The sequence below is a fragment of the Pseudomonas sp. lyk4-R2A-8 genome (assembly GCF_030209095.1).
GTDB lineage: Bacteria > Pseudomonadota > Gammaproteobacteria > Pseudomonadales > Pseudomonadaceae > Aquipseudomonas > Aquipseudomonas quebecensis.
Map to the genome: position 1 here is coordinate 56,608 of NZ_JARVSS010000016.1, position 105,900 is coordinate 162,507.

Consider the following 105,900-nt stretch of genomic DNA (forward strand, 5'->3'; position numbering starts at 1 on the left):
TCGGGATATACGCCACATGGGCCTTACCGATAAAGGGCAGCAGGTGATGCTCGCACAGCGAATACAATTCGATGTCCTTGAGGATCACCATTTCGTCGTTGTCGGAGGCGAAGAGCGCGCCGTTGACGATTTCTTCCAGGTTCTGCTCGTAGCCATGACACAGGTATTGCATGGCTTTGGCGGCGCGCTTGGGGGTGTCGAGCAAGCCTTCGCGCTCCGGGTCTTCGCCCAGGCCCTTGAGGATCTCGCGGTAATGGTGGGGCAGGGAAAAGGTCATACAACATCCTCAAAACGGCTTACTTGATATGCCGCCCGCCGTTGACGGTCAGGGTGGTACCGGTGACATAAGGGTTATCCAGCAGGTAACGCACGCTCTGGTAGATCACGTCGGGGCCGGGTTCGATGCCCAGCGCCGACTTGGCGAGCACCCTGGCACGGTAGGCCGCATCGTCACCTTCGTTGAACATGACCATCGCCGGCGCAATGCCGTTGACCTTGATCAGCGGCGCGAACTGCGCGGCGAACGACAGCGTGAGGCTGTCGAGCCCGGCTTTGGTGGCGCAATAGGCGATATGCTGGCGGCTGCCCTTGCGCACCACATCATCGCTGATATGCACGATATCGGCCGGTGAAGAACGTTGCAGCAAAGGTGAACAATGCAGGTTGATCAAGTACGGCGCAAGCATGTGCACGTTGAACATGTCGATAAACGCGCGGCTCTCGTCACCCGGCGTCTCGGCGACCCAGGCCGAGGCGTTGTGAATGATCGCGCGCAGGCTTTGGGTGTGGGTGTTCACCTGCGCGATAAACGCCAGCACCCCGGCCTCGCTGGAGAAATCAGCGAACAGGCCGATCGCACCGCGGTCACGAAGGGCTTGAACGCCGGGGCGTTCGCTGCGGTAACTGAATATCACTGGCTGGCCCTCGTCCAGCAGGCGATGGGCACAATGCAGGCCGACACGCTGGCCGGCACCGGTGATCAGGATCGGGGCGTTCGTTGCAGACATGGGAGGCTCGCGTCGCTGGCAGGCTCGAATCATACCAGCGACGCGGCGCCCCTGTACCTACGCCGCCGCTTCGGTAGGCTTGCCCGGCGGTGGGCTGGGGTGCAGCCAGTTCGCCAGCAGGTGGGTCGACAAGGGAATGAACAGGTAAACCATCAAGGGCGTGAGTGCCAGGGTACTGACCAGCACGCGCGGCACCAGGGCCAGCTCGTTGAGCAGCGGCCCCAGGACAAAGTTGAACAACAGCGACACCGGAAAAAACGCCAGCCAGATAGCCACTGCCTGCTTCCAGCGCGGTGGGCGCGCACCTGCTGCGCCGAACCAGCCGTCGATGCCGCGCACGCGATGCTCCGACGGGTCGGCAAACAGCTCGCTGCCGCGGCCCAGCCAGGCACTGCGCGAGGCGGAAAACTCCCAGGCGTGCAGGGTTTGCTCATCGGCAAAGCGGAAAATGATCTGGAACTCATCGTCATTGGGCGGCGGCGCCAGTACGCCGGAGCCCAGGTAACCGGGAAAATCGGTGGCCAATTGCTCGCCTTCGCGCAGCCAGGCCATCAGTTCTTCATAGCGTCCCTTGGCCACGCGGCGCGCAACCATCAGGGTAACGGGGGAGGTAGACATTGTGTATCTCCAAATGAACGGGCGCGGTTGGCCGGGTAGGCGGCGCGCAGACGAGGCTGCGGGGTAAGGCAGCGACGTAGAAAAAACAGGCAAGGATTATTCCCGAATCCACCGAATACACCAGCGGCGTTGGTCCGAAAATCGCGGACCTTGAAAAGGACAGCTTTAAAGGCGTTAAATGCGCGTTCAATTACCGTTGGTTTTATGGTCGTCAATGCCCGTGATCCATGCTCCCGTTGATAGTGTTTCGCAACCAGACTCGATAGATTTCAACGAGCTGTTTCCGATCCGTGAAGTGTCCAGAATGACAGGTATCAACCCGGTCACCCTGCGTGCCTGGGAGCGACGCTACGGCTTGATCGAGCCCAAGCGCACCGAAAGTGGGCATCGGCTGTACACCCGCGACGATATCCAGACGGTCAGTCGCATCCTCGAGTGGATCGAGCGCGGGGTGGCCGTCAGCAAAGTGGGCAGGATCCTCGCCCGCGAACAGCAGCAGGCCGATGCAGTGCGTGCCGAGGGCGATGTGCTGCAGGCCTTTGAGTGGTCACAATTGCAGGCGCGCCTGAGGCAAGCGGTCAGTGCCTTCGATGATCGGCAACTGGAAAGCCTGTACGGCCAGGTGCTAGCCACCTATCCGATCAGTGTGGCGTTCCAGGACATCTTCATGCCGCTGTGGAACGAACTGTTGCGCCATCAGGGCCGCTTCGGCCAGGCCAGCGAATGGCTGTTCTTCGATGTATTCCTTAGGACCCATGTGCTGCAGCGCCTGCAGTTGGCAAGCCTTGGCGCGGCTCCCCGTGTCTTGATGGCGGCGTTGCCGGGCGAGTGCCGTAAGTTGGAGCTGCTGGTGGCGGCCGCCCTGTTGGCGCGCGATGACCTGGTCGTAAAGGTGCTGGGCATGGGCCAGCCGTTCGATGAGTTGACGCTGGTGTGCCAGAAGACCCGTCCCCAGGCGCTGGTGCTGTTCTCCAACCACTCACATAACCAAGACCTGGCGGTGCGTTTGAATCGCCTCGCGCAGACCCTGGACTGCCCGTTGTTCATCGCCGGCGCTGCGTCGGACCTGGCCGAGCACGACCTGGCAGGCTCCTCCATCGGTTGCCTGGGCAATGACGGGCCCGTGATGCAACGCCGCTTGCAGCAGTATCTGAGCGGCACGCTCGATACCTGACCTCAAGCGTGAACGTGCGGATGCGCCAGGCGGTGCTGATGCAGGATGAAATGGCGCAGTCGCTCGGTTTCGTCCGCATCGCTCTGGCTCAAGCGATACGCAAACAGGCCACGCGCCGTTACCCGCTGCAACGTGCCACGCAAGGCGATGCGTTCGTAGCCCGAAGGGCTGAACCACAGCGCGAAGGTTTTCGGCGGCTTGAAGCGGCCACGACCCTCGACCAGCACACCCTTGAACGACACTTCATGCACCCACAGCGCGCCGGGGTTGCCTCGGATATTTTCCAAGGCCACCGGCGTCTCCAGCACCAGGCGCCACGGGCGGATCATAGGGCCGTCTTCGAAAATGCTCGGCACCCCCAGGCGCAGATGCACCGCGTTGAACTCGTCCTCCACCAAGTGCAGGGGAAACGTCAGTTGCTGGTTGTCGAACTGGGCCTGGATGGTGACATGGTCGTGGGCGGCGAGTCGGGTGAGCAAGTCGCGGATCTGCGCACCGCCGTTGACCGTCAGGCTCGACGAAGCGTCCCGCAGGTTCAACTGCGGGTTGTGCTGCATGTTCTGAATGAAGTCCAGTTCATCCTGGGTCAGAAGCGCGTTGCGTGGCATCGCCGTTTGCTCAGTAGAAGTGCTAAAAGGCCATTATCCCCCTTAGTGACCGATGTTTCTAAATTTTGTTTGAGCCACTTGTCGCGCGAAGCGTCGCAAGTTCGGCCTTGACCTCAGCCAGTTCGGCCTCCAGTTGCGCCACGCGCTGCTGGGCCTTGACCTGCAGGGTCACATCTTTTTGCACGCCGACAAAATAGGTCTGCCGGTCAGCCTCGTTGTACACCGTCGACAGCGATAATTCATTCCAGAAATGGCTGCCGTCCTTGCGGTAATTGCGCAGGATCTCACGGCACACCCCGCCGCTTTCCAGAGCGTCGCGAATGGCCATCAGCGCCGGCTGGTCGCGGTCGCCGGATTGCAGGAAACGGCAGTCCTGATAGAGGATTTCATCCAGCGTGTAGCCGGTCAGCCGTTCGAACGCCGGGTTGACGTAGATCAGCGGCTTGTCCTTGCCTTCGCGTTCGGCGACGACGATGCCGTCGTTGGAAGCGTTGATCACCAGTTGCATCAGCTTGGCATTAATCATTGAGCGGTCCATGGCTTGTGGTGGGAAAGAGGAGTGTATGGCACCCGTTGAATCTTGCACCAGGCGCCGCGAAATAGTTGCGTCAGCTGTTAATATCCCACGCTTTCGCTCAACTACAGGATCAGATTGATGAAAGTCGCCATCCTTTCCGGCTCGGTGTACGGCACCGCAGAAGAAGTGGCTCGCCACGCTGTCGTCATCCTCGAAGCCGCAGGTTTACAAGCCTGGCACAACCCTCGCGCCACCCTGGCGGACGTGCAGGCTTATGCACCTGACGCACTGGTGGCGGTCACGTCCACCACCGGCATGGGGGAACTGCCCGACAACCTCCAGCCCCTGTATTGCGCGCTGCGCGAGCAACTGCCCGGCGCCTTGCGCGGTTTGCCCGGCGCGGTCATCGCCCTGGGCGACGCCAGCTACGGCGATACCTTCTGCGCCGGTGGCGAGCAGATGCGTGAGTTGTTCGTCGAGCTGGGCGTGCGCGAAGTGCTGCCGATGCTGCGCCTGGACGCCAGCGAAAGCGTGACGCCCGAAAGCGACGCCGAACCCTGGCTGGCCGAGTTGGTCGCTGCCCTGCGCGGTTGATCGGGTCGACACCCAAGCGCCCATCGTTCCGGGGGCGCTTGTATGGATTTCTACTATTCTCAGTACGTGACTCGTACAGTCATCAAGCTGGCTGCCAAGGCGACTCCGCCGGCCAGGGCGTCTGACTAGACTGGCCCAACCCTTAGAACAATAAGAACGTGCGTCCAGGAGGTCATCACCGTGAGCCTAGCCCCGGTTGTATCCCCACAGAATGTCCAGGCCCAGGTCAGCACTGCCGAGTGGCAGGCACGCGTCGACCTCGCCGCGTGCTATCGCCTGGTGGCGATGCATGGATGGGACGATCTGATCTTCACCCATATCTCGGCCAAAGTGCCCGGCACCGACGATTTCCTGATCAACCCCTACGGTCTGATGTTCCATGAGATCACCGCGTCGAGCCTGGTCAAGGTCGACCAGGCCGGCAACAAACTGATGGACAGCCCCCATGAGATCAACCCGGCCGGCTACACCATCCACAGCGCCATCCATGAAGTGCGCCATGATGTGACCTGCGTGCTGCACACTCACACTGCCGCCGGGGTCGCGGTGGCCGCGCAGAAGCAGGGCGTGCTGCCCATCAGCCAGCAATCGATCTTTGTGCTCTCCAGCCTGGCCTGCCACGCTTACGAGGGCGTCGCGCTGAACCACGAGGAAAAGGCCCGCCTGCAGGCCGACCTGGGCGACAACCAGTTCCTCCTGCTGCACAACCATGGCCTGCTCACCTGCGGTGCCAGCATCGCCGACACTTTTCTGATGATGTTTATCTTCCAGCGCGCCTGTGAAATCCAGGTGCTGGCGCAAACCGGCGGTGCCGAGTTGATCAGCATCGAGCCGCAGATTCTCGCCGGAGCCAAGGCCATGGGCGCGGCTGTTACCAAAAGTGCCCAAGGCATGGGCGGCGCGCTGGCCTGGCCGGCGTTGCTGCGTAAGTTGGACCACCAAAACCCTGGGTATGAAACCTGATGCCAATCGCCGAGATCCCGCTTCGAGCCTGGCGCAAGCGTGGCCAGGATTTCGACTTTCATGGCCACACCATCCGTTACTGGGTAGCGGGCCAGGGTGAACCGCTGTTGCTGCTCCACGGTTTCCCCACGGCCAGCTGGGACTGGCATTACTTGTGGCAAGCCCTGACCCAGCGCTATCTGGTGATCGCCTGCGACATGCTCGGTTTCGGCGATTCGGCCAAGCCCCTGGACCATGGCTACTGCCTGCTGGAACAGGCGGACTTGCAGCAGGCCCTGCTTGAACACCTGCGTGTGCCGCCGCCGGTGCATGTGTTGGCCCACGACTATGGCGACAGCGTCGCTCAGGAATTGTTGGCGCGGCACTATGAAGGCCGGTTCCGGATGGCCAGTTGTGTGTTTCTCAACGGCGGCCTGTTCCCGGAAACCCATCGCCCGGCACTGGTGCAAAAACTGTTGCTCAGCCCCCTGGGCTGGATGATCGGGCGGGCCTTCGGGCGCAATGCCTTGTCCAAAAGCTTCAGCCAGATTTTCGGGCCTGCCACCCGCCCCAGCGAAAGCGCCCTGGATGACTTCTGGAGCCTGATCAGTTGCAACGACGGCCCGCGCATCCTGCACAAGTTGATTTCCTACATCCCCCAGCGCCGACGCCTGCGCGAGCGCTGGGTGCAGGCCATGCAGCGCGGTGACGTGCCGCTGCGGGTGATCGATGGCGAGATCGACCCGATTTCCGGGGCCCATATGGTGGCGCGCTACCAGCAGTTGGTGCCGAATGCCGACACGGTGCTGCTGGCCAATATCGGCCATTACCCGCAGATCGAAGCGCCGGTGCAGGTGCTCAAGCACTACCTGGCGTTTCGCGATCGAATCGGGCGGCCGGCGTCGCAGGTGGCTTATTCCTGAGCGGCATCGCTTGTTGCCGCAGGCGCGCGGCGATTATCCCCGTGCCTTATCGCGCACCATTCAGCCGCGACCGTAGTTATTGTGACCAAAGGCGCTGTGCCTGACACTCCAGCCATCCCCATTGTCGCCCTAGGAGTTCGGTATGAGTGAGTCAGTGCAGTTCCAGGATAAGGTCGTGATCGTCACCGGTGCCGGCGGCGGCTTGGGCCGTGCCCATGCGCTGTTATTCGCCCGGCATGGCGCCAAGGTGCTGGTCAACGATCTCGGCGGCTCCACCCAGGGCGAGGGCGCCAGCGCGTCGGCCGCTGACCGCGTAGTGGCCGAGATCCGGGCGGCCGGCGGAATCGCCGAGGCCAACCATGATTCTGTCACCGACGGTGACAAGATCGTGCACAACGCTCTCGATGCGTTCGGCCGTATCGACGTGGTGGTCAACAACGCCGGCATCCTGCGGGACAAGACCTTTCATAAAATGGACGACAGCGACTGGGACATGGTTTACCGGGTGCATGTCGAAGGTGCCTACAAAGTCACCCGCGCCGCCTGGCCTCATCTGCGTGAGCAAAGTTATGGCCGGGTGATCTTCACCGCGTCCACCTCGGGCATCTACGGCAATTTCGGCCAGTCCAACTACGGCATGGCCAAGCTTGGCCTCTACGGCCTGACCCGCACCCTGGCGTTGGAAGGCCGCAAGAACAACATCCTGGTCAACGCCATCGCCCCCACCGGCGCCACACGCATGACCGAAGGCCTGATTCCGCCGCAAGTGTTCGAGCGCCTCAAGCCGGAGCTGGTCAGCCCGCTGGTGGTGTACCTGGGCAGTGAAGCCTGCCAGGAAACCTCGGGACTGTTCGAAGTCGGCGGCGGCTGGGTCGGCAAGACCCGCTGGGAGCGCAGCCTGGGCGTGGGCTTCGACCCCGAGGTCGGGTTTTCGCCGGACGACGTGGCGGCGCATTGGGCGCAGATCTGCGACTTCGAAGGCGCTGCCCACCCCAAGGACACTATCGAGGCGTTGAAGGAGATGATGGCTAACTTGCAGAAATACAGCCTGTGATCGTTGTCTGAACGCGGGTCAATCCTACGGGGCGCTGATGGCGCCCCGTTTTATTTCAGGCATAAAAAAGGCCGCTGCAAAGGCAGCGGCCGAAGTAAGACGTTTGATCAAGGAGCAACAAATCAACGTCAGTGAACACCGGTAACGGATTGAAAAAACACATCAATCCATTGAAGCTCAGCTTGTCTTCCAAACTTGGAAGCGGGCGGTTTGCCCTGAAAGCCCGACAAGAATAGCTGGTTGTAACAAGATGAGTAATAGCGCTTCAGGACAAGGACTGTTACCGATCCGGCAACAGTCCATGGCGCCATCCATGCTCCTGATAACCCTCCATCCACCCTGCGCATGCCCCCGCCCGCACCCCAGCCAGAGCGGCCTGTCATCCTTTCGAGCGACAGCACGAATCCCTCCTTGGTGCGCTTATCGCTCCTGACGCGCGGCAGTAGGGTGGGGCCTTCTGTCACTCACCGGGGAAGACGCATGACAAAAACAACAATGCGCGCCATCTTCACGCCACAGGCGCTGGCCGCTGCGGTTGCGTTGGGTTGCTGTGCCCACGCGCAGGCTGTTTCGTTCAACATTGGCGAGATCGAAGGGCAATTCGATTCGTCGTTGTCGGTGGGGTCGAGCTGGGGTATGCGCGACGCCGACAAGAAACTGGTCGGCACCGTCAACGGCGGTACGGGCCAGGCTTCCACGGGGGATGACGGACGCCTCAATTTCAAGAAGGGCGAGACCTTCTCCAAAATCTTCAAAGGGCTGCACGACCTCGAACTGAAGTACGGCGATACCGGCGTGTTCGTGCGCGGCAAGTACTGGTATGACTTCGAGCTCAAGGACGAAGACCGCGAATTCAAGCCAATCAGCGACCACAACCGTAAGGAAGGCGCCAAATCCAGCGGCGCAGAGATCCTCGACGCGTTCGTCTACCACAACTATTCCCTGGGCGACCTGCCGGGCACCGTGCGCGCCGGCAAGCAGGTGGTCAGCTGGGGCGAAAGCACTTTCATCGGCAACTCCATCAACAGCATCAACCCGATCGACGTCTCGGCATTCCGTCGGCCGGGCGCCGAGATCAAGGAAGGCCTGATCCCGGTGAATATGCTGTTCGCTTCCCAGAGCCTGACCAATCAACTCACGGTGGAAGGCTTCTATCAGCTGGAATGGGACCAGACCGTGCTGGATAACTGCGGCACTTTCTTCGGCGGCGACGTGGCAGCGGACGGGTGCACCAATAATTACACCGTCGGCAACCCGGCCATTCGCCCGTTGCAACCTGTTGCGGCGGCGTTCGGGCAAGGCTTTGGCGTGGTCAACGAAGGCGTGATCGTGCGGCGTGCCGGCGACCGCGATGCGCGGGATTCCGGCCAGTTCGGCGCCGCGTTGCGCTGGCTGGGCGACGACACCGAGTACGGCCTGTACTTCATGAACTACCACAGTCGTACGCCGACCGTGGGCACTATCACCAACAACACCAGCCTGGCCACCCTCGGCGCCATCGCCGGCGCCGCCAATCGCCTGGCCCCCGGCTCAGGCGCAGGCCTGGTGCAGAGCGTGATGCTCGGTCGTGGCCAGTACTACCTCGACTACCCGGAAGACATCCGCCTGTTCGGTGCCAGTTTCTCCACGACCTTGCCCACCGGCACGGCCTGGACCGGGGAAATCAGCTACCGACCGAATGCGCCGGTGCAACTGAACACCACCGACCTGACCCTGGCCTTGATCAACCCGGTCGCCGGGCAAGCGGCCTCGCCGATACGCAGCAACTTCGGGGATGACAATACCGGCTACCGTCGCAAGGAAATCACCCAGATCCAGAGCTCCATGACCCAGTTCTTCGACCAGGTGCTGGGCGCCGAACGGCTGACCGTAGTGGGCGAAGCCGCTGTTGTCCACGTGGCCGGCCTGGAAGATAAATCCAAGCTGCGTTACGGCCGCGACTCGGTGTACGGCGCTTACGGATTCCAGGGCGATACCGACGGTTTCGTTACATCCACGTCCTGGGGTTACCGCGCGCGGGCAATCCTGGACTACAACAACGCGATCGCCGGGGTGAACCTCAAGCCCAACCTGTCCTGGTCTCATGACGTTGCCGGCTACGGCCCCAACGGGCTGTTCAACAAAGGCGCCAAGGCCATCAGCGTGGGCGTCGATGCCGACTACCGCAGCACCTACACCGCCAGCCTCAGTTACACCGACTTCTTCGGCGGCGACTACAACACCCTGACCGACCGTGACTTCCTCGCCCTCAGCTTCGGCGTGAACTTCTGATTTGGCTTAAAGAAGGACAAGAACGTATGCGTAAGACAATTGCAGTGTTGGCCCTCAGCCTGTTGGCCGCCAACGTATGGGCAGCGGTTTCCCCGGAAGAGGCCGCCAAGCTTGGTACCACCCTCACCCCGGTGGGTGCCGAGAAGGCCGGTAACGCCGATGGCTCTATCCCCGCCTGGACCGGCGGCATCCCTAAAAACGCCGGCGCGGTGGACAGCAAAGGCTTCCTCGCCGACCCATTCGCCAGTGAAAAACCGCTGTTCGTGATCACCGCCGCCACGGTGGACAAGTACAAGGACAAACTCTCCGACGGCCAGGTGGCGATGTTCAAGCGCTACCCCGAGACCTACAAGATCCCGGTCTACCCCAGCCACCGTACGGTGAACCTGCCGCCGGATATCTACGAGTCAATCAAGCGCAGCGCGCTGAACGTCAAGGCGATCAACGACGGCAATGGCCTGGAGAACTTCACCGGCAATCGCTACTACGCATTCCCGATTCCCAAGAACGGCGTGGAAGTGCTGTGGAACCACATCACCCGCTACCACGGCGGCAACCTGCGCCGCATCATCACCCAGGCCACCCCACAGACCAACGGCAGCTACACGCCGATCCGCTTCGAGGAAGAAGTGGCGGTGCCCCAGGCCATCCCGGATATCGACCCGGCCAAGGCGGCCAACGTGTTGAGTTACTTCAAGCAATCGGTCACCGCGCCGGCGCGCCTGGCGGGCAACGTGCTGCTGGTGCACGAAACCCTCGACCAGGTGAAGGAGCCGCGCCTGGCATGGATCTACAACGCCGGTCAGCGCCGCGTACGGCGTGCCCCGCAGGTGTCCTATGACGGGCCGGGCACCGCGTCGGACGGCCTGCGCACCACCGACAACTTCGACATGTTCTCCGGTGCGCCCGACCGTTATGACTGGAAGCTGGTGGGCAAGAAAGAGATGTACATCCCCTATAACAGCTACAAGCTCGACTCGCCGTCGCTCAAGTACGACGACATCATCAAGGCCGGCCACATTAATCAGGATTTGACCCGCTACGAGCTGCACCGCGTGTGGGAAGTGGTCGGCACGGTCAAACCGAGCGAGCGGCACATCTATGCCAAGCGCCACATGTACATCGACGAGGACAGCTGGCAAGTCGCGCTGGTGGATCACTATGACGGTCGTGGCCAACTGTGGCGGGTCGCCGAAGGCCATTCACAGTTCTACTACGACCATCAGGTGCCGGCGTACACCGTGGAGACCCTGTATGACTTGATCGCCGGGCGTTATATCGCGCTGGGGATGAAAAACGAGGAGAAGAGCAGCTTCGTGTTCGGGTTTGCGGCCAAGGCGGCGGACTACACGCCGGCGGCGTTGCGGGCGGAAGGCGTGCGCTGATCCCTGATCAAAGGTGGGAGGAGGCTAGCCCCCTCCCACATTGGGTTTTGTGCATGGCCTTCAATCACCCTGCTGAATACTTCTTCAACTATCGCCCGTCACAGGTCTAGGGTAAGCGTCAGGTTGCATAACAATAAAAACGCAGGATGCAGCAATGACCGCCATGACTCGCTGCCTGGACCGTCCTGGATTCATGCCTCGGCTGTCCGCCCATCATCTGCTGCGCCCACGCCTGGCCGAGCCGTTGCTGGCGTCTGTGGCGCGGGTCAGGTTGTTGTGTGCGCCTGGCGGCAGCGGCAAGAGCGCGTTGCTCGCCGAATGTGCGTTGCAGGCGCCCGTGGGGTGTCAGGTGTACTGGTTGCCCCTCAATGGCGTGGCCCTCAGCCCCTTCCAATTGTGCCAGCGCCTGGCGCATACCCTTGGCATGCCTTTTACCGATGAAGCCACACTGCTGCAGGACTTGAGCCGCTGGCAGGCTCCGGCGTGGTTGTTCCTTGATGATTTCTGCCGCTGGCCCACGCCGGAGACCGATGCCTTGCTCGACCGCCTGCTCACCGCCGGCAGCCCGGCGCTGACCTGGTGGCTGGGCGCGCGGCGGCGGCCGGCGTGCAACTGGCCGCGGTTGCTGCTCGACGATGAATTGCTCGAATGCGGTGCGGAACTGGCGTTGCGCGCCGGGGAAATCCAGGCGCTGCTCTGCCATGCGCCAGGGCAGTCCGTCGAGGACGTGCTGCAGTTCAGCGCCGGCTGGTGCGCCGGTGTACGCATCGCGCTGCTGGGCGACGGGCACCCCGACAAAACCCTGCTCGACTACCTGCAACACGAACTGTTCAGCGTGCTGCCGCCCGAACTGGCCGACGCCTGGCGCGTGCTGGCCCATCTGCCGCGCTTCAATACAGGGCTGTGCGAACACCTGTTCGGGGCCGGCGACGGTGATCAGTACCTGCGCGATCTGCTGGCCCTTGGCGCCTTTATCCAGCCGTGGGAAGACACCGACTGGCTGCAGGTTTTTCCGCCCCTGGCGCGTCTGATGCGCGACGAACCCTGGCCGACCAAGCGCTCGTGGCACCGTCGCGCCTGCCAATGGTTCACCGCCGAGCAGGACTGGCAAGCCGCCTTCGAACAGGCGCTGTTGGCCGAAGAATATGAGGTGGCGGTCAGCCTGTTGCAGCACTTCAGCTTCGAAGATCTGTTCCGCCAGCAGAACGCGTTGCTGCTGTTGCGCCTGCACGCGGAGCATGGCGATGACCTGATGCTCGGTTCGGCCCAGTTGGTGGGGCTGGTGACGGCGGCCCTGCTGTTTGCCGGGCGCTTCGAGCAGGCCGCCGTGTGCATCGACCAACTCGCACGCTTCGCTCCGCAACCGACGGCGGCCCGGCAGCGGCACTTGTTGGCACGCTGGCAGGCCCAGTGGGGCTGGTTGCTGCACTTGGGAGGGGACGCCGAGCGTTCGCGCGCGCATTTCCTCGAAGCGTTACAAGCCTTGCCCGACAGTGCCTGGACTTCGCGCCTGATGTGCTTGTCAGGGCTCACCCAGCAAGCCCTGTTGCGTGGTGAGCTGAACGTGGCGCAAACCCTGAACCGCGAAGCACTGTGCCTGGCGCGTGCCCATGGCTCATTGTTGCTGGAAGCGCTGCTGGAACTGGATCACGCCCAATTGCTCGAACAGCGCGGCGCGCCGCACCGGGCCCAGAGCCTGCTCGAACATATGCAGGCGATGCTGCTCAAGCAGCGGCTCAAGGCCGGCCCGCTGGTCGGGCGCATTGCCCTGCGGCGCGGGCACCTGGCGCTGCGGCAGGGGCAGGACGCGCTGGCCGCCGAGTGTTTCGAGACAGGCTTGCCGATGTGCCTGCACAGTCAGGACAAGCGCGTGCTTTATGGGTTTCTGGGCCTGGCGCTGCTGGCGGCCAACCGTGGCGATTACGCCCAGGCGTTCATTCAACTGCGCGAGGCCGAACGGCTGATGCAGCAACGCCAGGTGCCGGACACCGTGTACCGCGCGGTGTTGCTGCTGGTCAGCGGGCATTTCTGGTTGCAGCAGGGGCGTGCCGAGTTGACCGTCGAAGCGCTGCGCCGCGTGTTGCGTCACTTTCGCGGGCCCCAGGCCAAACAAGCGCCGCCGGCCACCCTGGAACTGATCCCGCGTCTTGAATATCTGTTGGTGTTGGCCGAGGTGAAACTGGGTTGCGCCGAACAGCCGCTGGCGCGCCTGCAAGCGCTGCTGGAGGCCACCCATCAGCGCGGCATGCTGTGCCTGGAAACCGAGTTGCACCTGGTGCTGGGTGAAGTCGCCTGGCAACTGGGCGACGCCGGGCTGGCGCGTCGTTCACTGCAGACCGGATTGGAACTGGCCGCGCGCTGCCAGGTGCAGCAAGCCATTCGCGAACTGCGCCTGCGTTCGCCGGGGCTGCTGAGCGAGTTGGGGTTGGAGCCGCAGGCGTCGACGCCGGGCACGGTGCAAAACCCGCTCAGCCAGCGCGAGTTGGAAGTGCTGCAGTTGATAGCCCTGGGCAATTCCAACCTGGAAATCGCCGATCGCCTGTTTATCTCCCTGCACACCGTCAAGACCCACGCGCGACGCATCCACAGCAAGCTCGGGGTGGAGCGGCGCACCCAGGCCGTGGCCAAGGCCAAAACCCTGGGGTTGATGACTTAGGTGCAGAAGGCCTGACGATACTCTCCAGGCGTGGCGCCCATGGCCTGGCCGAAGCGGCGGGTAAAATGGCTGGCGCTGCAGAAACCGCACATCAGTGCAATCTCGCCGAGGGGCAGGGTGCCCCCACGCAACAGGCTTTGCGCTCGGGCCAGGCGGCGCGCCAGCAGGTATTGATGGGGCGGCAGACCGAAGCTTTGGCGGAACATTCGCGCGAAGTGGTATTCCGACAGTGCACACAGCCCGGCCAATTGCCCCAGGCTCAGCGGCGCCTCCAGGTGGTAGTCGATGTAGTCCACCAACAAGCGGCGCTGATGCGGCGCCAGCCCTCCTTTCAAGCGCAGACCGTCGCGCAGGCCCACTTGATTGAGCAAAGTGTGGCTGAGCAGCTCATGGGCCAGGCTGCTGGTCAGCAGACGCTCGGCGGGCTCCTGCCAATCGAGAGCGATCAACTGGTGGAAGCGGCGCGCCTGGCTGGGGTCCTCCAGGAACGTACCCTCCTGCAACTGCAAGGTGCGCGGTTCGCGGTCGAGCAGGGTCACGCAGCCGAGGGCGAATTGTTCCGGGCTGAAGTACACATGGGCCAGGCGGATCTCGCCGTTGATCACCCACCCGGACTGATGCTCGGCGGGCAGGATGCACAGCTTGTCGGGGCCGCCCTTGGTGTCGGGTCGGTCGCGCCGAAACGTGCCGGTGCCGCCGCCCACATAGCACGACAGGGTGTGATGGCCGGGCGCCTGGTAATCCTGGGAATCGTGGTGGTTGCTCCACAAGGCCGCGGCAAGGCCGTCACCCAGCTCGGCGCAGGCCTCCAGGCGCGCGTGGGGCGAACGGTGAAGGGCTTGGAAGACTTGCAGCGATTGCAGATCCGGCATGGCGTGTACTCTCCGACGCCCTGCATCGTACTCCGCGATGCCGGTGCTGTGCGCGGCTCGCCCGACAAAAGCGCAAGAATGTGCAAGAGCGCAGCGTGGTTTGGGGAGGACACTGGGGCTCAATCGATGGAGCCTGTTATGAACCTTTTTCTGTATTTACTCACCGTGCTGATCTGGGGGACCACCTGGATCGCCCTCAAATGGCAACTGGGCGTGGTAGCGATTCCCGTGTCCATCGTTTATCGCTTCGGCCTGGCGGCGTTGGTGTTGTTTGCGTTGCTGCTGCTCAGCCGCAAGCTGCAGGTGATGAACCGGCGCGGGCACTTGATCTGCCTGGCCCAGGGGCTGTGCCTGTTTTGCGTCAACTTCATGTGCTTTCTCACGGCCAGCCAATGGATCCCCAGCGGGCTGGTGGCGGTGGTGTTTTCCACGGCGACGCTGTGGAACGCGTTGAACGCGCGGGTATTTTTCGGCCAGCGCGTGGCGCGCAATGTGCTGATGGGCGGTGGCCTTGGGTTGGCGGGTTTGGGGTTATTGTTCTGGCCGGAGCTGGTGGGGCACACCGCCAGCCCGCAGACCCTGCTGGGCTTGGGGTTGGCCTTGCTGGGGACGATGTGTTTCTCGGCCGGCAATCTGTTGTCGAGCCTGCAGCAGAAGGCCGGGCTCAGGCCGCTGACGACTAACGCCTGGGGCATGGCGTATGGCGCGGCGATGCTGGCGACCTGGTGCGTAGTCCGAGGGGTTCCGTTCGAGATGGATTGGAGTGCGCGATATATCGGTGCCTTGGCTTACCTGGTGATTCCGGGGTCGGTGATTGGGTTTACGGCGTATTTGACGTTGGTCGGGCGTATGGGGCCGGAGCGCGCGGCGTATTGCACGGTGCTGTTTCCGGTGGTGGCGTTGAATGTGTCGGCGTTTGCCGAGGGCTATCAGTGGACCGCGCCGGCGTTGGTGGGGTTGGGCTTGGTGATGGCGGGGAATGTGTTGGTGTTTCGTAAGCCTAAGGGTGTAAGCCCGGTATTGAAGGCGAGAACAGTCTGACCAGGTGGCAGGCGGCAAGTCCTAATGCCCGTCAGTGAAGGAATCAGTGAGTGAATTTCTGCCCTGGACCGGACCAAAATGTGGGAGGGGGCTTGCCCCCTCCCACTTTTGATAGTCATTGCCTGGGGTGGATCTGACTGGCATCAAGACTTGCCCCCTCATTTCACCGAGTTATTTTATTCCAAGGCGCTTGGCCAGGCGGGCGAGGTTGGCGCGGTTGAGGCCCAGTTCGCGGGCGGTGCTGGCCCAGTTGTGCTGGTGGCGTTCCAGGCAGGCGCTGATGAGGTGGCGCTGATAGTCTTCGGTGGCGTGGCGCAGGTCGCCGGTCAGGGGCGCCAGTGCGGGCTGGGTTTCAATCGGTGGTGCGCTGACGGTGGGCAGGTCGAGGTCGGTGGCGCTCAGGCTGAGAATTTTCGGACGCTCGTGACAGTTTCCAAGCGCTTTCAGTGCGCTGCGTCCGATCAAATGTTCCAGCTCCCGTACGTTGCCTGGCCAGTTATAGGCCAGCAGGGCCGCCTGGGCATCGCTGGTCAGGCGCAGGCTGCCCAGGCCCATGCGTGACCGGTTCTGTTCAAGGAAGAAACCGGCCAGCAGCAGTACATCGCGGCCGCGCTCGCGTAACGCCGGCACTTGCAGCGGGTAAACGCTCAGGCGATGGTAGAAGTCGGCGCGGTAGCGGCCGTTGCGCACCTCATCGGCGAGGTCGCGGTTAGTAGCGGCGATCAGGCGCACATCCACTTGGTGTTCCTTGTCCGACCCCAGGCGCTGCAACTGGCCGCTTTGCAGCACGCGCAGCAGTTTGGCCTGCACCGTCAGCGACAGTTCGCCCACTTCATCGAGAAACAAGGTGCCGCCGTCGGCCAGCTCGAACTTGCCCCGGCGCTCGTTCAGCGCGCCGGTGAAGGCGCCGCGTATGTGGCCGAACAGCTCGCTTTCCACCAGCGTTTCCGGCAGGGCCGCGCAGTTGAGGCTGATCAGCGGTTTGTCGGCGCGCGGCGAGGCGGCGTGAATCGCCTGGGCCACCAATTCCTTGCCCACCCCGGTTTCGCCGGTGATCAGCACCGTCAGGTCGCTGCCGCCCACCAGCTTGATTTCTTCCACCAGACGCTTGTGGCTTTTGCTCTGGCCGATCATTTCCTTGTGCTGCTGGCCGCTGGCCTGGCGATAGATTTCGGCGCGCTGGTGTGCGTCTTCGGCGCGCAGGGCCAGGCGTTCGATACGTTCGGCCACGTTGACCGTGGCGGCGGCCAGGCTGGCGAAGGCTTGCAGAGCGTCCAGTTCGACGCGTTCGAAGCGCTCGGTGTCCAGCGCGTCAAGGGTCAACAGGCCCCAGGGGCGGTCGTCGACAAACAACGGGCAGCCCATGCAGTCATGCACCTGCAGGTGCCCGTGCAGACCTTCCACCAGGCCGTCGTAAGGGTCGGGCAACTCGCTGTCACTGTCGAAGCGGGTCGGGCCGGGGCTGGCGAGCAGCGCCGCGAAACGCGGGTGTTCGCTGACCTTGAAACGTCGGCCCAGGGTGTCGGTGCTCAGGCCGTCCACCGCCAGCGGCACCAGCGCTTCACCGTCCAGGCGCAATAAGGCGGCGGCGTCGCAGGGCAGCAGGGCGCGCATGGCTTGCAGCAGGCGCCGGTAGCGCTCGCCCTCGGGCAGATCGCGGGACAGATCGGCCACCAGGGGCAGGAGGGTGGTGAGCAGCGAGTGTGCAGTCATAATGACTCCTTGTAGTCCTTATGACTTTATCCTGTAAGAAGTCATACTGACTACTTGAGTTCTAAATCATTGAAAATTAACGATTTTAAAGTTGGCATGAATGCTGACTGTCTAAGGCTAACTTTAAAGAAGCCCTGGAGGCTCTCATGCTTAGCGCCCAAGACCGTGCCATCGTCAAATCCACCGTGCCCCTGCTGGAAAGTGGCGGTGAAGCGCTGATCACCCATTTCTACCGCATGATGCTGTCCGAATACCCGGAAGTTCGCCCGTTGTTCAACCAGGCCCACCAGGCCAGCGGCGATCAGCCACGTGCCCTGGCCAATGGGGTATTGATGTACGCGCGGCATATCGACCAGTTGGATCAACTGGGCGATCTGGTGGCCAGGATCATCAATAAACACGTGGCCTTGCAGATCCTGCCGGAGCATTACCCGATCGTAGGCGCCTGCCTGTTGCGGGCGATTTCCGAAGTGCTGGGCAGTGAGATCGCCACGCCACAGGTGATGAATGCCTGGGGCGCGGCCTACGGCCAACTGGCGGATATCCTGATCGGCGCCGAAGCGGCCATCTATGACGAGAAAGCCCAGGCCCCTGGCGGCTGGCGCGGTGCGCGGCCGTTCACGCTGGTCAAGCGGGCGGAGGAGAGCGCCGAGATCACGTCCTTTTATTTCGCCCCGGTGGATAACGGCCCGATCCTGGCGGCGGCGCCCGGCCAATACATCGGTATGACGCTGGTGCTGGACGGCGAAGAGGTACGCCGCAACTATTCCCTCTCGGCACTGAGCGATGGCGGCCAGTACCGCATCAGTGTCAAGCGCGAAGTCGGCGGCCGGGTGTCCAATTACCTGCACGATCAATTGCATGTCGGTGCCACCATCGACCTGTTCCCGCCGGCGGGCGAGTTCACCCTGGCCGCCAGCGCCAAGCCGCTGGTGCTGATCAGCGGCGGCGTCGGTATCACGCCGACCTTGCCGATGCTCGAAGCGGCCCTGGCCACCGAGCGCCCGGTGCACTTCATTCACTGCGCGCGCAACGGCGGCGTGCACGCGTTTCGCCAGTGGGTGGATGCCCTGGCGGCCAGGCACCCGCAGCTCAAGCGCTTCTATTGCTATGCCGAAGACGACGGCGTGAGCCCGGCAGCGGACAACGTTGGTCTGCTCAGTCAGGACCAACTGGCGGCGTGGTTGCCCGAGCAACGTGATATCGACGCCTACTTCCTCGGCCCGAAAGGCTTCATGGCCGCGATCAAGCGTCACCTCAAGGCCCTGGGTGTGCCCGAAAAACAAAGCCGCTACGAATTCTTCGGCCCGGCCGCTGCCTTGGAATAGGACCTAAAGGTCAACAGTGTGGGAGGGGCCTGCCGTGGTGAGCGGGCTTGCCCCGCGCTGGGCTGCGAAGCGGCCCCAAACCCAGGCACCTCGGTGTGTCAGGTGAAATTACATCGCCTGGAGTGGGGCCGCTTCGCGTCCCGGCGCGGGGCAAGCCCGCTCACTACAAGAACGTCACTTTCTGTTCACAGCGAAGATGTGAAGATATATCTGCCGATACCTCTGCGCCCGATAGCGGTGCATCAGCCAGCTGACACACCCTCATCGGGGCCAGCCCCTTCCCACATTTGGTTTTCCATTTCGCGCGATTAATCCGCCGTTAACCCGTCTCTGTTTAAACCACTCCCTGTGTGTAAACTTGCGGCCAGAGCCACAACCAAACAAAGGGAAAACCGGGATGAGTGACGAATTGCGTTTAGGCAGGGAGCGGCGCTTTCTGGTGTTGCTGGGCATCATCTGCCTGGCGTTGATCGGCGGGGCGCTGTACATGCAGGTGGTGCTCGGCGAGGCGCCGTGCCCGCTGTGCATTCTGCAGCGCTACGCTTTGCTGTTGATCGCGATCTTTGCCTTTATCGGCGCCGCCATGCGCACCAAGGGCGCCATCACGTTTTTCGAAGGCCTGGTGGTCCTCAGCGCCTTGGGTGGGGTGGCCGCCGCCGGGCATCATGTGTACACCCAGTTCTTCCCGCAGGTCAGTTGCGGCGTCGATGTGCTGCAACCGATTGTCGACGATCTGCCGCTGGCCAAGGTTTTCCCCTTGGGCTTCCAGGTCGATGGCTTCTGCAGCACGCCTTACCCGCCAATCCTGGGTCTGTCCCTGGCCCAATGGGCGCTGGTGGCATTTGTGCTGACCGTGATCCTGGTGCCGCTGGGCATCTATCGCAATCGTCGACGCAACGCCTGAACCGATGGTTGAAAACGCCCCGTTCTTCTTCACCGAAGGCCGGGGCTTTTTTTGCAGCTGGCCTTTTGTGAAGACGACGTGACGTCGGACAATTTTAGGTGCGCACAGTGTGCGACATGTTGTCACACGGAAGTCGCCGCAGGACGTTTCTGACCCGCCACAGCCTCGCTTAAATTTGCACCAAACGGCCAAAATGTGCTGTCACTTCATCGTTTGGCCGACGCCACGAATCACGCGCGGCGCGGAGCATTGGGTGATGTCCGAATGCCTTGTTTTATGGGGACTTGCAACGGTTTACCAAGCCCTTGCACAGGGTCAGGACTATGGCGGTTTGCCCTATAACACGGCAATTTTTGTGGTTTTTGTGGCGAATTGAACGCGATAAGATCCCCGACCTTTGCAATTTTGGTGAAGGATTATTGCTGCTTTCGATAAAAATTATTTCTTTATAAGACATGGTTTATACATCGCTAGCTAACTACAATCGCCCGCACTGAATGTCCGGTGCTGTTCAATATTTGAGCATTGGAGCGGTCGAGGGGCAGATGGATGGCTCTGTGCGACCCCAGGTTCCGGCAGCCTTTCAACTATCCGCACCAAATGGAATTGGTCTGTAACAAGGCCTTTAGCCACGAAATCGAATAAGAACTCACCGCAGGTTCGCAAATCGTCCAGTGATGGAGTGCGAGCAGGCTCTTATTCAATCGAAGAGAAATGCCAACCCTTGGCAGGGTGAAGTGTTGGCGATCAAAACCCAACTGCATTGCGCAAGCTGCTTTAGAGGTCGTGAGATGAGTAAAAACAGGTACCCCCGATTACTAGGCTTTTTGCCGCTGCTTGGCATGATGTTAATGCTGGGAGGCTGCAAGTGGACCTTGCTCGACCCAAAAGGACAGGTCGGTCTGGATGAACGAAACCTGATCATCACCGCCACCCTGCTGATGCTGCTGGTCGTGGTCCCTGTGATCATCATGACCTTCGCCTTCGCCTGGAAATACCGCGCGTCGAACACCAGCGCCACCTACGCGCCGAAGTGGTCGCACTCCACCAAGATCGAAATCGCGGTGTGGCTGGTTCCGATCCTCATCATCATTGCCCTGGGTTATGTGACCTACAAGTCCACCCACGCGCTGGACCCGTACCGTCCGCTGGAATCGGATGCCAAGCCGATCAATATCGAAGTGGTCGCGCTGGACTGGAAGTGGCTGTTCATCTACCCGGACCTGGGTATCGCCACGGTTAACCAGATCCGCTTCCCGGAGCACACTCCGCTGAACTTCAAGATCACCTCCGACGCCGTGATGAACTCGTTCTTCATCCCAGCCCTGGGCGGCCAGATCTACGCGATGGCAGGCATGCAGACCAAGCTGCACCTGATCGCCAACCAGAAAGCTGAAATGGAAGGCATCTCCGCCAACTACAGCGGCGCTGGCTTTACCGGCATGAAATTCAAAGCGATCTCGACGAGCCAGGAAGACTTCAACGCCTGGGTAGCCGAAGTCAAGGCCGCACCTAAACAGCTTGATCAAGCTGAATACGACGCCCTGGCCAAACCAAGCCAGAACAACCCTGTCGCGCTGTACTCCTCGTACGAGCCGAACCTGTTTCAGAAAATCGTCGACAAGTACGAAGGTATGAAGCCAGGCAAGCCGGTCAAGCACGAGAAGAAAGAAGTGGCCGTGGTTGAAGGTTCTGAGACGGGCGCGCATTCAACTGCTGGGGCAGAGGAGTAAACGATGTTTGGTAAATTAAGTTGGGATGCGGTCCCGTTCCACGAGCCGATCGTAATGGTGACCATCGCCATGATCGCGCTGGGTGGTCTGGCACTGTTCGCGGGTATCACTTACTTCAAGAAGTGGACCTACCTGTGGACCGAGTGGTTGACCTCGGTCGACCACAAGAAAATCGGCGTGATGTACATCATCGTCGCCATGGTCATGCTGCTGCGCGGTTTTGCCGACGCCATCATGATGCGTACCCAGTTGGCCATGGCCACCGAGGGTTCGCCTGGCTACCTGCCACCTGAACACTATGACCAGATCTTCACCGCCCACGGTGTGATCATGATCATCTTCATGGCGATGCCATTCTTCACCGGCTTGATGAACCTGGCAGTGCCGCTGCAGATCGGCGCGCGTGACGTGGCCTACCCGTTCCTGAACTCCCTGAGCTTCTGGCTGCTGGTTTCCGGCGTGGTGCTGATCAACGTGTCCCTGGGCGTCGGCGAATTCGCCAAGACCGGTTGGGTTGCTTATCCGCCGCTGTCGGGCATTCAGTACAGCCCTGGCGTGGGGGTGGACTACTACATCTGGGCTCTACAGTTATCAGGGCTCGGGACGACGCTTACGGGGGTCAACTTCCTGGCCACCGTCCTGAAAATGCGCGCCCCTGGCATGAAACTGATGGACATGCCGATCTTCACCTGGACCTGCACCTGGGCCAACGTCCTGATCGTGGCTTCGTTCCCGATCCTGGCCGCCACCATGGCGCTGCTGTCGCTTGACCGTTACCTGGATTTCCACATTTTCACCAATGAACTTGGTGGCAATCCAATGATGTACGTGAACCTGTTCTGGGCATGGGGTCACCCTGAGGTGTACATCCTGATCCTGCCGGCGTTCGGTATCTTCTCCGAAGTGATCTCGACCTTTACCGGCAAGCGCCTGTTCGGTCACCACTCGATGGTCTACGCATCGGGCGCAATTTCGGTACTGGGCTTCATGGTGTGGCTGCACCACTTCTTCACCATGGGTTCGGGGGCCAGCGTCAACGCCTTCTTCGGCCTGGCGACGATGCTGATTTCCATCCCGACGGGGGTGAAGCTATTCAACTGGCTGTTCACCATCTACCACGGTCGTCTGCGCATGACCAGCCAGGTTCTGTGGACCCTGGGCTTTATGGTGACCTTCGCCATCGGCGGCATGACCGGCGTACTGCTGGCCATCCCGGGTGCTGACTTCGTGCTGCACAACAGCCTGTTCGTGATCGCGCACTTCCACAACGTGATCATCGGTGGTGCGGTATTCGGTTACATCGCCGGTTTCAGCTTCTACTTCCCGAAAGCGTTCGGCTTCAAGCTGCACGAAGGTTGGGGCAAGGCTGCATTCTGGTTCTGGATCTCGGGCTTCTTCGTCGCGTTCATGCCGCTCTATGCACTGGGCTTCATGGGCATGACCCGTCGTCTGAACGCCACCACCAACCCTGAGTGGGTGCCGTACCTGTACGTCGCCATGTTCGGTGCGGTGATGATTGCGGTGGGTATCGCCTGCCAGCTGATCCAGCTGTATGTCAGCGTGCGTGATCGCAAGCAGAACATGTGCGAATCCGGCGACCCATGGAACGGCCACACCCTGGAATGGTCGACCTCGTCGCCACCACCGTTCTACAACTTCGCCGTGATCCCGACTGCGAACACCATCGATGCGTTCACCGAAGCCAAGGAAGACGGTACTGCGTACCAGAAGCCTAAGCACTACGAACCGATCCACATGCCAAGCAACACCGCCACTGGCGTGGTGATGGGTGGGCTGTTGACCGTATTCGGTTTCGCGATGATCTGGCACATCTGGTGGCTGGCGATCGTGAGCCTGGTGGGTACCATCGGTTACTTCATCGTCCACGCCGCACGTGATGATCAAGGCTACATGGTGCCGGTCGAAACGATCGAACGCATCGAAGCCGAGCAGCACGCTCGCCTGGTCGCCGAGAAGAAAATCCCGGCCAACCGTGTAGAAACCTCGTTGGAACAGGCTTAAACCATGTCGAACTTAGTGACCAATGCTGGACACGCCCATGTCGATGACCATGGGCACGATGACCATCACCACGACTCGGGGCCAATGACCGTCTTCGGTTTCTGGCTCTACCTGATGACCGACTGCATCTTGTTTGCGTCGATCTTCGCGGTGTACGCGGTACTGGTAAACAACGTAGCGGGTGGCCCGTCGGGCCACGACATCTTCGAACTGCCTTACGTGCTCGGCGAAACCGCCTTGCTGTTGTTCAGTTCGATCACCTACGGCTTCGCCATGTTGGCCTTCTACAAGGGCAACAAGAAAGGCGTACTGAGCTGGTTGGCCCTGACCTTCCTGTTCGGCCTGGGCTTTATCGGCATGGAGATCAACGAGTTCCACCTGCTGATCTCCGAAGGCTACGGTCCGCACCGCAGCGGTTTCCTGTCGGCGTTCTTCACGCTGGTCGGCACCCACGGTCTGCACGTCTCGGCCGGTCTGCTGTGGATGGCGGTGATGATGTATCAGGTCAATAAGCACGGCCTGACCAACACCAACAAGACTCGCCTGAGCTGCCTGAGCCTGTTCTGGCACTTCCTGGATGTGGTCTGGATCTGCGTATTCACCGTCGTCTACTTGATGGGGACTCTGTAATGGCTAATGCACACTCCCATGACAGCCACGATGCAAGCCACGGCAGCGTAAAGTCTTACGCGATCGGCTTCATCCTGTCGGTCATCCTGACCCTGATCCCGTTCGGCCTGGTGATGTACCCCACCCTGCCGAAGTCGATCACGTTGATGATTGTCCTGGCGTTCGCGGTTATCCAGGTGCTGGTGCACCTGGTGTACTTCCTGCACCTGGACCGCTCCGAAGCCCAGCGCGAGAACGTGATTGCGTTCGTGTTCGCCGGCCTGGTGATCGTTCTGCTGGTTGGCCTGTCGCTGTGGATCATGTTCAGCATCCACACCTACATGATGGCGAAGTGAGGTAAGACCCGATGTCGCTTAAGCACTTTATCCAAATCACCAAACCGGGGATCATTTTCGGTAACGTGCTTTCTGTGGCGGGCGGTTTCTTCCTGGCCTCCAAGGGACATGTCGATCTGGCCATCTTCCTGGCTGCAATGATCGGCACGTCCCTGGTGGTAGCTTCCGGTTGTGTGTTCAACAACTGCATCGACCGTGACATCGATATCAAGATGGAACGCACCAAGAATCGCGTGCTGGTCCAGGGCCTTATCTCCCTGAAGCTGGCGCTGATTTTCGCGACCGTCCTGGGTGTTGCGGGCGTGGTGTTGCTGTACAAGGTGGCCAACCCGTTGGCGGCGCTGTTTGCCGTGATCGGCTTTGTCATCTACGTCGGCCTCTACAGCCTGTACCTCAAGCGCAAGTCGGTTCACGGCACGCTGGTGGGCAGTCTATCGGGGGCGATGCCGCCGGTGATTGGGTATGTGGCTGTAACCAATAGCTTCGACATGGCCGCGCTGGTGCTGCTGGTGATGTTCAGCCTGTGGCAGATGCCGCATTCCTACGCCATCGCGATTTTCCGCTTCAATGACTACCTGGCTGCGTCGATTCCGGTCCTGCCGGTAAAACGCGGCATCCAGGTGGCCAAGAAACACATCCTGCTCTACATCCTGGCCTTCCTTGTGGCGACCTTGATGTTGACCTTCAGTGGCTACGCCGGCATGAGCTACCTCGCCGTCGCCGCCGCCATGGGCATGTACTGGTTGTACATGGCCTGGACCGGCTACAAGGCGGTGGATGACACCGTCTGGGCGCGCAAGCTGTTCGTGTTCTCGATCTTCACCATCACCGCGCTGAGCGTGATGATGTCCCTGGATTTCCAAGTGCCGAAAGAGCTGTTGCTGACCTACGCCCACTGAGTGGTCCGAGCAGTAAAAGGCCCCGCCTTCGCAAGAAGCGCGGGGTTTTTTATGGCATGGCCTTTAAACTATCCCCCATTCCACGCATCCAGGAAGCACAGCGATGAGTAAAAAAGCCGTAATGGTGTTCAGCGGCGGGCAGGACTCGACGACCTGCCTGATCCAGGCACTGGCGCTGTATGACGAAGTGCACTGCATTACGTTCGATTATGGCCAGCGCCATGTCGCCGAAATCGAAGTGGCCCGCCAGCTCGCCACGCAATTGGGCGCCACGGTGCACAAAGTGATGGATGTGTCCTTGCTCAACGAGTTGGCCATCAGTAGCCTGACTCGCGACAACATTCCGGTGCCCAGCGTGAACAGCTCCGGCGATGGCCTGCCGAGCACTTTTGTGCCGGGTCGCAATATTCTGTTCCTGACTTTGGCGGCGATTTACGCGTATCAGGTCAAGGCCGAGACCGTCATTACCGGGGTGTGCGAAACCGACTTCTCGGGCTACCCCGACTGCCGCGATGAGTTCGTCAAAGCCCTGAATCAGGCGCTCAAGCTGGGCATGGAGTACGACGTACGCCTGGACACCCCGCTGATGTGGCTGAACAAAGCCGAAACCTGGGCCCTGGCCGATTACCACCACCAACTCGAGCTGGTGCGCGAACAGACGCTGACCTGCTACAACGGCGTGATCGGCACGGGCTGCGGCCAATGCGATGCCTGCAATCTGCGCGCCCGAGGCTTGAATGACTACCTGCAGAACAAGGCACAGGTCATGCACAGCCTCAAGCACAAGTTACAGCTCCAATAGGCCCGATCCGGCTCCGTTGCGGGAGAGGGCGCCCACGGCTCCCTCGACCGGCGCCCCCCAGTGATGCGCGGTTATCGCGCGCCGGGTTAAATCTGCCCACGCTTATCTCGTCATACCCCTCTGTACGCACTGTGCGAATCCATCACCCGCCTACAAGGAGTAGTCACCATGGTCAGCGTGAGTCGTCGATCCCTTCTCGCCTTGAGCGCCGCCCTGCCATTGCTGGGGCGCCTGGACTGGGCGCTCGCCGCGACGCCGCAGGCCAAGGCCGATAAGGTCCGGCTCAACTACAACGAAAGCCCCTACGGTCCGGCCCTGGCCGCCCGCGAAGCCATGCAGCGCGGCATCGTCACTACCGGGCGCTACCCCTACAACCACATGTACGCCCTGGCGGCGCTGTTCGCACGGCAGCAGGGCATTGCCGAAGAACAGGTGGCGGTGTTCTCAGGTTCCATGGCGGCGTTGCGTTATGCGGTGCTGGCGTTCACCGGCGATACCCGTGGGTTGGTGATGGCCACGCCGTCCTATGAAGTACCACGCCAGGCCGCCGAAGCGCACAAGGCGCCGGTGCGGGAGGTGAGCCTCGACGCCCATCATGCCCACGATATCCGCGCCATGCTCGCCGCCGACCCTCAGGCCGGCATGCTTTATCTGTGCAACCCCAACAACCCTACCGGCACCCTCACCCCGACCCAGGCCATCCGCGATGCGTTGGCGAATAAACCCAAAGGCAGCGTGCTGGTAGTGGACGAAGCCTATATCGACTTCGCCGACGCCCCCAGCGTGGTCAGCTGGGTCAAGAACCACGACGACCTGCTGGTGCTGCGCACCTTCTCGAAGATCTACGGCATGGCCGGCGCACGCCTGGGCCTGGCCATCGGCCACCCGGCGCTGCTGGAGCGGCTGGCGGTGTTTGGCGGCGACAATGTGCCGGCGGGTCCCTCGCTGCTTGGCGGCCTTGCCAGCCTGGAAGACGTCAAAGTGCTGCCCCAGCGCAAGGCGCTCAATGCGCGGTTGCGCGATGAAACCGTGGCTTGGCTCAAGGGCCGTGGCTACACCTGCACCGCCTCGCAGAGCAACTGCTTCATGATCGACGTCAGGCAGCCCGCGCAGCAGGTGATCGAAAAGCTCGCCGCCGAGGGCGTGCTGATCGGCCGGGTGTGGCAGAACTGGCCGCAATGGGTGCGGGTGACGGTGGGGAGCAAGCAGGAGATGGCGCGCTTTCGCGAGGTGTTTGCCGCGCGGGTCTAGCGCAAGCCCCACGAGGGAAGGGCGGTGCTCCTTCCCTCACTGAGGTGAAGGGTTATTGCTGCGCGATGCTGTACCCATCAAACGCCGTCTTCTGCTGCAGGGCGCTCACCACGTTTTTGCGGGTGACCGGCAACTCGGCGCCGTTGTTGTCGGTGAACGACTCGCTTTGCAGCTCGGCCTCGTCCCCTTCCCCCACAAAGCTGAACCCCAGGAACTCGAACGCTTCACGGTCCACGTTCAGTCTGGAGCGCGGCGTGCGCAGTGGCAGGGTGACGCTGGCGCCATCCTTGCTGATCACGAACACGTCGGCGTCTTTCTTGGCGCGTGCCGCCTTGCCCTTGCCGGCGCTCGGGTTGCTGATGGCCTGGTGCGTCTGGTTCAACACCTTGAGGGCCAGGCCGTAGACCAGCTCCTGGAACTCGGGATCGTCCTTGAAGCTGGACAGGATGCGGCTGATGGAGAACTTGCTGCTCAAGTCTTCCAAGGCCAGGTTGTCGGCGGCTTCGGCGTCCTTGAGTTGCTTGAGCTGGCCCATCAGGTCGTAGGCCTTGTCGTCGTCGAACGCGTCGTGGGCCTGGCGGATGGCGACGCGCAGTTCGCGGATCTGGTCGCTCTCCTTGGAGGTGTGGAACGCATCCAGCACCATCTCGCTGATGGATTTGGCCGCTGGCACATGCTGTGAAAGATTGATGGCGTTTTCGTATTCAGCTTTGGAGGCCAAGGCGGCCACGGATTCTGCGGTGTAGGAATCGGACATTAAAATTTCACTACTTCAATAAACGAGGACAAAAAAGCGTCGCGCATTTTCAAGGGGTGGGGGAGTCAGGTCAAGGCAGCACAACGCCGTTATCGCGACGAAAGGCTGCCGACCGTGTGGGATCAATCCAATTGCTTGAAGCAGGCTTCAAGGATAGTCAGCCCTTCCTCCAGCACGTGCGGCTCAGTGGTCAGCGGTGCCAGCAGGCGGATGATGTGCCGCGCCTTGCCGCTGGGCATCAGCAGCAGCCCGGCGTCCCGCGCCAGGCCGAGCAGTTGCGTCAATTGGCGGGGCGCCGGCGTGCCGTCGGCGTTGGCCAGTTCGATACCGCGCATGGCGCCGATGCCGGTCAGGCGCCCGAGGTAGGGCGACAGCGCTTGCGCACGCCAGGCGCTGTAGCGGCTCACAATCGCCGCCTCCTGCTGCGCGCCCCAGGCCTGCAGATGTGCGTCCGTCATCACCTCCAGGGTGGCGAGCGCCGCCGCGCAGGCGATGGGGTTGCCGGAGTACGTGCCGCCCAGGCCGCCCTTGGGCAGGTTGTCCATCAGTGCCTTGCGCCCGACCACCGCCCCCAGCGGCACGCCACCGGCGATGCTTTTACCCAGCAGGATCAGGTCCGGTTCGATGCCCAGGCGCGTAAAGGCAAAGCGCTGGCCGGTGCGGCCAAACCCGGATTGGATTTCGTCAGCGATCAACAGAATCCGCTTCTCATCGCAGAAACGTCGCAGGGCCTGGGCGAACTCGCGGTCCAGAGCCAGGAAACCACCCTCGCCCTGCACCGGCTCGATGATGAAACAGGCGACATCATCCACGTCGATTTCCACGCTGAACAGGCGGTCCATGGCCTTCAGCGCTTCTGCGCAGGTCACGCCGTTGTCGGCGCTGGGGTAGGGCAGGTGATACACAGGGCCAGGCAATACGCCGACTTTTTGCTTGTAGGGCGCCACCTTGCCATTGAGGTTCAAAGTCGCCAGCGTGCGGCCGTGGAACGCCCCGTCGAATGCGATCACGGCGCTGCGGCCGGTGGCTCCGCGCACGATCTTCAAGGCGTTCTCCGCAGCTTCCGCACCGCTGTTGGTGAGCATGCCGCTGACCGGGTAGCTCACCGGGATGAACTCACTCAGGCGCGCCATCAGTTCAATGTAAGGCGTGTGCGGCGCGGCGTTGAAGGCGTAGTGCGTGAGTCTGGTCGCCTGCTCGCGAATCGCCTCCACCACGTGCGGGTGGCAATGGCCGAGGTTAAGCACGCCGATACCGCCGACAAAGTCGATATAGCGTTTGCCCGTGGTGTCCCACACTTCGGCGTTCCTGCCGTGGCTGAGGCTGATGGGGTGGACGATGGAAATCGACTGGCTGATGCTGGCGTGGCTCATGAATCCGGGACTCGACAAAGGCGGGTGTTTTTTATCTAAGCCGCCAGCCCGGGTCTGTCGCAAACGAAATAAAGTCTTCGGGTCATTCCAAATCGGAAGGAGCCCTGCCGCGCGGCGGCGTTAGGTCGATACCCCGTCCTTCCCTGCCGCCTTGGCGCGATACAACGCCTGGTCGGCACGCTCCATCAGCGCCGCAGGCGACTCATCCAGCTGACGCTCGGCCACGCCCAGGCTCAGGGTGATGACGAAGTCGGCGGGTGCCGTGATCGCACGCACCTGGCGGCGGATCTGCTCGGCCTGTGCCGTGGCGGTGACCAGCGTGCTGTCGGGCAGGGTCATCATGAACTCATCGCCGCCCCAGCGAGCCAGCAGGTCGCCGGGGCGGGTGCAGCGTTCCAGGCATTGCGCTACGCGCACCAGCGTCTGGTCGCCCACGCTGTGACCATAGCGATCATTGATCGGTTTGAAACCGTCGATGTCCATTGCGATCAGGCACAGCGGCCGGCGAAAACGCTGGGCGCGCTCGCATTCGCGCAGCAGGGTTTTTTCCAGGCGATAGCGGTTGGCGACCAGGGTCAGGGCATCGCGTTCGGCCAGGGCGCGGTTTTCATCCAACTGCAATTGCAGTTGCTGATTGACCCGCGACAGCTCCTGCGTGCGCTCGGCCACCAGCGCTTCCAGAGACTGGTTGCGCTGTTGCAGTTGAACGACTGAATACTTGCGTGCCTGAATGTCCCGATGCGCCCCGATCATCCGCGCCACCGAGCCGTCGTCGTTACGGGCGATGACATAGCCGCGGTCTTCGATCCACAGGTAGCTGCTATCTTTTCGACGGCAGCGGTATTCGGCCTGGTAGTAGGGAGCCCGGCGGTTGATGTAGTCATCGAACAGGGTCATCACCTGGGCGTAATCATCCGGGTGGATCACGTTTTCCCACGTGAACAGCGTATTTTCCAAGGCGTTGCGTGGGTGACCGAGCATTTCGTACCAGCCTGGGCTGCGGTAGACGAACCCGGTGTTGGCATTCCAGTCCCATATCCCGTCGCTGACCAGTTCCAGAATGGTGTGCAGCATATCGGCGTTGAGGTGTGAGAAATCCTGATGCTGGGGGTTGCCGCCTGACCTGTAGTCCACGTTCTGCTCCTTGCGTGGGGCCGCGCGCTACTGCTCAGGCGCCACCATCCTGGTGCGAGGCTTACCGTTCGCGTTGTGTTGAAAGATCGCGTCCGGTTGGCCCTGTTCGTTGAAAAATACCTGCCCTATGCCCGCCGAATTCCATAACCGTTCGCCGGCCTCGGCATGTTCCGGAATATAGGGCACCACCTGCATGGTGCGCCGACGAGTGAACCCGTTGAGCGGCGAGCGGGGTGAGTATAGCCAGCGGTTGAGACGGTCGAACCATTCCAGCAGGCGCGGTGGAAATTCATTCTTGATGCCGCTGCTGGTGATCTGCCAGATGCGCGGGCCGGCGTTGCGATGACGGATCAACACCGAATACACGAACGAATAGTGCACATCGCCCGACAGAATCACGTAGTTACCCGGCGTGCGCGAGTGGCGGAAAATATTGAGGATCACTTGGGCCGCACCCCGATGAGCCATCCAGTTTTCCGAGTCCACCAGCAAGGGGTGGCCGCACCAACTGAAGACTTTCTGCACCGTCTCGATCAACTTCACACCGAAGATCGGCGCGGGCGAGACGATGATCGCCGAGGGATGGTCCAGCAATGCCTGTTGCAGCTCGCTCAAGGCTTCCCAATCCAGCAGGCCGGAGGGTTGTTTGAGGGTGAACTCGCTGCGCCAACGCCGGGTGCGGGTGTCGAGCACAATCAGGGCGGGCGTGGTGGGCAGTACGTAATGCCATTGTTGGAAGTTGAACAATTGCGCGAGCAAGGCATCCTGCGCGGTGGCATCGAGGTGGTTGTCGTGCACCGCAGCGGCGAGGCTCCGGGTTTGCTGCAATAGGCCGGCGAAGGCGTCCGGGTGGTTGCCCCAGCCCTGGCACAGCAGGTAAGCAAGCAGCGCATTGCCGATAATGCGCTTGGAAAACGGGTGCCCGTAGGCGGTCTCTTCCCACTGGGCACTGAGGTTCCAGTCGTCGGTGATGTCGTGATCGTCGAAGATCATCAGGGTGGACAAGTGCGCGAGGACCCGCGCAACCCCAGGCAAGCCACTGCAAAATCGCTCGATCCGCAGGCGTTCGCGGGCATAGCGCGCCAGGTCGTGCGCACTTAACTGCGGCGGTTGGGAAGCGATCAGGCCCCAGGGCGTAGGCGACCACACCAGCAGGTACATGGCCATGACTTCGGCGAAAGTCACCAGATGGTTGTCGGCGCTGCTGCTGGTGAAAATCGGTTTTTTCACCCCGCCGAAAAAGCGCTCGCGCAGGGTCTCGTTGCTGTCCAGTGCCGGCAGCAGGTCCGCGCGGTGATAGTAGCTGGCGCGATGCCCGTAGAGGCTGGCGCTGTCGTCCACCACCGCACCGTCCAAATACTCGTCGAACAACCCCAGCCGCGCAGTCAGGGCATGGATCGCCCGCAGCATTGGCCCGGCCACGTCGTCGGCGTACACCTGGTCGCCGCTCATTATGAGCAGGGCCGGGCGTTCATCCGGTGCGCGCGCATCGGCAAGCAGGCGATCGACGCAGAGCAAACCATCGTCGGCGTGATGGTGGGGTTTACGGCAGGAGCCATGCACCAATTGGTGGAGGCGGCTGTGCAGGATGAAATTCGGCGATAGTGCCTCGCCATACACCAGGTGCGGTGCCCAGTGGGCGATGCCGAGGCCGTCAACCAGCAAGTCGTAGTCGATGACCACGTCCTGGGGTAACGCCTGGTCCAGCGGCACATCGATCAGGTGGACGAAGGCGTGGCGTCCTATGGGCACGACCTGACACTGGCCTTGATCCAGCGGGATGTGCAGGACCTGGTCGGCCCACTGCAGCGTCAGGCTCAGGTCCAGCATGCGACTGCCTGCCAGCCACAGCACCAGCCGCCGGGGCTCCAGGCGACGCAGTAAAGGGCCGGCGAGCACGGCGGGCAGGTTATCGGGGGGCAGCATCCAGGGAAACACTCCAGCCGGGCTTGAACCGGCAAGGTTAGCGCAGGAAATGTCAGCGTTTTGTTAAAGCAGAGGGGGGACGCAGGGCCGCATATTGCCCTGCGTACACCGGTTTAGAGCAGGTTGCCCTTGCCCAGGCTGTCCAACGTGCCCTGGCGGCGTCGGGAGGTGCGTGAGGAACCGTCGCACGCCTCAGGCACAAGGGTTGATAGGCGCTCATCAAGGCTGCGTTTTTTACGCGGCAGGCCTGCTGCCTCGTCTTGCTGCGCGGTGGGGTAATGAGCGTTGCCAAATGTGGAATGAATGGTGCCGAGCATAGTCACTCTCCTTCTGTCAGTGGGTGAGCCTCGCGATCGCGAAGCCGGACCCAACTTAGAGAGAAACGAGGCGGTGAATATATAAACGCCTCGTGGCAGAGTGTGACTGCGCACCCTTGAACCCACGCATTGGCCTGCTCAGGTATGCGAATCGCCGATCACTTTCGGCACCGTGAACCGGAACTCGCTGCCACGCCCCACTTCGCTTTCAGCCACGATCTCGCCGCCGTGGGCCTGGACAATGCCCTGGGTGATATACAGCCCCAGTCCACTGCCGGTGGGATTGTTTTCGGTCTGTGTCCAGTAACGATCGAACACATAAGGCAACTGTTCGGGGGCAATGCCTTCGCCGGAGTCGCGCACCGAAAATACGATTTCCTCGCCGTTGCTCATGGCACTGATGCCGATATTGCCCTGGCGCGGGGTGAATTTGATGGCGTTGCCGATCAGGTTAGACAGCACCTGGAACAAACGCTCCGGGTCGCCATTGATCTGCAGGCCCGGCTCGGCGTTGAACGACAGGTCAATGCCTTTTTCCATGGCCAACGGCGCAAGCAAGGAGTAGGCCTCCTCGAACATCTGGCTCACATCCAGCGCCACCGGCTTGACCACGTAGCGCCCGGCCTCGATTTTGGAGGTGTCGAGCAGGTCTTCCAGCAGCACATTCATGCGCCCGGCTGCCTGTTGCATGGTGTCGATGGCCGTGGAAATTCGCCGCGAAGTGTGTGGGCCCTCGGAGCTGAAGGCTTTTTGCATCATGCCGCAGAGCATGGAGATGACCGTCATGGGATTGCGCAGGTCGTGGGACACCACCGCCACCAGGTCATCACGGGCGCGCACGGCCTGTTGCTCACGCTTGACCTGGCGAGCCAGGTCGTTCTCAAGCGCTGAGCGACGCAGGTCGTTGGCGGCGAACAGGTCGCCATGGCTCCATTTGGTCGAGATACCGGCCATCTCCACTTTCCAGATCTCAAAAGACGTGCGCGGACGCAGGCGCATACCGGCGTCGGAGTTTTCCAGGTCCAGCGGTTTTTTCGGGTCGCCGCTCCAGTTGATGTTTTCTTTGACTTCGGGGCGGAACCACAGCACGCCGTTGTCCACCGGCTTGGGCAGGGCCATGGCCAAGACTCCGCTGGCCACCTGCTGGAACTCGGCCGCCGGCGGGTACACCGCCGCCAGGTTATGGCTGGCAAACACCGGCTCGCCGCTTGCCTGCAGCCATTTGTGCAAGGCACGGATCTGTGCCGGCTCCGGGCAATTGCCGTAGCGGTGCAGCTGTTTGTCTTCGATGATCGCCACGCCGCCCGCCAGAGTCAGGTCCATCAGCACTTGCGGCTGTTGGGCCAGGCCGTCGAACACATTGTTGTCCGAGGCTTTCATCGCCTTGTCCAGCCGCGCCAGGGCTTCGACTTTTTCTTCGCGCTGGTGGCTCAGGTCCAGGGCTTCCATAGCGCTGATCTGCAACGAAAGCACCTGGCCGATGGTCTGGCAGGCGGTACGCAGCTCGTTCGGCACCAGCAGCGGCGTGCGGTTGCCGCAACTGATCAGCCCCCACAGCTTGTCGCCTTTCATCAGCGAGATGCTCATGGAAGACAACACGCCCATGTTCTTCATGTATTGGCAGTGAATCGGCGACACGCTGCGCAGGGTGGCGAAACTCAAGTCCAGCGGCTCTCCGGTGTCCGGGCGCAGCTTGGGTACCAGAGGCACCGGCTCATAATCGGCGTTCGGGATAATGCGCAACCAGTTGGTGCGGTACAGCTCGCGGGCCTGCTCGGGGATGTCAGACGCGGGGAAGAACAGCCCGTTGAACAGTTCCATGGATGGTGCGGATGCTTCGGCGATTACCTGGCCGTGACCTTCTTCTTCGAAGCGATAAATGAGTACGCGGTCGTAACCGGTCATGGCCTGGATTTCGGTCACGCTGATGTCGTACAGCGCCGCCAGGGTTTTTGCCGACTGCAAGCGGCGCAGCATCTTGCCCAAATCACTGGTGCGACCGTTCAGGGCGCGTGGCTGGAAATCCTTGAGACGCGGTTCGAATTCCAGGACCAGCACGTTTTGATGGCGGTGCAGCAAGCCTTCGAATTGCGCGCCGTTAAGCGTGACGTGCAACGGCGGCGCATCGACAAAGGTGTTGTGTTCAGCCATGGCCTGCACGGCCTGGGCATGCTCGGCGCCGAGCAGGCTGTGCAGCGGCTGGCCCAACAGCGTTTCGGGTGCGTGGTTGAACAGCGTGGCGACGTTGGCGCTGGCCTGGATGATCTTCAGGTCCGGCTCAGACAAGGTCAGCAGCACACCATGAGGCTGGATCGCCCCTGGGAAACGAATGGGTTCGTCAGCGCAGTTGGCGAGCAGCTCTTCAAAATCGTCGGGTTTCATAGCAGTACCTCCTGGCTGTCGAGCCATCGCTCGAAGCAGCTGAATGTCGAACGCGCGGCGTCAACCGCGCGCTGTCGGGCCTTGGCGTCCAGCGCCTGGTTACCCAGATAGTCGAGAAAGTCTTTCCAGCGTCGGCCCGTCTCGGCGCCGTACACATCCAGAAACGCGCCACCGTTATCGGCGTCGATGCCCAGGCGACGAGCCATTTCCCGGCGCAGCACCTGGCCGCCCAGGGTTGCGCCTTCGAGTACGTAGAGCGTGCCGAGACAGGCCGCCGGGGTATCCAGGCGAGGCAGCGCGGTGCAATACGGCAGGGCGTGGATGGCGGCGTCGTTCAGGCCCAATGCGTGCAGATCAGAAAGCAGTGTCGGGGTTTTCACACGCGAGGCGGCATCAAATCCGTTAGGAATACGGGCGCTGGCATACAGCGCCGCTTCCATCGGCGCGTAAAACCCGTGATAGGCCTGCAGCAGGCGCTGATACCAGTCGGCGTCGAGGCGCTCGGAAAAAAACGGCATGCGCTTCTCCAGCGCCACATGCAGCAGGGCAGTGCCTGTGCGTAACGCGTCAAGCAAGGAGGGCGCACCAACGTCATGGGCCTGAGAAAGCATGCAATAAGCTCGAACTGTGGGCCTGCCGGCCATGAATGACGCGTGGAAATGGGCGACGATTCTACACAAGTCATGGCCATTGACTGTACGCGCAAGGCGAAAAGCCTGACCAGCGGATCAGAAGAGTCGCTCCCTGCCTCATGACTGACCGTAAGGCGTACCGGTAAGTTCGGTTTAGGTGATATTGCAACGCTATCAGTGCAGCGACGAACCCTGCTGGGTCAGCGCCGTTTGCACACATTCGATCAGATGCTCGGTGCTCCATGGCTTGGGCAGGAAACGCACGGAACCGCCCAGTTCTTCCGCCATTTTTGTATTACCCGACGTCAGTACCACGCGCACCGAAGGCCACCGATGGGCAACCACGCGGCTCAAGTCATAACCATTGAGCAACCCTGGCATTTGAATATCGCTGACTATCAGGTCCACAGGGTCGTTCTCGCGTTCGAGGTAAATCATCCCTTCATCGGCTGAAGGAAACGACGTCACAATCGCGCCGAAATCCTCCAGCACATCCACCATCAACGCCCGAATGATTTCGTCGTCTTCCAATACTAAAATCGATGGCTGAGCCATGATCCTTACTCCACCATCAGGGTTCAGTTAGGTGGAGTGGAGCGCAGCGGTATAGGTTCGATTGGATGTGTCCCAAGCGATGGGTGGTCGTCCAGGGCGTCTAGGTTGGGGGTTCATGCCGAGGCAATTGCAGCACAGCGATAATCCGGATGGGTGTGCATGGCTGACAAACAGGCATAATCGCTTGCAACCGCCGATGTGGAGTCGCCCATGAAGTACGCCTTTCTGACCCTCGCCCTGATCCTCAACAGCGCCCCGGCCTTCGCCGCCGGGGATGCCGAAGCCGGCGGCAGACTCTTCACGAAAACCTGCGGCGGCTGCCACAGCATCGGCGAAGGCGCGCGTGGCGGTTTCGGCCCGCAGCTCAATGGCATCATCGGCCGCCCCGCCGGCACCACTGAGGACTACCAGTACTCCGACGCGATGAAAAACTCCGGCGTGGTCTGGACCCGCGAAAAACTCGCCGCGTACATCGAGAACCCCAAGAAGGTGGTGAGCGGTACGCGGATGATTTTCTGGGGCATCAGCGATCAGGAGAAGATAGAAAATATCCTGGCGTATCTTGAGACGTTTCAGCCCAAGTAGGCATTTGTGCGGTCACACCGTGGGTGCGGGTGTTGACGGAGCGGTAGAGGAGGGTTTTTTTCATCGTCGTCCTTGGGCTGCTTTATAAGTGGCAATGAGCTGAGTAAGTAAAAACGTCAACATTGCGCATCGCACGCCAAATACAGCGATGCATTTCGTGGAAGCATCAACGAGGTGTGCTTACTGCGGTCAAGCGCGCTCGCACAAGAGCGCTGTTACTGGACCGCTTTGAGGTAATGCCTGAGTGCGTCGAGCGGGGCGTCGAGCTCCTCCAGTGTCGAGGCTTTTCGGGTGTCGACGGCCAATCGTTCCAACTCCCGTCCCAACACCGTCTCCTTTCCGCCCAGCGCCACCAGCGCCTGCGCCACGCATTCGTCCAGCTTAGTTTGAATCGCACGAAGATCACCCTGGCGCATCAGCAGACCGAACACTTCACGCTCATACGTAGCCATCACCGGGTCGTCGCGCACTATCGGGCTGCCGTCGTCGGTTTCGTGCACCAGCTTGAGGGCGAAGAGCGCAACAGCTTCCAGCGTCAATTCCATGGTGGGGCTTCCTCGGTGTTCGGGCGGAGCGCGATGATCACTGTTCTGACGCTGAAAAAAAAGATCCAGACGTTTGAGTGACACGGCCTCCAAGGAACGATATTAATTAGCCATGTTCCAAACCGCCGTGCCAAGCTCGCGCAGCCATAAATGGACCGGTGCGAAGTTGAACCGGCGCACTTCATTCACTTACAGGGACGCAAATACTCATGCAGTCATCCTCCACTCCTGCTTCGTCCGACACGGGCGAGCTGATCGCGAGCTTTCGCCACGGCAAGGGTTTTCTGATTTTCAGCCTGATATTCGGCGTGGCGCTGTTGGCGCTCGCCGCGTTCGTGCTGTACCTGGGCACGATCCTGCCGCCGGGCAATGAAGGCCCTGTCGGCATAACGACGTCACGGGGCATGACGATGAACTTCAGCAGCGCGCAATCGGTGATCAACTTCACCAGTGGCCTTCTGGCCATTCTTGGGCTGTGCGTGTTCGGCCTCTACGCTTGGCACAAGAAATTGCGCAGTACCTCTTACGAGGTGTACGAGCATGGCATTGCGCGCATCAACCAAGGCCAGCGCGAATACACTCCGTTTGTAGAGATCCAGGACCTGTACCTGTTCAGCTCCGGGCAAACGGTGATGACGGGCTTGATCACTAACCTGGCCTACCGCCGCACGGCCGCCGAGCCCTTCCATCGGGTGATTGAAAGCCTCAAGGGCTTCCAGGAATTCCAGCAGATGGTGCGCGAGCTGCACGTACGTGCGCGCATGCCGGGTGTGCTGAGCACGCTGGAATCGGGCGAGGCGGTGAGGTTCAATTGCATCAGCTCCGGGCAGGTGTGGGGCAAGCGCATGAGCGGCAATTTCCTCAAGATCACCACGGCGCCCATCCTGGTGAGTGCGCAGTGCCTGGAATACCAGGGGAGCAAGGTGCCGATGTCGACACTGCGCAGCGTCGACCTCAACGCCTGGACCGAAAAAGTGGTGGTCAAGGACGAAAACGGCAAGTCGGTCCTGTCGACCATCGCCACCGGCATCCTCAGCCACGACCTGTTCCTGCATACGCTCGACGCAGTGTTTACCAAAGAGGCTCAAGCGCGCGAGTTGGCGTAAGCCAGTCGCGTGGTCATTGATTGTGAATAAAGGGATTAAACGATGATTTATCGTGGTGCAGGCTGGCTGACGTTGTTCACTCCGGTGGCGATGATTTTATTGCTGATGTGGTTGTGGCCCGACCCCAGCGTCAAGCCCGGCAACACCTCCTTGATGCAACTGTTGGTGGGCGCGGGGATCGGCTCGGCCATCAACGCCGTGCTGGGTTTTGTGCTGAATCGGGAGGTTCATGAAGATGGCGTGCGCCACCACTTCTTTTTCCTGCCCATGCAGTGGCCGGCGCTGGTGTTAATGGTCGTCTGCGTGGTGATTGCGCTGTTCAAGTAAAATTACCGGCCGCTCGGTAAGGGCGGTCGGGTTTCAACTGGTTCGAGGCTCACGCGATACGTGGTGTCACGATCAGGTCCGCTCCCGCCGTGCGGTAGTGCCAGCCCGGCACGCTCGCGACGTGGAGCAACGCCGCATGGCCCGCCTTACCTAGAAATTCGCCAGCATCATTACAGTGAGTAAACCTGCGTTAAATGCTTGCCGTCACTCTCCAACTTGCTCTAACCAGGTTTTGAATTCGAGGGTTTGATCGTCGTGAGTTAAGGCCGCAAGCCCAGGGCGAGCAGCGTGCCAGGGCTTTCAAGCCGCAGGTAGACGATGACACCGATCATCATCACGCAGAACAGCCATTGCAACCTACTCAGGCCGGCGATCCGATAAATCGCCTGCAGCGGCCTGCGCCAGCGGTATTCGCGTTCGGCGGGCACAGCACTTTCCGGCTGCAACACGCCAATCAGCCCGGTGATCGCATAAGTGCCCAGTCCGAGCCACCCGAGCCATTGCCAAATCACAAAGCCAAGCCCCAGTAACGGACCGCTGTTACGAATCAGCAAATCGCGACGGTCCGAGGTCAGGTTGTGGCGCACACACCAGCGGCTGAGGCGTTGGTCGACGTCATGCAGGCTTTGCGCAATGGCCGCCCAGTAGGTGAGCAGCCATTTGCCGACCTGCGCCATCACGTAACCGCCGAGCGCATACAACGGCAGCATCAGCAGCAGGGGAACCAGGCTGGACTCGCTGGAAAGTTGGCTGAGCGCCAGGCAGATTGCCAAAACACAGGCCGCGCGTTTGACGCCATGGCGCAACGGGCGATGGCCGACAAGTTCTTGCCAGAACCATGAATTGTGATTGGGAAACAGCCCCAGCAGATCGCCAAAGTGCGTGGAGAATGCCGTTGACAACTGCTCACACGCCAACCAATCGGCCTCGCCGAAGGTCGCCGCCAGCTGCGCTTGCCGTGCAGGCTCCGCCGACATCAGAAACAACGCCGCCGCGTTGGCCGCCGCGCTGGGGTGTAGCTCACGTTGCTGCGCCAGGGTCTGCAGCTGGTGCAACCAATCCTGTTGCTCGCAGCGCCTGACCAAGGCTCGCCACTGCGCCGTGTCGATAGGGACGGACGCGCCTTCAGCGTCCCAGGCGAACAGCCGGCACACGCGCTGGAAGAGTTGCGGCGACCAACGCTCATGGCTCATGAACAAGTTCAGCACGTGCACCTGCAATCCCTGGCGATGCTCGAAATCCAGCAACCAGCCCTGCCGACTGGCACGCTCCAGATGCGAATAGAAAAACGCCTGCTCGCCCGGCTTCATCAGTTGTTCAAGCGCGTCGTACAGCGCTGTGGTCAACGCATGTACCAACCGCTGATGGGGGAAGCCACCGCTGTTGATCTGCTGCCACGGGGTGAGCCATTGACGCTGCTCCACGCCCCAGGTCAGCAACCCCAAATGCCCGCTCGGCGCATCGACACAACGCTGGAACAACATCTGTTCGAACTCGGCGGCACAACCTTGAGCCTGGGCTCGGGACCAGTAGTCGTCCACACGGGAGTCGTCGAAGTCGGATAACAGTGCGAAGGCGTGTTCCAGGGAGGAGGGCGTCGGGCCGGGCGCAAGGTGCGTGGCAAACCGCGACGACATCATGTCCTCGGTTTGAACGGGGGCGGATGCTCTGGCGCGTACGCTGTTGAGTGCCTGCTCGTAAGCCTCGCGTAGGCGCTGGAAGGCGACGGGGTCGTCATCCGGGCGCGTTAGCTTGAGTAACTTGGCGTAGTGGTGTTTGAGGGTGCGCTCGTCGGTGTGCGGGGGCAGGTTGAGGAACTGCCAGCAGTCGGGGGTGGGCATGCACACGGTCGTCATTGAGGCTGGGGTGAGTGATGATAGCGGGTCGGGGTGTGGCGAGGCTTTATGTATCTACACAAATCCTAAGGGCTGGCACATCACTCTGTAGTGAGCAGGCTTGCCCCGCGCTGGGCTGCGCAGCGGCCCTAAAACTACACGCTGAGTACTAACAGAAAAATCCCGGTGCCTTTAATTGGGGCTGCTTCGCAGCCCAGCGCAGGGCAAGCCTGCTCACCACAAAACCTTAGTTTCTCGGGTAATGTTTTCAGCGCAGATGTCTGGGTAGGCTATGGTAGTCGCAGGCAAGCCAGCTCACGCAGTGGATCGTGTTTTCGGCTGGCGTGAGCGGTGAATCGGCCGGCCCGCACTTTTCGACAGGCGAAAAAAAAGACCTTGAATTTCAAGGTCTTTTTTTAAGATGGTGCCCCGAGGGAGACTCGTGCAATCCATATAATTCATGCCCTGTAGCCTGATTATATAGTATGGGATACATGGAGGGATACACGGCAGTGGGGGCTGGCGCATTCTTCAATATGGGATAGTGTTCAGCACTTCGCAAAGGAGTACGTCTTCAATGGCCCGAGTTCAGCCCCCTACAGAACCTTCCACTACCAAGCTTCAAACACAGCAAAAGACTATCAATCGAAGGATCGATAGGCTGCGAGAGCGTATTTCCGAACTCGAAGCATTTGACCTGAAAACTGTTCGTAACGGCCTGACGCCAGAGGTACGAGGACTAGAGGTTAGAATCAAAGACACTCTCGTACGGTGCTTTGGCGAGAGCACGTCTACTTACAATGATTTGCAATCTGCAGCCTCCCTGGCGTTCTATCCGCGCTTTCTGACTAACGGCAAACCAATTGACTACCAAGGACGGCTTGAAAAAAACATCAAAAGGTCTATCGAGCTGCTACGTCAGGGGCAGCAAACGCTAATGGAAGATCTTGCCGACTATGAGCATGAACATGAGGCCGACCTGGATGTGACGCAAGTAAACGGAGTGTTATCGCGACGGGTGTTTGTAGTCCATGGTCACGACGATGGCTCTCGCGAGACGGTAGCTCGCTTTCTAGAAAAGCTAGGTTTTGACGCCGTGATTCTGCACGAGCAAGCTAACCAAGGCCGCACAGTGATAGAGAAGGTTGAAGCCCACGGAGACGTAGGTTTCGCTGTCGTGTTGCTCACGCCAGATGACGTAGGTTGTGTGAAGGGCGGTACGCCGGAACCACGCGCCCGCCAAAACGTTATCTTGGAGTTGGGATATTTCATTGGTCGTCTTGGACGTGGAAAGGTGTGCGCGCTGAAGCGAGGAGTTTTAGAAATACCGAGTGACTACGCAGGTGTTGTGTACGAGTCCCTCGAAGGTAATTGGAAGCAAGCGTTAGGGCGAGAGCTCGAAGAGGCAGGCCACGAAATTGATTGGAATAAAGTCATGCGGTCATGACGGCTAGCTGGTCGATAAACAAAGCTGCCCTTAGGCGATATTCGAGTTACTGAATATCGCTGGGGACCCTGAGGCTCTTCAGAACATACGGGGTCAGAAACCCGCGGGATCGTGGTAGCGGCAACCACACCAGCTTACTGAAATTTCAATGTTGAAATTGAAAGGATCTTGAAGAAAAAAGGGGATCCTTACCGGAACGGTAACGGTCCTCGGTTTTGTTCAGGATTGTGAACGGATGGCTCGGTCAACTCAGTCAACTAACTTTGGAGCCCAGCCACTAACGAGATCCGGCGGGTTCTATGCCCCGTGTCTATCCGAAATGCCCAGGGGCCCCAGCGGCTTTCCGATTCGTTGGGCAAATGCACTGGTGAACAGCAGTTCACCCGGTTCACCTGCTCACTAAGCTGGGCACCTTTCCGCTAACACGATTACGCGGGTTTCCTACCCCGTACCTTCCAGAATGCTCCAGGGTCCCCACTATCGAACCAAAGCCAAGAGCCTGATCGATCTCCCTTCGCTGGAGGAACGATACTAGTGGGGCTAGGGGGATACCCTAACGAATCGTGTTACGGGTGTTACGCGTGTTACATAAGTATATAAACATATGATTTTGAACGATTTATTTTTCGTTACACAGCTATGGCTGGTTTGCCGATATGCGTGTTACATGGCAAATAGGTGTTACATCAATGAATACTCTGAGAGGAGCGGTATGTGATGATTAAAGCGGGTGTTATCGAAATAGGGGCTTTCGCCTAGAAGGTCCCCTACCGGCCAATAACTGCCGTTCAAGAGGCAATCAGCAACCCATCAGTCAGTTATGCAGAGGCCGGGTATACTTCCTCATCGTAGGTATCTTCACGAACCGAAAAACACGTACGATGGCAACACCATCCCTCGCTATTGAATCTTTACAGAGCCCCAGAGCGTGCCTGTGACAAATCCCAGTCCGACTTTCCATAACTACGACGTACTCCTTGAGAGGGTCGCCAACTCATCAAGAGAAATTATTTTCTTTTTCGGATCTGCACTGTCCCTGCCTGAAAGTGAGGGTGCTCCCGGCGTGCCCAGTGTTACTGGCATCCTGAGCCTCGTAGAAGCAACGCTTATGGACACACCAAGTGCATTTGCGCCCGTTCGCGATCAACCAGACGTGGGAGCCGCGTATCAAAAGGCATTTCAGCAATTGCAGGCCTACCGTGGACAGGATGCAGCTAACGAGGTGATACGTCGTGCAGTTTTTAAGTCACGCAAAGTGACCCCGAGTCAGGCCAATACACAGGGAACTCTAGATTTAAACTCGTGCAGAGCTCTCGACGACGACTATGCCGGATGGCATCTCCGTCCGTCGCTGATTGCCCTGGGCAAGCTTCTGGCAAATCATTCGGGAAGATTGGGCAAGACCGTCCTGACGACAAACTTTGATCCATTGATCCAGACCGCCATTCGTACCTCTCACGGTATGTATATCCGCACCATGATGCATGACGATGGGTCACTGAGCCAATCCGAAGGCCCTGGTATCCAGATAGTGCACCTGCATGGCTATTGGTATGGTACGGATACATTGCACGTTCCGACGCAAATCGGAAGCCATCGCAATAAACTAAAACGCTCACTTGAGCGACTGCTGCAGAACCGCACATTGGTTGTTATGGGGTGTGGGGGCTGGGACGATATTTTCATGTCCAGCCTGTCAGATCTCGTCAGTGACACGGAGTTGAATCCAGATGTCATTTGGACATTTTATGAGTCAGACGAAGATGTTATTCGCAGTAAGTACGCTCACGTATTTACTAGGCTCGCGCCAGCGACTAGCCGGGGTAGGGCTCAGTTTTACGCCGGCGTAGATCTCCACGTTTTTTTACCTCAATTGCTGGAACGGCTGAAAGACGGGGCCGCCTCGGACGAGCAAGCCCATATAAACGAAATATTGGAAAGATTGGGCGAACTGTCGCCGGAACTTCGGCACAGTATTCTCGGGAAAATCGACCCTTCCCTTATTCTAAGAGTCGACGATCTCAAATTGAAGCATGACACTCTTGAAAAAGAGTTATCGGAGACTCGGAATAAATCTGCAGAGCGCGCAACAGTACTTGAAGAACAGGCCGCCCGTCTCGCGGCAGAATTACAGCAAGCGCAGGCTGCATTGACATCTTCACGTCTCGCCCTGACAAGCGCGGCGATGAAGGACATATCTTGGTTGACCATGGTCCGGACGCAAATGATGCCCAAGCAGCCGGGGCGGGTACCATTCCACAATTCAAAGGAGGTTGCACTCCGTGGATACCACGCTTCTGCAGGCGCACAGCGGGCCGTGCCGGTTTTGACCGAAGTTACTTGGTCCCCGGTAGGCTATCAAGAAAACAACCTTCATCGAGGCTATTACGCAGCACTAATATTTAAAGGGGATAACTTCGTGCCCGGCGTGGTGTGTACATACCGCCGAAACGGTGAAGGCTTACCTGCAGGTAACAGCGATTATTTCTGGCAGCTTCCCAATATTTATTTCGGAGACTACCTAGAGATCTCTACTGGTGATGGGGCTCCGGAAGCACCTTTGAGTTGGCGAGGCTATGAGTTTCAGGTTAAAAACCCTGAGGGCCATGTTTCAGAATGGGTGAGATTCTCTTATCCATTTGACGACACGATTCTGGAAAGTCTTCGTATTGAATCGTTTCGGCTCGGACTCGAACTGCTGGAGTCAGGAAAGGCTTCAGAGGCAGTTGAACCTTTGAGAAAATCGTATGTTTTTACGGATCGTATGCTGGGAATCGACGACCCGGATACCCAGGAAAAAAAGGCGATATGGGATCGAGCAATCGACGAAGCAGCACTGTCGAAGCTCCGTTTTCGCGTCGGTGACTGCTTGACTGTGGTATCTGGCGAGCGAGACGGAGTAACGGGGACTGTTGAAAAACTGCTATTACGACACCTCCACGCCTATCTAATCCGACCCGACAACGGTGACGAACCGTTTCAAGCATCCGACGTACAGGTCAAACCTCGCGAAGCATGATTATGTGCAGGTGGCATATTGTCTAGCTCACATTCACCTATGTACTCCCGTACGAACGGCCAATAACAGCCCTTCAATGGGGGGTATGTAGCTCGGGACGATTCCGCTGTCGATAGCAACCCAACATCGACCGTCCTAGGCAACGCTTGACTTTAGTTTTCTTTGCAAATTTCGGTTCTGAGACTACCCTTTATTATCCTTGTTGTGGCAAATTGACATATGACTGAGAGTCCGCGCACGTTAACGTCCGAACACAACTAGTGCCCGATAGTATGCAAGTGTGGGTTATTTTAAGGAGAGAATATGAGTTCCAACGACGTAGTTAATGCTCAGTTGCAAAACCAGATATCTACTACTGACTTCAATAAATTCGACCAGTTTCTAGAATCTCTAGGTCTGCCTAAGGAAAACATTCTTGCTGTTCCTGCGGAGCGGCAAGTCATTCAAGAGAATTTCCCACGCTTCGTAATGTCCCTTCCTCCTGAGCTTAAGAGAGACTCAAGATACCTTTCTAAGTTTGCAGCTGCAAGTGCAATAGGTTTGTTTGACGCAGCTCTCAATTATGTATGGAATGAAGTGGTTCTTAATCTCAGAAAGAAAACAATAATCTACGGTTTAGAGTTGTTTTTTGACGCGGCTGTTGGGGGGAAGTTTCGAGATTTATTTTCTTCGGAAGCAGATCTTTCGGGGTTGAAAGATAAAGTGCTGTTAGATAGCTGTCACAAACTTGAGTTGATTTCAGAAACAATTTATAAAAAACTTACGCATATTCTCATTATGCGGAATGATATTGGTGCAAGTCATCCGAATGATGCAAATATAAATGCGTTTGAATTAATGGGCTGGCTACAGACTTGTGTTCAAGAGGTTATTAACGACACTCCTTCTGCCGCTGCGTTGCAGGTTAAAGCATTCGTTGAGAATTTGCGTAATCAGACTACGGTCATAGATGTATCCACACTGCAGCATATGCAAGGTGCTATTAAGGAGCTCCACACTAGAAATTGCGATAATGTGTTGCAGACTATATTTGGCATGTACATAAGCGCGGGCGCCAATAATATACTAAAGAAAAACATATCGCTTGTGTCACCCTTTGTGTGGGCGTCATCAGATGACAATCTAAAATACAAGCTCGGCGTGCAGCTAGATGGATATAGAACAAACTTGCATAATGAAAAGTTTGCCGACGGCAATGAGTTTTTTGAGTTTTGTAACGGCAACAAATATAAATCACTTGAGGCAAGGGTCATAATTATTGATGAGCTTGTCGATGAGTTGTTATCCACCCATAATGGTTGGAATAATTTCTACAACGAGGTCCCGCCAGCGAGAAAGTTACTCAGCTATATTGTAAGTGAGGCTGATATTCCGCATGAGCGCAGAGAGAAAATTATTAGGGCTATTCTGATATGCAGGGTTGGAAATGGTGTTTCATACAACGCTGGGGTGTCTCCTGCGGGACGCCCCGTATATGATTCATTCATCGCAAAGTTGGGTGACGATAATGTTGTGCAAGCGTTGGTCGCTTTTTATCGGCCTGAGCTACACGTTGTGCTTTCCAACCAATACTGCAAAAATAATGCAGTACAGATTTTGAATGACATGAGAAAGAATGTAATCAGCGATAAGCTAAAGCAGATCGTAGATTATCTAATTGCTAATGCGGTCAACCTTGAAAAGGTCATGAAGTCCACTGAATTTAAAACATTGGCGGCAACCCATATAAGTTTTGGCTAGGTTTTACTTGGGCTGACTTCAGGGAGGAAAGTCGATCAGTTATTTTAGTGCTGTAAGTTTTTCCATGGCATATCATGAGTAGAGCCTTTGAATAGTTTTGCCGCCTTTACTTTCGACAGTTGCAGTTGTCATAAACTCTGGATGAATTTTAGAGTTGGTTTAACTAACTTTGGCTCGGGCTTGGGCTTTTCAGCCCGAGCGTTCGGTTCTGGTCGATTGTTGTTTGTCGACGAGGGCCGCAATCGGCCAGAGGCTGCCATTAACAATAGGCCTAAGCGGCCATTTCGTGGCGCTCAATTTGACCTTCTAGGAAGCCTATACCGATGCACAAGAAGCATGGCCGAAATGATCCTTGCCCTTGTGGTAGCGGTCGAAAGTTTAAAAAATGTCATGGTTCCATCGACAGTCTCGATGTAGCGCTAAAGCTGAATGGGGCGCGCATGCGCCAGAAGATACAGATGACACTTGCTCGTCATGAAGCCCAAGAGTTTCAGAGGCGTGAGCAACAAGGCCTCGGTAGGCCTATCATTTCCACTGAGTTCCATGATCACAGAATCATAGCCGTCGGTCAGACGATGCACTCTTCACAGAAGTGGAAAACTTTTCACGACTTCCTGAACGACTACCCGAAGATCGTCTTGGGTAGAGAGTGGTGGACGTTAGAGGGAAGCAAGCCTCCAGAGGAGCGACATCGTATTCTCACCTGGGCGGTCCGCAGCTATGAGCACTCGAAAGCTCATATGGAACAGAAGGGGACAGGTGCTCCTCAGCCGATGACGGGTGCTATTGGCGCTTACATGCGCTTCGCATATGACCTTTACAGCCTGAAGCACGCCATCGAGGTCCAGAAGCTGCTTATCGACCGAATCAAATGCCCCGAGAACTTCCCGGGGGCGTTGTATGAGGTGCGGGTCGCGGCAGCCCTGCTTCGGGCAGGCTTCAGTCTGCAGCACCAAGATGAAACTGACAGACGTACTACTCACGTTGAGTTCATCGCTACAGACACTATGTCCGGTGCGATCTACGCCGTGGAGGCCAAGCGACGAGAAGGAGCGCGGATGAAAATCAACAGGCAAATGAATCGCGCTTTGAGCAAAAAGTCGGATCATCCTCGCATTGTTTTCATCGATACAAATGACGGACGCCTGGAGCTCGGCAGAGGCCATCCTAATCCTGTAGCGCTTGTGGAGGCTGAAAACCTCTTAAAGCTGTATGAGCGAGATCCTACTGGGCAGAAGCTTCCGTGGGCTTATGTCATAGTCACCTTCGATCCAGAGGAGCATCACCTTGATGCTATTGATCTGCCTTCCGGAGTGCTGCTCTGGGGCTTCCATCTCGAAGATCTTCACCCTGGGCTGAAAACCCTACTTCAACAGGTCAAAGTCAGGCGTCGGCACGCGCCAGTCTTCGCGCTGCTAGATTCTATGCAAAAGCACCGACGCATTCCCGCTACGTTCGATGGAGAGGCCGAGTCGTTCTCTGGCGGAGTTCCCAAGGCACGGCTACAGGTTGGCCAGCGGATCGAGGTACCAGGGCCTAGCGGGGCGCAGATCGAGGCAACGCTAGAGAATTGCGTCGTCATGCCGAAATCGAGAGAAGCATATTGTGTCGCTTGCAGCGACGATCAACAGCGCTTCATAGTCAAGATTCCGTTGACGGATGATGAGCTAAAGGCACACTCCCAGCACCCTAAGACCTTCTTTGGAGTTATTGATAGTAATGCTGGCCGCTTTTGTCCGAAGACCGACTTGGACTGGTTCGACTTCCTCTGGGAAACATACTCGAGCAGCACGAAAGAGAAACTGATCGAACTCATGGACCATGCTCCTGACATTGAACAATTGAAGGAGATGACCCAACAGGATTTGGCCGACGAATATTGCGCTCGAATGGCAAGCGCAATGATGGAAGCGCATGCGGAAAAGATCTAATCGATTCAGCGGCTCTAGCCCCGCAAAAATTCTAGTGCCTGAGAGCGACGAAAATTATCGCACTTGAATGAGCTTTGAGTGCTCCCATGAGTCGGCTCATCCTATTTCTCACGACGATTGAACGATTGCGTTCCACACTCGAGATCTTGCTTCCAAATGTCCGCACAGGGCCGTTTTCTGCCCATTGCGAGAGGCAGAAAACGACCCAATCTCATCACTTGTATGCAGTTTTTTCGAAATCACCGGGCCAGTATCGCGCTTTCTAACACTATGGCATTAGGGGCATAGTGTTGGATGGCCTGCAGAACAGCTTCGCGATCTTTTTCGCTAATACCTGATCCCAACGTTACCGTCATGTGGTCAAACATTAAGGTATCTATCGGCAGATCTATAAAATGAAGATCTGGCGATGGTGCTCCTATTCCCGAGGAATACCATTTTTCCATTAAATTGAGGAGTTCATGCTCATATTCATCAGGATTGTCTTCATAGGTTAGCTCTGGCCCTCGAATCGCCACTAGCGTAAACCGAAACTCAGATTGGTCTTCCCAATGTGCGGCCTTGATCCGGCATAACCTAGAGCCTCCGGTAATCTCAGTTATCTCTGGAGTTGAGCGAACGAACTGCTTCACATAGTCAGCAGGATCGTCGACATATAGAACGTCACCACCGAAGGATGCCTCGTCTGCCCATGGGATAAGCACAAAGCCTTTGCCGAACATTGTTTCTTTTGTAAATGGTGCTGGCACGTCATCGAGTCTAAGCCCCAACTTTTTTAATTCTCCTTCCGGGGATTTGTATGGACGGCTAAGCTCAAGTCGCAGTTTTTCCAACGGAAATGGTGAAGTTTTGAAGCTCAAACGAACGCCTCGGTGCTGATCCGCGTACCGGTACCACTGCCCTGATTTCTCAACAGTTGATTTGACCCAGGAATTTACAAAGTAAGCCTGCCGCGACAGGTGAAATGTTTCAAAAGGCAACTCTAAGAGGTCATCCAGGTGGTCAGCTCTTGTAAACCGGAGCTTGCCGCTTTGTAGGATCAATGGAAGAGTGGATGCTCGCGTGTAGTGGTGAATTTCCATGGTTCAGCTCCTGAATGGACTCCTAGTCATAAATGCATAGCTAGCTAGTATGGCGAAATGATTGCGATTTGACTCAGTCTTATGAGAGTGTGATGACGACCACCTCGGGTTCAAAGCCGCTATTTCTGGATGTATGCTTTTGGCCGAGGCTGTGTAAAAACGCTTTCGAGCGCATCAGCTACTCAAAACCGGACTATAAATCGCGCATCTGCGCGAAATCCACATCTGCTGACGTGCCGATAAATTTCAGATTTAACGTAGACGCGCGCACTTCAATTTTGACAAAGCGTTTTTACACTCTGGGCCGAAAGCGGTCATAAGCCCACAGCCGCCACAGATCAGAAGCCGAAAAATATGAAGCCTTGTTTGTAATGGGAGGATCTAGCGAAGCGGAAGCTGTTTAGGCTTCCGCTTCTTTACTATCCGTCCTTTCTTTTGAGCTGAAGGTCAATGAAATCAAGCTCCGCCTTGATTGCATCAATTGTCAGTGTTTCGACTTTAGTATCTTTGTTTGCTCTCGTACTGAGCTTTTTTATGCCGGCCAAGACGACAATTATCCCGTTTAAATGAAGCTTTCGGGCCTTCAGGTAATCTGGCATCTGTGCGCTGTTCTGTGGTGGTTTGTTCATGATTGGACCGATGGTAGGCCCGAAGCAACCAGCCCTCGCCGGTTGCTTCGGGGTAGGTTTGGGTTAGGCGGCCAGCAGGTCAAGCAGGCTGTGTTGGTGTGAACGATCCACGAGTTCGCGCCAGGTCCAGCTTCCAAAGTGCTCGCCCAGTTCAGGTATATCCAGCTTCATCAGTGCAACCGGGTCACGATTAATCAGGTTGCGTGCGGCCCACAGCTTGCCGCCGGTCTCCAGCAGTGTTTTGGCGGCCTCATTCCACTGTTCTTCCAGCACAGTGTTCGCCAGGTGAGCCGCTTTATTCTCTATCTCGGTGCGTTCCTTTTGTGCCTCTGTGATATGCAGATCAATCGTCACCAGCTCCTGCTCCAGTGCGGTGATGAGCAGTTGTTGGCGGCGGTGATGCTCAGCCGCAGCCGTGAGGTTTTTTGCTGCCTTTTGAGCTTCTGCGTTAGCCGCTTTTTCGCCCTCTACATCGCCCCAGGCGACAGCCTGTGCATAAGCGGTGGCCGCGTCCGTTTCAGCTTGTCGAGCTTTTGCCATGTCTTCCTGATCGCTCTGGCGGACCTGCTGCAATCGGGTCTCGATGCTGCTGCGCTTTTCGTTGAGTTCCATCTCGTCGGCTTTCCAGTTCGCCATATCGCTGAGATATCCCGCAGCCAAGCTCTCACGGTTTGCCAATCTCTCAAGGCGATGAATCTTTTGATTCAGGTTGCTGATCTCCAGATTTCGCGAGTCGATGCGTCTTTTGTGATCGTTGATTTCATCCTGCACGGCTCGTTGACGGCCCTGCTGGATAACCTCCGGGCTTTCCAGCGCCTCTTCGAAGGGAGCCAGGTCACCCTGAATGCTCTCCACTTCGAGGGTCAGTTGGTCGCGGCGGTCTTTCAATTCTTGGATAGTGTTCATCTGTATTGTCTCTGGGTACTGCGGTTAATAGGGATGGTTGTCGAATGGCTGGCAAGGCCGGTAATGAGCCGGCGCTACCTCGATCAGCAGGCTCGCCGTCAGGCGGCCTTGGCCTCGCCTTCGTCCGTTCCTGGAACGGTCTTCACCACGTAGCAGCGCTGGGGCCCTAACCCGGGCAGACGGATCAAGCTGTAGGCCTTGCCGTCACTACCCGGCTCAAGCACGCCGCGTTGCAGCAACTCCTTGTTCACCGCACTGATGTTCATGCCTTTGAAGATCTCGGTCCTCCAGGCTTCAGGCAGTACGTAATAGGTGTTGGTGGTGTGCAGGGCGTCGCCCATGCCGTGTTCCAGCGTCTTGCGAAAGCCCAACCGATCAATCGTGCGCGGCCCGTGCTCATCGAGCTTGGCGGCGGCGGATTCCCAGCGGGTAAAGCGGCTTTCTCCAAACCGCTCGATGACCTGGCGCAGCCGCGCCAAGATCGCATCGCCCTCGAAGTTTCCGGCGCCGCCGCGTTCGGCCAGCCACGCATGCAGACACACCCGGGCGGCGGTCGTGGCTGTCCCATCCGTCCAGCCGGTAACACCAAAGGCGGTAGCCAACTCTCCGGCCGCTGCTGCGAGACCGAAGCGAAGGGCGGCACGTTGTGCTTGTCCACTGGCAGAGGCGGGCAGGTTTTGGGTGATGAACTGCTCCACCGTGCGGCGCACGATCACCGACCATCTGAGCATTTCTCCAGGCGCGCACAGTGCGTGCAGGAAAGCGGTGAGGGGAGTGCCGTAGTATTTGGCTACGCGAGCCTTGAGTGCGTCGGAGAGGGCGGCAGCATCCTCAAAACCGTTCAGCACATCGAACATGCCAAGGCCTTTGCTTGCATCCGCAGGCACTGCGAGCATGCGTACCTCCATACCGGCCTTCAGCTCCTTGTTGGCATCCGCCATGTGCTGTGCCAACGTCTTCTCGCCGGTCGAGAGAAAGAGCAAACGCCACTCCTGTACCTGTCGGCCCGCTTGTCCTCGATCATTTGCTCTGGCCTTACCGGTGCCGTTGCCGAGCATGTACACCGTCTCGCCAATAATGCGTGGGTCACACATGCCGATTTCATCCAGCACCAGGAGACCGTCTGAGTGCGCAGCGGCGATGGACTCCAGGGCGTTATCCGTGGAGCGCCACGAACGCACCAGGCGCGGCCCGCCATAAACCGACGCAGCGACTTGCAGGTGAGTGGTCTTGCCCCCGGAGCTATCGCCATACAGGTGGAAGCCACCCGACTCATGACCTAGCAGGTTCAGCAGAGGCCCTGCAAAGGCCACAGAGACGACAAACGCCAAGCGATGGTTACCAACGCACAGGGCGCCGATTTGCTGCTGCCACTGCTCCAGAGAGCCCGCCTCGCTGATTGGTGGCAGCTGGGCACCGGCCTCATAAAAATGCAGGTGTTCGGCGTGCGAGCCAATCTGTTGTTCGGGCAATAGAAACGCCTTGTCGTGCCAGCCCAAGCGCGTTACCAAGCGTGCGCGCTGGGCGCTGTCGAAGCCGCCGAGATAACTCTGCAGATCATTGCGTGCGTTACGCCCGGATCGACTTCCTGCAAGGCGCAAACCCATATCTACCAGTGGACCAAGTACATCCTTGCCGAAGTCGCCGGTCATGGTTCGGGCTGGAATGTTCCAACGTTTTTTAGCGCCGTCCGGGTCATCGAATTCGACCAACAAGCCCCAGTTGTGGCCCTTGTCGTCGCGAGTGCGAGCGATGATTTCGAGAGGCGAACACACAGGACGCGCCTCGCCATCATCGCCGGAATAAAACACCCCTTCGGGCGTCAGGCGAAAGCCGCCCGGCAACAGGTCATTTTTCGATTTCGCAGGACGTTTGGCGGGTGCCTTGGCCTTCGGTTGTTGAGGCTCAGTGGTCTCAGTAACACTTTCGAAAAGCTCACCGCCGCGCACCAGCTCGGCGACGTGCCCAGCGGTCCAGCCTTTGGCTAACGCGTCCGCTGCATCGTCGCCTTCCACCCATTTTCCACCCTTGATGAGCGTGGGGTTTCCACCTTTGCTGCTGGGCTTGAGCTTGAACACGTCGAGCGAGATTCGTTGCACTGAAGCGGCGCCCAGCTCAATCAACTTGAGCTCGATAGCGTCCATGCACGCCGTGCCGCTGGCATCGTTATCCGGCCATAGCACCACAGTGCGCCCTTTGAGTGGCATCAGGTCGGCTTTGTGCCAGGAGTTCGAGCCGTTCGGCCAGCAGGTGGCTACGTAATCCGGCATCAGTTCGGCGGCGGCGTCAGCAGCCTTTTCGCCTTCACACAGCACCACAGGCGCATCGGCGCGCTGTGCCAGCTCATCCAGGCGCAGCAGTGGCCGAGGCTCGGGCAACCCCTGCCAGCGCCATTGTGTGGTTTGGCCATCGGAGCGCTTGCACCAGGTCAACGGCGCAAAGACCTTTCGCGGCTTGCCGTCTTCATCGGGGCCCAGGTCGAAACGATACAGCGCCATGACCGGCCGGCCCTGAGCATTCCGATAGATCCACACTTTGGACGGAACACCGTGTTGCCGGTGTTTGGCTGGACACTTGTTCATGGCCTCGACTGGGATCGGTTGAATCGCGATCCACTCCGGCGTTGCGCTCTTGGCCGGTGCGCTTTTGGTTGTCGCGGAGCCAGCGGAAACGCTGAGCAGATCCGCCAGCTTTTTGCATGCATCAACGTCCGTGTCGCCGTCGATGTAGCGCACCAGGTCAATCAGGTCGCCGCCCTTGTCGCCGGTAGCAAAATCCGCCCAGTTGCCTTTGCTCAAATTGACCTTGAGTGAGCCTGCGCGTTTGTCCGTGCGCGTGGGGTTCGGTGCGGTGTACTCCTTTCCGCCGTCGACACGTTTGCCGTTCGGCAGCCAGTGAGTAAGGACGCGTTCGATGTTCTTCAAGGCAGCGCTTTTTACGTCGGCAAAGCTGGGACGTTTTGAGGTGTTGCCGGTGCGCTGAGTCATGGCGTTGTCCTCGTTGCATACAGCGCATCGTTCACGTCATCGATCAGCGCTTTTGCCATTTCGCCCAGGTAGAGAGCAGGCCAACTGAACCGCTCGCCCTCGTTACTCATGGCTGCGTCGAGGGTCAGTTGATTGGCGTAGTACTGAAACAGCGATATCGCTTCAAGCGCTTCCTCGATTGGCACGCCTTCATTGACCCTAAACAGCTTTCGAGTACCGCTGGCAACGCATGAGAATTCGGTACTTCCGAGAGTCTTGGCAGTGTTCACAGGGCACCGCCTTTCTGGGCTATTGGCACAGAGGAGGCATCACCGTACATGGTGAGTGTTTTGATAAGGCCCAAGGTGCCGCGCACGTCCCAAATAACGGACGACAGCACGCGGTTGGAAAGTAGGGGTTTATCGCCGTCTAAGTGATCTTCCAAAAGCATGAGAACTGAATCGGCACGGTCGAGCGCGCAGGTGATGGCGTCGATAGGTAGGCCGGCTTCAGCGTCTGGGCTGACGCAGAGCAGATCCTCGGGTAATGAAAAGCCTGGGAGCATGCTCATTGGGCACCTCCTGCGGATTCCAAGGCTCGCGCTTTGGACATATGGGCGTTGTAACGGGAGAGGCGTGTAGCGAGGCTGGAGTTGGCGTGTAAAGCGGCGAGAGCCATTGCTCGATGAGCAGCGGCGCGAATTTTGGACGGATTGAGGACGTGCATGGGGCGAAACTCCTATTGTTGAGGAGCTGCCACACTTCGTCGCCAAACGAATTAGGGTGGCAGCTGTGCGCAGGTTGGCGAACCGGGACAATAGGAACCCGGCAGACCCGAAGGTCTCCCACGCACAGCCGCCATAACGCGTGAATGCGGGCACAAAAAAAGCGCCTGCAATCGTAATGGGGGCGCCTGTGCGCCTATTGTAGGTCGGGTCGCCAAACCCGGTCGCTGAATTTGCAGCGACAGACAGAGAGTAACGCCCGTTTTTTGAAAGTGCAACTGTGTGGATCGCTTGCGGATTTTTTCGATGCGGCATAAATTGACCAAGCATGTAGATTCACCTCAACGCCTCCGGTTGCCGCCGGGGGCGTTTTCGTTTCAGGCATGGACTTCCCAGCGAAGGGAGACAAAGGGCAGCAGGTCGCCTTCGAGGCAGGCGCGTGCATCCTCGTAGGCGTCGATTTGTTGGCCTTCGTCGACGATGATTGCTCGCGGGGCTTGGCAGGGAACTGATAGTGCGCACCAGATGCCATCTGCCCATCGCATCACCATGACGTCCCGATTCAGGCGTTTTTGCTCTGTGCGGTGGCGCTCAAAACGCTGCATAGCTCGTGATGAGAAACCCACTTTTCTGAGTACAGAAAAGGGCTGCAAGATGGCCCTGTTGGCGACACGATTTTTCATGCTGCCACCTGATCGCGGGCAGCGATTCGTGCGCGTGTCCATGCCTGAACTTCCCCCAAGACCCATGCAACCGGAGCACTTCGTGCATTGCTGTTACTCAGCTTTACCGGCAACGGGAATCCGCTTTCAGGTTGACGCATAAGCTTGTAGATAGTCGGGCGTGCGAGCCCTACGATTGAAATGACATCGGGCATGCGGATGAGGGTCATTGAGGGGTCATGCGAGGGAATTGCTTTTAATACGGTAGTCATAGCGAGCTAACCCTTTGTTAATTGAGACAACGGGTCATACGCTACGCAGGGGAGGGGGAGTGGACTGTGTCTGCTCCCTTTTATTTCAGAGGTCTAAGGCCTAGAGCGGTCAAATGCTCTCGAATGGTTTTTTTTGTTCCGTTGCCCGCCTGATCGAAAAGCAGATTGGTCAGTTCAGCATCGGAGAGAGTGCGCTTTTCACATTTCCGACCACTGATGATTTGCTCTGCGGCTGCCTTGATTTTTGCTCGCCTATCCATAGCGGCGGTTTTTATCGCTGAGCTGGGATTGCGGTTCCCATTGCCTGCTTCCTGGCCCCTCTTCGTCGCCTTTGTCGAAAATGCGTCGTCGAGAATTCGATGCATCAGGCTTGATGTGTTGAAGCCTTTTTTAAACACATCCATTTGCTCCACTTGGCGATAAAGGCTCGCCATCAACAAAGCCTGGTTAGCCTCACCTAACAACGTGGCGAAGTCTTCTCGCGCTCGGATTTCGTTTCCGCTACTGCGGTCCCGCTCTTTTTCGATCAGAGCAAGGTACTGGCGGGGTGAGTCATTTCTCAGTTGCTCTATCAGGTCTGCATCAATGGCGTAGGTCGCGAGTTCAAGGTCGAATAGCCAATTTGCGAGCTTCTCAACGGCCTGCGTTCCAAGTACCAGGGCGTAGGTAGCCACGAGCTGTGAGTCTGCTGCGGAACGGCTGACCCGAATGAGCCCTCGAATCACGCTTGGCAATGAGCCTGCTTCCGCAGAGTCGGCATGGTCGTAGATGGCATCATGTACGGAGTAAAGGGTTCGTGTGACCAATTCTGCATCTGGGGAGTAGGAACCCTCCTCAAGCCAGAACGATGTGGCGGTGTTGATCAGATCAAAGGCACCTTTGAAGTGTTCTTTGAACTGCGGAAACAGCGCAAGATTGCGAACGGCTGCCTCGACGTCGTCCTGATCCCACACCATGCACGTTACGTCGAAACCTGCGATTTCGAGTTCGAGCTCTTCTGCCTCGATGCCCCGCTCAAAGTCCATTTAAATCTCCCCACCGCCCCGAAGCCGGTAGGCTGTTACAGCGATTCGCAAACGGAAACGCCGATGCCAGCAGGCTTGAGGGTGTGGCCTTTCTGTAACACGACTGCTCGATGTAACACGTGGTGCTCAGAAGCTTTGCAGTGCGTGTAACGCTCAATATATTCAATAAATACAATGGGTTATTGGTAGTCGTAACACGCGTAACACCCGTAACACGATTTTTGAGGGGGTGTAGGGTTAACGCCTTCACACGGCCTTCCCAAACTGACCTTGCACTGCATTTCCGGCCACTAGGGAATCAAGATGATCGGCGTACCATTGCATCATTTTTACACGTTGCTCAAAGTATTGAGCCTTGTTGTATACCCCCGAGATGCCTTCCTCTTTGTGAGCCAGCTGCGCTTCAACATGTTCCTTCGGCCAGCCATGCTCTCGAAGTAACGTGCTCGCGGTGTGTCGAGTACCGTGTCCTACTAGACGCCCTTTGTAGCCGATGGTGGCGAAGACTTTGTTGATTGTGTTTTCGCTGATGGTTGGGTTCTTTGCTCCGACGCCGGGGAAAAGCCAGCGACTCCGTCCCGTTAAACAGTGCAGATCCCTCAGTGCTGTAACGGCTTGGTGGGGAAGGGGGCATACAAAATCCCGGCGCATCTTCATCTTGGCAGCAGGCGTCGTCCAAATGGCCTTCTCAAGGTCGAACTCTTTCCATTCAGCCAAGCGGACCATGCCTGGGCGGGATGCCGTCCAGATACAAAGCCATGCGGCGGTACGTGCCGTCAGTCTGCTCGGAGTGTTTTTGAGTGCTTGGAGGAACTCAGCGAGTTCAGGCTCCAGCAAGTGTGGATGCTGCTGAGTCTTGGGCGCCTGGGCGGCAATGTCGCGAAGGCGGCTGCCCGGATCGTTTTCGGTGAGTCCTAAACCAATCGCTCGGCCGAAGATTTGGTTGATCCAGGTGCGGCACTTTTCTGCCACGTTGTGAGCGTCTCTAGCTTCGAGGGATGCCTGGAGATCTGCACAGTCGGTACGAGTGATTTCGTCGAGGGGCTTATCTCCCAATGCGGGGAGTATGTCCTTGTCGAGGTAGGTGCGGATTTTATGAAGGGTAGATGGGGCGAGGCCTTTTTCTTCTTTGGCCTTTAGCCAAGCTTCAGCAGCAGCTCGAAACGTTCGGGCCTTGGCCGCATCGATTGCAGCTTTAGCGGAACGTTTCTGCTCAAGGGGATCGGCGCCGCTGCTTACTACCTTGCGTAGATCGGCAGCTTTGTCTCTTGCCAGCCCACCACTGACCTCTGGGTAACCCCCGAGCCCCATCCAAGCCCAATTGCCTGCCGGACGTTTGTAGCGTAGCTGCCAGGATTTACCACCATCAGGTTTGACCCTGAAGTAAAGGCCGTTTCCGTCTAGCTCCCGGTATTCCTTTGACTCCGGCTCCAGCCCTGCAAGCGTCGTGTCTGCGAGAGGGCGGCGCTTGATATCTGCGCGCTTCATCCTTGTATCCCAAAGTTCGGTATTTTTCTCAGGATACAAGCAGGGATACAGGGATACAACGGATAAGGGGATACAGAGGTAGATAGCCAGACACAAAAAAACCGGCTCAAGTGGCCGGTTTCTCTGGTGCTGAGAGTCTGGTAGAGACTTTCAGATACTGCTATATGGTGCCCCGAGGGAGACTCGAACTCCCACTCCTTTCGAAAACGGATTTTGAATCCGCCGCGTCTACCAATTCCGCCATCAGGGCTCAATGGCGGCGAAGTATAGAGAGGTGATTACCGTTGGTCAATCACGTTTCATGGTCAATTTTGACTATTTCCGCTAGACTTCCCGGCCCTGCTAGACGAACCCCATCATGCGCGTTGCTGACTTTACTTTTGAGCTCCCTGATTCGCTGATCGCTCGCCACCCGTTGGCCGAGCGTCGCGCCAGTCGACTGCTGACCCTGGACGGGCCGAGCGGTGCCCTCGCACACCGTCAATTCACTGATTTGCTTGAGCATTTACGCCCGGGCGATTTGATGGTGTTCAACAATACCCGGGTGATTCCGGCGCGGCTGTTCGGCCAGAAAGCCTCCGGCGGCAAGCTGGAAATTCTGGTGGAAAGGGTGCTGGACAGCCATCGCGTGCTGGCCCATGTGCGCTCCAGCAAGTCGCCGAAACCAGGGTCGAGCATCTTGATCGATGGGGGTGGCGAAGCCGAGATGGTGGCGCGTCATGATGCCTTGTTCGAGCTCAAGTTCGCCGAGGAGGTCTTGCCGTTGCTGGAGCGCGTCGGCCATATGCCGTTGCCTCCTTATATAGACCGCCCGGATGACGACGCCGACCGCGAGCGCTACCAGACCGTGTACTCCCAGCGCCTGGGTGCGGTGGCCGCGCCGACCGCCGGGCTGCATTTCGACCAGCCGCTGCTTGAGGCGATCGCCGCCAAGGGCGTCGAGACCGCCTATGTCACCCTGCACGTGGGGGCCGGCACGTTTCAGCCGGTGCGTGTGGAGAACATCGAAGACCATCACATGCACAGCGAGTGGCTGGAGGTCAGCCAGGACGTGGTGGACGCAGTCAATGCGTGCAAAGCGCGCGGCGGGCGGGTGGTCGCGGTCGGCACCACCAGCGTGCGCTCCCTGGAAAGCGCGGCGCGCGATGGCGTGCTCAAGCCGTTCAGCGGCGACACGAATATCTTCATTTACCCAGGCCGGCCGTTCCATGTGGTCGATTGCCTGGTCACCAACTTCCATTTGCCGGAATCCACGCTGTTGATGCTGGTGTCGGCATTTGCCGGTTACCCCGAGACCATGGCCGCCTACCAGGCCGCCATCGCCAATGAGTACCGTTTTTTCAGCTACGGTGATGCGATGTTCATCACCCGTAACCCGGCGCCGCGCGGCCCGGAGGAACAACTATGAGTCGTATGTCGTTTGAATTGCTGGCCACCGACGGCAAGGCCCGTCGCGGCCGCCTGACCTTCCCGCGCGGCACCGTGGAGACCCCGGCGTTCATGCCGGTCGGCACCTATGGCACCGTCAAGGGCATGCTGCCGCGCGACATCGTCGCCACCGGCGCCGAGATCATCCTCGGCAATACCTTCCACCTGTGGCTGCGCCCGGGCACGGAAGTGATCAAGAAGCATGGCGACCTGCATGATTTCATGAAATGGCAAGGTCCGATCCTCACCGACTCCGGTGGCTTCCAGGTGTTCAGCCTGGGCGCCATGCGCAAGATCAAGGAGGAGGGCGTGACCTTCGCCTCTCCGGTCGACGGTTCCAAGGTGTTCATGGGCCCGGAAGAGTCGATGCAGGTGCAGCGCGACCTGGGCTCCGACATCGTGATGATTTTCGACGAATGCACTCCGTACCCGGCCGATGAAGATGTCGCGCGGGTGTCCATGGAGTTGTCGCTGCGTTGGGCCCAGCGCTCGAAGAACGCCCATGGCGACAATACTGCGGCGCTGTTCGGTATCGTCCAGGGTGGCATGCATGAAAGCCTGCGCAAGCGTTCGCTGGAAGGCCTCGACAAGATCGGCTTCGACGGCCTGGCCATTGGCGGTCTGTCGGTGGGCGAGCCCAAGCACGAGATGATCAAGGTGCTGGATTACCTGCCGGGCCTGATGCCGGCTGACAAACCTCGTTACCTTATGGGCGTTGGCAAACCGGAGGATCTGGTAGAGGGTGTGCGCCGCGGTGTGGACATGTTCGATTGCGTGATGCCAACCCGTAATGCCCGCAATGGGCATCTGTTCATCGATACAGGCGTGCTGAAGATCCGTAACGCGTTCCATCGCCATGATGATTCGCCGCTGGATCCCACCTGTGACTGCTACACCTGCCAGAACTTCTCCCGTGCTTATCTGCACCATCTGGACAAGTGCGGGGAAATGCTGGGTAGCATGTTGAATACCATCCACAATTTGCGCCATTACCAAGTCCTGATGGCTGGTTTGCGCGAGGCTATTCAACAGGGTACATTGGCCGCCTTCGTCGATGCCTTCTATGCCAAGCGCGGGCTCCCTGTGCCGCCCTTGGACTGAGTTTCCCGACCCTAAGATTCACTATTTGCAACTGGAGTGCTAAATGAGCTTTTTTATCTCTAACGCCATGGCCGACGCCGCTGCGCCTGCCGCCGCGGGCCCTATGGGCGGTGGTTTCGAGTGGATTTTCCTGGTCGGCTTTCTGGTCATCTTCTACCTGATGATCTGGCGTCCACAGGCCAAGCGCGCCAAAGAGCAGAAGAACCTGCTGGGCAGCCTGCAGAAAGGCGACGAAGTCGTGACCACCGGCGGTATCGCCGGCAAGATCACCAAAGTGTCCGATGCTTTCGTGGTACTGGAAGTCTCCGATACCGTGGAAATGAAGTTCCAGAAGGGCGCCATCGCCGCCACGCTGCCTAAAGGCACGCTCAAAGCGATCTAAGTAACAACCTTTACCAATCGACGGGGCGCGCAAGGCGCCCCGCGTTATAAGCGGGCGGCGTGATGCTGAACAAATACCCTCTGTGGAAATACGTACTGATCCTGGCGGTGCTGGCGATCGGTTTTATTTATTCCGCTCCCAATCTCTACCCTGATGACCCGGCGATCCAGATCACTGGCGCCAGCACTTCGCTGCAGGTCAATCAGGCTGATCTGGACCGTGCGAGCAAGGCGCTCACCGACGCGGGTATCCAGGTCAAGGCGGCAACATTGGCGGCTGGTGCGAAGGGCGGCTTGCTGCGCCTGACCAAGCAGGAAGACCAATTGCCGGCCAAGGATGTCGTGCGCAAGGTCATGGGTGACGATTATGTAGTCGCGCTCAACCTGGCACAGACCACCCCGCAATGGTTGCGCAGCATTGGCGCGCACCCGATGAAGCTGGGCCTGGACTTGTCCGGTGGTGTGCACTTCCTGCTGGAAGTCGACATGGACAAAGCCCTCGACGCGCGCCTGAAGGTCTACGAAGGCGACGTGAAGAGCCTGCTGCGCAAAGAGAAGCTGCGTTATCGCAGCCTGCCGCAGCTCAACGGTGCCATCCAGCTGGGCTTCTCCGACGAGGCTTCCCGCGAACAGGCCCGTGCGCTGATCCGCAAGAACTTCAACGATTTCGACATCGTACCGGCTGACCTGAATGGCCAGGCTGTACTGCGTCTGGCGATGAGCCCGGCCAAGATCGCGGAAATCCGCGAATACTCCATCAAGCAGAACCTGACCACGGTGCGTAACCGCGTCAACGAGCTGGGTGTGGCCGAGCCGATCGTGCAGCGCCAGGGCGCCAACCGTATCGTGGTTGAGCTGCCGGGCGTGCAGGACACCGCTGAAGCCAAGCGTATCCTGGGCAAGACCGCCAACCTGGAATTCCGCCTGGCCGCCGAGCCGGGTGCTTCGCGCGCCACTTCCGAAGAGTTCGAGTTCCGCGAGGGCAACCGTCCTCCAGCGCTGATCGAGCGTGGCTTGATCATCACCGGTGACCAGGTGACCGATGCCAAGGCCGGTTTCGGCGAGCACGGTACTCCTGAAGTGAACATCCGCCTGGATGGCCACGGCGGCGAACTGATGAGCCGCGCCACGCGCAGCAACGTCGGCCGCAGCATGGCGGTTATCTTCATCGAGCAACGTCCGATCACCACCTACACCAAGCAAATGGTCAACGGCGTCGAGAAAGACGTGCCGGTGCAGTCGTTCAAGGAAGAGAAGAAGATCATCAGCCTGGCGACCATCCAGTCGCCGCTGGGTGCTCAGTTCCGCATCACCGGCCTGAACGGCCAGGGCGAATCGTCCGAGCTGGCGCTGCTGCTGCGCGCCGGTGGCCTGGCGGCGCCGATGTACTTCGCCGAAGAACGTACCATCGGCCCGAGCCTGGGTGCGGACAACATCACCAAGGGTATCGACGCGGCCTTGTGGGGCATGCTGTTCGTGTCGCTGTTCATCATCGCCATCTACCGCTTCTTCGGCATCATTGCCACCGTGGCCCTGGCGGGCAACATGGTGATGCTGCTGGCGCTGATGTCGCTGCTGGGGGCTACGCTGACTCTGCCAGGCATCGCCGGTATCGTACTCACCATGGGTATGGCGGTGGACGCCAACGTGCTGATCTTCTCGCGTATTCGTGAAGAGATCGCCGCCGGCATGACCGTGCAGCGCGCAATCAACGAAGGCTTCGGCCGGGCATTTACCGCGATTCTCGACTCCAACCTGACCACCTTGCTGGTCGGCGGGATTCTCTTTGCCATGGGCACCGGCCCGGTCAAAGGTTTTGCGGTGACCATGTCCCTGGGTATCTTTACCTCGATGTTCACGGCCATCATGGTGACCCGCGCAATGGTCAACCTGATCTTTGGCGGGCGTGACTTCAAGAAGTTGTGGATTTAAGGGGCTGCCATGTTACGTACAATCAACTTCATGGGCGTTCGCAACATTGCGTTCGGCGCCACAGTGCTCCTTACCGTTCTGGCATTGTTCAGCTGGTTCCATAAGGGGCTGAACTACGGGCTGGACTTCACCGGCGGTACGCTCATCGAGCTGACCTACGAGAAGCCGGCCGACGTTACCCTGGTGCGCAACGAGCTGGTCAAGGCCGGTTATCACGAAGCCATCGTGCAGAACTTCGGTGCCACCACCGACCTGCTGGTGCGCATGCCTGGCGAAGACCCGCAACTGGGTCATCAGGTCGCCGAGGCCTTGCAGAAGGTCGGTGGCGATAACCCGGCGTCGGTAAAGCGCGTCGAGTTCGTGGGGCCGCAGGTCGGTGAAGAGCTGCGCGACCAGGGCGGCCTCGGCATGCTGATGGCGCTGGTCGGCATCATGATCTACCTGGCGTTCCGCTTTCAGTGGAAGTTCGGTGTCGGCGCCATCGTGTCGCTGATCCACGACGTGATCGTGACCGTGGGTATCCTGGCCTATTTCCAGATTACCTTCGACCTGACCGTGCTGGCGGCGGTGCTGGCAATCATCGGTTACTCCCTTAACGACACCATCGTGGTATTCGACCGGGTTCGCGAGAACTTCCGCGTACTGCGCAAGGCGTCGTTGATCGAGAACATCAACATCTCCACCACCCAGACCCTGTTGCGGACCATGGCGACGTCGATCTCCACCTTGCTGGCGATCGCGGCGTTGATGATCTTCGGTGGCGACAACCTGTGGGGCTTTTCCCTGGCGCTGTTCATCGGCGTTCTGGCGGGCACCTACTCATCGATCTACATCGCCAACGTGGTGCTGATCTGGCTGAACCTCAACAGCGAAGACCTGATCCCTCCGACCACCACAGGCAAGGAGGTCGACGACCGTCCTTGATGGGCGCTTGTTGATCGCTGTTACAAAGAAGGCGCGAGTATTGAACTCGCGCCTTTTTTTTTGCTCCAAGGCTGGGTATAGCGCGGACCTTTCGGTCCGTTTGTGATGGTCAGGAGGTTCAACGTGAACAAGTCGTTACTGGTTGGTGCGGTATTGGGTGCTGTCGGTGTGACTGCCGGGGGTGCTGTCGCCACCTACAGCCTGGTAAAAAGCGGCCCTGAGTATGCGCAAGTACTGGCGGTGCAGCCGGTCAAGACCCAGATCAAAACCCCGCGTGAGGTCTGCAAGGACGTCACCGTGACCCGGCAGCGTCCGGTGCAGGATCAGCATCAAATTGCCGGTACCGTCGTAGGCGCCCTCGCAGGCGGCCTGTTGGGTAACCAGATCGGCGGCGGCAACGGTAAGAAACTGGCCACCGTGGCCGGCGCGGTCGGTGGCGGTTACGCCGGCAACAAGGTGCAGGAAGGTATGCAGAACCGCGATACCTACACCACCACGCAAACCCGCTGTAACACCGTCAACGACATCAGCGATAAGGTCGTAGGCTATGACGTGCGGTACACCTTGGATGGCAAGGAAGGTTCGGTGCGTATGGATCGTGATCCAGGCGGCCAGATTCCAGTCGACAAGGAAGGGCGTCTCGTCCTCGGTCAAAACCAGCAGTAATACTGGCCTGGGCGCAGATTCAAAAGGTCTGTGCGTTCAAAATGTGGGAGGGGCTTGCGCTCTCCCGCATTTGATTTGTGGCGCTGCTGGTATTTCGGCTCGCACCAAATCCCAGGCATAAAAAAGCACCCCGAAGGGTGCTTTTTTTGTGCTCGTTCGCTTAGCGCTTCAGCGACGCCGGCAGATGCGGCTGGATCGCCGTCAGTACTGCCTTGAAGCATTTGGTGTTCCCGGCAACCACGTGGCCTTTTTCCAGGAAATCGTGACCGCCGGTGAAGTCGCTCACCAGGCCGCCGGCTTCCTGAATCAACAGGGCGCCTGCCGCCATGTCCCACTCGGACAGGCCCGACTCCCAGAACGCATCAAAACGACCGGCAGCCACGTAGGCCAGGTCCAGGCTTGCCGCGCCGGCGCGACGGATGCCGGCGGTCTGGCCAACCAGGGCGCGGAACATGCCCAGGTAGTTTTCCAGGTTGTCCATCTGGTCGTCGCGGAATGGGAAGCCAGTGCCCAGAAGAGCGCCGTCCAGGCTGGTGCGACCGCTGACGCGCAGACGACGACCGTTCAGTTGAGCGCCACGGCCACGGCTGGCGGTGAATTCTTCCTGGCGAACCGGGTCGAGTACCACCGCGTGCTCAAGGCGACCACGGTATTTGCAGGCAATGCTCACGGCAAAGTGCGGGATGCCACGCAGAAAGTTGGTGGTGCCATCCAGTGGGTCGATGATCCACAGATAGTCTTCGCCTTCGCCGCTGCCTTTGTGCAAACCGGTTTCTTCGCCGAGGATGCCGTGGGTAGGGTAGGCCTTGCGCAGTGCGTCGATGATTTTCTGTTCGGCGGCGCGATCCACCTCGGATACATAATCCTTGGCGTCTTTTTCGTCGACCTTGATGGTATCCAGGCGCTCGATGGAGCGGAAGATCAATTCACTGGCGCTGCGGGCGGCGCGCAGCGCGATATTCAGCATGGGCTGCATGGATGTGTCACCTAAGGTTGTTAAAGAAAGCCGGGCATTCTAGCAGAAACTTTGTTCAGGTGAAGGACGACGTTCGCTTTCATGGCATAACCTTAGGCTGTTCTGTAAGATTTGCTCCCCTTTCCTGTGTCCGAGAGCGCCTCCCTTGCTGCAAAACATTCGTGTCGTCTTGGTCAATACCAGTCATCCCGGCAACATCGGTGGGGTGGCGCGAGCCATGAAGAACATGGGGCTGACGCGCCTGGTGCTGGTCGAGCCGCGTGTGTTCCCGCACCACGAGGCCGATGCGCGCGCCTCCGGCGCCAATGACATCCTGGAAAAGGCCCAGGTGGTCGCCACCCTGGAAGACGCCTTGGTTGGCTGCAACCTGGTGCTCGGCACCAGTGCGCGCGACCGCCGCATCCCCTGGCCGCTGCTGGACCCGCGTGAGTGCGGTACCAAGGTGGTGGAAGAAGCGGCCGGTGGCGCCGAAATCGCTTTGGTGTTCGGCCGTGAAGACTCCGGCCTGACCAATGAGGAGCTGCAGCGATGTCACTTCCATGTGCACATTCCATCAGACCCTGAATTCAGTTCGCTGAACCTCGGGGCGGCGGTGCAGGTGTTGAGTTACGAAGTGCGCATGGCCTGGCTGGCCGCTGAGGGTCAGCCGAGCAAGGTCGAGAAGGATGAAGTGGCGTCCACCAAAAGTGGCGAGCTGGCCACCATGGATGAGCTGGAGCGGTTCTATGAGCACCTGGAGCACACCCTGGTCACCATCGAATTCCTCGATCCTGAAAAGCCGCGGCACTTGATGGCCCGCCTGCGTCGCCTGTACGGGCGCAGCTCGATCAGTCGAGCGGAAATGAATATATTGCGTGGCATCCTCACGGAAACCCAGAAAGCGGCCCGTGGCGAGCTCCTTAAGCGGAAGGATTAAAAATGTTCGAGCGTCTGCGAGAAGATATCCAGAGTGTTTTCCACCGTGATCCGGCGGCGCGCAACGCCTTTGAAGTACTGACCTGCTACCCGGGCATGCACGCGATCTGGATCCATCGCCTGTCCGGTGCCTTGTGGAATATGGGCTGGAAATGGCTGGCGCGCCTGGTATCGAATTTCGGTCGCTGGCTCACCGGGATCGAGATTCACCCTGGAGCCAAGGTGGGACGCCGCTTCTTTATTGATCACGGCATGGGCATTGTCATCGGTGAAACCGCCGAGATCGGCGATGACGTGACGCTTTACCAGGGCGTCACTCTGGGGGGTACCAGCTGGAACAAGGGCAAGCGCCACCCCACGCTGGGCGATGGCGTGGTAGTTGGGGCGGGCGCCAAGGTGCTTGGCCCGTTTACCGTCGGCGCGGGGGCTAAAGTGGGTTCCAATGCGGTGGTGACTAAAGCGGTGCCGCCGGGTGCCACAGTGGTCGGTATCCCGGGGCGCATCATCGTCAAGCCGGAAGTCGGCGACGAGCAGGAGGCCAAGCGTAAGGCTATGGCCGAGAAAATCGGCTTCGACGCCTACGGTGTCAGCGAAGACATGCCCGACCCAGTGGCGCGCGCCATCGGCCAGTTGCTCGACCACCTGCAAGCGGTGGACGGCAAGCTGGACGGTATGTGCGGTGCGCTGAAGGAGCTGGGCAGCAGCTACTGTGCGAAAGAGCTGCCTGAACTGCGCGAAGAAGACTTCGCCGAGATCAAGAGTGAGCCTGCCACCAAGGCTGGCTGAGATCTTACATTCGCGGCAAGTTCAATGTAGGAGGGGGCATGCCCCTCCCACATTTGATCTCCATTGGTCTCGATATCGAGCCATCGCCCGGCTGCCGCTGTTCGTCCCCACCCCATCCTGCTATGATTCGCGCGCCCTTTTTACGGGTAATCCTGACTAAAGTACTAGGTCTTATAGTTGACTTAAATACTCGGGAATCGCATACTTGCTCCCATTCTGAAACACCTTGGTACTTGTCCATGAGACTGACTACAAAAGGCCGATACGCGGTAACCGCCATGCTTGATCTGGCTTTGCACGCGCAAACCGGGCCGGTGTCCCTGGCCGATATCTCCGAGCGCCAAGGCATTTCCCTGTCCTACCTTGAGCAGCTGTTCGCCAAATTGCGCCGCAGCAATCTGGTCTCAAGCGTACGTGGGCCAGGCGGTGGCTACCAGTTGTCCCGCGATATGCAGGGTATCCAGGTAGCCCAGGTGATCGACGCGGTCAACGAATCGGTCGATGCCACCAAATGCCAGGGGTTGGGTGACTGCCATGCCGGCGACACCTGCCTCACGCACCACCTGTGGTGTGACTTGAGCCTGCAGATCCATGAGTTTTTGAGTGGTATCAGCTTGGCTGATCTTGTGACTCGCCGTGAGGTGCAAGAAGTAGCCCAGCGTCAGGACCAGCGCCGTTGCAACACCAAGGCGCCGCGTCTGGACAAGATTGAAGCGTCCGCCGTCGAGTGACAGCCGCAGAGCTAACGGCACGCCAGCCAGCCTGATTTAGGAGAAAGTCCATGAAATTGCCGATTTACCTTGATTACTCAGCGACCACCCCGGTTGATCCGCGTGTCGCGCAAAAGATGAGCGAATGCCTGCTGGTTGACGGAAACTTCGGCAACCCGGCCTCCCGTTCCCACGTATTCGGCTGGAAAGCCGAGGAAGCGGTCGAGAACGCTCGTCGCCAGGTTGCCGACCTGGTTGGCGCGGACCCGCGTGAAATCGTCTGGACCTCCGGTGCCACCGAGTCCGACAACCTGGCAATCAAGGGCGCGGCGCATTTCTACGCGAGCAAAGGCAAGCACCTGATCACCACCAAGATAGAGCACAAGGCTGTCCTCGACACCATGCGCCAACTGGAGCGTGAAGGTTTCGAGGTGACTTACCTTGAGCCAACCACCGACGGTATCGTCACCCCGGCCATGATCGAAGCCGCGCTGCGTGAAGACACCATCCTGGTTTCCGTGATTCACGTGAACAACGAAATCGGCACCATTAACGATATCGCAGCCATTGGCGAGCTGACGCGCTCCAAAGGCATTCTGCTGCACGTCGACGCTGCTCAGTCCACCGGCAAGGTCGACATCGACCTGTCGAAGCTGAAAGTCGATCTGATGTCGTTCTCCGCTCACAAGACCTACGGTCCCAAAGGTATCGGTGCGCTCTACGTAAGCCGCAAGCCGCGCGTACGTATCGAAGCCACCATGCACGGCGGCGGTCACGAGCGCGGCATGCGTTCGGGCACCCTGGCGACCCACCAGATCGTCGGCATGGGTGAAGCCTTCCGTGTGGCCAAGGAAGACATGGCTGCCGAAAACGTGCGCATCAAGGCCTTGAGCGACCGCTTCTACAAGCAGGTCGAAAACCTCGAGGAGTTGTATGTCAACGGCAGCATGACCGCCCGCGTCCCGCACAACCTGAATTTGAGCTTCAACTATGTCGAAGGCGAGTCGCTGATCATGGCGCTCAAGGACCTGGCGGTTTCTTCTGGTTCTGCCTGCACCTCGGCTTCGCTTGAGCCTTCGTACGTACTGCGCGCCCTGGGCCGCAATGACGAACTGGCGCACAGCTCGATCCGCTTTACGTTCGGCCGTTTCACCACCGAAGAGCAAGTCGACTACGCCGCGCAGAAAGTCTGCGAAGCCGTCAACAAACTGCGTACTTTGTCGCCGCTGTGGGACATGTACAAAGACGGTGTCGACATTTCCAAGATCGAGTGGGCGGCACACTAACTATAGAAGCCGCCACCCAGGCTCTGTAGGAACGTGGCGCATACCGCAGGCGTTTCTACAGGGTTCCAGAGCGGCCCTGATGAGTGAGGATTCAGTACCATGGCTTACAGTGAAAAGGTCATCGACCACTACGAAAACCCCCGCAACGTCGGCAAGATGGACGCGGAAGACCCGGATGTAGGCACCGGCATGGTCGGCGCTCCGGCGTGCGGCGATGTCATGCGCCTGCAGATCAAGGTTAACGATGCCGGCGTTATCGAAGACGCCAAGTTCAAGACCTACGGTTGCGGTTCGGCCATCGCCTCCAGCTCCCTGGCGACTGAATGGATGAAAGGCAAGACCCTGGATGAGGCTGTAACCATCAGCAACACTCAGCTGGCCGAAGAACTGGCCTTGCCGCCCGTGAAAATTCACTGCTCGGTACTCGCTGAAGACGCCATCAAGGCGGCCGTTCGCGACTACAAGCAGAAGAAAGGCTTGATCTAAGCATTTGGCGACGAGTAAGGAGTCAACGATGGCTATCAGCATGACAGAAGCGGCTGCGCGGCACGTGCGACGCTCCCTGGATGGGCGCGGTAAAGGTGAGGGGATTCGTCTGGGTGTTCGCACCACGGGCTGTTCCGGCCTTGCCTACGTGCTGGAGTTTGTCGACGAGGTGGTTGCGGAAGATCAGGTGTTCGAGAGTCACGGCGAGAAAGTGATCATCGACCCTAAGAGCCTGACCTACCTGGACGGCACCGAACTCGATTTCGTCAAGGAAGGGTTGAACGAAGGTTTCAAGTTCAACAACCCCAACGTCCGCGGTGAATGTGGCTGCGGCGAAAGCTTCAACATCTGAGGCTATTCGTGGGTACTCCTTGTCATTTCGCTTTATTCGAGTTGCAGCCGAGCTTTCGGCTGGACCTTGAGCAGCTTGCCACGCGCTACCGAGAGTTGGCGCGTGGGGTGCATCCGGACCGCTTTGCCGACGCTTCCGAGCGCGAGCAACGCCTGGCGCTGGAGCAATCGGCCAGCCTCAACGAAGCCTATCAGACCCTCAAGAGTCCGCCGAAACGCGCGCGCTATCTGCTCGCGATGAACGGTGGCGAGTTGCCCCTGGAAGTCACGGTGCACGATCCCGACTTCCTGATGCAGCAGATGCAGTGGCGCGAAGAGCTCGAAGAGTTGCAGGACGAAGCCGATCTGGCGGGTGTCGCGGTCTTCAAGCGTCGTCTGAAAACGGCCCAGGATGAGCTCAACGAAAGCTTCGCAGCCTGTTGGGATGATGCAGCGCAACGTGAACAGGCCGAACGCCTGATGCGGCGCATGCAGTTCCTCGACAAGCTCTCCTACGAAGTGCGCCAGCTAGAAGAGCGCCTCGACGATTAACCCAGCGCTGCCCCGTTGCACGCCTGATTGACAGATAAGACCTGATTACCATGGCTCTACTGCAGATCGCCGAACCCGGCCAAAGCCCTCAACCGCACCAGCGACGCCTGGCGGTGGGGATTGACCTGGGCACCACCAATTCCCTGGTTGCTGCCTTGCGCAGCGGCCTGTCCGAGCCGTTGCCCGATGCCGATGGCCAGGTGATCCTGCCGTCTGCCGTGCGTTACCACGCCGATCGCGTCGAGGTCGGCGAATCCGCCAAGCTCGCGGCCTCGGCCGACCCGCTCAATACCGTGCTGTCGGTCAAGCGCCTGATGGGCCGTGGTCTGTCCGATGTGAAACAATTGGGTGACCAACTGCCTTATCGGTTTGTTGGCGGTGAGTCCCATATGCCATTCATCGACACCGTCCAGGGGCCGAAAAGCCCGGTGGAAGTGTCGGCAGAAATCCTCAAGGTGCTGCGCCAGCGCGCGGAAACAACCCTGGGCGGCGAGTTGGTCGGCGCGGTGATCACCGTGCCCGCGTACTTCGATGACGCGCAGCGTCAGGCCACCAAGGATGCGGCGAAGTTGGCCGGTCTCACTGTGCTGCGTTTGCTCAATGAGCCGACCGCGGCGGCCGTTGCCTATGGCCTGGACCAGCACGCCGAAGGCTTGGTCGCCATTTATGACCTGGGCGGCGGCACCTTTGATATCTCGATCCTGCGCCTGACCGGCGGTGTCTTCGAAGTGCTGGCCACCGGCGGCGACAGTGCCCTGGGCGGCGATGACTTCGATCACGCGATTGCGGGCTGGATCATCACCAGCGCTGGCTTGTCCGCCGATCTCGATCCAGGCGCGCAACGCAACCTGTTGCAAACGGCCTGTGCGGCAAAAGAAGCGTTGACTGACGCCGCATCCGTTGAAGTTTCCTACGGCGCCTGGTCGGCTCAACTGACTCGCGAGGCGTTCGATGCGCTGATCGAGCCGATGGTTGCCCGCAGCCTCAAGGCTTGCCGCCGCGCCGTACGTGATTCTGGTATCGAGCTCGAAGACGTGGGCGCAGTGGTGATGGTAGGCGGCTCCACCCGCGTTCCACGGGTCCGTGACGCCGTAGCAGAGGCGTTTGGCCGCCAGCCACTGACCGAAATCGACCCGGACCAGGTGGTCGCCATCGGCGCCGCCATCCAGGCCGATACCCTGGCAGGCAACAAGCGCGATGGCGGCGAATTGCTGCTGCTTGACGTGATTCCGTTGTCGCTGGGCCTGGAAACGATGGGTGGGCTGATGGAAAAGGTGATTCCGCGCAACACCACCATCCCCGTCGCCCGCGCCCAGGATTTCACCACGTACAAAGACGGCCAGACGGCCATGATGATTCACGTGCTCCAGGGCGAGCGCGAACTGATCAGCGATTGCCGCTCCCTGGCGCGCTTCGAATTGCGCGGCATTCCGGCGATGGTCGCCGGAGCTGCCAAGATTCGCGTGACCTTCCAGGTCGACGCCGATGGCCTGCTGAACGTGGCCGCGCGCGAACTGGGATCGGGCGTTGAAGCCAGTATCCAGGTCAAACCGTCCTACGGCCTCACCGACGGCGAAATCGCCAAGATGCTCAAGGATTCGTTCCAGCACGCCGGCGACGACAAGGTCGCCCGTGTGCTGCGCGAGCAACAAGTGGATGCCCAGCGCCTGCTCGAAGCGGTGCAGGGGGCGCTGGACGCCGATGGCGAGCGCCTGCTGGACGCCGAAGAGCGCATGGTCATCGACCTGCAGATGCAGGAACTGGCCGAACTGATGAAGGGTAACGATGGTTATGCCATCGAGCAGCAGACCAAGCGTCTGTCGCAAGTCACCGATGCCTTTGCCGCCCGCCGTATGGATCAGACGGTCAAAGCCGCGCTGGCGGGCCGCAACCTGAATGAAATTGAGGAATAACTGATGCCGCAGGTCACTTTTCTACCGCACGCCGAGCATTGCCCGGACGGCATGGTCGTGGAGGCTGAGCCCGGCAAGTCCCTTCTCGATGTCGCGCATGACAACCATATCGAGATCGAAAGTGCCTGTGGTGGTGTCAACGCGTGCACCACCTGCCACTGCATCATTCGTAAAGGTTTTGATAGCCTCAACGAGGCCGATGACCTGGAAGAAGACTATCTTGACAGGGCGTGGGGCCTTGAACCGACATCGCGCCTGAGCTGCCAGGCAAAAGTGGGAACTGAAGACCTCACCGTGGAAATCCCGAAATATTCGCTCAACCATGCGGCCGAAGCACCGCATTGATTCAAGGAAATGTCATGAGCCTGAAATGGGTTGATGTACAAGAAATCGCTATACAACTTGCTGAAGCTCACCCTGAGGTCAATCCTCTAACGGTCAACTTCGTCAAGTTGCGCAATTTGGTGTTGGAGCTGCCTGACTTTGACGACGTCCCGGACCGGGGCGGCGAAAAGGTTCTGGAGGCGATTCAAGGCCTGTGGATCGAAGAAGCAGACTGAGTCGCCTTTTTACGCAGTTAGGCAATACCCAATAACCCGCGTATAATTCGCGGGTTTAATTTTTCGTAAATTACCGTTTCTGGAGTTACACCATGGCTGTTCAACGTACTTTCTCCATCATCAAGCCTGACGCTGTTGCAAAAAACGTCATCGGCGAGATCACCACTCGTTTCGAAAAAGCCGGCCTGAAGGTTGTAGCCTCCAAGCTCAAGCAACTGTCCAAGGCTGAAGCTGAAGGCTTCTACGCTGAACACAAAGAGCGTGGTTTCTTCGGCGACCTGGTTGCTTTCATGATCTCCGGTCCAGTTGTCGTCCAGGTTCTGGAAGGCGAAAACGCTATCGCTCTGAACCGTGAGCTGATGGGCGCTACCAACCCTAAAGAAGCTGCTGCCGGTACCATCCGCGCCGATTTCGCTGAATCCATCGACGCCAACGCCGTACACGGTTCGGACTCCGAAGCCGCTGCTGCTCGCGAAATCTCGTACTTCTTCGCCGCTACCGAAGTAACCACTCGCTAAGCATCGGCTTAAGAGTGAAGGTGAATCCATGACTACATCGACTGTAAAAACCAACCTGCTGGGTCTGACTCAACAGGAAATGGAAAAATTCTTCGACTCAATCGGGGAGAAGCGTTTCCGTGCCGGTCAGGTAATGAAGTGGATTCACCACTTTGGCGTCGACGATTTCGACGCCATGACGAACGTCAGCAAAGCCTTGCGCGACAAGCTCAAGGCCATTGCCGAGGTGCGTGGTCCCGAAGTTGTCAGCGAGGACATTTCCAGCGACGGCACCCGTAAGTGGGTGGTGCGCGTGGCGTCCGGCAGCTGCGTCGAGACCGTTTATATCCCCCAGGGCAAGCGCGGCACACTGTGCGTTTCGTCCCAGGCAGGCTGTGCCCTGGATTGCAGTTTCTGCTCCACCGGCAAGCAAGGTTTCAATAGCAACCTCACCGCCGCCGAAGTGATCGGACAGGTGTGGATTGCCAACAAATCCTTTGGCAGCGTCCCGGCGACCGTCGACCGTGCCATCACCAACGTGGTGATGATGGGCATGGGTGAGCCGCTGCTGAACTTCGACAACGTCGTCTCGGCCATGCATTTGATGATGGACGACCTGGGCTACGGCATCTCCAAGCGCCGTGTGACCCTCTCGACCTCCGGCGTGGTGCCGATGATCGATGAGCTGTCCAAGCACATCGACGTCTCCCTGGCGTTGTCGCTGCACGCACCTAATGACGCATTGCGTAACCAATTGGTGCCGATCAACAAGAAGTATCCGCTTAAGATGCTGCTCGAATCCTGTCAGCGCTACATGTCGTCCCTGGGCGAAAAGCGCGTGCTGACCATCGAGTACACCTTGCTCAAGGACATCAACGACAAGGTCGAACACGCCGTCGAGATGATCGAGCTGCTTAAGAACATCCCGTGCAAGATCAACCTGATTCCGTTCAACCCGTTTCCCCATTCTGGCTACGAGCGGCCGAGCAACAACGCCATCCGTCGTTTCCAGGATCAACTGCACCAGGCCGGCTTCAATGTCACCGTACGCACCACCCGTGGTGAAGACATCGACGCCGCCTGTGGCCAATTGGTAGGACAGGTGCTGGATCGCACCCGACGCAGCGAACGTTATATCGCGGTACGCGAGCTGAGCGCCGCCGACGATATGCCGCAAAGCGCTGTGAATCGAACCTGAGAGAGGATCTCTATGCCCTTGCGCCTTGCGCTGCTTCTGTTGATTTTCGGTCTTGCGGCCGGGTGTGTTTCATCGGGCCATGACAGCCCGTTGCAAACCGGCAAGGGCCGTGATGAAGCGCGAGTCGCTTATGTACAGCTGGGGTTGGGCTACTTGCGCCAGGGCATGAGCGAGCAAGCCAAGGTGCCGTTGAGAAGGGCCTTGGAGCTGGACGACAACGATGCCGACGCCAACGCCGCGCTCGCACTGGTGTTTCAGGCCCAGGCCGAGCCGGAACTGGCCGACGGGTATTTCCACAAGGCATTGGCTGCTCGTCCTGCCGACCCGCGGCTACTGAACAACTACGGCAGCTTCCTGTTCGAGCAGAAACGCTATGAGCAAGCTGCGCGTTATTTTCAGCAAGCGAGTGCCGATACCCTCTATCCTGGACGTTCGCGGGTGTTCGAAAACCTTGGAGTCGCCTCGATGCGCCTCGGCCAGCGTGAAAACGCTCGCCAGCACCTGGAAAAAGCCCTGCATTTGAACGCCCTTCAGCCCCGTGCCTTGCTTGAAATGGCTGAGTTGTCCTACGAAGACAGGCATTATGTGCCGGCGCGTGACTATTACGAGCGTTTTAGCCTGCTCAGCGGGCAAAATGCACGTAGTCTATTGCTCGGCGTGCGCCTGGCGACGGTTCATGAAGAACGCGACACGGCCGCACGATTTGGCCAGCAACTCGAACGACTCTATCCCGGTACCCCGGAATATCAGCAATACCTGTCGGAGCAATGATGAAAGCGGCGCACCCGGAAGTTGTAGCAGCTAATCGCGTAAACCCAGGCGAGACCTTGCGTCAGGCCCGCGAAAGCAATGGTTGGTCGCTGGCGGAAGTGGCCCTCAAGCTCAATTTGACCACAACGTCCCTGGCCAACCTGGAAGCCGGCGCGTTCGATAAGCTGCCAGGGCACACCTTTGCCCGTGGCTATATCCGCGCTTATGCCAAATTGCTGGGCATCGACCAGGCCGTGCTGGTCCAGGAATTCGATCAGTTTACCGGTACCGACTCTCAGGGCAGCAGCGTGCATGGCCTGGGGCGAATCGAAGAGCCGGTGCGCGTTTCCCACACTATTTTGCGAATTGTCAGCCTGTTGCTGCTGATCGCCGTTATCGGCGGTGGTTTTGTCTGGTGGCAGGACCAAACATCCCAGCGCACCAAGGACATGACCAGTAATGCCATGGAGCACGTCGAAGTCGAAAGCGCCGACGGCACCACCCAGATTCATCCGTTGGACGAGCCGGAAGACCAGGCCGTTGTAGAAGGGCAGGGCGTCGCTGAGGCGCCGCCCGCCACTGAGCAACCCGCGCCGCAAACCACCCCGGCCCCTGCTGCAAACGCCCCGGCGCCCGCGCCGGCGAACTCCGCGACGCCGGCTGCGCCGACGGTACAGGCCCATGTTCCCGCTGCTCCGGTACAGGCCCCGGCAACGACCGCGCCCGTCGCTCCTGCAGCCCCGGCGATTTCACCGCCCACCACGCCTGCGCTGATTGCCGGTGACGGGCGAGTACAGATCACCTTCATCGCTGATTGCTGGACGCAGATCACCGATGGCAATGGCAAAGTGCTGTTTAGCGGTCTCAAGCGTAAGGGAGATACGCTTGACCAGGGCGGCAAGCCTCCTTTGACGCTGCGTCTGGGCTATGCCCGTGGCGCGCAAGTGGCCTACAACGGCCAGCCTGTGGACGTGGCGCCGTTCACCAGTGGCGAGACCGCTCGCCTCAAGTTGGGACAATAGTCATGCACGGCGAATCTCCAATCAAACGTCGCGTATCGCGCAAGATCTGGGTCGGCTCGGTGCCGGTGGGCGGCGATGCTCCCATCGCGGTGCAGAGCATGACCAACAGCGACACCAATGACGTGGCCGCCACGGTTGCCCAGATCAACCGCCTGGAAGCCGCCGGCGTTGACATCGTTCGCGTGTCGGTGCCGGACATGGACGCCGCCGAGGCGTTCGGCCGTATCAAGCAACTGGTCAAGGTGCCGTTGGTGGCCGACATCCACTTTGACTACCGCATTGCGTTGCGCGTCGCCGAATTGGGTGTGGATTGCCTGCGCATCAACCCAGGCAACATCGGCCGCGAAGACCGTGTGCGCGCGGTGGTGGATGCTGCGCGTGATCGTGGCATCCCGATCCGTATCGGCGTCAACGCCGGTTCCCTGGAAAAAGACCTGCAGAAGAAGTACGGCGAGCCCACCCCGGCGGCCCTGGTTGAATCGGCGCTGCGCCATGTCGAGCACCTGGAACGCCTGAATTTCCAGGACTTCAAGGTCAGCGTAAAAGCCTCCGACGTGTTCATGGCGGTAGAAGCCTACCGTTTGCTGGCCAAGGAAATTGTACAGCCGCTGCACCTGGGTATCACCGAAGCGGGCGGTTTGCGCTCAGGCACAGTGAAATCTGCGGTGGGTCTCGGTATGCTGCTCGCCGAAGGGATTGGCGATACTATCCGCATCTCCCTGGCGGCAGACCCGGTAGAGGAAGTGAAGGTCGGCTACGACATTCTCAAGTCCCTGCATTTGCGTTCCCGTGGCATCAACTTCATCGCTTGCCCAAGTTGCTCGCGGCAGAATTTCGACGTTGTGAAAACCATGAACGATCTGGAAGGGCGTCTCGAAGACTTGCTGGTTCCGCTGGATGTGGCGGTGATCGGTTGTGTGGTCAACGGACCTGGCGAAGCCAAGGAAGCGCATATCGGCTTGACCGGTGGTACACCGAACCTGATTTACATCGACGGCAAGCCGTCGCAGAAGTTAACGAATGACAATCTGGTGGATGAGCTCGAAAGGCTGATTCGCCAGAAAGCGGCCGAGAAGGTCGCGGCTGACGCAGCGCTGATCGCGCGCGGCTAAGAACGAATTTAAGGATTTGATGTGAGCAAGTCTCTGCAAGCCATTCGTGGCATGAACGACATCCTGCCCGACCAGACGCCGCTGTGGCGCTACGTCGAAGGGACCGTCGCGCGCCTGCTGGATAACTACGGTTACAAGCAGATCCGCATGCCGATCGTGGAATTCACCGAGCTGTTCAAGCGCTCCATCGGTGAAGTCACCGACATCGTCGAAAAAGAGATGTACACCTTTGAAGACCGCAACGGTGACTCCCTGACCCTGCGTCCGGAAGGCACGGCCGCGTGCGTGCGCGCGGTGCTCGAACATGGTCTCACTGGTGGCGGCCAGCCGCAGAAACTGTGGTACATCGGCCCGATGTTCCGTCACGAGCGCCCGCAGAAAGGCCGTTATCGTCAGTTTCACCAGATCGGCCTTGAAGTGTTCAACCTCGATGGCCCCGACATCGACGCCGAGCTGATCGTGCTGACCTGGCGCCTGTGGGGCATGCTGGGGATTCGCGATGCGGTCAAGCTTGAACTCAACAGCCTGGGCACCAGCGAGTCCCGGGGCCGCTACCGCGAAGCCCTGGTCGAGTTCCTGTCTGCGCGCCTGGATCAGTTGGACGAAGACAGCCAGCGCCGCCTGAAAACCAACCCGCTGCGTGTGCTGGACACCAAAAACGCCGATACCCAGGCAGTTCTGGTCGATGCGCCGAAAATGGCCGATTACCTGGACGACGAATCCCGCACGCACTTCGAGGGGCTCAAGGCTCGCCTGGATGCGGCCGGTATTCCCTACGTGATCAACCCTAAGCTGGTACGCGGCCTGGACTACTACAGCAAGACCGTATTCGAATGGGTCACCGACAAGCTCGGTGCCCAGGGTACCGTGTGCGCCGGTGGACGTTACGATGGCCTGGTCGAGCAGATGGGCGGCAAGCCGACTACCGGCGTAGGTTTTGCCATGGGCATCGAGCGGCTGATCCTGATGCTGGAAACCCTGGAGCAGGTGCCGGAAGACATTTCGCGGCAGGTGGACGTGTACCTGTGCGCCTTCGGCGAGGCTGCCGAACTGGCGGCCCTGACCCTGAGCGAAAAGGTGCGCGATCAGTTGCCCAACCTGCGTCTGCAGATCAACGCCGGCGCCGGCAGCTTCAAGAGCCAGTTCAAGAAAGCCGACAAGAGCGGTGCGTTGTACGCATTGATCCTGGGCGACGACGAACTGGCCCAGCAAGTGATAGGTTTCAAACCCCTGCGTGGTCAGGGTGAGCAACAGAACATTGCCTTTGATGCGCTCGCTGCGCACTTGGCCACCTGCGTCGTGCAGGGTTGAAGCTGTCGAACAGCCGAATTTAGCGATTAAAGGAGTATTGGGGTGTCGAGTACTGATGATGAGCAGTTGGCCGAGTTCAAGGACTGGTGGCAGCGTAATGGCAAGCCCCTGGTTACCGGCGGCCTGCTGGCTTTAGTGGTGGTGTTCGGCTGGCAAGCCTGGACCAAGTATCAGGCCAACCAGTCCCAAGGCGCCTCGATTCTCTATCAGCAATTGCTGGAAACCTCCCTGACGCCGGACGGCAAGCCTGATCAGGCTCGAGTCATCTACCTGGCCGGTAAGCTCAAGAGCGACTTCGGCGGTAGTACCTATGCCCAGTACGGCAGCCTGTTCGTCGCGAAGGTTGCGGTGGATGCCGGCAAGCTGGATGAGGCAGCCACCGAGCTGAAAGCCATCGTCGACAAGCCGACCAACCCGACCCTGGGTGAAATCGCACGTCAGCGCCTGGCTCAGGTGATGGCGGCACAGAACAAGCCTGACGATGCACTTAAACTGCTCGACGGCGATGCAGACAAGGCATTTGTAGCCACTCGCGAAGAGCTCAAGGGCGACCTGCTGGTCCAATTGGGTCGTACCGACGAAGCGAATGCTGCGTACCAGAAAGCCAAGGCGGCGCTGTCTGATGAAGCGGCGGTCGGTGGCTTACAAATCAAGCTCGACGACTTGGCCAAAGGGGATGCGTGACGTGATCCGTTGGAAACATGCAGCATTGCTGGCTCTGGCCGTTCTGGCCGCGGGTTGCAGCAGCAACAGTAAGAAAGAATTGCCTCCGGCCGAGCTGACCAGCTTCAAGGAAGAAGTGGTCCTGCAAAAGCAGTGGAGCCGCTCCATCGGTGACGGCCAGGGTGAAACCTACAACATGCTGGTGCCGGCCATCGACGGTGCAAACATCGTGGCCGCGGACGTCACCGGCGTGGTGATCTCCATGGATCGCATGAACGGCGACGTGAAGTGGAAGAAAGACCTCGAACTGCCGGTATCCGGTGCGGTCGGCGTGGGCTATGGCCTGGTGATGCTCGGCACGCTCAAGGGCGAAGTCGTGGCCCTGGATTCCAGTACCGGTGAAGAGAAATGGCGCGCTCGCGTGACCAGTGAAGTGCTCGCACCGCCTGCCACCAATGGTGACGTGGTGGTTGTACAGACCCAGGACGACCGTGTGATTGGCCTGGACGCCAGCACTGGCGAACAGCGCTGGTTGTACGACAGCACCCCGGCGGTGCTGACGCTGCGCGGTACCAGTGGTCCGATTGTGACCAACAATCTGGCCGTGGTAGGCCTGTCGACCGGTAAAGTGGTCGCCCTCGATACCCAGAACGGCGTACCGGCCTGGGAAACCCGTGTGGCGATTCCTCAAGGTCGTTCCGAGCTGGACCGCGTCGTGGACATCGATGGTGGCTTGCTGCTGTCGGGTGAAACACTCTATGTCGCCACTTATCAGGGCCGTGTCGCGGCGCTGGACCTGCAGAGCGGTCGTGTGAACTGGCAGCGTGATGCTTCCAGCTACGCCGGTGTTGCGCAAGGGTTTGGCAGCGTTTACGTCAGCCTGGCGTCGGGCACCGTTGAAAGTGTCGACGAGCGCACCACCACCGCACTTTGGAGCAATGACTCGCTGGCTCGCCGCCAGCTGTCGGCACCGGAAGTGTTCTCCAGCTACGTAGCGGTCGGCGACTTCGAAGGCTACCTGCACCTGCTGAGCCAGGTGGACGGTCGCTTTGTCGGTCGCGAGCGTATCGACAGCGACGGCCTGCGTGCGCGTCCGCTGGTGGTGGGTAACATGCTTTATGTGTATGGCAACAGCGGCAAGCTGGAAGCCCTGACCATCAAGTAAAGGTTTGACTATGCTTGGGGTTACCCCCAGGCGGCCCTGCTTCGGCAGGGCATGCGGCATATCAAATGCCGCCCCGAGCACCAGCCGCTGCCCTGCAGCGGCTTTTGTATTTTCTGAAATAACGAAGTGGAGAGCCGCATGGTTCCCGTAATCGCCCTGGTGGGCCGACCTAACGTCGGCAAGTCCACCTTGTTCAACCGCCTGACCAGGACTCGCGACGCCATTGTCGGCGACTTGTCCGGTCTGACCCGTGATCGCCAATACGGTGAGGCAAAGTGGCAAGGGCGCTCCTACATTATTGTCGACACCGGTGGTATCTCCGGTGACGAGCATGGCATGGACGAAAAAATGGCCGAGCAGTCGCTGCTGGCCATCGAAGAAGCCGATGTCGTGTTGTTCCTGGTGGATGCCCGTGCGGGCTACACCGCTGCCGACCAGATGATCGGCGAGCACCTGCGCAAGCGCAATAAACGCTCCTACTTGATCGCCAACAAGATCGACAACATCGATCCTGAGCAGGCCCGTGCCGAGTTCAGCCCTATGGGTCTGGGCGATGCGATCCCGATCGCCGGCGCCCACGGTCGCGGTATCACCCAGATGCTGGAAATCGCTCTGCGCGATTTCCCCAAGGATGATGTCGAGGAAGAAGACGGCGAAGAAGAGATTGTTGCAGAAGGCGAGGAAGCCAAGCGCATTCCTGGTCCGAGCGAAAAAGACGGTATCAAGATCGCCATCATCGGTCGCCCTAACGTCGGCAAGTCGACTCTGGTCAACAGGATGCTCGGCGAAGACCGCGTCATCGTCTACGACCAGCCCGGCACCACCCGCGACAGTATCTACATCCCGTTCGAGCGTAACGACGAGAAGTACACACTGATCGACACCGCCGGTGTGCGCAAGCGCGGCAAGATCCACGAGGAAGTTGAAAAGTTCTCCGTGGTCAAGACCCTGCAGGCCATCAAGGACGCCAACGTGGTGATCTTTGTGATGGACGCCCGTGAAGGCGTGGTGGACCACGACCTGAACCTGCTGGGTTTTGCCCTGGAGGCCGGTCGTGCTCTGGTTATCGCAATCAACAAGTGGGACGGCATGACGCCCAGCGAGCGCGATTTCGTCAAGATCGAGCTGCAGCGTCGCCTGTTCTTCGTTGAGTTCGCGGATATTCACTTCATCTCGGCGTTGCACGGCACCGGCGTGGGTAACCTTTACGCCTCCGTCCAGAACTCGTTCAAGTCTGCGGTCACCCGCTGGCCGACCAACCGTCTGACCCAGATCCTGGAAGACGCGGTAGGCGAGCATGCGCCGCCGATGGTCAACAACCGCCGGATCAAGCTGCGTTATGCCCACTTGGGGGGTGCCAACCCGCCGATTATCGTGATCCACGGTAACCAGATCGAGAAGGTGCCCAAGTCGTACGTGCGTTACCTGGAGAACACCTACCGTCGTGTCTTGAAACTGGTTGGTACGCCGATTCGCATCGAGTTCAAGGGCGGCGAGAACCCATACGAAGGCAACAAGAACACACTGACTGACCGTCAGGTGAACAAGAAGCGTCGTTTGATGACTCACCACAAGAAAGCCGACAAAAAGCGCCGCGACAAGCGCTGATATCGACTTCGCAGAAAGGGCTCTTGATGAGCCCTTTTTTGTGCGCGTCGGTTTGTGCCTTGACCCCATGGGATTCGCAGCTTAAAACTTGGGACTTATCCGCAGGGGCCTACGATGATCATCAGCAAACTGCCAACGGTCGGCACGACCATTTTCACCACCATGTCGCAACTCGCCGCCGAAACGGGCGCGCTCAACCTGTCCCAGGGTTTTCCCGATTTCAATGCGCCTCAAGGCCTGCTCGACGCGGTGGGCAGGCACGTGGGGGCCGGGCACAACCAATATTCTCCCATGACTGGCCTGCCGGCCCTGCGCCAGCAAGTGGTCGCCAAGATCGCCCGCAGTTATGGCGCCACGGTCGATCCTGACGCTGAGGTCACCATCACCCCCGGGGCCACCGCGGCAATCTTCTGCGCCATTCAGGCGGTGATTCGCAACGGCGATGAAGTCATTGTGTTCGACCCGTGCTACGACAGCTACGTGCCCTCTGTGGAACTGGCCGGCGGCCGCTGCGTGCGGGTGCAATTGAACCTGCAGGGCTTTGCACTCGACTTTGAGCGGATCAAGGCCGCACTCTCGCCACGCACGCGCATGATTATCCTCAACACCCCACATAACCCAACCGGTGCGCTGATCAGCCGCGCTGAGCTGGACCAATTGGCTGAATTAATCCGCGACCGCGATATCTACCTGCTCAGCGACGAAGTCTACGAGCATTTGGTATTCGATGGCGCGGCCCACGTCAGCGTGCTGGCTCACGAAGAGCTGTATGCGCGCGCCTTCGTGATCAGCTCATTCGGCAAGACCTACCACGTGACCGGCTGGAAAACCGGCTATGTGGTAGCGCCAGCCGACCTCACGGCCGAGTTGCGCAAAGTGCATCAGTACGTCAATTTCTGCTGCGTGACGCCGTTGCAGTTCGCGCTGGCCGACTTTATGGCCGATCATCCAGAGCATGTCGACGAATTGCCGGGGTTCTATCAGGCCAAGCGCGACCTGTTCTGCGATCTGCTGGCACCGTCGCGTTTCACCTTTACCCGGGTAGCCGGAACCTACTTCCAGCTGGTGGATTACTCCCGGATACGCCCCGATCTGGACGACGTCGCCATGTCCCTGTGGATGACCCGCGAGCATGGCGTGGCGAGCATACCTATCTCGGTGTTCTACCAGAACCCGCCCAAAGAGCAGCGCCTGGTGCGCCTGTGCTTTGCCAAACGCGAGGAGACGCTGCGCCATGCAGCTGAAAAACTATGCGTGATCTGACCGCACTGCCCGATCTGAATATCGCCCTGGTCCAGACCACCTTGGCCTGGCATGACCGCCAGGCCAACCTTGAGCATTTCGAGCCGCTGCTGGCGCAGGCCGGCAGTGCCGATCTGATCGTACTGCCGGAGATGTTCACCACCGGTTTTTCCATGGATTCGCACGCCCTCGCCGAGCCGGAAAACGGCCCCACTCAGCGCTGGTTGCAAGCCCAGGCGGCTAAACACAACGCGGTGATTACCGGCAGCGTGATTATCCAGGCGGCTGACGGCAGCCATCGTAACCGCCTGCTGTGGGTGCGGCCGGATGGTGAGGTGCTGCACTACGATAAGCGTCATCTGTTCCGTATGGCCGGTGAGCACAATCACTACACGCCCGGCGAGCGCCAGGTGCAGTTCGAGTTGAAGGGGTGGCGTATTCGCCCATTGATTTGCTACGACTTGCGCTTCCCGGTGTGGAGCCGCGACGCCCAGGACACTGACTTGCTGCTGTACACCGCCAATTGGCCGGGAGCGCGGCGTCAGCACTGGAATCGATTATTGCCGGCGCGGGCCATCGAAAACCTGTGTTACGTGGCGGCGGTGAATCGAGTGGGTACCGACGGCAAAGGCTTCGCCTACACCGGCGATAGCCAGGTATTGGACTTCCAGGGCGAGACTCTGCTCAGTGCGGGAGAGGCTGACGGGGTGTTTGAGGTGAAGCTGGATGCGGCGGAGTTGGCCGCATATCGCACCCGGTTTCCGGCGAACCTGGATGCCGATAGTTTTCAGTTCGTCTGACCGACCGCTATCGGGGGCAAGCCCCCTCCCACAGGTTGAGCTGTGAACCGTTCAAAATGTGGAAGAGGGCTTGCCCCTGATGAGTCCCCGGCAATCAACCCAAATTTGCCACTCAATAAAAAGGCCCCTGGATTCACACCCAGGGGCCTTCAGCACTCAGCGGCCATCGTTTACGCCGCTTTTGCTTCCTGCTGGCTCAACGAGCGGTTCAGCGCACTGAACAGCGCCTTGAAGCTGGCCGTGGTGATGTTCTCATCGATGCCCACGCCATGCACCGGGCGTTCGCCGTTCACACGCAGTTCGATGTAGGCCGCCGCCTTGGCGTTGGTGCCTGCGCCGATTGCATGTTCGTTGTAGTCCATGATTTCCACGCCAATCGGCAGACCAGCCACCAGGGCTTCCAGTGCGCCGTTGCCCTTGCCCTTCCAGTGCAGGTTGGTTTCGCCCTGGCCTTTGCCCGAGACTTCCACTTCGACAAAGCTGTTGCCGTTTTCTTCCTGCAGGCGATGGCTGACCAACGCATACGGCGTGTTGGCTTGCAGGTATTCACGTTGCAGCAAGGCGTAGATCTGCGGTGCGGTCATCTCCAGGCCCACGCGATCGGTTTCGGCCTGTACCACCTGGCTGAACTCGATCTGCATGCGGCGTGGCAGGCTGATGTCGTATTCCTGCTCCAGCAGGTAAGCAATACCGCCTTTGCCCGACTGGCTGTTTACGCGAATCACCGCCTCGTAGCTGCGGCCGATGTCGGCCGGGTCAATCGGCAAATACGGCACTTCCCACAGGGCGTCGTCTTTCTGCTGGGCGAAGCCCTTGCGGATTGCGTCCTGGTGAGAGCCGGAGAACGCGGTGTGCACCAGATCGCCAACGTACGGGTGGCGTGGATGTACCTGGATCTGATTGCACTCCTCAACGACTTTGCGTACGCCGTCGATGTCGGAGAAGTCCAGTTGCGGATCGAGTCCCTGGGTGTACATGTTCAAGGCCACCGTGACCAGGTCGACGTTACCGGTCCGCTCGCCGTTGCCGAACAGGCAGCCTTCGACACGATCCGCGCCAGCCATCAGGCCCAGCTCGGTAGCCGCCACGCCGGTGCCACGGTCGTTATGGGTGTGCAGGCTGATGATCACGCTGTCGCGACGATTGATATGGCGACCGAACCATTCGATCTGGTCGGCATAGATGTTCGGCGTGGCGCATTCCACGGTGGCCGGCAGGTTGAGGATCACCTTGTGCTCCGGCGTCGGGTTCCACACCTCGATAACGGCATCGCAGACTTCCTTGGCAAACTCCAGTTCGGTGGCGCTGAACGTCTCGGGGGAATACTCGAACGTCCACTGGGTTTCCGGCTGCTGGGCGGCGTATTTGACGAACAGCTTGGCGGCATTGACCGCAATCGCCTTGACTCCGTCCTTGTCCTGGTTGAACACGATGCGGCGGAACGACGGCGAGGTGGCGTTGTACAAATGCACGATGGCTTTCTTGGCCCCGCGCAGGGATTCGAAGGTGCGCGCGATCAAGTCTTCACGGCCCTGGGTCAGCACCTGGATGGTGGTGTCCTCGGGGATATGGTTGTCTTCGATCAGGGTGCGCACGAAATCGAAGTCGGTCTGCGAAGCGGCTGGGAACGATGCCTCGATTTCCTTGACGCCCACGGCGACCAGCGTCTTCCAGAAGCGCAGCTTTTTCACTGCATCCATCGGTTCGATCAGCGACTGGTTGCCATCACGCAGATCGGAGCTGCACCAGATCGGTGCGGCAGTGATGGTTTTCGACGGCCAGGTGCGGTCCGAAAGATCGATGGTCGGGAACGCGCGGTATTTCGAAGACGGGTCTTTGAGCATGCTCATCGGGGAATCCTTTGTGTCGGGGCCGAAAAGAGGCGGCCTGCCGTGGAACTGTTATTGGAGATAAAGCACAAGACGAGGCAGATCGATTCAGCCCGGCAGTCGTGCGCTGACAAGGCACAGGCTGCGGTGCTGGCGGAGCTGGATGAGGGTGTGAGAGGTTTTCATAGGCTCAACCCTAACCGTCGAGGTGAATGATGGCAAGCAGTCGAAAAAAATTGATAGAAGTTCTTCGATTGAGGATGAATGCGAGATTTTATGGTTGTAATAATTGAATGATCTGGTTTTTATTGCGCGCCGATTATCATGCGCGCAATCGATGCCCTCAAGGCTGGAACGCGCCGATAAAGATCGCCGGGTCCACCCGCGCGTCGTTCAGGCTGACGTTCCAGTGCATGTGAGGCCCGGTCGCGCGGCCGGTTGATCCGACTTTGCCCACCACCGCACCTCGCACCAGTTGCTGGCCGACCTTCACGTCCACCGCCGACATGTGGCAGAACATGCTGATAAAACCTTGGCCGTGATCGACGAACACCGTATTGCCATTGAAGAAGTAATTGCCCACCAGGATCACCTTGCCATTGGCCGGTGTCTTGATCGGCGTACCGGCGGGCACCGCGAAGTCCAGGCCCGAATGCGGGTTGCGCTCCTCGCCGTTGAAAAAGCGGCGCACGCCGAACTTACTCGACAATGGACCATTGACCGGCTTGTCCAGTATCAAATTGCTCGGCAGGTTCGGGCTGAAGCTGCGGTAAGCCTTGATCTGCACCGCAAGCTCGGCTTCGATCCGCTTGAGCTGCGCCGGAGCAGGGTTGACCTGGCTTTTGTTTTTCAAGGTGATGCGCTGTTCCGGGTACTTTTTATAGCCGACGATAAACGGCAGGCTGCGTCCGCCGCTGCTGATGCGCTCGTTGCCGGGCTTGACCGTCAGCGGGATGCCGACAATCGCCAGCCAGCTGTCCTGTTCCTTGATCACCAGCACCGGTTTGCCTTGATACGTGGCTTTGGGCGCCGCTGCCGAAGGGCCCAGTTCGACCACCGCGACGCCCCCCGGCACCGGCTTGTTCAGGGTGCGGCTGATGTAACTGTCGGCGTGGGCGTTAAAGGCGAGGCACAGCAGCATCAACAGGCTAAAAAGACGTGGCATCGATCAATCCAATAGCGAAAGGGTAACGGGTGTCAGGTGGTTGTCTTCCACCCGCACTTGCAATTGGCCTTCACCGAGCCTGGCGGTGAGGCGTTGGCCGGTGTGGGTTTGCGCGGCGCTGCGAATGGCTTGGCCGCGCTCATCCAGGAGGATGCTGTAACCACGGCCCAGGGTGGCCAGCGGGCTGACCACCTGCAGCGTCTGCACCTGGCTTTGCAGCTGCAGGCGACGCGCCTTAAGGCCTTCGCGCATGGCGCGCGGCAAGCGTTCGGCGAGGCTGTCCAGGCGCTGGCGCAACAGGGCCAGTTGGCGCCCCGGATGCTGGCCGGCGAGGCGGGTTTCCAGGCGTATCAAGCGCTCGCGACGGGTGTTGAGGCTGCGCTCGAAAGCGCGGCGCAGGCGCATGTCCAGATCGTCCAGGCGTTGGGCCTGCTGGCGCAGGCGTTCGCCGGGGTGACGCAGGCGGCGGGCCATACCCTCGACACGCAAGCGGTCGTGCCGCAGGCGGTTGCGCATCAGCATCACCAGGCGCCGGTGCAGGTTTTCGACCTGGCGTACCAGATGGCTTGAATCCGGTGCCAGCAATTCGGCGGCAGCGGATGGTGTGGGCGCGCGTACGTCAGCCACGAAGTCGCTGATCGACACATCGGTCTCATGGCCGACGGCGCTGACAATCGGTGTGACACAGGCATCCACCGCGCGGGCCACGGCTTCTTCGTTAAAGCACCAGAGATCTTCCAGCGAACCGCCGCCACGGGCCAGGATCAGTGCGTCGAAGCCGCGTGCATCGGCCAGCTTCAGCGCCCGCACAATCTGCGGGATCGCTTCGCGGCCCTGCACGGCGGTGGGGATCAACGTCAGTTGCACCTGCGGCGCTCGGCGGCGGAATACGCTGATGATGTCGCGGATCACCGCACCGGTGGGCGAGCTGATAATGCCGATGCGCTGCGGGTGCGCCGGCAGCGGCACTTTGCGCTCGGCGCTGAACAGGCCTTCGGCGCTGAGTTTTTCCTTCAGCGCGTCGAAAGCCAGGCGCAGCGCGCCGTCACCGGCGGGCTCCACGGTGTCGAGAATCAATTGGTAGTCGCCACGGCCTTCGAACAACGAGACCTTGCCGCGCACCTTCACCGCCAGGCCGTCCTTCAATGCCTGGCGTACCCGTGCGGCGTTACTGCGAAACAACGCGCAACGCACCTGGGCGCCACTGTCCTTGAGGGTGAAATACACATGGCCGGAGGCCGGGCGGGCGAGGTTGGAGATCTCACCTTCGACCCAGATATTGGTGAACACATCTTCCAGCAACACCCGCGCGCGGCCGTTGAGCTGGCTGACTGTCAGGACTTCGCGGTCCAGGCCCAGGCGGGCAAACGGGTCTTTAATCATGGCAGGAGGTCTTTAATCATGGACGGCAGTTTATAGGCATTCGTGCAGCGTTTGGCAGAATTGCTCAACCAGCGCGCTCGGCGCCTGATGGCAGGCCAGAGCCACGGTGCTGAGGCTGTCCGGCTCGGCCAGGGTTAAAAAGTGCAGGTTGGCGGGGGCAATGTCCTGCATGGATTTTGGTAACAGGGCAATACCGAACCCGGCCTGGATCAACTGCAACTGCGTGGTCTTGCGCGACATCACCCGAGCCGCCTTGGGGAAAAATCCTGCGCGCATGCACAGTTCGGCTGACAGATAACTCAGACCACCGCGTTGCGGATGGGGGATTGAGATAAACGCCTCATCCCGCAACCGCGCCAGCTCAATGGGCGCATCACAGCCCGCCAGCGCATGGCCCGCCGGCACCGCCAGCATCAAGGGCTCGCTGTATAAAGGCGCTACGCGCACACCTTCGCGCTGGCGCAACACCGGCAAGCGCAGCAGGCCAATGTCCAGGCGTCCGTCGGCGATCTCTGCCAATTGCGCCTCGGAGGACATCTTGACGATATCCACCGACGCCCCAGGGCAGCGTTCCAGCCAGGTACTGATGCCGCGCAGCAGCGCTCCGCTCATCGGCACGGTGCTCGAGTGGCTCAGACGCAGTGTGCCGACCTGGCCGTTGCCGATCTGGGTCGCCACTTCACCGGCCTTGTGCAGTTCGCTCAGCAAGTTGCGCGCTCGCGGATAGAAGGCCGCGCCCGCTGCCGTCAGCTTTGGCTGGCGCGCCGTGCGCTCGAACAGCGGCGTCTGCAGTTGGGTCTCCAGCACCTTGATCTGTCGGCTCAAGGCCGACTGCGCGACGAACAGGCGTTCGGCTGCGGCACTGAAGCTGCCGCTGTCGGCGATTTCAACGAAGTAGCGCAATTGGCGGGTGGAAATCACACGTCATGCCTTTTTGAGATGACTGAAAGGTTTTGAAGATATTAGTCGCAACGCTCGTCGATGGCTAAAGTGAACGCCATCTCTTGCAAGGAATCTCCCATGGGCCCGGTCGAGCTGATGAGTCAGTGGTCGTTCAGCGGTTTGGAGTGGTTGGTCATCGGCCTGGGCGTGGCGGTTGCCTATATCGTGTTCGGCATCGCCGGCTTTGGCACGGCGCTGGTAGCCGGGCCGGTACTGATTGTGTTCATGCCGCTGTCGAAGATCATCCCGCTGTTGGTGCTGCTGGACTTTGTCGCGGCGTTTGGCGGTTTGCTGCAAACCCGACGCGATGTGAGCAAGCCTGAGTTACTGCGCCTGCTGCCGTGCATGGCCATCGGGTGCACACTGGGCGTGGTGTTTTTGCTCAATCTGCATTCCGACCTGCTTTTACTGTTGATGGGGGTGTTTATCAGCGCTTACGCCCTCTACAGCCTGGCGATCAAGGCGCGCCCGACACAGTTGGCGACGGGCTGGTCGATCCCGATGGGCACGGTCGGCGGGCTGTTCGGTGCGCTGTTTGGCAGCGGCGGTTTTTTGTATGCGATCTATCTCAACAGTCGTTTGCCCAAGGACGCGGCGCGCGCCACCCAGAGCGCGTTGATCAGTTGCAGCACTGTGGTGCGCCTGAGCCTGTTCCTGGTGGCCGGGGTGTATGCGGACTTACCGTTGTTGCTATTGGCGGTGTGCTTGTTACCGGCGATGGCATTGGGGTTGTGGACGGGGCGCAGACTGACGATGCGTCTGTCACGGGAAGCGTTCGTGCGGTTGGTGACGTGGCTGGTGCTGGCCAGCGGCATTGCGTTGATTGGTCGGTATTTGAGTACTTGACCTGATTTCTTCAGGGATTAAGCTGCCGTCCTCCCGGGCCTCATCGCGGGCAAGCCCGGCTCCCACCTCGGAATGCAATCAACTGTGGGAGCTGGCCTTGCCCGCGATGAGGCCAGAAGCCACACCGCAGGACTCCCATGAACTCCCAAAGCATCCTTGTTCCGAAAATCTCCACTTTGCCCGTGCACGAGCCCCGCGCCCGGGCGATTGTGCGCTGGCTGGTGCGCAAGAACATCGTCAAGGAAGAACTGACCACCTGTGGCCGTACCGGCAACCGCATGGGTTATGCCCTGGCCGATGGAGCGCGTGCCGTGGTGCTGTACCCCGAAGCACTGCCGTTCAACGAGCCGGTCAATGGCCTGGAGATCATCTACAAACGTTGTATCTACACGCCCGCCAAGGGCTTTCTTGGAGAAGCCGGCTGCCCTGAATGCCGTCGTGAGGTAGGGGAGGCGCTGTTCGAGAGCCTGGAAGACTGGATGCCCGGCCATACCGACAACTTCACTTGCCCGCTGTGCGGGCATGAAGATGACATCAACGGGTTTCTGTTCCTGCAGGAATGCGGATTTTCCAACCTGGGTTTCATCTTCAATAACTGGGCCGAAGCAGGCTTCAAGCAGAGTTTTATCGACGAGTTTGCCGATTGGCTGGATCAGAAGATCAGCTGGGTCAAGGTCGAGCTTTAATCCATCTATCAGTATTACCAAGTTTGTCAGAGTTTTACATTGAGCCGGGCAGGGTGCATGTATATAATGGCGCGCTTCCATTTTCCCGCTCGGGAGCCCCCGCGATGCTGCGTATCAGCCAAGAAGCTCTGACATTCGACGACATTCTCCTAGTGCCCGGTTATTCCGAGGTGCTTCCTAACGAAGTCAGTCTCAAGACCCGCCTAACCCGTGGCATCGAGCTGAATATTCCCCTGGTTTCCGCTGCCATGGACACCGTCACCGAAGCCCGTCTGGCCATCGCCATGGCTCAGGAAGGCGGCATCGGCATCATCCACAAGAACATGACCATCGAGCAGCAGGCTGCCGAAGTGCGCAAGGTCAAGCGTTACGAAGCCGGTGTGGTGAAGGATCCGATCACCATCGAAGCCGACGCTACCGTGCGTGACCTGTTCGACCTGACCCGCCTGCACAACATCTCCGGCGTTCCGGTACTGCACGATGGCGACCTGGTCGGCATCGTCACTTCCCGTGACGTGCGTTTCGAGAACCGTCTTGAAGTCACCGTCCGCGAAGTGATGACCCCGAAAGAGCGCCTCGTGACTGTCAAGGAAGGCGCCGACAAGAACGACGTGCGCGAACTGCTGCACAAGCACCGCATCGAGCGCGTGCTGATCGTCGACGACAAATTCGCCCTCAAAGGCATGATGACCGTCAACGACATCGAAAAAGCCAAGGCTTACCCGCTGGCCAGCAAGGATGACCAAGGTCGTCTGCGGGTCGGCGCCGCCGTCGGCACCGGTAAAGACACCGGCGACCGCGTTGCAGCCCTGGTCGCTGCCGGTGTCGACGTAGTCGTGGTGGACACCGCCCACGGTCACTCCAAAGGCGTGATCGACCGCGTGCGCTGGGTCAAACAGAATTTCCCTGACGTGCAGGTGATCGGCGGCAACATCGCCACCGGCGCTGCCGCCAAGGCCCTGGCCGAAGCTGGCGCCGACGCCGTCAAGGTCGGTATCGGCCCTGGCTCGATCTGCACCACCCGTATCGTTGCCGGTGTAGGCGTGCCGCAGATCAGCGCCATCGCCAACGTCGCCGCTGCCCTTGAAGGCACCGGCGTGCCGTTGATCGCCGACGGCGGCATCCGTTTCTCCGGTGACCTGTCCAAGGCCATCGTAGCCGGTGCTTCCTGCGTGATGATGGGCTCGATGTTCGCCGGTACTGAAGAAGCGCCGGGCGAAATCGAGCTGTTCCAGGGGCGCTCGTACAAGGCTTACCGTGGCATGGGTTCGCTGGGCGCCATGTCCCAGGCGCAAGGTTCTTCCGACCGTTACTTCCAGGACTCCTCGGCAGGCGCCGAGAAGCTCGTACCGGAAGGCATCGAAGGCCGTGTGCCGTACAAGGGCACCCTGAGCGCCATCATCCATCAACTGATGGGTGGCCTGCGCTCCTCGATGGGCTACACCGGCAGCGCCGACATCGAAGAAATGCGCACCAAGCCAGAGTTCGTACGGATCACCGGCGCCGGCATGGCTGAATCCCATGTCCACGACGTGCAGATCACCAAGGAAGCGCCAAACTATCGGGTCGGCTGATGCCGACAGCTATAAGCCACAAGTTATAAGCTGCAAGCGGGGCTGTATTCGTACAGCTACCGCGCGGCTTCCGATTACTTGCAGCTTGCAGCTTGAAGCTTGCAACTGCTCTTCAGAGTTTCTCTCATGGCCCTCGACATTCACGCCCACCGCATCCTGATCCTCGACTTCGGTTCCCAGTACACCCAACTGATCGCCCGCCGCGTGCGTGAAATCGGTGTGTATTGCGAACTGCATCCGTTCGACATGGACGACGAAGCGATCCGCGAATTCGCCCCTAAAGGCGTCATCCTCGCCGGCGGCCCCGAGTCCGTACACGAAGCCAACAGCCCGCGTTGCCCGCAGGCGGTATTCGATCTGGGCGTGCCGGTCTTCGGTATCTGCTACGGCATGCAGACCATGGCCGAGCAGCTGGGCGGCAAGGTTGAAGGTTCCGAGCTGCGTGAATTCGGTTATGCCCGTGTCGACGTGGTCGGCAAGAGCCGCCTGCTGGACGGCATCGAAGACCACATCGACGCGGACGGCCTGTTCGGCCTCGACGTGTGGATGAGCCACGGTGACAAAGTCACCAAGATGCCGGAAGACTTCCACATCCTGGCCAGCACCCCGAGCTGCCCTATCGCCGGCATGTTCAGCGACGAGCGTCGTTACTACGGCGTGCAGTTCCACCCGGAAGTGACCCACACCAAGCAAGGCGGGCGCATCCTGTCGCGCTTCATCCTCGACATCTGCGAGTGTGAAGCCCTGTGGACCCCGTCGAAAATCGCTGAAGACGCCATCGCCCAAGTACGCGCCCAGGTCGGCACCGACAACGTGCTGCTCGGCCTGTCCGGCGGCGTTGACTCCTCCGTGGTTGCTGCGTTGCTGCACAAGGCCATCGGCGACCAACTGACCTGCGTGTTCGTCGACAACGGTCTGCTGCGCCTGCACGAAGGCGAGCAAGTGATGGCCATGTTCGCCGAGAACATGGGTGTCAAAGTGATCCGCGCCAACGCCGAGGAGCAGTTCCTCAACAACCTGGCCGGCGAGTCCGACCCGGAGAAGAAGCGCAAGATCATCGGTCGCACCTTCATCGACGTGTTTGATGCCCAGTCGAGCAAACTGGACAACATCAAGTACCTCGCCCAGGGCACTATCTACCCCGACGTGATCGAGTCGGCCGGCGCCAAGAGCGGCAAGGCCCACGTGATCAAATCCCACCACAACGTGGGTGGCCTGCCGGAGGAAATGAACCTTAAGCTGGTCGAGCCGTTGCGCGAACTGTTCAAGGACGAAGTCCGTCGTCTGGGCCTGGAATTGGGCCTGCCATACGACATGGTCTACCGCCACCCCTTCCCAGGCCCGGGCCTGGGCGTGCGCATCCTCGGTGAAGTGAAGAAGGAATACGCCGACCTGCTGCGTCGCGCCGATCACATCTTCATCGAAGAACTGCGCAAGGCCGACTGGTACCACAAAGTCAGCCAGGCCTTCGTGGTGTTCCAACCGGTGAAATCGGTTGGCGTGGTCGGCGATGGCCGTCGTTACGCCTGGGTTGTGGCCCTGCGTGCGGTGGAAACCATCGACTTCATGACTGCTCGTTGGGCGCATCTGCCGTACGAACTGCTGGAGACTGTCAGCGGCCGTATCATCAATGAGATCGAAGGTATTTCGCGCGTTACTTATGACGTGTCGAGCAAGCCGCCGGCGACGATTGAGTGGGAATGATCGGGCGTTTGTTAGATTGCTTCCCTGAGTCAAAAAGTAAAAAAGCCCGCGTAATTGCGGGCTTTTTTACTTTCAGGTATGCCAATATCACTGCTTTAAGAACCACTAGGTCACCCTCGGAGTGGCATGGTCGGCTGTGTAGCTATACGAGAGTTGTCACAGTTTAAGCGACATATTTTTTCAGTCTGGCTGCGATGAGCTTTTTGTTAATTGAAACTTAAGCAGTTATTTGGTTGTGTACTGTATGAAAGGATTCGGAAAATGTTGATAGAGAGGATTCATATTCCAGCAGTAGAGTTTCAATCGCTTGGTCTTAAAGATATTCATATGCGGCGCCTTGGATGATTAGTGGCGTTAGCAGGAAAAAATGGTTCAGGTAAGTCTCGTTTATTGGCTGCAGTCGATGCTGTAATCAATATGCGTTGGCGAGCTCGATCAGGTGTGGATAAGTTAATTTCTGAAAAAAATAATTACGATAGGAGTATTGAAGGTAATCCTGATGGTAGTTCTACGAAAGTGTGGCGTGAGCATTCTGATACTCTAAGATTAGCAATTTTAGCTACCAATGAATGGATCAGTACTACGGGAAATGATTTTTTTAATAGCTTGTACTTTGTTCCAAAAAAATTAAATTTGACAGATCCACGTAAAGAAATGCGAGGAGAAGTAGAGAATCGAGCGGATGCCGCTATGTCTTGGGGGGCATCTGATTACCATGATCTCAGTCTATTCTACTTGCATCATGTTTTAGAAAAGTGGTTCGCCGTGACGCATTCCAGTCATTCTTTTGATCTTGAGGCAAGAGCAGAAGTCGAGGCGAATTATTGTCGGCTTCAGGCTCTAATGCAGAGGATGTTGGGAGAGAGGCTGGAGAGGAACTTCTCAGGAGACCCAATGCTTTTCGGAAAGCCAATTGCTGATGCTCGGCTTTCGGATGGCCAGAAGGTTTTGCTCCAGCTATGTGTTGCGTTACACGCTCAGGGTAAAAATCTAGATAATACGGTATTGCTTCTTGATGAGCCGGAAAATCACTTGCATCCCTCGGCGGTGATAGAAATTGTCAAAGCTTTACATGATGCTACAACAACTTCCCAGATCTTTATCGCCACGCATTCTGTCCCGCTGCTAGCCTATATGACCAGCATTGATCCTATGTGTCTATGGTATGTGAGCAATGGCGGTGTGGAGCATGCGGGGAGGCGCCCTGAGATTGTGCTCGACAGCCTGTTGGGTGGAGAGGAAGGGGTTGCTCAATTGAACGCGTTCTCTGGCTTGCCCGCCGTGCTGGCCGCCGTTAACTATGCGACTGAAAGCCTATATCCCCCGACCGTAATTGCGGCGAGCGGTCCTGATCCGCAGGTCTCGCAAATCCAGTCGATTCTCCTTCGTGCGCGCAACGAAAAATCCCTGCTGAGAGTTTTAGATTTCGGGGCAGGTAAGGGGCGACTTCTTGAAGGTCTTGCGACATCTATGCACGAGGATGGAGTGAAGGTTTCCGATGTTATCGATTACCACGCTTATGAACCGTTTCCGGATGACCGAGCTATTTGTGAGGGGGTGTTGGCAACGTACTACCCTGATAGTCAGAACCGCTATTTCAGCACACCTGATCAGCTGTTCGAGAAAAAAGACGAAGGCTCTTTCGCGTTAGTTGTATTGTGTAATGTTTTCCACGAAATTCCACCGGAGCTATGGATTGAAACAATCGGTAGGTATGGAGTAGTTTCTAGAGCATTAAGCGATAACGGTTTCGTTTTAATAGTTGAGGATCAACGAATTCCAGTGGGCGAAAAAGCACACAAAAATGGATTTCTGGTTCTGGATAGTGCTCACCTCAAGGCTTTATTCGATATTAGAGAGGTGGATGTTGCCAATGCACTATTTGTGTCGCACGATGCGCGAGCGGATGGTCGGCTTAAGGCGCATCTGGTTGGAAAGTCTTTGTTGAGTAGGATAACTGGAAAATCCGTCAATAAGGCAATAGGCCTTTTGCGTGAAACCTCTCGTCGAGAAATTCGTTCTCTAAGAGAAAAAGTACCCAGTTATGCGAATGGTCAGCTAAATGGTTTTTGGACTCAACAGTTTGCCAATGCTTCACTTTACCTTTCGTCTGAACAGGAGTGAACCAGGAGATTTTTATTCGGATAACAGCGCTATTTCATTAGGTTGTTGACAAGAACCTAGAGGTGGCTTCTTTTAGCTGCTGTCTCATCAGTGGTGGGAGCTTCGAAGGTCTCCATACCTCAGGAGGCTCTACACTTCTTTCCATCTCTGCCGGAGCAAATGTTTACTTAGTAAATTTTCAGCTCCGGTGATGGTTTGTCAGTTATCACTGCCGCCCTTGATACCTACGGCAGGGCTATGCTCGTGACTCGCTCAGTCCTTTGTCGCCACACACGACTTTCGATCAACTAAAGCTGAACGGAAAAGTTGATCTATGTGTCTGCGCTGAGTGAAAGACCAAGACGCCTGACAAGGACATCTTGGGTGCTTATTTATGCGATTTTATCGCGTTGCGGCTTGCCCTGAGTGCCCGGAAGCCACTGTCCCTAGGCTCATATCACCGCCGCGCAATATCCGAAAAGTAAAACTTATCCAGCGTATGCCGCGACTCGGTGTACTCGAACTGCCGCCCATCCTGCAAAAACGTCTGGTTGCTCACCACGATCACATGGCTTTGTCCGTCGAGGTCAAGGTGCGTCTGGTCGTCCTTGCTGCGCGGCAGCGCTTCGATGGTGCGTTGGGCGTAGCTTATCTGCAGCTGCAGAGTCTGTTCGATGAACGCGTAGATCGACTGCTCGGCGATTGTCGGGTCCAGGCCCGGGATCAGGTCGGCGACGAAGTGGTTGATGTCGAGAATCACCCGTTTGCCGCCGATGCGTCGCACGCGTTTGATGCGGGTGATCAGGGTGCCGGGCTCGGCCTCGATGTGTTGCAGCAGCGCACCTTCGAGTGGGAGTTGGGTGAACTCGACCACTTCGGTATGTACGTCATCGCCCAGGTCGGCGTGGGTTTCATGGAAGCTGACGATGCCGCCCAGTTGGAACTCGATCGGGTTGGGCGATAGCACGAAGGTGCCCTTGCCATGGATCTTTTGCGCAAACCCGCGCTCCTGAAGCTGCTCGATCGCCCGGCGCACGGTGCCGCGGCTGGCCTGGTAGCTGTCCATCAATTCGGTTTCGGAAGGGAGGCGCGTGCCGCGTTGCAGGCGTTCGGTGGTGATGCTGGCAAGCAGATCGGTATAGATCTGGTTGTATTTGCTCATGGAGAGGGCTCTGTGCGCGGCTTGAGTAAGGTGAACGGCGCGTTCAAGGCAGGAACCTTAGTGGCAGAGGTGGGGTTTGTCCATTGAGCGCGCGCGTAAGAAGCGAAATGTCTGACCTCTGAATCAGAAAAGAAAACAATTTGTAACTCGTACAGACGAGTTGTTGCTTTAACTCGTCTGTACGAGTACTTTTGCTTTCGGCGTGCTGCCAATGACTGCCCTCCAATAAAAAAATCAAAGTGGAAACCAAGCATGAGCCACGACTATTCGACGATTGCCCGCGAGATTATCGAGCACCTCGGGGGCAGCGATAACCTCGAGCAAGCTGCCCACTGCGTAACCCGCCTGCGCCTGGCGCTCAAGGACCCGAGCCTGGTCAATAACAGCGCGTTGAACCAGGTCGACCTGGTCAAGGGCTCGTTCTTTACCGGCGGCCTGTTTCAGGTGGTGATCGGCCCCGGTGAAGTCGAGAAGGTCTACGCCGCCCTGCGCGAAATCACCGGCCTGGCCGCCGCCACCATCGCCGACGTGAAGAAGAAGGGCGCCGACAAGATCAACGCCCTGCAGCGTCTGGTGCGGGTGTTCTCCGATGTGTTCATGCCGATCCTGCCCGCACTGATCATTGCCGGCCTGCTCATGGGCATCAACAACCTGATGGGCGCCAAGGGCATGTTCATCGAGGGCAAGACGCTGCTGGAGGCCTACCCGAATCTGGATGGCCTGTGGAGCCTGATCAACCTGATGGCCAACACCTCGTTCGTATTCCTGCCGGCGCTGGTGGGCTGGTCGGCGGCCAAGCGTTTTGGCGGCAGCGAAATCCTTGGCATTGTGCTTGGCCTGATGCTGGTGCACCCGGACCTGCTGAATGCCTGGAACTACGGCAAGGCAGTCGCCGGCCTCGATGGCCAGAGCCTGCCGTACTTCGATATTTTCGGTTGGTTCCAGATCGAAAAAGTCGGCTATCAGGGGCAGATCCTGCCGATCCTGATGGCCGCGTACGTGATGAGCGTGATCGAGAAGTGGCTGCGCGCGCGCGTGCCCAATGCAATTCAACTGCTGGTCGTACCGATCACCACCATCGTCGTCACCGGCGTGCTTGCCCTGGCGATCATCGGCCCGGTCACGCGCCACATCGGCATCCTGATCACTGAGGGCATGGTCACCCTGTTTGACCTGGCGCCCATGCTCGGTGGCGCGATTTTCGGTCTTCTGTATGCCCCGCTGGTGATCACCGGCATGCACCACATGTTCCTGGCCGTGGACCTGCAACTGATCTCCACACAGGGCGGCACCTTTATCTGGCCGATGATCGTGATGTCCAACCTGGCCCAGGGCAGCGCGGCGCTGGCGGTGTTCTACACCACCCGAAATGCGCGGGATAAAAGCATGGCTTCGACTTCAGCGATTTCCGCCTACTTCGGCATCACGGAACCGGCGATGTTCGGGGTGAACCTGCGCTTCAAGTTTCCGTTTTACGCGGCCCTGGTGGGCTCGGCGCTGGGCAGCATTTTCCTGTCGCTGAACAAGGTGCAGGCCTCGGCCATCGGCGTCGGTGGTTTACCTGGATTTATCTCCATCGTGCCGCAATCCATTGCGATGTTTGTGATCGGGATGGTCATCGCGATGGTCGTGCCGTTTGTGCTGACCTGTGCGTTGAGCATGAAGATCGTTCGGCCCGGATTCAGGGTTGCCTGATCTACCGCCCGAGGCGGCCCCAAAGCCAGCACACCATTAATTGAAGGAACCCCACCATGCAGACTTGGCAGCACTCGGTGATCTACCAGATCTACCCCAAAAGCTTCCATAGCCACGCGGGTAACGCCACCGGTGACCTGCTGGGCATCGTGGACAAACTCGACTACCTGCAATGGCTGGGCGTGGACTGCCTGTGGATCACGCCGTTCCTGCGCTCGCCGCAGCGCGACAATGGCTACGACATCAGCGACTACTACGCCATCGACCCCAGCTACGGGACCATGGCCGACTGTGAGCGGTTGATCAGCGAAGCGGCCAGGCGCGGCATCAAGCTGATGCTCGACATCGTGGTCAACCACACCTCCATCGAGCATGAATGGTTCCAGCAGGCACGCAGCAGCCTCGACAACCCCTACCGCGACTTCTACATCTGGCGTGACCAGCCGAACAACTGGGAGTCCAAGTTCGGCGGCTCGGCCTGGGAATACGAGGCGCAAACCGGGCAGTACTTCCTGCACCTGTTCGACCACACCCAGGCCGACCTCAATTGGGACAATCCTCAGGTCCGCGCCGAGGTGTTCAAGATGATGCGCTTCTGGCGCGACAAAGGCGTCGGCGGGTTTCGCCTGGACGTGATCAACCTGATCTCCAAGCCCGCCGATTTCCCCGAAGACAACAGTGACGGTCGACGCTTCTACACCGACGGTCCGAATGTGCATGCATACCTGCAGGAAATGCACCGCGAGGTCTTCGAAGGGTATGACCTGATCAACGTCGGCGAAATGTCGTCCACCAGCCTTGAGCACTGCATCCGCTATTCCAATCCGGCCTCGAAAGAGCTGTCGATGACCTTCAATTTCCATCACCTGAAAGTCGATTACCCCAATCTGCAAAAGTGGGTGAAGGCCGACTTCGATTTTCTGCAGCTCAAACGGATTTTTTCCGACTGGCAACAAGGCATGCAGGCCGGTGGCGGCTGGAACGCGCTGTTCTGGTGTAACCACGACCAGCCGCGGGTGGTCTCCCGGTTTGGCAACGACGGTGAGTACCGCGAGGTTTCGGCCAAGATGCTCGCCACGGCGCTGCATTTTTTGCAGGGCACGCCGTTTGTGTACCAGGGCGAAGAATTGGGCATGACCAATCCGGACTTCGACCGAATCGAGCAGTACCGCGATGTAGAGACACTCAACATCTTCCGTCTCAAGCGGGATGCGGGAGAGGACGAAGCGTCGAGCATGGCGGCGATCATGCAGAAATCCCGCGATAACGGGCGCACGCCGATGCAGTGGAATTCACAACCCAATGCCGGTTTCAGCACTGGCGAACCGTGGATCGGGCTGCCGGCCAATGCCGCGCAGATCAACGTCGAATGCCAGCAGCAAGACCCGGATTCGGTGCTGCATCACTATCGAGCACTGATCGCCTTGCGTCGTAGCGAACCGCTGATCCAACACGGCGTTTATCGCCAGCTGCTGGCGGACCACCGTCAGGTCTGGGCGTATCTGCGTGAGGGCCAGGGCGAGCGCCTGCTGGTGCTGAACAACTTCTATGGCTGGCCCTGCGAAATCCAATTGCCCGACGACGTGCTCCACGCGGCGGGCAAGCAACGCCTGCTGATCAGTAACTACCCCGACTGCCCGCCACGTACCGCAACGGTTGCGTTGCGCCCCTACGAATCGTTTGTGCTGCACCTGATCGACTGAAACTCCCCGCCAGCGAACCGCGTTGTGCAACAGAAGCAATACAACAATAAAAATAGAAGGAGCGTTCATGAAAACCACAATAAAGCTGGGCGTCGTCGCGTCTTGCCTGAGCCTGCCGTTGGGTGCCCAGGCTCTGGAATTTGCCGGTTACCTGCGCAGTGGTGCCGGCACATCCACCGGCAGCGGTCCCCAGCAGTGTTTCCAATTGCCGGGGGCGCAGACCAAATACCGGCTGGGTAACGAATGCGAGCAATACGCCGAGCTGGAATTGCGCCAGGACCTGCTGACCTTCGATGACGGCTCGGTGCTCAGCGTCGATGCCATGGCCTCGCTCTATAACAAGTACGACCGTGAGCTGAAATTCCAGGGCGAAAACAACGGTACCGCGCGCATGCCGCAGATGTATGCGCAGTGGTCCAACCTGCCCAGCCTCAACGGTGGTTCGCTGTGGGCCGGTCGCCGTTACTACAAGCGTAATGACATCCATATCTCCGACTTCTACTACTGGAACCAGAGTGCCACTGGCGGGGGCATCGAGGACGTGCGGATCGGCGACCTCAAGTACAGCTACGCCATTTCGCGCAAAGACAATCTCTACCAGAAGGAATATGCCACCCGTCACGACTTCAACGTTGCGGGCTTCAAGACCAACCCTGGTGGCGAGCTGGAGCTGGGCTTGAGCTACATCGAGAAGGCCGGCGGGCGTGACACCCACAGCGGCTGGGCACTCACCGCGCAGCATGTGCAAACGCCTTTCCTCGGTGGCAAGAACAAATTCGCCTTGCAGTACGGCGAAGGCCCCGGCACCGGCCTGGGCTACACCGGCAACACTTTCCTGGATGACAGCAGCAAAAGTTATCGCGCCGTGGAGTTCTTCGATTGGCAGGTAACGCCGCGCTTTGGTGGGCAGATCGAAGCGGTGTACCAGAAGGACATTCGCCCCGGCAGCCAGGACCAGACCTGGATGTCCCTTGGCGTGCGCCCGGCGTATGCCATCAGTGAACAATTCAAACTGGTTACCGAGCTTGGTCATGATCAGGTCGACGCCAGCGGCGGTACGCGCAAGCTGAGCAAATTTACCTTCGCGCCCACGTGGTCGCCCAAAGGCCCGGATTTCTGGGCGCGGCCGGAAGTGCGTGTGTACTACACCTATGCGACCTGGAACGAAGCGGCCAAACGCGCCGCGAATGAACTGGCGGCGGGCTCGGCGTTGTCCGACACCGGTTCCTACGGCACCGCGCGGCATGGGTCGAATGTGGGCGTGCAAGTCGAATACTGGTGGAAATAACCGCCATCCGTGGGATGTGCATCCACCCAATGATTTTTACAGAACAAAAAGCAGGTGAAGTCATGACCGCAATTGAACCCCTGGAACTGCTGGCGCCCTTAGCGGGTGTCCTGCTGTCACTGGACGAGGTGCCGGACCCGGTGTTCGCCAGCCGCATGATCGGCGACGGCCTGTGCATTGATCCCACCTCGCAGACTCTGTGCGCGCCGCTGGCCGGCGTAATCAGCACTATCCAGGACAGCGGGCATGCGGTCAGCATCACCGCCGACAGCGGCGTGCAGGTGCTGATGCATATTGGCCTGGACACCGTGAACCTGGCAGGCAAAGGCTTCACCCGCCTGGTTGAGGAGGGTCAGCGGGTGGAGGCGGGGCAGCCGTTGATCGAGTTCGATGCCGACTACGTGGCGCTCCACGCCCGCAGTTTGCTGACCCTGATGCTGGTGGTCAGTGGCGAGCCGTTCAGCCTGCTGGCGAGCGGGCTGGTGGAGGCGGGCCAGCCGCTGATGGAGGTATCGCCTGTCGACACAGCTGAGGCCGCAATCGACGCGCAGGGCGATGCGTTGTTTTCCAAGCCATTGACGCTGCCCAACGCCAACGGCCTGCATGCGCGCCCAGCGGCGGTGTTGGCCCAGGCGGCTAAAGGCTTCAATGCGAGTATTTATCTGCACAAGCAGACCCAGAGCGCAAATGCCAAGTCGCTGGTGGCGATCATGGCGTTGCAGACGGTGCAGGGCGATACGCTGCAGGTGAGCGCGGCAGGTGAAGAGGCCGCGGCGGCGATCCAGGCATTGGTGGCGCTGTTGGCTGAAGGCTGTGGAGAACAGGTTGCCACTGTGGCCGCTGGGATTGAGCCGGTCGCATCCTTACCGTCAGCCGGCGTGCTGCAGGGCGTCTGCGCGTCGCCGGGCTCGGCGTTCGGCCAAGTGGTGCAAGTGGCCGAGCCGGAGCTGGACATTGTTGAACACGGCACCGGTCAAGCGGCCGAACGCGCGATGTTGGAACAAGGCCTGCGGGCGGCCACCGAGGCCTTGCAAACGCTGCAAGCCAAGGCCGCCAACGCTGCGGAGGCGGAAATTTTCCGGGCCCATCAGGAACTGCTTGAAGACCCGACCCTGCTGGAGCAAGCCTACGGGCTACTGGCCGAAGGCAAGAGTGCCGCATTCGCCTGGAAGCGCGCCACGCTCGCCACCGCCGAGTTGTTCCTGGGCCTGGGCAATGCCCTGCTGGCCGAGCGTGCAGCCGACCTGGCCGATGTCGGCCAGCGGGTGCTCAAACTGATCCTCGGTATCCAGGACCGCGCCTGGGAGCTGCCGGAACGCGCGATTCTGATCGCCGAACAACTGACCCCCTCGCAGACCGCCAGCCTCGACACCCACAAGGTGCTCGGCTTCGTCACCGTCGGCGGTGGCGCCACCAGCCACGTTGCGATCCTGGCGCGTGCCCTTGGCCTGCCGGCGATCTGCGGCGTGCCTGCGCAGGTGCTGGCGCTGCCCGATGGCCAACAGGTTTTGCTCGACGCAGACAAAGGCGAGTTGCATCTGCAGCCGAACCTGGCCGACATCGAACAACTGGAAGCGGCGCGCCAACGGCAGATTCAACGGCGCGAGCGTGAAATGGCACAGGCTGCGCTACCCAGCATTACCCGAGACGGCCATCACCTTGAAGTCACAGCCAACGTCGCCTCGTTGCAGGAAGTCGAGCAGGCCCTGACCTTGGGCGGCGACGGCGTGGGGTTGCTGCGCTCGGAATTTCTCTACCTGGACCGTAACCGTGCGCCCAGCCCGCAGGAGCAAGCCGGCACCTACACGGCCATCGCGCGCGCTCTGGGCAGCGAGCGCAACCTGGTCGTGCGAACCCTGGATGTCGGTGGCGACAAACCGTTGGCCTACGTGCCAATGGCGGCCGAGACCAACCCCTTTCTGGGTTTGCGCGGCATTCGCCTGTGCCTGGAACGTCCGCAGCTGCTGCGCGAACAGATGCGCGCGATCCTCGCCTGCGCCGGTTTCGCACGCCTGCACATCATGTTGCCGATGGTCAGCCTGCTATCGGAGTTGCACCTGGCCCGCCAAATCCTTGAGGAGGAAGCGCTGGCCCTCGGGCTTGAAGAACTGCCGAAACTGGGGATCATGGTCGAGGTGCCATCTGCCGCCCTGATGGCCGATGTGTTCGCGCCCTACGTGGACTTTTTCTCCATCGGCACCAATGACCTGACCCAATACACCCTGGCCATGGACCGCGATCATCCGCGCCTGGCCGGCCAGGCCGACAGTTTTCACCCGGCGGTGCTGCGCCTGATCGCTACCACGGTGAAGGCCGCCCACGCCCATGGCAAGTGGGTCGGCGTGTGCGGCGCCCTGGCCTCCGAAGCGTTGGCGGTGCCGGTGCTGGTCGGGCTGGGGGTGGATGAGCTGTCGGTCAGTGTGCCGCTGATTCCCACCATCAAGGCCGCGGTGCGCGACCTTGATCTGCATGGCTGCCAAACCCTTGCAACCCACGTGCTGGGCCTGGAGGGTGCCAGTCAGGTGCGCGAGGCGCTGCGCCTGTATCAGGCAACCGCCGTTGAAACCTCACCTGTCATGGAGCACTGAACATGTTCGAGAAATTGCAGCGGGCGTTCTGGAAAGCCCTGACCCCGGATCTGGTCGCCGAAACGGTGGCGACACCGACGCAGGGGCTCTTGTCGGCCGATGTGCTGAGTGCGTTGGGCGGTGCCAATAACCTCAAATCGCAACAGCGTGTGGCGCTGACGCGGGTGAGGGTGCACTTGCAGGATGCGGGCCGGTTGGATGAGGCGGCATTGAAAGCGACGGGTGTGCAGGGTGTGATGGTGTTGGCGGGAGGAGTGGTCCACCTGATCACCGG

General features: G+C 59.2%; 95 protein-coding genes and 1 tRNA gene (1 of these 96 only partly in view). 62 read left to right on the forward strand and 34 right to left on the reverse strand.

The genetic code is table 11. The annotated features are described in order from the left end of the window. The 3 genes in view from folE to QRN10_RS17080 are tightly spaced (at most 57 nt apart) and all read right to left on the reverse strand, a layout consistent with a single transcriptional unit that may run on beyond the window. Window positions 1-277, reverse strand: the start of a protein-coding gene (gene folE, locus QRN10_RS17070; RefSeq protein ID WP_181078775.1) for a GTP cyclohydrolase I FolE. Its footprint begins 284 nt before the window's first position; the window shows 277 of its 561 coding nt (coding positions 1-277); its start codon is at window positions 275-277; its stop codon lies off the left edge, out of view. Between the two features lie 19 nt (window positions 278-296). After that, window positions 297-1,007 (reverse strand): dihydromonapterin reductase, encoded by a 711-nt coding sequence (folM, locus tag QRN10_RS17075; RefSeq protein ID WP_181078773.1) that lies wholly within the window; start codon window positions 1,005-1,007, stop codon window positions 297-299. A 57-nt stretch (window positions 1,008-1,064) separates the two neighbouring features. Next, window positions 1,065-1,625, reverse strand: coding sequence for an antibiotic biosynthesis monooxygenase (locus QRN10_RS17080; protein ID WP_253509320.1), 561 nt, complete (start codon window positions 1,623-1,625; stop codon window positions 1,065-1,067). 214 nt (window positions 1,626-1,839) lie between these two features. Between QRN10_RS17080 and QRN10_RS17085 the strand changes: the two genes are divergently transcribed. Further along, window positions 1,840-2,799 carry a MerR family transcriptional regulator gene (locus QRN10_RS17085; protein WP_285428786.1) on the forward strand — a complete coding sequence of 320 codons (960 nt, stop codon included), beginning with the start codon at window positions 1,840-1,842 and terminating at the stop codon, window positions 2,797-2,799. 2 nt (window positions 2,800-2,801) lie between these two features. Here the strand turns inward: QRN10_RS17085 and QRN10_RS17090 are convergent, their stop codons facing one another. Both QRN10_RS17090 and QRN10_RS17095 read right to left on the reverse strand, forming a co-directional pair. Then, entirely contained in the window at window positions 2,802-3,407 is a 606-nt protein-coding gene (locus tag QRN10_RS17090; RefSeq protein ID WP_181078767.1) for a hypothetical protein, read from the reverse strand. A 58-nt stretch (window positions 3,408-3,465) separates the two neighbouring features. After that, window positions 3,466-3,933, reverse strand: a complete 468-nt coding sequence (locus QRN10_RS17095; protein WP_266246685.1) for a PAS domain-containing protein — start codon at window positions 3,931-3,933, stop codon at window positions 3,466-3,468. Between the two features lie 129 nt (window positions 3,934-4,062). Here QRN10_RS17095 and QRN10_RS17100 point away from each other — a divergent pair, with 129 nt between their 5' ends. The 7 genes from QRN10_RS17100 to QRN10_RS17130 all read left to right on the forward strand — a co-directional run bounded on the left by QRN10_RS17100 (window position 4,063) and on the right by QRN10_RS17130 (window position 13,749). After that, window positions 4,063-4,518, forward strand: a complete 456-nt coding sequence (locus tag QRN10_RS17100) for a flavodoxin (RefSeq protein WP_181078763.1) — start codon at window positions 4,063-4,065, stop codon at window positions 4,516-4,518. Between the two features lie 180 nt (window positions 4,519-4,698). Next, window positions 4,699-5,481, forward strand: a complete 783-nt coding sequence (locus tag QRN10_RS17105) for a class II aldolase/adducin family protein (RefSeq protein WP_266246680.1) — start codon at window positions 4,699-4,701, stop codon at window positions 5,479-5,481. Then, on the forward strand, window positions 5,481-6,383 hold the full coding sequence (locus QRN10_RS17110; protein ID WP_285428753.1) for an alpha/beta fold hydrolase: 903 nt from the start codon (window positions 5,481-5,483) through the stop codon (window positions 6,381-6,383). The genes QRN10_RS17105 and QRN10_RS17110 overlap by 1 nt, the downstream gene beginning before the upstream one ends. Window positions 6,384-6,525: 142 nt before the next feature. After that, entirely contained in the window at window positions 6,526-7,437 is a 912-nt protein-coding gene (locus QRN10_RS17115; protein WP_285428754.1) for an SDR family oxidoreductase, read from the forward strand. Between the two features lie 480 nt (window positions 7,438-7,917). Continuing rightward, window positions 7,918-9,708, forward strand: coding sequence for a DUF1302 domain-containing protein (locus QRN10_RS17120; protein ID WP_181078754.1), 1,791 nt, complete (start codon window positions 7,918-7,920; stop codon window positions 9,706-9,708). 26 nt (window positions 9,709-9,734) lie between these two features. After that, on the forward strand, window positions 9,735-11,093 hold the full coding sequence (locus QRN10_RS17125; RefSeq protein WP_181078751.1) for a DUF1329 domain-containing protein: 1,359 nt from the start codon (window positions 9,735-9,737) through the stop codon (window positions 11,091-11,093). 154 nt (window positions 11,094-11,247) lie between these two features. Beyond that, complete coding sequence (locus QRN10_RS17130; RefSeq protein ID WP_285428755.1) at window positions 11,248-13,749, forward strand: helix-turn-helix transcriptional regulator; 2,502 nt, start codon at window positions 11,248-11,250, stop codon at window positions 13,747-13,749. Here QRN10_RS17130 and QRN10_RS17135 read toward each other — a convergent pair. Continuing rightward, complete coding sequence (locus tag QRN10_RS17135; protein ID WP_181078747.1) at window positions 13,746-14,621, reverse strand: AraC family transcriptional regulator; 876 nt, start codon at window positions 14,619-14,621, stop codon at window positions 13,746-13,748. The two genes, QRN10_RS17130 and QRN10_RS17135, sit on opposite strands and share 4 nt — an antisense overlap. 138 nt (window positions 14,622-14,759) lie before the next feature. Here QRN10_RS17135 and QRN10_RS17140 point away from each other — a divergent pair, with 138 nt between their 5' ends. Further along, window positions 14,760-15,662, forward strand: a complete 903-nt coding sequence (locus tag QRN10_RS17140; protein WP_253509307.1) for a DMT family transporter — start codon at window positions 14,760-14,762, stop codon at window positions 15,660-15,662. 171 nt (window positions 15,663-15,833) lie between these two features. Here the strand turns inward: QRN10_RS17140 and norR are convergent, their stop codons facing one another. Next, window positions 15,834-17,375, reverse strand: coding sequence for a nitric oxide reductase transcriptional regulator NorR (gene norR / locus QRN10_RS17145; RefSeq protein ID WP_285428756.1), 1,542 nt, complete (start codon window positions 17,373-17,375; stop codon window positions 15,834-15,836). 146 nt (window positions 17,376-17,521) lie between these two features. On the opposite strand from norR, the gene hmpA reads away from it, so the two are divergent. From hmpA to ptaA, 9 genes are all read left to right on the forward strand, one after another. Further along, on the forward strand, window positions 17,522-18,703 hold the full coding sequence (gene hmpA / locus QRN10_RS17150) for an NO-inducible flavohemoprotein (RefSeq protein ID WP_285428757.1): 1,182 nt from the start codon (window positions 17,522-17,524) through the stop codon (window positions 18,701-18,703). 397 nt (window positions 18,704-19,100) lie between these two features. Further along, window positions 19,101-19,607, forward strand: coding sequence for a disulfide bond formation protein B (locus QRN10_RS17155; protein ID WP_181078739.1), 507 nt, complete (start codon window positions 19,101-19,103; stop codon window positions 19,605-19,607). Window positions 19,608-20,398: 791 nt separating this feature from the next. After that, window positions 20,399-21,340, forward strand: a complete 942-nt coding sequence (gene cyoA, locus QRN10_RS17160; protein WP_181078737.1) for a ubiquinol oxidase subunit II — start codon at window positions 20,399-20,401, stop codon at window positions 21,338-21,340. A gap of 3 nt (window positions 21,341-21,343) precedes the next feature. Next, complete coding sequence (gene cyoB / locus QRN10_RS17165) at window positions 21,344-23,362, forward strand: cytochrome o ubiquinol oxidase subunit I (RefSeq protein WP_181078735.1); 2,019 nt, start codon at window positions 21,344-21,346, stop codon at window positions 23,360-23,362. 3 nt (window positions 23,363-23,365) lie between these two features. Continuing rightward, entirely contained in the window at window positions 23,366-23,992 is a 627-nt protein-coding gene (locus tag QRN10_RS17170) for a cytochrome o ubiquinol oxidase subunit III (RefSeq protein WP_024077337.1), read from the forward strand. Beyond that, window positions 23,992-24,327: a cytochrome o ubiquinol oxidase subunit IV gene (cyoD, locus tag QRN10_RS17175; RefSeq protein ID WP_003176003.1), complete on the forward strand. Its 336-nt coding sequence runs from the start codon at window positions 23,992-23,994 to the stop codon at window positions 24,325-24,327. Before QRN10_RS17170 ends, cyoD begins: the two co-directional genes overlap by 1 nt. An 11-nt stretch (window positions 24,328-24,338) precedes the next feature. Continuing rightward, window positions 24,339-25,226, forward strand: a complete 888-nt coding sequence (gene cyoE / locus QRN10_RS17180) for a heme o synthase (RefSeq protein WP_003176002.1) — start codon at window positions 24,339-24,341, stop codon at window positions 25,224-25,226. Between the two features lie 103 nt (window positions 25,227-25,329). Beyond that, window positions 25,330-26,028, forward strand: a complete 699-nt coding sequence (queC, locus tag QRN10_RS17185) for a 7-cyano-7-deazaguanine synthase QueC (RefSeq protein ID WP_285428758.1) — start codon at window positions 25,330-25,332, stop codon at window positions 26,026-26,028. 168 nt (window positions 26,029-26,196) lie between these two features. Beyond that, a complete protein-coding gene (ptaA, locus tag QRN10_RS17190; protein ID WP_285428759.1) occupies window positions 26,197-27,279 on the forward strand; it encodes a pyoverdine biosynthesis transaminase PtaA in 1,083 nt (360 codons plus the stop codon). Between the two features lie 52 nt (window positions 27,280-27,331). Here ptaA and QRN10_RS17195 read toward each other — a convergent pair whose 3' ends face one another. From QRN10_RS17195 to QRN10_RS17230, 8 genes are all read right to left on the reverse strand, one after another. After that, window positions 27,332-28,036, reverse strand: coding sequence for a hypothetical protein (locus tag QRN10_RS17195; RefSeq protein WP_181078730.1), 705 nt, complete (start codon window positions 28,034-28,036; stop codon window positions 27,332-27,334). 122 nt (window positions 28,037-28,158) lie between these two features. Beyond that, entirely contained in the window at window positions 28,159-29,409 is a 1,251-nt protein-coding gene (locus tag QRN10_RS17200) for a 2-aminoadipate transaminase (protein WP_285428760.1), read from the reverse strand. Window positions 29,410-29,529: 120 nt separating this feature from the next. Then, window positions 29,530-30,543, reverse strand: coding sequence for a sensor domain-containing diguanylate cyclase (locus tag QRN10_RS17205; protein WP_502941428.1), 1,014 nt, complete (start codon window positions 30,541-30,543; stop codon window positions 29,530-29,532). 27 nt (window positions 30,544-30,570) lie between these two features. Then, the gene (locus tag QRN10_RS17210; RefSeq protein ID WP_285428761.1) at window positions 30,571-32,469 is read right to left on the reverse strand and encodes a metallophosphoesterase family protein; all 1,899 of its coding nucleotides are present in this window, start codon (window positions 32,467-32,469) and stop codon (window positions 30,571-30,573) included. 113 nt (window positions 32,470-32,582) lie between these two features. Then, entirely contained in the window at window positions 32,583-32,786 is a 204-nt protein-coding gene (locus QRN10_RS17215; RefSeq protein WP_253509294.1) for a hypothetical protein, read from the reverse strand. A 138-nt stretch (window positions 32,787-32,924) separates the two neighbouring features. Beyond that, window positions 32,925-35,168, reverse strand: coding sequence for an ATP-binding protein (locus tag QRN10_RS17220; RefSeq protein WP_253509292.1), 2,244 nt, complete (start codon window positions 35,166-35,168; stop codon window positions 32,925-32,927). Continuing rightward, on the reverse strand, window positions 35,165-35,779 hold the full coding sequence (locus QRN10_RS17225) for a biliverdin-producing heme oxygenase (protein ID WP_181078696.1): 615 nt from the start codon (window positions 35,777-35,779) through the stop codon (window positions 35,165-35,167). Before QRN10_RS17225 ends, QRN10_RS17220 begins: the two co-directional genes overlap by 4 nt. A gap of 195 nt (window positions 35,780-35,974) precedes the next feature. Continuing rightward, a complete protein-coding gene (locus tag QRN10_RS17230; RefSeq protein ID WP_181078694.1) occupies window positions 35,975-36,355 on the reverse strand; it encodes a response regulator in 381 nt (126 codons plus the stop codon). A gap of 210 nt (window positions 36,356-36,565) precedes the next feature. Here QRN10_RS17230 and QRN10_RS17235 point away from each other — a divergent pair, with 210 nt between their 5' ends. Then, window positions 36,566-36,940, forward strand: coding sequence for a c-type cytochrome (locus QRN10_RS17235; protein WP_181078692.1), 375 nt, complete (start codon window positions 36,566-36,568; stop codon window positions 36,938-36,940). Window positions 36,941-37,155: 215 nt separating this feature from the next. On the opposite strand, the gene QRN10_RS17240 is transcribed toward QRN10_RS17235, so the two are convergent. After that, on the reverse strand, window positions 37,156-37,485 hold the full coding sequence (locus QRN10_RS17240) for a hypothetical protein (protein WP_181078690.1): 330 nt from the start codon (window positions 37,483-37,485) through the stop codon (window positions 37,156-37,158). A gap of 209 nt (window positions 37,486-37,694) precedes the next feature. Here QRN10_RS17240 and QRN10_RS17245 point away from each other — a divergent pair, with 209 nt between their 5' ends. Continuing rightward, complete coding sequence (locus QRN10_RS17245; protein WP_253509290.1) at window positions 37,695-38,591, forward strand: hypothetical protein; 897 nt, start codon at window positions 37,695-37,697, stop codon at window positions 38,589-38,591. A 42-nt stretch (window positions 38,592-38,633) separates the two neighbouring features. Further along, window positions 38,634-38,918 (forward strand): hypothetical protein, encoded by a 285-nt coding sequence (locus QRN10_RS17250; RefSeq protein WP_181078687.1) that lies wholly within the window; start codon window positions 38,634-38,636, stop codon window positions 38,916-38,918. Window positions 38,919-39,178: 260 nt separating this feature from the next. On the opposite strand, the gene QRN10_RS17255 is transcribed toward QRN10_RS17250, so the two are convergent. Continuing rightward, window positions 39,179-40,759, reverse strand: coding sequence for a J domain-containing protein (locus QRN10_RS17255; RefSeq protein WP_285428762.1), 1,581 nt, complete (start codon window positions 40,757-40,759; stop codon window positions 39,179-39,181). 571 nt (window positions 40,760-41,330) lie between these two features. Here QRN10_RS17255 and QRN10_RS17260 point away from each other — a divergent pair. The 4 genes from QRN10_RS17260 (at window position 41,331) to QRN10_RS17275 (ending at window position 48,890) form a co-directional block, all read left to right on the forward strand. Next, window positions 41,331-42,200: a TIR domain-containing protein gene (locus QRN10_RS17260; RefSeq protein ID WP_278406277.1), complete on the forward strand. Its 870-nt coding sequence runs from the start codon at window positions 41,331-41,333 to the stop codon at window positions 42,198-42,200. Window positions 42,201-43,134: 934 nt separating this feature from the next. After that, a complete protein-coding gene (locus QRN10_RS17265; RefSeq protein WP_285428763.1) occupies window positions 43,135-45,219 on the forward strand; it encodes an SIR2 family protein in 2,085 nt (694 codons plus the stop codon). 303 nt (window positions 45,220-45,522) lie between these two features. Beyond that, complete coding sequence (locus tag QRN10_RS17270; protein ID WP_285428764.1) at window positions 45,523-46,959, forward strand: hypothetical protein; 1,437 nt, start codon at window positions 45,523-45,525, stop codon at window positions 46,957-46,959. 323 nt (window positions 46,960-47,282) lie between these two features. After that, window positions 47,283-48,890 carry a YecA family protein gene (locus tag QRN10_RS17275; RefSeq protein ID WP_285428765.1) on the forward strand — a complete coding sequence of 536 codons (1,608 nt, stop codon included), beginning with the start codon at window positions 47,283-47,285 and terminating at the stop codon, window positions 48,888-48,890. A gap of 239 nt (window positions 48,891-49,129) precedes the next feature. Here the strand turns inward: QRN10_RS17275 and QRN10_RS17280 are convergent, their stop codons facing one another. From QRN10_RS17280 to QRN10_RS17330, 11 genes are all read right to left on the reverse strand, one after another. Continuing rightward, window positions 49,130-49,972: a DUF2971 domain-containing protein gene (locus QRN10_RS17280; RefSeq protein ID WP_285428766.1), complete on the reverse strand. Its 843-nt coding sequence runs from the start codon at window positions 49,970-49,972 to the stop codon at window positions 49,130-49,132. 419 nt (window positions 49,973-50,391) lie between these two features. Then, entirely contained in the window at window positions 50,392-50,571 is a 180-nt protein-coding gene (locus QRN10_RS17285) for a hypothetical protein (protein WP_502941431.1), read from the reverse strand. Window positions 50,572-50,664: 93 nt separating this feature from the next. Beyond that, window positions 50,665-51,507: a coiled-coil domain-containing protein gene (locus QRN10_RS17290; RefSeq protein WP_285428768.1), complete on the reverse strand. Its 843-nt coding sequence runs from the start codon at window positions 51,505-51,507 to the stop codon at window positions 50,665-50,667. A gap of 98 nt (window positions 51,508-51,605) precedes the next feature. Continuing rightward, complete coding sequence (locus QRN10_RS17295; RefSeq protein WP_285428769.1) at window positions 51,606-54,494, reverse strand: DUF927 domain-containing protein; 2,889 nt, start codon at window positions 54,492-54,494, stop codon at window positions 51,606-51,608. Continuing rightward, on the reverse strand, window positions 54,491-54,763 hold the full coding sequence (locus QRN10_RS17300; RefSeq protein ID WP_285428770.1) for a DUF3077 domain-containing protein: 273 nt from the start codon (window positions 54,761-54,763) through the stop codon (window positions 54,491-54,493). Before QRN10_RS17300 ends, QRN10_RS17295 begins: the two co-directional genes overlap by 4 nt. Beyond that, a complete protein-coding gene (locus tag QRN10_RS17305) occupies window positions 54,760-55,044 on the reverse strand; it encodes a hypothetical protein (RefSeq protein ID WP_285428771.1) in 285 nt (94 codons plus the stop codon). The genes QRN10_RS17300 and QRN10_RS17305 overlap by 4 nt, the downstream gene beginning before the upstream one ends. A 530-nt stretch (window positions 55,045-55,574) precedes the next feature. Continuing rightward, window positions 55,575-55,880, reverse strand: coding sequence for a hypothetical protein (locus QRN10_RS17310; protein WP_285428772.1), 306 nt, complete (start codon window positions 55,878-55,880; stop codon window positions 55,575-55,577). Continuing rightward, window positions 55,877-56,131, reverse strand: coding sequence for a helix-turn-helix transcriptional regulator (locus tag QRN10_RS17315; protein ID WP_285428773.1), 255 nt, complete (start codon window positions 56,129-56,131; stop codon window positions 55,877-55,879). The genes QRN10_RS17310 and QRN10_RS17315 overlap by 4 nt, the downstream gene beginning before the upstream one ends. A gap of 80 nt (window positions 56,132-56,211) precedes the next feature. Then, a complete protein-coding gene (locus QRN10_RS17320) occupies window positions 56,212-57,156 on the reverse strand; it encodes a hypothetical protein (RefSeq protein WP_285428774.1) in 945 nt (314 codons plus the stop codon). A gap of 246 nt (window positions 57,157-57,402) precedes the next feature. Continuing rightward, complete coding sequence (locus tag QRN10_RS17325) at window positions 57,403-58,644, reverse strand: tyrosine-type recombinase/integrase (RefSeq protein ID WP_285428775.1); 1,242 nt, start codon at window positions 58,642-58,644, stop codon at window positions 57,403-57,405. A 165-nt stretch (window positions 58,645-58,809) separates the two neighbouring features. Beyond that, a tRNA-Leu gene (locus QRN10_RS17330) sits at window positions 58,810-58,894 on the reverse strand. Window positions 58,895-59,002: 108 nt separating this feature from the next. Between QRN10_RS17330 and queA the strand changes: the two genes are divergently transcribed. The 6 genes from queA to QRN10_RS17360 all read left to right on the forward strand — a co-directional run bounded on the left by queA (window position 59,003) and on the right by QRN10_RS17360 (window position 65,076). After that, the gene (gene queA / locus QRN10_RS17335; RefSeq protein ID WP_285428776.1) at window positions 59,003-60,052 is read left to right on the forward strand and encodes a tRNA preQ1(34) S-adenosylmethionine ribosyltransferase-isomerase QueA; all 1,050 of its coding nucleotides are present in this window, start codon (window positions 59,003-59,005) and stop codon (window positions 60,050-60,052) included. Window positions 60,053-60,057: 5 nt separating this feature from the next. After that, window positions 60,058-61,173: a tRNA guanosine(34) transglycosylase Tgt gene (tgt, locus tag QRN10_RS17340; protein WP_010565220.1), complete on the forward strand. Its 1,116-nt coding sequence runs from the start codon at window positions 60,058-60,060 to the stop codon at window positions 61,171-61,173. A 43-nt stretch (window positions 61,174-61,216) separates the two neighbouring features. Next, window positions 61,217-61,555 carry a preprotein translocase subunit YajC gene (gene yajC / locus QRN10_RS17345; protein ID WP_003175975.1) on the forward strand — a complete coding sequence of 113 codons (339 nt, stop codon included), beginning with the start codon at window positions 61,217-61,219 and terminating at the stop codon, window positions 61,553-61,555. Between the two features lie 62 nt (window positions 61,556-61,617). Beyond that, window positions 61,618-63,486 carry a protein translocase subunit SecD gene (gene secD / locus QRN10_RS17350; protein ID WP_253509284.1) on the forward strand — a complete coding sequence of 623 codons (1,869 nt, stop codon included), beginning with the start codon at window positions 61,618-61,620 and terminating at the stop codon, window positions 63,484-63,486. A 9-nt stretch (window positions 63,487-63,495) separates the two neighbouring features. Further along, a complete protein-coding gene (secF, locus tag QRN10_RS17355) occupies window positions 63,496-64,410 on the forward strand; it encodes a protein translocase subunit SecF (RefSeq protein WP_181078675.1) in 915 nt (304 codons plus the stop codon). A 123-nt stretch (window positions 64,411-64,533) separates the two neighbouring features. After that, complete coding sequence (locus QRN10_RS17360; RefSeq protein ID WP_034100446.1) at window positions 64,534-65,076, forward strand: glycine zipper 2TM domain-containing protein; 543 nt, start codon at window positions 64,534-64,536, stop codon at window positions 65,074-65,076. Between the two features lie 160 nt (window positions 65,077-65,236). Here the strand turns inward: QRN10_RS17360 and suhB are convergent, their stop codons facing one another. Then, a complete protein-coding gene (gene suhB / locus QRN10_RS17365; RefSeq protein WP_003175971.1) occupies window positions 65,237-66,052 on the reverse strand; it encodes a type III secretion system regulator SuhB in 816 nt (271 codons plus the stop codon). Window positions 66,053-66,197: 145 nt separating this feature from the next. Here suhB and trmJ point away from each other — a divergent pair, with 145 nt between their 5' ends. The 21 genes from trmJ (at window position 66,198) to QRN10_RS17470 (ending at window position 84,958) form a co-directional block, all read left to right on the forward strand. After that, window positions 66,198-66,968, forward strand: a complete 771-nt coding sequence (gene trmJ, locus QRN10_RS17370; protein ID WP_253509282.1) for a tRNA (cytosine(32)/uridine(32)-2'-O)-methyltransferase TrmJ — start codon at window positions 66,198-66,200, stop codon at window positions 66,966-66,968. A 2-nt stretch (window positions 66,969-66,970) separates the two neighbouring features. Next, window positions 66,971-67,753, forward strand: a complete 783-nt coding sequence (gene cysE, locus QRN10_RS17375; protein ID WP_181078672.1) for a serine O-acetyltransferase — start codon at window positions 66,971-66,973, stop codon at window positions 67,751-67,753. 239 nt (window positions 67,754-67,992) lie between these two features. Then, entirely contained in the window at window positions 67,993-68,484 is a 492-nt protein-coding gene (gene iscR, locus QRN10_RS17380) for a Fe-S cluster assembly transcriptional regulator IscR (protein WP_003194020.1), read from the forward strand. A gap of 50 nt (window positions 68,485-68,534) precedes the next feature. Continuing rightward, complete coding sequence (locus QRN10_RS17385) at window positions 68,535-69,749, forward strand: IscS subfamily cysteine desulfurase (RefSeq protein WP_181078668.1); 1,215 nt, start codon at window positions 68,535-68,537, stop codon at window positions 69,747-69,749. Window positions 69,750-69,848: 99 nt separating this feature from the next. Then, a complete protein-coding gene (iscU, locus tag QRN10_RS17390; RefSeq protein ID WP_028617851.1) occupies window positions 69,849-70,235 on the forward strand; it encodes a Fe-S cluster assembly scaffold IscU in 387 nt (128 codons plus the stop codon). A 28-nt stretch (window positions 70,236-70,263) separates the two neighbouring features. Further along, window positions 70,264-70,587, forward strand: coding sequence for an iron-sulfur cluster assembly protein IscA (iscA, locus tag QRN10_RS17395; RefSeq protein WP_010565230.1), 324 nt, complete (start codon window positions 70,264-70,266; stop codon window positions 70,585-70,587). 8 nt (window positions 70,588-70,595) lie between these two features. Continuing rightward, entirely contained in the window at window positions 70,596-71,117 is a 522-nt protein-coding gene (gene hscB, locus QRN10_RS17400) for a co-chaperone HscB (protein ID WP_181078666.1), read from the forward strand. Between the two features lie 50 nt (window positions 71,118-71,167). Then, window positions 71,168-73,030 carry a Fe-S protein assembly chaperone HscA gene (gene hscA / locus QRN10_RS17405; RefSeq protein ID WP_181078664.1) on the forward strand — a complete coding sequence of 621 codons (1,863 nt, stop codon included), beginning with the start codon at window positions 71,168-71,170 and terminating at the stop codon, window positions 73,028-73,030. Between the two features lie 3 nt (window positions 73,031-73,033). Then, on the forward strand, window positions 73,034-73,375 hold the full coding sequence (gene fdx, locus QRN10_RS17410; RefSeq protein WP_285428777.1) for an ISC system 2Fe-2S type ferredoxin: 342 nt from the start codon (window positions 73,034-73,036) through the stop codon (window positions 73,373-73,375). A 14-nt stretch (window positions 73,376-73,389) separates the two neighbouring features. Then, window positions 73,390-73,590: a Fe-S cluster assembly protein IscX gene (gene iscX / locus QRN10_RS17415; RefSeq protein WP_034100428.1), complete on the forward strand. Its 201-nt coding sequence runs from the start codon at window positions 73,390-73,392 to the stop codon at window positions 73,588-73,590. 92 nt (window positions 73,591-73,682) lie between these two features. Beyond that, entirely contained in the window at window positions 73,683-74,108 is a 426-nt protein-coding gene (gene ndk, locus QRN10_RS17420) for a nucleoside-diphosphate kinase (RefSeq protein WP_034100426.1), read from the forward strand. Between the two features lie 28 nt (window positions 74,109-74,136). Next, window positions 74,137-75,285, forward strand: coding sequence for a dual-specificity RNA methyltransferase RlmN (gene rlmN, locus QRN10_RS17425; RefSeq protein ID WP_034100424.1), 1,149 nt, complete (start codon window positions 74,137-74,139; stop codon window positions 75,283-75,285). Between the two features lie 12 nt (window positions 75,286-75,297). Continuing rightward, entirely contained in the window at window positions 75,298-76,056 is a 759-nt protein-coding gene (gene pilW / locus QRN10_RS17430) for a type IV pilus biogenesis/stability protein PilW (protein WP_285428778.1), read from the forward strand. After that, window positions 76,056-77,057, forward strand: coding sequence for a RodZ domain-containing protein (locus QRN10_RS17435; RefSeq protein ID WP_181078661.1), 1,002 nt, complete (start codon window positions 76,056-76,058; stop codon window positions 77,055-77,057). The genes pilW and QRN10_RS17435 overlap by 1 nt, the downstream gene beginning before the upstream one ends. Window positions 77,058-77,059: 2 nt before the next feature. Continuing rightward, entirely contained in the window at window positions 77,060-78,169 is a 1,110-nt protein-coding gene (gene ispG / locus QRN10_RS17440) for a flavodoxin-dependent (E)-4-hydroxy-3-methylbut-2-enyl-diphosphate synthase (RefSeq protein ID WP_181078659.1), read from the forward strand. A gap of 21 nt (window positions 78,170-78,190) precedes the next feature. Beyond that, window positions 78,191-79,480, forward strand: a complete 1,290-nt coding sequence (gene hisS, locus QRN10_RS17445) for a histidine--tRNA ligase (protein WP_253509274.1) — start codon at window positions 78,191-78,193, stop codon at window positions 79,478-79,480. A 42-nt stretch (window positions 79,481-79,522) separates the two neighbouring features. Next, the gene (locus QRN10_RS17450) at window positions 79,523-80,164 is read left to right on the forward strand and encodes a YfgM family protein (RefSeq protein ID WP_181078655.1); all 642 of its coding nucleotides are present in this window, start codon (window positions 79,523-79,525) and stop codon (window positions 80,162-80,164) included. Beyond that, window positions 80,157-81,308, forward strand: coding sequence for an outer membrane protein assembly factor BamB (gene bamB / locus QRN10_RS17455; protein WP_181078653.1), 1,152 nt, complete (start codon window positions 80,157-80,159; stop codon window positions 81,306-81,308). Before QRN10_RS17450 ends, bamB begins: the two co-directional genes overlap by 8 nt. 138 nt (window positions 81,309-81,446) lie before the next feature. Then, window positions 81,447-82,916, forward strand: a complete 1,470-nt coding sequence (gene der / locus QRN10_RS17460) for a ribosome biogenesis GTPase Der (RefSeq protein WP_181078651.1) — start codon at window positions 81,447-81,449, stop codon at window positions 82,914-82,916. 114 nt (window positions 82,917-83,030) lie between these two features. After that, window positions 83,031-84,179 carry a pyridoxal phosphate-dependent aminotransferase gene (locus QRN10_RS17465; RefSeq protein WP_253509272.1) on the forward strand — a complete coding sequence of 383 codons (1,149 nt, stop codon included), beginning with the start codon at window positions 83,031-83,033 and terminating at the stop codon, window positions 84,177-84,179. After that, window positions 84,167-84,958 carry an amidohydrolase gene (locus QRN10_RS17470; RefSeq protein ID WP_181078647.1) on the forward strand — a complete coding sequence of 264 codons (792 nt, stop codon included), beginning with the start codon at window positions 84,167-84,169 and terminating at the stop codon, window positions 84,956-84,958. Before QRN10_RS17465 ends, QRN10_RS17470 begins: the two co-directional genes overlap by 13 nt. A gap of 170 nt (window positions 84,959-85,128) precedes the next feature. On the opposite strand, the gene leuA is transcribed toward QRN10_RS17470, so the two are convergent. The 4 genes from leuA to QRN10_RS17490 all read right to left on the reverse strand — a co-directional run bounded on the left by leuA (window position 85,129) and on the right by QRN10_RS17490 (window position 90,256). After that, complete coding sequence (leuA, locus tag QRN10_RS17475; protein WP_285428779.1) at window positions 85,129-86,808, reverse strand: 2-isopropylmalate synthase; 1,680 nt, start codon at window positions 86,806-86,808, stop codon at window positions 85,129-85,131. A gap of 322 nt (window positions 86,809-87,130) precedes the next feature. After that, window positions 87,131-87,952: a peptidoglycan DD-metalloendopeptidase family protein gene (locus tag QRN10_RS17480; protein ID WP_181078644.1), complete on the reverse strand. Its 822-nt coding sequence runs from the start codon at window positions 87,950-87,952 to the stop codon at window positions 87,131-87,133. 3 nt (window positions 87,953-87,955) lie between these two features. Next, window positions 87,956-89,335: an exodeoxyribonuclease VII large subunit gene (xseA, locus tag QRN10_RS17485; RefSeq protein WP_253509268.1), complete on the reverse strand. Its 1,380-nt coding sequence runs from the start codon at window positions 89,333-89,335 to the stop codon at window positions 87,956-87,958. Window positions 89,336-89,365: 30 nt separating this feature from the next. Then, window positions 89,366-90,256: a LysR family transcriptional regulator gene (locus QRN10_RS17490; protein ID WP_266246638.1), complete on the reverse strand. Its 891-nt coding sequence runs from the start codon at window positions 90,254-90,256 to the stop codon at window positions 89,366-89,368. Between the two features lie 99 nt (window positions 90,257-90,355). On the opposite strand from QRN10_RS17490, the gene QRN10_RS17495 reads away from it, so the two are divergent. From QRN10_RS17495 to QRN10_RS17515, 5 genes are all read left to right on the forward strand, one after another. Beyond that, on the forward strand, window positions 90,356-91,123 hold the full coding sequence (locus tag QRN10_RS17495; RefSeq protein ID WP_181078638.1) for a sulfite exporter TauE/SafE family protein: 768 nt from the start codon (window positions 90,356-90,358) through the stop codon (window positions 91,121-91,123). Window positions 91,124-91,260: 137 nt separating this feature from the next. Further along, entirely contained in the window at window positions 91,261-91,809 is a 549-nt protein-coding gene (locus QRN10_RS17500) for a hypothetical protein (RefSeq protein WP_034100393.1), read from the forward strand. 104 nt (window positions 91,810-91,913) lie between these two features. After that, the gene (guaB, locus tag QRN10_RS17505; RefSeq protein WP_003209646.1) at window positions 91,914-93,383 is read left to right on the forward strand and encodes an IMP dehydrogenase; all 1,470 of its coding nucleotides are present in this window, start codon (window positions 91,914-91,916) and stop codon (window positions 93,381-93,383) included. A 126-nt stretch (window positions 93,384-93,509) separates the two neighbouring features. Further along, window positions 93,510-95,087: a glutamine-hydrolyzing GMP synthase gene (gene guaA / locus QRN10_RS17510; protein WP_181078636.1), complete on the forward strand. Its 1,578-nt coding sequence runs from the start codon at window positions 93,510-93,512 to the stop codon at window positions 95,085-95,087. A 348-nt stretch (window positions 95,088-95,435) separates the two neighbouring features. Next, a complete protein-coding gene (locus QRN10_RS17515; protein WP_285428780.1) occupies window positions 95,436-97,211 on the forward strand; it encodes an AAA family ATPase in 1,776 nt (591 codons plus the stop codon). Between the two features lie 436 nt (window positions 97,212-97,647). On the opposite strand, the gene treR is transcribed toward QRN10_RS17515, so the two are convergent. Further along, a complete protein-coding gene (treR, locus tag QRN10_RS17520; protein WP_181078634.1) occupies window positions 97,648-98,352 on the reverse strand; it encodes a trehalose operon repressor in 705 nt (234 codons plus the stop codon). 252 nt (window positions 98,353-98,604) lie between these two features. On the opposite strand from treR, the gene treP reads away from it, so the two are divergent. The 5 genes from treP to QRN10_RS17545 form a co-directional block, all read left to right on the forward strand. Then, window positions 98,605-100,047 (forward strand): PTS system trehalose-specific EIIBC component, encoded by a 1,443-nt coding sequence (gene treP, locus QRN10_RS17525; RefSeq protein ID WP_285428781.1) that lies wholly within the window; start codon window positions 98,605-98,607, stop codon window positions 100,045-100,047. Window positions 100,048-100,103: 56 nt separating this feature from the next. Further along, window positions 100,104-101,750, forward strand: coding sequence for an alpha,alpha-phosphotrehalase (gene treC / locus QRN10_RS17530; RefSeq protein WP_285428782.1), 1,647 nt, complete (start codon window positions 100,104-100,106; stop codon window positions 101,748-101,750). A 67-nt stretch (window positions 101,751-101,817) separates the two neighbouring features. Continuing rightward, window positions 101,818-103,038, forward strand: coding sequence for a maltoporin (locus QRN10_RS17535; RefSeq protein WP_181078628.1), 1,221 nt, complete (start codon window positions 101,818-101,820; stop codon window positions 103,036-103,038). 62 nt (window positions 103,039-103,100) lie between these two features. Further along, window positions 103,101-105,626, forward strand: coding sequence for a phosphoenolpyruvate--protein phosphotransferase (gene ptsP, locus QRN10_RS17540; RefSeq protein WP_285428784.1), 2,526 nt, complete (start codon window positions 103,101-103,103; stop codon window positions 105,624-105,626). Window positions 105,627-105,628: 2 nt separating this feature from the next. Next, a partial coding sequence (locus QRN10_RS17545) for a PTS sugar transporter subunit IIB (protein ID WP_285428785.1) occupies window positions 105,629-105,900 on the forward strand: 272 nt, incomplete at its 3' end.

Bases quoted from the DNA above. Each gene is read 5' to 3' on its own strand.
- QRN10_RS17295 (WP_285428769.1), bottom strand. From the start codon at position 54,494: ATGACTCAGCGCACCGGCAACACCTCAAAACGTCCCAGCTTTGCCGAC.
- QRN10_RS17315 (WP_285428773.1), bottom strand. From the start codon at position 56,131: ATGACTACCGTATTAAAAGCAATTCCCTCGCATGACCCCTCAATGACC.
- QRN10_RS17115 (WP_285428754.1), top strand. From the start codon at position 6,526: ATGAGTGAGTCAGTGCAGTTCCAGGATAAGGTCGTGATCGTCACCGGT.
- QRN10_RS17325 (WP_285428775.1), bottom strand. From the start codon at position 58,644: ATGAAGCGCGCAGATATCAAGCGCCGCCCTCTCGCAGACACGACGCTT.
- QRN10_RS17310 (WP_285428772.1), bottom strand. From the start codon at position 55,880: ATGAAAAATCGTGTCGCCAACAGGGCCATCTTGCAGCCCTTTTCTGTA.
- QRN10_RS17245 (WP_253509290.1), top strand. From the start codon at position 37,695: ATGCAGTCATCCTCCACTCCTGCTTCGTCCGACACGGGCGAGCTGATC.
- QRN10_RS17100 (WP_181078763.1), top strand. From the start codon at position 4,063: ATGAAAGTCGCCATCCTTTCCGGCTCGGTGTACGGCACCGCAGAAGAA.
- ndk (WP_034100426.1), top strand. From the start codon at position 73,683: ATGGCTGTTCAACGTACTTTCTCCATCATCAAGCCTGACGCTGTTGCA.
- folM (WP_181078773.1), bottom strand. From the start codon at position 1,007: ATGTCTGCAACGAACGCCCCGATCCTGATCACCGGTGCCGGCCAGCGT.
- treP (WP_285428781.1), top strand. From the start codon at position 98,605: ATGAGCCACGACTATTCGACGATTGCCCGCGAGATTATCGAGCACCTC.
- QRN10_RS17110 (WP_285428753.1), top strand. From the start codon at position 5,481: ATGCCAATCGCCGAGATCCCGCTTCGAGCCTGGCGCAAGCGTGGCCAG.
- iscX (WP_034100428.1), top strand. From the start codon at position 73,390: ATGAGCCTGAAATGGGTTGATGTACAAGAAATCGCTATACAACTTGCT.
- QRN10_RS17155 (WP_181078739.1), top strand. From the start codon at position 19,101: ATGAGTGACGAATTGCGTTTAGGCAGGGAGCGGCGCTTTCTGGTGTTG.
- QRN10_RS17470 (WP_181078647.1), top strand. From the start codon at position 84,167: ATGCGTGATCTGACCGCACTGCCCGATCTGAATATCGCCCTGGTCCAG.
- ptsP (WP_285428784.1), top strand. From the start codon at position 103,101: ATGACCGCAATTGAACCCCTGGAACTGCTGGCGCCCTTAGCGGGTGTC.
- QRN10_RS17290 (WP_285428768.1), bottom strand. From the start codon at position 51,507: ATGAACACTATCCAAGAATTGAAAGACCGCCGCGACCAACTGACCCTC.
- QRN10_RS17435 (WP_181078661.1), top strand. From the start codon at position 76,056: ATGAAAGCGGCGCACCCGGAAGTTGTAGCAGCTAATCGCGTAAACCCA.
- treC (WP_285428782.1), top strand. From the start codon at position 100,104: ATGCAGACTTGGCAGCACTCGGTGATCTACCAGATCTACCCCAAAAGC.
- QRN10_RS17480 (WP_181078644.1), bottom strand. From the start codon at position 87,952: ATGCCACGTCTTTTTAGCCTGTTGATGCTGCTGTGCCTCGCCTTTAAC.
- secD (WP_253509284.1), top strand. From the start codon at position 61,618: ATGCTGAACAAATACCCTCTGTGGAAATACGTACTGATCCTGGCGGTG.
- leuA (WP_285428779.1), bottom strand. From the start codon at position 86,808: ATGAGCATGCTCAAAGACCCGTCTTCGAAATACCGCGCGTTCCCGACC.
- QRN10_RS17535 (WP_181078628.1), top strand. From the start codon at position 101,818: ATGAAAACCACAATAAAGCTGGGCGTCGTCGCGTCTTGCCTGAGCCTG.
- queC (WP_285428758.1), top strand. From the start codon at position 25,330: ATGAGTAAAAAAGCCGTAATGGTGTTCAGCGGCGGGCAGGACTCGACG.
- cyoD (WP_003176003.1), top strand. From the start codon at position 23,992: ATGGCTAATGCACACTCCCATGACAGCCACGATGCAAGCCACGGCAGC.
- bamB (WP_181078653.1), top strand. From the start codon at position 80,157: ATGCGTGACGTGATCCGTTGGAAACATGCAGCATTGCTGGCTCTGGCC.
- pilW (WP_285428778.1), top strand. From the start codon at position 75,298: ATGCCCTTGCGCCTTGCGCTGCTTCTGTTGATTTTCGGTCTTGCGGCC.
- QRN10_RS17170 (WP_024077337.1), top strand. From the start codon at position 23,366: ATGTCGAACTTAGTGACCAATGCTGGACACGCCCATGTCGATGACCAT.
- der (WP_181078651.1), top strand. From the start codon at position 81,447: ATGGTTCCCGTAATCGCCCTGGTGGGCCGACCTAACGTCGGCAAGTCC.
- QRN10_RS17285 (WP_502941431.1), bottom strand. From the start codon at position 50,571: ATGCCAGATTACCTGAAGGCCCGAAAGCTTCATTTAAACGGGATAATT.
- QRN10_RS17080 (WP_253509320.1), bottom strand. From the start codon at position 1,625: ATGTCTACCTCCCCCGTTACCCTGATGGTTGCGCGCCGCGTGGCCAAG.
- QRN10_RS17385 (WP_181078668.1), top strand. From the start codon at position 68,535: ATGAAATTGCCGATTTACCTTGATTACTCAGCGACCACCCCGGTTGAT.
- rlmN (WP_034100424.1), top strand. From the start codon at position 74,137: ATGACTACATCGACTGTAAAAACCAACCTGCTGGGTCTGACTCAACAG.
- QRN10_RS17320 (WP_285428774.1), bottom strand. From the start codon at position 57,156: ATGGACTTTGAGCGGGGCATCGAGGCAGAAGAGCTCGAACTCGAAATC.
- QRN10_RS17240 (WP_181078690.1), bottom strand. From the start codon at position 37,485: ATGGAATTGACGCTGGAAGCTGTTGCGCTCTTCGCCCTCAAGCTGGTG.
- cyoA (WP_181078737.1), top strand. From the start codon at position 20,399: ATGAGTAAAAACAGGTACCCCCGATTACTAGGCTTTTTGCCGCTGCTT.
- tgt (WP_010565220.1), top strand. From the start codon at position 60,058: ATGTCGTTTGAATTGCTGGCCACCGACGGCAAGGCCCGTCGCGGCCGC.
- xseA (WP_253509268.1), bottom strand. From the start codon at position 89,335: ATGATTAAAGACCCGTTTGCCCGCCTGGGCCTGGACCGCGAAGTCCTG.
- iscU (WP_028617851.1), top strand. From the start codon at position 69,849: ATGGCTTACAGTGAAAAGGTCATCGACCACTACGAAAACCCCCGCAAC.
- QRN10_RS17225 (WP_181078696.1), bottom strand. From the start codon at position 35,779: ATGCTTTCTCAGGCCCATGACGTTGGTGCGCCCTCCTTGCTTGACGCG.
- QRN10_RS17305 (WP_285428771.1), bottom strand. From the start codon at position 55,044: ATGAGCATGCTCCCAGGCTTTTCATTACCCGAGGATCTGCTCTGCGTC.
- QRN10_RS17090 (WP_181078767.1), bottom strand. From the start codon at position 3,407: ATGCCACGCAACGCGCTTCTGACCCAGGATGAACTGGACTTCATTCAG.
- QRN10_RS17235 (WP_181078692.1), top strand. From the start codon at position 36,566: ATGAAGTACGCCTTTCTGACCCTCGCCCTGATCCTCAACAGCGCCCCG.
- QRN10_RS17270 (WP_285428764.1), top strand. From the start codon at position 45,523: ATGAGTTCCAACGACGTAGTTAATGCTCAGTTGCAAAACCAGATATCT.
- QRN10_RS17500 (WP_034100393.1), top strand. From the start codon at position 91,261: ATGAACTCCCAAAGCATCCTTGTTCCGAAAATCTCCACTTTGCCCGTG.
- QRN10_RS17125 (WP_181078751.1), top strand. From the start codon at position 9,735: ATGCGTAAGACAATTGCAGTGTTGGCCCTCAGCCTGTTGGCCGCCAAC.
- QRN10_RS17220 (WP_253509292.1), bottom strand. From the start codon at position 35,168: ATGAAACCCGACGATTTTGAAGAGCTGCTCGCCAACTGCGCTGACGAA.
- QRN10_RS17085 (WP_285428786.1), top strand. From the start codon at position 1,840: ATGCCCGTGATCCATGCTCCCGTTGATAGTGTTTCGCAACCAGACTCG.
- norR (WP_285428756.1), bottom strand. From the start codon at position 17,375: ATGACTGCACACTCGCTGCTCACCACCCTCCTGCCCCTGGTGGCCGAT.
- QRN10_RS17135 (WP_181078747.1), bottom strand. From the start codon at position 14,621: ATGCCGGATCTGCAATCGCTGCAAGTCTTCCAAGCCCTTCACCGTTCG.
- QRN10_RS17130 (WP_285428755.1), top strand. From the start codon at position 11,248: ATGACCGCCATGACTCGCTGCCTGGACCGTCCTGGATTCATGCCTCGG.
- QRN10_RS17255 (WP_285428762.1), bottom strand. From the start codon at position 40,759: ATGCCCACCCCCGACTGCTGGCAGTTCCTCAACCTGCCCCCGCACACC.
- suhB (WP_003175971.1), bottom strand. From the start codon at position 66,052: ATGCAGCCCATGCTGAATATCGCGCTGCGCGCCGCCCGCAGCGCCAGT.
- hmpA (WP_285428757.1), top strand. From the start codon at position 17,522: ATGCTTAGCGCCCAAGACCGTGCCATCGTCAAATCCACCGTGCCCCTG.
- guaB (WP_003209646.1), top strand. From the start codon at position 91,914: ATGCTGCGTATCAGCCAAGAAGCTCTGACATTCGACGACATTCTCCTA.
- QRN10_RS17495 (WP_181078638.1), top strand. From the start codon at position 90,356: ATGGGCCCGGTCGAGCTGATGAGTCAGTGGTCGTTCAGCGGTTTGGAG.
- QRN10_RS17280 (WP_285428766.1), bottom strand. From the start codon at position 49,972: ATGGAAATTCACCACTACACGCGAGCATCCACTCTTCCATTGATCCTA.
- guaA (WP_181078636.1), top strand. From the start codon at position 93,510: ATGGCCCTCGACATTCACGCCCACCGCATCCTGATCCTCGACTTCGGT.
- cysE (WP_181078672.1), top strand. From the start codon at position 66,971: ATGTTCGAGCGTCTGCGAGAAGATATCCAGAGTGTTTTCCACCGTGAT.
- QRN10_RS17200 (WP_285428760.1), bottom strand. From the start codon at position 29,409: ATGAGCCACGCCAGCATCAGCCAGTCGATTTCCATCGTCCACCCCATC.
- QRN10_RS17250 (WP_181078687.1), top strand. From the start codon at position 38,634: ATGATTTATCGTGGTGCAGGCTGGCTGACGTTGTTCACTCCGGTGGCG.
- cyoB (WP_181078735.1), top strand. From the start codon at position 21,344: ATGTTTGGTAAATTAAGTTGGGATGCGGTCCCGTTCCACGAGCCGATC.
- QRN10_RS17120 (WP_181078754.1), top strand. From the start codon at position 7,918: ATGACAAAAACAACAATGCGCGCCATCTTCACGCCACAGGCGCTGGCC.
- treR (WP_181078634.1), bottom strand. From the start codon at position 98,352: ATGAGCAAATACAACCAGATCTATACCGATCTGCTTGCCAGCATCACC.
- ptaA (WP_285428759.1), top strand. From the start codon at position 26,197: ATGGTCAGCGTGAGTCGTCGATCCCTTCTCGCCTTGAGCGCCGCCCTG.
- QRN10_RS17215 (WP_253509294.1), bottom strand. From the start codon at position 32,786: ATGCTCGGCACCATTCATTCCACATTTGGCAACGCTCATTACCCCACC.
- queA (WP_285428776.1), top strand. From the start codon at position 59,003: ATGCGCGTTGCTGACTTTACTTTTGAGCTCCCTGATTCGCTGATCGCT.
- QRN10_RS17140 (WP_253509307.1), top strand. From the start codon at position 14,760: ATGAACCTTTTTCTGTATTTACTCACCGTGCTGATCTGGGGGACCACC.
- QRN10_RS17195 (WP_181078730.1), bottom strand. From the start codon at position 28,036: ATGTCCGATTCCTACACCGCAGAATCCGTGGCCGCCTTGGCCTCCAAA.
- QRN10_RS17095 (WP_266246685.1), bottom strand. From the start codon at position 3,933: ATGATTAATGCCAAGCTGATGCAACTGGTGATCAACGCTTCCAACGAC.
- QRN10_RS17210 (WP_285428761.1), bottom strand. From the start codon at position 32,469: ATGCTGCCCCCCGATAACCTGCCCGCCGTGCTCGCCGGCCCTTTACTG.
- iscR (WP_003194020.1), top strand. From the start codon at position 67,993: ATGAGACTGACTACAAAAGGCCGATACGCGGTAACCGCCATGCTTGAT.
- QRN10_RS17465 (WP_253509272.1), top strand. From the start codon at position 83,031: ATGATCATCAGCAAACTGCCAACGGTCGGCACGACCATTTTCACCACC.
- iscA (WP_010565230.1), top strand. From the start codon at position 70,264: ATGGCTATCAGCATGACAGAAGCGGCTGCGCGGCACGTGCGACGCTCC.
- QRN10_RS17260 (WP_278406277.1), top strand. From the start codon at position 41,331: ATGGCCCGAGTTCAGCCCCCTACAGAACCTTCCACTACCAAGCTTCAA.
- fdx (WP_285428777.1), top strand. From the start codon at position 73,034: ATGCCGCAGGTCACTTTTCTACCGCACGCCGAGCATTGCCCGGACGGC.
- hscA (WP_181078664.1), top strand. From the start codon at position 71,168: ATGGCTCTACTGCAGATCGCCGAACCCGGCCAAAGCCCTCAACCGCAC.
- ispG (WP_181078659.1), top strand. From the start codon at position 77,060: ATGCACGGCGAATCTCCAATCAAACGTCGCGTATCGCGCAAGATCTGG.
- QRN10_RS17230 (WP_181078694.1), bottom strand. From the start codon at position 36,355: ATGGCTCAGCCATCGATTTTAGTATTGGAAGACGACGAAATCATTCGG.
- QRN10_RS17275 (WP_285428765.1), top strand. From the start codon at position 47,283: ATGCACAAGAAGCATGGCCGAAATGATCCTTGCCCTTGTGGTAGCGGT.
- secF (WP_181078675.1), top strand. From the start codon at position 63,496: ATGTTACGTACAATCAACTTCATGGGCGTTCGCAACATTGCGTTCGGC.
- cyoE (WP_003176002.1), top strand. From the start codon at position 24,339: ATGTCGCTTAAGCACTTTATCCAAATCACCAAACCGGGGATCATTTTC.
- yajC (WP_003175975.1), top strand. From the start codon at position 61,217: ATGAGCTTTTTTATCTCTAACGCCATGGCCGACGCCGCTGCGCCTGCC.